An 81,679-nucleotide genomic window follows, 5' to 3' on the forward strand; every position below is an offset into this window, starting at 1 on the left:
CGCTTCTGCCGCCGCCTGGGCTTTCGCCTGCTGTTCGGCTTTTGCTTTCGCTTCTGCCGCCGCTTCGGCTTTTGCCTGCTGTGCTGCTTTTGCGCTGGCTGCTGCTTTTGCCTGCTGATCTGCCTGAGCTTTCGCTTCGGCAGCAGCTGCTTTCGCCTGCTGATCTGCCTGAGCTTTCGCTTCGGCGGCTGCAGCTTTCGCCTGCTGTTCGGCCTGAGCCTTCGCTTCGGCGGCTGCAGCTTTCGCCTGCTGATCGGCCTGTGCCTTCGCTTCGGCAGCAGCAGCTTTCGCCTGCTGGTCTGCCTGAGCTTTTGCCTCGGCCTCGGCTTTAGCTTGTGCGGCTTGGGCTGCGGCTTTTGCCTGCTGTGCTGCTTTTGCTTGTGCCTCAGCGGCTACAGCCTTCGCCTGTTCGGCTTTCGCATCAGCATCAGCATCAGCATCAGCATCCTGTTGCTGTTCTTCTTTCGCGTCGTCCTGTGAAGGTTTGGCATTCGGCTGTTGCTGTTGTGAGGGCTGACTGGCGCTCTGCTGCTCATTCTCGCGGTTGTACTGTTCAACCACTGCCCCCGGGTCCACCATGACGGCATCAATATCGCTGCCGCCACCGCCACCACTGGTTTCGATATTTTCATTCAGCGAGCTTATAATCAGTATTGCAATCAACAGGATATGCAAAATCACCGAAATTATAATCGCGCGCTTTAATTTATCGTTTTGCTCGGTTGCCTTCGACACTCTCGGTTCCCACAAACGGATTAGACTTAAATCGGCTGCGTCATCAGGCCAACTGACTTAACACCCGCCTGATGGAGTAAATTCAGTGCTTTGATAATTTCATCATAAGGCACTTCTTTCGCTCCCCCGATTAAAAACACCGTCTTAGGGTTCGCCTGAAGACGACGTTGTGCTTCACTGATGATCTGTTCCGGAGGTAATTGCTCCAGTCGCTGGTGATCTTCAACAATGCTGTATTGCCCCACGCCGGAGACCTCAACAATGACCGGTGGATTATCATCCGTTGACACTGTTTTTGAATCTGTTGCATCCGGCAGGTCGACATTGACACTCTGGGTAATAATCGGTGCCGTGGCCATAAATATCAGCAACAGCACCAGCAGTACATCCAGCAGCGGGACAATGTTTATCTCAGACTTCAGTTCGCGACGAGCGCGACCACGCGTTCTGGCCATGAGTCAACCTCTGCTTACTTAGAACTATCGCTGGTAAATGCCTGGCGATGCAGGATAGCGGTAAACTCTTCGGTAAAGTTATCGTAACCCTGCTCCAGCTTATTCACCCGCTGATTCAGGCGGTTATATGCCATGACTGCCGGGATGGCCGCAAACAGACCAATAGCGGTAGCAATCAATGCCTCTGCTATTCCGGGAGCAACCATCTGCAGGGTTGCCTGCTTTACGGCACCCAGGGCGATAAAAGCATGCATAATTCCCCAGACTGTACCGAACAGACCAATATAAGGACTGATGGAACCGACCGTCCCCAGGAAAGGGATATGGTTTTCCAGACTTTCCAGTTCACGGTTCATCGAAATACGCATGGCCCGGCTGGCACCTTCAACAACGGCTTCCGGCGCATGGTTATTTACGCGGTGTAATCTGGCAAATTCTTTAAAGCCCGCATAGAAAATCTGCTCTGAGCCGCTAAGCTCTTCGCGGCGCCCCTGACTTTCCTGATAAAGACGTGAAAGATCCACACCTGACCAGAATTTATCTTCAAAGGCTTCGGCCTCACGGCCTGCTGCATTCAGGATGCGTGTACGTTGAATAATGATGGCCCAGGAGGCAATAGAAAACACAATCAAAATCAACATAATGAATTTGACCAGAAGGCTTGCCTTCAGGAACAAATCAAGGATGTTCATGTCAGTCACTGCTTGAACTCCGCGACAATAGACTTAGGAAGCGCAATGGGCTTCATACGATTTATGTTGATACAGGCAATCAACACTTCAGCTTCATTGATTATTTTGCCTTCACCATTCACGATACGTTGACGGAATGTCATCGTTACCCGCCCTAACTCGCAGACTTCGCTTTCAACGTGCAGCAAGTCATCAAGTTTTGCGGCAGCAATATAGTCCACCGTCATACGCCGCACCACAAACCCCACCTGCTGTTCTAACAGCGTCTGCTGCGTAAAACCACACTGGCGCAAGGCTTCGGTACGTGCCCGCTCATAGAAAGCAATATAGCTGGCGTGATAAACAACGCCACCGGCATCGGTGTCTTCATAGTAGACCCTGACCGGCCATTGAAACTGAAAGTGACTCACTCTGCATCCCGGCATTAATTTTTAAACCAGCCTACTATACGCAAGAGAAATCGCCTTTGGAATGGGACAACACTGAGCGGAGAAAATAATTATGCCTTCTGACACAACCTGCACCGATTTCAGTGAACAACCTGACAAACACTTAACTTTTTTTACCTTTTTAAAGCACTCAGGGCCGTGTTCAGGCCGGGAAAATTCCGACTGACCACAAAAAAACTCCCCTGAAAGCGATACTTTCAGGGGAGTTCCGGGTGTACGGATCAAAGATGACTGTTTCAGCTGACTCAGTGAGTCGCCCAAAAATAGCAGACAAGCGCAGGGATCAAAATTATCCAGGCCAGCAGAGGATTAAAAACTCCCTGCCAGAGCGTTTTTTGCAGGCGCAAACCGCTGCCATGAATGACTCCGGCACACACTGACCAGATAAGCGCCAGCCCCCACCACACAGCATATGTCCGGGGAACCACAGCGAACCGGGTCGGATCCCAAAGTACACATCCGGCCACCAGCAACGCGAGGATCAGCGAAAGGACCCGCAAGGGGCCCTTATCGGTAAGCTGATAGATCCGGTGAATAATCCCGGCCATCAGGACGGATTACTCTCGTTATCTTTGTTGGCATTTTCAAATGCCAGTGCAGCTACGACACCAAAAGAACAGGCCAGAAGCGTGCCGAGGATCCAGGCAAAATACCACATAATCGACCTTCCTGATTAATACAATGAATGAGAGTTACGTTCGATATCTTCTTTAGTGATGCGACCATACATTTTGTAATAACACCATGCAGTGTATGCCAGAATGAGAGGTACGAAGATGATCGCAGCAAAGGTCATCGTTGTCAGCGTACGCAGGCTGGAGGTGGCATCCCACATCGTCAGGCTCATCCCCGGGTTAGTCACGGATGGCATAATGAACGGGAACATCGCAATACCTGCCGTCATAATAACGCAGGCAATGGTCAGTGATGAGCAGATAAATGCCAATGCGCCCTTATTCTTCGCTGAGAACAATGCAGTCAGTAATGGCAATACCACACCCAGTACAGGGAACACCCATAAGACCGGTGACTTCCTGAAATTCACCATCCAGGCGCCGGTTTCACGTACCACGTCTTTACCAACCGGGTCAGAAGCCGCATGATGATCAATCACGCTTTTCAGTACATAACCTTCAATACCGTAAGCGACCCAGATACCGGCCAGGATAAAGCAGACCATCATGACCAGTGTCGCAATCTGCGTCACCCGGCGGGTACGCAGGTGAAGCTCACCCGTCGTACGCATCTGCAAATAGGCTGCCCCCTGGGCGAGGATCATTGTCAGGCTGACAATCCCGGCCAGTAAGGCAAACGGGTTCAGCAGCATAAAGAAGTTACCGGTATAGAACAGACGGAGGTACTCATCCATATGGAAAGGGACCCCCTGCAGTAAGTTCCCGAAAGCAACCCCGATGACTAATGGCGGAACGAAGCTCCCGATAAAGATCCCCCAATCCCACATACCACGCCAGCGGCTGTCACCCAGTTTCGAGCGATAATCAAAACCGATCGGGCGGAAGTAGAGAGATGCCAGCACCAGAATCATTGCAACATAGAAACCGGAGAATGCGGCGGCATAGACCGTTGGCCAGGCTGCAAACAGTGCCCCACCCGCCGTGATCAGCCAGACCTGGTTTCCGTCCCAGTGAGGTGCAATACTGTTTATCATAATACGGCGTTCGGTATCTGTGCGTCCGATAATACGACACAGCATACCGACACCCATATCAAACCCGTCGGTAACCGCAAAACCTATCAGTAATACACCGATAAGCAGCCACCAGACAAAGCGCAAAACTTCATAATCAAACATATGTGCCCCCTGAATTAATGTGTCAGCTGCGACGGTGTGGCCAGTTGTTCATGATGATAACGACCGGTTTTCAGACTGCTTGGCCCCAGGCGAGCAAACTTAAACATCAGGTACATTTCAGCCACCAGGAATAAAGTATACAAACCGCAAATCAGGCCCATAGAGAACAGCAGGTCCCCGACTGTCAGCGATGAATTAGCCACAGCGGTAGGTAAAACTTCACCGATGGCCCAAGGCTGACGCCCGTATTCCGCCACAAACCAGCCAGCTTCCACAGCAATCCACGGGAGCGGGATGCCGTACAGTGCAGCTTTCAGCAACCAGCGGCTTTTCCCGACCCGGTTACGCAGCACACTGAAGAATGAAATCGCAATCACTGCCAGTAACAGTACGCCACACAGCACCATGATGCGGAAAGCAAAATAGAGCGGAGCCACACGCGGAATAGAATCCTGCGTCGCTTTTTCAATCTGAGCTTCTGTCGCATCTGTCACGTTAGGTGTGTAACGTTTCAGCAGTAATCCATATCCCAGGTCTTTTTTGGACTGATCAAAGGCTGCGATAACCGCAGGATCTTTACTGCCGCTGCGCAGTTCATTCAGCAAGGCATAGGCTTTCATACCGTTACGAATACGAACTTCGTGCTGCGCCATTAAATCCTTAAGACCAATCACCGGGGTATCCGTTGAACGGGTGGCGATTAATCCGAGCAGATAAGGTATTTGGATAGCGTAGTGGTTAGTCTCTTCTTTCTGATCCGGGATCCCAAACAGGGTAAATGCTGCCGGGGCAGGCTGGGTATCCCACTCTGCTTCGATGGCTGCCAGTTTGGTTTTCTGTACATCGCCGATTTCATAACCGGACTCATCACCCAGAAGGATCACTGACAGAACCGCGGCCATCCCAAAGCTTGCTGCAATGGTGAAAGAGCGTTTGGCAAAAGCCATATCACGCCCTTTAAGCATATAGAATGCACTGATCCCCAGAATAAACATCGCCCCGGTGGTATAACCCGCGGCCACAGTATGCACAAATTTCACCTGCGCGACCGGGTTCAGGACCAGCTGAGAGAAGCTGACCATTTCCATACGCATGGTTTCATAGTTAAAGACAGATGCAACAGGGTTCTGCATCCAGCCATTGGCGACCAGGATCCATAGGGCCGACATATTTGACCCCAGGGCCACCAGCCAGGTCACCGACAAGTGCTGAACTTTCCCCAGACGGTCCCAGCCAAAGAAGAATAAACCGACAAAGGTAGATTCCAGGAAGAATGCCATCAATCCTTCGATAGCCAGTGGAGCCCCGAAAATGTCTCCGACATAATGGGAATAGTATGACCAGTTAGTCCCGAACTGGAACTCCATCGTCAGACCGGTAGCCACGCCGAGGGCAAAGTTAATTCCGAAGAGTTTCCCCCAGAATTTGGTCATATCTTTATAGATTTGTTTACCTGACAATACATACACTGTTTCCATAATAGCCAGCAAAAACGCCATACCCAGCGTCAGTGGCACAAACAGAAAGTGGTACATTGCAGTCAAGGCAAACTGTAGACGAGACAGTTCGACGATATCAAACATCCTGACTCCTTGCTCTTTTAATAAAAAACTCTCTTCACGGGCCCTGTTATCATTTCAGGACTTCAGAGACTAAGTCGTTAATTGTCACGGTGAATTATATTTTCTTTCATTCAGCAAAAAGTTGATCCGCTATTCAGAACAGGATTTTACCAGCCCCGTTAACTCTCAGACGCTAACCACTTATTCACATCTCATTATGGTTAATGAGTTGTGAATAAAATGACAGCGCTCAACTTCCGGTAAAAAAAAAGAAAAAATAGGAAAAACCCCAAATTGACACAGAACAATTTAATCTAAAACACTTAACTATATCCAGCGGATAAAATAGATATAAATCATCATTTATTGATCTGAATCGTTATTTCCCGGGGAGATATTTGATATGTCAAAACAGGCAGGACAACATGCGTCAGACCGTAACGGTCATTATGTCACCAAAGACTGTCATTGCGGATAAGAGGCCTGGCGTGTCTGCCATGACCGGAAACAGGTAAGTTATGTTTATCGTTCTTCCGTAATTTTAGTATAACGCAGCCAGGCAGGAAACAAAAAATTCACAGTCAGTAAATAATTAATAAACAATAGTATGTTTATATTCAGTATTAACCGGAATACTGCAGGCTGCATCGTTAATTTATCACCATAAAAAAACCACCGGCGGGCCGGTGGCTGTCTGGCAGAATACAACGATGATTACCGTGCAGGTAAAACTGATTTCACTGCATCACCGATGTCGGCAAGACTGTGCACAGTCCTGACTCCCGCCGCTTCCAGCGCCGCAAATTTTTCATCTGCAGTCCCTTTACCGCCGGCAATAATCGCCCCCGCATGCCCCATCCGCTTTCCTTTCGGCGCTGTGACACCGGCAATATAGCTGACGACAGGTTTGGTCACATGATCTTTGATAAAGGCGGCGGCTTCTTCTTCAGCACTGCCCCCTATCTCGCCAATCATTACAATAGCTTCTGTCTGCGGATCTTTTTCAAACAGACCCAGAATATCGATAAAGCTGGACCCCGGGATCGGGTCGCCGCCAATACCGACACAGGTTGACTGGCCATAACCGATATCTGTGGTCTGCTTGACGGCTTCATAGGTCAGCGTGCCGGAACGGGAAACAATACCGATACGGCCTGGTTGATGGATGTGGCCCGGCATAATGCCGATTTTACATTCCCCGGGGGTGATGACTCCCGGGCAGTTAGGCCCGATCATCCGTACACCCGCTTCATCCAGCTTCACCTTTACGGTCAGCATATCCAGCGTCGGGATCCCTTCCGTAATGGTGATAATCAGTTTGATACCGGCATCAATGGCTTCAAGGATACTGTCTTTACAGAACGGCGCAGGGACATAAATCACTGATGCCGTGGCACCGGTTTGCTCTACGGCTTCACGCACGGTATTAAAAACCGGCAATCCGAGATGAGTGGTTCCGCCCTTACCTGGCGTCACTCCGCCGACCATTTGTGTTCCGTAATCAATGGCCTGTTCAGAATGAAAGGTACCCTGCCCGCCGGTGAACCCCTGGCAGATGACTTTGGTATTTTTATCGATCAGAATTGACATTATTTGCCCTCCGCCGCTGCAACCACGCGTTGTGCCGCGTCGGTCAGACTGGTTGCTGCGATAATATTCAAACCACTCTCAGCCAGTTTTTTTGCGCCTGATCCTGCGTTATTACCTTCCAGACGCACCACCACCGGAACATTGACACCCACTTCAGCCACCGCCCCGATGATCCCGTCAGCGATCAGGTCGCAACGGACGATGCCCCCGAAAATGTTCACAAATACCGCTTTTACGGCATCGTCAGAGAGAATGATTTTAAACGCTTCGGTGACACGCTCTTTGGTCGCACCGCCGCCAACGTCCAGAAAGTTTGCCGGCTGACCGCCATAGTGTTTAACGATATCCATGGTCCCCATCGCCAGCCCTGCCCCATTGACCATACAGCCAATATTACCGTCCAGAGCAACATAATTGAGTTCCCACTGCGCCGCGCGGGCTTCTCTGGCATCTTCCTGGCTTGAGTCATGCATTTCGCGTAATTCCGGCTGACGGAACAATGCGTTACTGTCGATGCTCAGTTTACCGTCCAGACAGACCAGATCATCGGTTTTGGTGATCACTAACGGGTTAATTTCGACTAAAGCCAGATCCCGCTCAAGGAACAGCGTGGCCAGTCCCATAAAGATTTTGGCAAACTGACTGACCTGTTTTCCTTTCAGCCCGAGCTTAAAGGCCAGTTCACGCCCCTGGTACGGCTGAGGACCGGTCAGAGGATCAATCGCCATTTTATGGATAAGATGCGGGCTTTCTTCCGCCACTTTTTCAATTTCCACGCCGCCTTCGGTGGATGCCATAAATACAACGCGGCGACTGCTGCGATCGACCACCGCCCCCAGGTAGAGTTCGTTCGCGATATCTGTGGCGGCTTCCACCAGAATCTGACTGACCGGCTGTCCGTTTTCATCGGTCTGATAAGTCACCAGCGACTTACCTAACCAGTTTTCGGCAAAGGCACGGATTTCTTCTTTACTCTTCACCACTTTGACGCCACCCGCTTTACCGCGACCACCGGCATGGACCTGGCATTTCACTACCCAGGGGCCCGCTCCGATTTTGGATGCCGCTTCTTCAGCTTCGCGCGGGGTGGTACAGGCATAACCGACAGGTGCAGGCAGGCCGTACCGGGCAAACAATTGTTTAGCCTGATATTCATGTAGATTCATGATGTGCTATCCATTCAGTTCAGAAAAGAATAAAAATCAGGCGTACCTGCGTACGCCTGGTGAAAAATCAGACATCCAGTAATAAGCGGGCCGGATCTTCAAGCATCTCTTTAATAGCCACCAGATATCCGACAGATTCACGACCATCAATTAAGCGGTGATCATAGGAGAGCGCCAGATACATCATTGGCAGGATCACAACCTGACCCTCGACCGCCATAGGACGATCTTTAATCGCATGCATCCCGAGAATGGCACTCTGCGGCGGGTTGATAATCGGTGTCGACATCAGTGAACCAAATACGCCGCCGTTAGTGATAGTAAAGTTCCCGCCGGTCAGTTCTTCAACGGTCAGTTTCCCGTCGCGCCCTTTTACGGCGAGTTCTTTAATTTTTTTCTCAATATCCGCCATGCTCAGTGCATCAACATCTTTCAGCACCGGCGTCACCAGTCCGCGAGGGGTGGATACCGCAATGCTGATATCGAAGTAATTGTGGTAAACCACATCATCACCATCGATAGACGCATTCACTTCCGGGTAACGTTTCAACGCTTCCACGACCGCTTTCAGATAGAAAGACATAAATCCGAGGCGGACACCATGGCGCTTCTCGAACGCTTCGCCATACTGTTTCCTGAGATCCATGATGGGCTTCATATTGACTTCATTAAATGTCGTCAGCATGGCGGTGTTGTTTTTAGCTTCCAGCAGGCGCTCTGCCACCCGTTTACGCAAACGCGACATCGGCACACGTTTTTCACTGCGGTTGCTCATCACCGGTGCAGCCGCAGGGGCAGATCCCTCAGCCGGAGACGCCACTGATTTTGACTGTGCCGCCAGATGCTTTTCAATATCTTCCCGGGTCAGGCGGCCACCGACTCCACTGCCGCTGATTTTCGCCGGGTCCAGAGAGTGTTCAGCAATCAACCGGCGGATAGCCGGGCTTAACGCATCATTGGATCCTTCTTCCAGAGAAGCATTCTGACGTTGTGCAGGTGTTGATTCTTTCGCCTCTGGCTTAATATCAGATTCTTTACCGCTGCTGTCGCTCTCTTTCAGACGTCCCAGTAACTGCCGGGAAGTCACGGTCGCACCTTCATCTTCCAGAACCGCGTCCAGTACACCGTCGGCAATGGCAGGCACTTCCAGAATAACCTTATCGGTTTCAATCTCAACCAGCACATCATCGCGTCGAACACTGTCACCCGGTTTCTTGTGCCAGGTCGCGACGGTGGCATCGGCAACAGATTCAGGCAAATCGGGAACGAGAATATCTAAACTACTCATTTTCTATCCTTATAATCAATCAACGTTCAGCGCATCATTTACCAGCTGTTGCTGCTGCTGCTGGTGAACCGACAGATACCCCACTGCCGGTGAAGCGGATGCCGGTCTGCCGGCGTAGTGCAGTGATGATCCCTGCGGTACAACTTCACGGAAATTATGCTGACTGGAATACCAGGCCCCCTGATTCAGTGGCTCTTCCTGACACCAGACAAAATCAGTGACATGTGAATACGGCTGCAGGAGTTCCTGAACCACCTGGTGCGGGAACGGATATAACTGCTCAATCCTCAGGATAGCCACATCCTGCTGACCATTTTTACGGCGCTGTTCCAGTAAGTCGTAATAGACTTTGCCGGAACACATCACTACGCGGCGGATATTCTCTGCCGGCAGCGGATCAATTTCACCTATCGCGGGCATAAACTGACCGGAGGCCAGTTCTTCGAGGGTAGACACTGCCAGCGGGTGACGTAGCAGTGACTTAGGTGACATAACGATCAATGGCCGGCGCATACCCCGCAGAGCCTGACGGCGCAGCATGTGGTAGACCTGCGCCGGGGTGGAAGGTACACACACCTGCATATTCTGTTCTGCACACAGCTGCAGATAACGTTCCAGACGGGCCGAGGAGTGCTCCGGTCCCTGACCTTCATAGCCGTGGGGCAATAACATCACCAGACCGCACATGCGACCCCATTTTTGTTCACCGGAACTGATGAACTGGTCAATCACTACCTGTGCGCCGTTCGCGAAATCCCCGAACTGAGCTTCCCAGATGGTCAGCGTCCGGGGTTCGGCAGTGGCATAACCGTATTCGAATGCCAGTACGGCCTCTTCGGACAAGACAGAATCCCAGACTTTGAATTCCCCTTGTCCATTGTGGATGTGCTGTAACGGTGTGTAGGTTGAACCGTTCGTCTGGTTGTGGATCACCGCATGACGGTGGAAAAAGGTGCCTCGCCCGGTATCTTCCCCGGAAAGGCGGATAGGAACGCCTTCATCCACCAGCGTCGCGTACGCCAGGTTCTCCGCACCGCCCCAGTCAAATAATTTGCTGCCTTCAGCCATTTCCTGGCGGTCACGGTAAATTTTCTGTACCCGTGATTGCGCCTCAATTCCGTCAGGGATCTGACTGATACGGCGCGCCAGCTCCTGCAAACGCTTCATTCCGACCTGTGCCGGATAGCTCTCATCCCATTCATGATTCAGGTACGGTGACCAGGTATAAGAGTTAAGAGACATTGGCCGCCATTCATCAACCACACACTCACCGGCATCCAGCGCATCCCGGTACAGATTGACCATTTCAGTGGCATCCGCACTGCTAATCACCCCTTCTTCCTGCAGGCGATCGGCATAGATTTTACGCGGGGTCGGGTGTTTTTTAATCTGCTTATACATGACCGGCTGAGTCGCACTTGGCTCGTCGGCCTCATTGTGGCCATGACGGCGATAGCAGACCAGATCGATAAACACATCACGTTTGAAGGTATTACGGTAATCCAGGGCCAGCCGTGTCACAAAGGCAACCGCTTCCGGATCGTCGGCATTCACATGGAAGATCGGTGCCAGCACCATTTTACCGATATCGGTACAGTACGGTGTTGAACGGGCATCCAGCGGGTTCGACGTGGTGAAACCCACCTGATTGTTAATCACGATCCGGACGGTTCCTCCCACCTCATAGCCTCTGGCCTGGGACATATTCAGGGTTTCCTGTACCACCCCCTGCCCGGTGATCGCCGCATCACCATGAATGGTAATAGGTAATACCTGATCGTGTGAGCGCTCCTTCAGCCTGTCCAGCCTGGCTCTGACCGAGCCCATAACGACCGGGCTGACAATTTCCAGATGGGACGGGTTAAAGGCCAGAGCCAGATGCACAAGACCGCCTTCGGTTTCCACATCCGAGGAGAAGCCCATGTGGTACTTCACATCTCCGGTACCCAGCAATTCTTTATGCTTACCGGCAAACTCATCAAACAGATCCTGCGTTTTCTTACCCAGGACGTTAATCAGGACATTCAGTCGCCCACGGTGCGCCATGCCCAGTACCACTTCGCGGGTGCCGTTTTTTCCGGAGTGGCGGATCATCTCGCGCAGCATGGGGATCAGTGCATCGCCGCCTTCCAGTGAAAAACGCTTAGCGCCGGGGAATTTGGCGCCCAGATATTTCTCAATCCCTTCTGCCGCCGTCAGCTCTTTCAGGAATTCTTTCTTTTCCTTAGCAAGGAAACTGGCACGCCCGACAACAGACTCCAGTCGCTGCTGGATCCAGCGTTTTTCTTCGGTGTTGTTGATGTGCATATATTCCGCACCGATCGAACCGCAATAGGTTTGTTTCAGTGCTTCATACAGGTCGGCCAGTTTCATGGTCTCTTTGCCTATGGCAAAGGAACCGACATTAAAACTTTCCTGAAAATCATCCGCCGTCAGATCATGAAAAGCCGGGTCAAGATCCGGCACCGGTTCCTGTTTCCAGAGACCTAAAGGATCAAGTCTGGCCTGCTGATGACCACGAAAACGAAAAGCATTAATCAGTTGCAGTACTTTCACCTGGCGGGAATTGACTGCCGGGTCAGTGACTGAGGAGGTGTAGCGGGTCGAATCTTTTGCCAGGCGACGAAAATATTCACGGGTCGTAGAGTGGAACTGCTCCTGACGGAGATCGTTTGCCGGGAACTGTTCGAACATTTCCCGCCAGACGGGTTCGACAGAGGCAGGATCAATGAGGAAGTCCTCATAGAGTTGTTCTATATAAGACTGGTTAGCTCCTGCCAGCCAGGAGGAGTCCAGCCAGGGCTTCATTGCGTTGTTCTGCATGGTGATCCCTTAAGCATTGTCATGCTTTTCGTAGTTATTGTTGCCGTTTACACGGATATTCCGGGACAGTGCATAGGTCAATGAATGCCATTCCCTCAGATTGTCCATATCTTCTGTTGATGCAGTGGCATTCCCTACGGCCCGGCCTGTTCAGACATTGACCCCGTGTCATGCCCGCAATCATCACCTTGTTTTATATCATTAAACGCGGTACTACATGCAAGATTCTCTTGCCCGAACAGTGGCCTTACCCGCAAAGATAAGCCCCGAAGTGTCATTTTTACGACAGGTCAGCGCTATCTTTGTCAGGGCGAAACGTCCAGGTGACGACGTTGGCGCTCTTGCTAACATGACTTTCGGTGCCGGGAGAGGAGACCTCCCCGGCGCCGGGTCAGGCATTACGGTGCAATAACATGGACTTAATATGACCAATGGCTTTGGTCGGGTTCAGCCCTTTCGGACAGACACTGACACAATTCATGATGCTGTGGCAGCGGAAGACGCTGAAGGCATCGTCCAGGTTATCCAGCCGGGCATCGGTTTCGGTATCCCTGCTGTCAATCAGGAAGCGATACGCGGCCAGCAAACCGGCCGGGCCGATAAACTTGTCCGGATTCCACCAGAAAGACGGACAAGACGTCGAACAACAGGCGCACAGAATACATTCGTACAAGCCGTCCAGATGTGCCCGCTCTTCCGGAGATTGCAGGTTTTCACGGGCGGGCGGATTTTTGTCATGACTCTGCAGGTACGGTTTAATTTTTTCATACTGGGCATAAAACTGCCCCATATCGACCACCAGGTCGCGGATCACCGGCAGTCCCGGTAAGGGACGAACCACAATTTTCCCCTTACCGCGGAGTGCCGAGACCGGCGTAATACAGGCCAAACCGTTTTTACCGTTCATGTTCAGGCCATCCGAACCGCAGACACCCTCGCGACAGGAGCGACGGAAGACCAAAGTCGGGTCCTGTTCTTTCAACAGGATCAATGCATCCAGCAGCATCATATCCCGCCCTTCTTCCGCCTCCAGTGTGTAGTCCTGCATCCGTGGGGCATCATCAACTTCCGGATTGTACCGGTAAACAGAAAACTCAAGTTTCATTTGTCTCTCTCCACCGGTTAATAGGTACGTACTTTTGGCGGAAACGCCGCACGTAACTTCGGTTGCATATTCACTGTGCGCCGCGTCATGCTTTCGTTATCCGGTAAATAGAGACTGTGGCAGAGCCAGTTTTCGTCATCGCGATCCGGGAAGTCAAAACGACTGTGCGCTCCGCGGCTTTCGGTGCGATAGTTCGCAGCCATGGCCGTGGCGTAGGCGGTTTCCATCAGGTTATCCAGCTCCAGACATTCCACCCGCTGCGTATTAAAATCCGGTGAACGATCATCAAGACGAGCTGATTTCAGTCGTTCGCGGATAGCTTTCAATTCTTCCAGCCCCTTAGCCATCGCTTCACCTTCACGGAACACCGAGAAATTGTGCTGCATGCATTGCTGTAGGGCTTTACGGATTTGGGCGGGGTCTTCACCCGTAGTGTTGTTATCCCAGCGCTGGTAGCGGGCCAGTGCCGCAGTAATTTCTTCGTCTGTCGCCTCCGTCAGCGGGCCTTGTTCGGCAATGGATTCCGACAGGTGCAGACCGGCAGCTCGTCCGAACACCACCAGGTCCAGCAGCGAGTTTCCTCCCAGGCGGTTAGCACCGTGAACTGAGACACAGGCGATTTCCCCGACGGCAAACAGCCCCGGGATCACTTTATCATTACCGTCTTCATCAAGGGTCAGCGCCTGACCGGTTACCCGGGTCGGGATGCCTCCCATCATATAATGGCAGGTCGGGATCACCGGAATCGGTTCCTTAACCGGGTCGGCATGGGCAAATGTCCGTGATAATTCAAGGATCCCCGGCAGCCGTGATTCCAGCACCTCTTTCCCCAGATGGTCCAGTTTCAGCTTAAGGTGAGGCCCCCATGGGCCATCGCAGCCGCGTCCTTCGCGAATTTCTATCATCATTGAACGGGCAACCACATCCCGTCCGGCCAGATCTTTGGCATTCGGGGCATAACGTTCCATAAAGCGTTCACCATGCTTATTCAGCAGATATCCGCCCTCACCACGACACCCTTCGGTGACCAGCACGCCGGCTCCGGCAATCCCTGTCGGATGGAACTGCCACATCTCCATATCCTGAACCGGAACACCGGCCCGCAATGCCATCCCGACACCGTCACCGGTATTAATATGGGCATTCGTCGTCGACTGGTAGATCCGTCCGGCACCGCCGGTCGCCAGAATGGTTGCCTTCGCTTTGAAATAGACCACTTCACCGGTTTCGATACATAACGCCGTACAACCGACAATGGCACCCTGCGCATTTTTCACCAGGTCCAGGGCGTACCACTCAGAGAAGATGGTGGTATTGTTCTTCAGGTTTTGCTGGTAAAGCGTATGTAATAACGCATGTCCGGTACGGTCAGCTGCCGCCGCAGTACGCGCCGCCTGCTCTCCCCCGAAGTTTTTCGACTGTCCGCCAAACGGCCGCTGATATACCCGGCCATCATCGAGACGTGAAAAAGGCAACCCCATGTGCTCCAGCTCCAGAATGGCTTCCGGCCCGGTTTTACACATATATTCGATGGCATACTGATCCCCGATATAATCAGAGCCTTTTACGGTGTCATACATATGCCATTCCCAGTTGTCTTCGTGGGTATTCCCCAGCGCAACGGTGATCCCGCCTTGTGCAGACACGGTATGGGAACGGGTAGGAAAGACTTTAGATAACAGGGCACAGCTCTGCCCTGACTGAGAAATCTGTAGCGCGGCACGCATTCCTGCGCCACCCGCACCGATAACGACTGCATCAAACTCTCTGACCGGCAAACTCATTTACACACCCCACACAATAATCGTTCCATAAATTGCATACGTCAGCAGCGCCAGCACGATCACGCCCTGAAGCACCAGCCGTAACGCAATGTTTTTCACATAATCGGTCAGGACCTGCCACATACCGATCCAGCCATGAATAAGAACCGAAAATAGCGTCAGCAAGGTGAATACGCGGGTAAATGTCAGCGCGAAGAATCCACGCCAGACCTCAAAGGTTAGCGGGCCGGAAAAAACGAAAAATCCGAGGATGAACAACACATACAGTGCAATCACTATTGCTGCGCCACGTAACAGCAACCAGTCATGAATGCCATTACGTCCAAGTGCAGATACGCTGCTTACCATAGTAATACCCCCGCCAGAACCGCCAGAATCACGGTAATTACGAAACTGATTTGTGCAGACCGTGTACCGGCCTCCAGGCTTTCATCCAGCATACCAAAATCCATGAGCAGGTGCCGGAGCCCCCCGACAATGTGGTAAGCCAGAGCTGTCATTATCGCCCACAGGATAAACCTGACGATAAAACTCCCCAGCAGAGTGGATGCTTGCTGAAAACCTTCGGGGGAAGAGAGAGAAAGTCCAAGTAACCACAGCAGAATGCCCACGGCAATCAACGTGATTACGCCGGAGACACGGTGGAGAATGGATGCTATTGCAGTCACGGGAAACCGGATCGTCGAGAGATCCAAGTTGACAGGTCTTTGTTTTTTCACGATTTGCCCACACAGCTCTTTATTATTTTAGCTTCCTCCGGCCTTGCAGGAGACGTAAAAATCTGCATCACGACTGACTTTTACGGGACCAATACAGGTAACATCCAGTGTTAAATGACGCGAAAAAACGCTGGGTGCCTCCTGATAACAAGAGTTTCCGGAGACCTTTTCAAAGTATAGGGTTATCACAATCTGATTACAATTACCCTACAAATTGTTTGGATAAATTTGCCCGGAACAGTGATCAGTATCACGTTACAAGCCGATTTTCCTAAAGCCGAACCAGTATTCACATAAAAACAACATTTTTGTCACATTCAACGCTGATTAATCGATATAATACCTCCTGAAGGTGGGGATAGACTTTCAGTTATCTGTAAGTTATATAACTGTTTAGAGATAAACGCTAAAACGATGACAACAACGATACTTTTTATGTCACCCGGAGGCGAATAACTCCAGATATTTCCAGCTATTACGGAAGCATTTATGCCGGAATAACTTCACAAAGCGTGTAACTTGTATTTATTTTGTAAAGCCAGTATTACGCATATTTTGGCGTCCGGAGAGTCTCTGCCGGGCGCTAAAGGAGACCGAGATGACAGACAAGAAAGTGACGCTTACCCTGGATGGGGCCGAGCCATTAGAGCTCAATGTCCTGCGTGGCACTCTGGGTCAGCATGTGATAGATGTTCGTGCATTAGGGAACAGCGGGCTGTATACCTTTGACCCCGGGTATACCTCCACGGCATCCTGCGAGTCCAGAATAACGTATATCGACGGCGATGAAGGCATCCTGTTGCACCGGGGTTACCCTATCTCACAATTAGCAACACATTCGAACTATCTGGAAGTCTGTTATATCCTGCTGTACGGCGAAACCCCGACACGGGATCAGTATGAAAAATTCCGTACCTCGGTCACCCGGCATACGATGATCCATGAACAGATCACACGTTTATTCCACGGTTTTCGTCGCGATTCACACCCGATGGCGGTGATGTGTGGCGTTACCGGGGCACTGGCCGCGTTTTATCACGACTCGCTGGATGTCAATAATGAACGTCACCGGGAGATTGCCGCCTTCCGTCTGCTGTCTAAAATGCCGACGGTTGCAGCCATGTGTTACAAATACTCTATCGGTCAGCCCTTCGTGTATCCGCGTAATGATCTCTCTTACGCAGGCAATTTTTTACACATGATGTTTGCAACCCCTTGTGAAGAATACGTCGTCAATCCGGTGCTTGAAAAAGCGATGGATCGTATCCTGATATTACATGCCGATCATGAACAGAATGCATCGACCTCTACGGTCAGGACGGCAGGATCTTCAGGCGCGAATCCGTTTGCCTGTATCGCCGCGGGGATTGCCTCTCTGTGGGGGCCGGCCCACGGGGGAGCGAATGAAGCGACTTTACGTATGCTGGAAGAGATTGAGACCGTTGAGCATATTCCTGAGTTTATTCGCCGGGCGAAAGATAAAAACGACTCTTTCCGTTTGATGGGCTTTGGTCACCGCGTGTATAAAAACTATGACCCACGGGCCACCGTCATGCGTGAAACCTGCCATGAAGTGCTCAAAGAGCTGGATATGAAAGACGATCTGCTGGAAGTGGCCATGGAGCTGGAGCACATTGCACTGAATGACCCGTACTTTATCGAGCGTAAACTCTACCCTAACGTCGATTTCTATTCCGGCTTGATCCTGAAAGCGATGGGGATCCCGACGTCTATGTTTACGGTGATCTTTGCAATGGCACGTACCGTCGGCTGGATCGCACACTGGATTGAAATGCATGAAGAAGGAATGAAGATCGCCCGTCCAAGGCAATTATATACCGGCTATACGGAGCGTGAGTTCCATACCAGCCTCACCGAATAATTCAGGCGACAAACACCTCCTGCACGGAGGTGTTTTTCCTCCCGGCCAAACAGCCCCTGTCATTAAGAACGCTCAACGGAGGCAGGCAGAGCCTCCGGGTCTAGCCAGCCGGTCAGCTCTCCCCTCTTTCGACCGTATTAGCCGGTAAAGAGTTTCTGTAATACTTTACGCATAGGCTCTTTATCTGCCTCTTTATCGAACCAGTAAGTGAGGTTTAACGCCCCCTGATTCACCAGCATATTTAATCCATTCAGTGTCCGGCAACCTTTATCCGCGGCTTTTCTTAAAAGCGCTGTTTGCGGCGGATTGGGGATCACATCAGCAACAAACAGCGAGCTTTCCAGACTCTCCGTATCAATGTCCGGTAACGCGTCAGCATCATCCAGCCCGACAGACGTCGCATTCACCAGAATATCCGGAAGCGGATCAATGCGTAACCCCGGTGTCCAGGCCTTAAAGGTCGCTTTTGCTTTCGTATTGTCGTTGATCAGATCGACCAGTTCCTGACCTTTTTTCTTATCACGGTTAATGATGGTAATTTCTGTGGCTCCGGCTAAGGCCGATTCCACGGCAATGGCCCGGGCTGCCCCCCCGGCTCCCAGCAATGCCAGGGTTTTGCCTTTGACATCAATTTGCTCACTTAATGCCTCGACGAACCCCTTACCGTCGGTATTCTCGCCGGTGAGTTTACCGTCACGGATAATGACACAGTTAACGGCACCGATGACTTTGGCTGAGGTGCCCAGTTCATCAATATACTCAATAATGGCCTGTTTGTTGGGTATGGAGCAGTTAAACCCGCGCCAGCCCATGGCTTTTGCACCAGCCACGGCCTGCTCAAGCTGCTCTTTGCCGACATCACAATTGATATAACGGGCAGGAATGCCCTGATGCTGGTAGGCAGCTTCCATGACGGCCACGGTGGGGTTTTCGGCACAAGGTGAAGAGAAAGAACCGGTCAGATCACTCAGAAAATTTTCTTGTTCAGCCATCAGAAACTCCTGTTATCAGAATGTTTCTTTAAGCCTTAAACAGAATGGCAGCACTGTCAACGTTACTGCCATTGATAATATGAATCATAATATTACCCGCGGCATGATCGCCGCGTGCGACCCGATATCCTGTCCTGCACATCGGGGCTTCAGGCAGTGATCATAATATTTTCCCGGCGGAAGGCTTCACACAATGCCCGGGCGAACAGCAAGGCATGTTCCCCATCCCCATGCAGGCAGACGGTCTGCGCGGTGACACGAACCTGCTCCCCGCTCACTGCGGTGACTTCCCCCTGCTGTACCATCTGCAAAGTCTGAGTGATCGCCTGGCTGGCTTCAGCCAGTAATGCGCCGGGTTCTCCGCGAGGTACCAGCTCACCCTTCACGGTATATCCCCGGTCTGCAAACACTTCCTCACGCGTCGCTAAACCGTAATGCTGCCCCGCGGCAATCAACTCACTGCCGGCCAGTCCGACCAGAATCAGTCCGGGATCTGCGGCGAAGACCGCCCGGGCGATGATGTCTGCCAGTTGTCTGTCACGCGCCGCCTGGTTATACAGCATTCCGTGGGGTTTCACGTGGGCTAACGCAACGCCTTCACTGGCGGCAATGGTTTTTAACGCCCCAATCTGATAGAGCTGCTGCGCATAGACGTCCGATGCCGGTAACGTCATCGCCGTCCGGCCAAAATTCTCACGATCCGGAAAAGAAGGATGCGCTCCGACCCGTACCCCGTATTGTTTTGCCAGACGTACGGACTGCAACATGGTGGATGCATCACCGGCATGAAATCCGCAGGCGATATTGGCTGAACTGACTAATTGCAGCAACTGATCATCCAGAGCCGAACCCTCACCCAAATCCGCATTTAAATCTATTTTCATCTCTCTGAGAGTCCCCATTCCATCATCTTCAGTACATGCTGCTGGTGCTGTTTTGCCCGTAATGCTTCTTCATGAGTACAGTGAACAAAATGTATCGGCTCCCCCGGGCGTATCTGTGCCAGATGGTAAAGATCCGCCGAAATCACCACGCCTATCCGGGGATAACCTCCCGTCGTCTGGGCATCTGCCATCAGAACCACAGGCTGTCCGCCGTTAGTGACCTGTATCGTCCCCGGCAGCACCGCATGGGAGAGTAACTCCCGGCCGCACGGCCGTTGGAGTTGCCGGCCCTGTAAACGGAACCCCATCCGGTTACTCTGAGCTGACAGCGTCCAGCCTGTACGCCAGAATGCCTGACCGGATCCGCGGCTGAACTCATGGTATTCGGGCCCGGGGATGACCCTCACGCGATTTCCCCACAATAATTGCCTGACCCCGGCACTGTGTGAAAACTCCCGGGTCGGCGGATTCAGCGGTAACTGATCACCGTCACGCAGATAGCGCCCCTGCCAGCCACCAAACCCGGCTTTCAGATCCGTACTGACGGATCCCATGACCTCAGGCAGATCAAAACCGCCATTGATCGCCAGATAGCTTCTGACTCCGCGCAGTGCACGATGTAATGTCAGCACCTGTCCTGCCCTGGCGAAAGTTCGCCAGCCTGTCCAGACGGGCTTACCCTCAAGTTCGGCCTCACAGCCTGCACCGGTCAGGGCGAACCAGCTATCGCGTCCAAAAATGAACTGAGCCTGTCCGAAAGTGACCTCGAGGACGGCGCTGTTTTCAGGATTACCTGCCAGCAGATTCGCCGTTTTCATGGCCGGCAGATCCAGGGCTCCGCTCAGGCTGATCCCTGACTGGCTATAGTGATAGCGCCCGGCATCCTGAACTGAGGTGGCCATTCCGGCACGGAGGATGGTTAACATTGTCCCTCCTTCTGAGGCACAAAGCGCACCGTATCCCCGGGAGCCAGTAAAACCGGCGGGATGCGTTGCGCGGAAAATAAAGATAACGAGGACTGGCCGATAAGCTGCCAGCCCCCCGGCGTCGGAAGCGGATAAATACCCGTCTGGCTTCCGCCAATCCCGACGCTGCCTGCAGGTACCGAAATTCTGGGCTCAGCCCGGCGCGGGCAGTGAAGACTGACATCCAGCCCGCCCAGATAAGGGAACCCGGGCTGAAAACCAATAAAATACACGGTATAGAGCGCAGCACTGTGCCGTTCAATGACCTGAGAAGGCGAGAGCTGGCAATAGCGGGCAACCTCTGCCAGGTCCGGACCCGCAGCCCCTCCGTAGATGACCGGGATAGTGACGGTTCGCGATTCAGGAATAGCCGCAGAGCTGTTTTCCCATTGGCTGCGAAGCCCCGCCAGCGCGGCCCTGGTATCCGACGGAATATCCAGCAGAATAACGGTCAGATTGTTCATTCCGGGAATGACTTGCCGGACCCCTTGCACTTTTTCCAGTTGCCTGGCCATTCCCCGGATTTTGTGCTGCGACGCCAGGGATACCGGGGGAGATAGCTCCATCACCAGTGCCTGCTCTCCCAGCATGTAATATCTGATTTGCTGCACCACCTGCCTCCGCATTAAAAACACGGCCCAATAAAGCCAATGTAGTGTCCACAGACACCTGTGATCCCGTGCTACCGTTATCCGTAACTGAAGGATCTGTGTCAACATTTTTAATAATTCAGAGACATACGGTAAAATGATGGCAGCCGGCCGGGGACAGAAAATGTCATATTTTCCGTAAACAGGAGATGAACTTCGCCAATAGAATAGCCTTGCAGGAGAGGAGGATCAGGCCGGATTATCCCTGCGGGGGAAAACCGCTTACCGGGGTATCCCTGCAGGGAAAAATTAAGTATGACACGGTAATGCAAGGCCCTGCCGGGAAGACCCCCGGCAAAGCCCTGTCAGTGACGGAAAGGACACTCAGGCCGGGTTGTCGATATCGACGAAAGTGACCTGCAAACCCTGCTGCTCGCGGAGCCATTCCCCTAAGGCACGTATGCCTCCGCGTTCGGTCGCATGATGACCGGCCGCATAAAAATGGAGTCCTCGCTCACGGGCAACATGGATAGTCTTTTCCGAGACCTCACCGGTAATAAAGGCATCAACACCAAAATCTGCCGCATCATCGATAAAGCCCTGCCCCCCTCCGGTACACCACGCGATGCGGGTGATGGTGTCGGGGGCATTCTCCCCGCTATGCAAAGGTTCACGACCCAGTTTATCCTGAATCAGCAACTTCAGGGCTTCACCGCTTAGCGGAGTGCTCAGCGAGCCATAAGGCACCAGCGGAACGATTTCACCCTCCGCCTGAATACCGAGCAGTTTTGCCAGTTGGGCATTATTTCCTAACTCTGGATGAGCATCCAAAGGAAGGTGCCAGCCATACAGATTGATATCATTCAGTAGCAGCGTTCGCAGGCGCTGACGCTTCATCCCTTTCACCAGCGGCGACTCATTTTTCCAGAAATAACCATGATGGACGATCACGGCATCTGCCTGTAATTTTACCGCCTCATCCAGCAGAGCCTGACAGGCGGTAACACCGGTCACCACCCGTTTTACTTCAGGACGGCCTTCAACCTGCAGACCGTTAGGGGCGTAATCGCTGAAACTGTGGCTGTTCAGTTGCTGATGGATCAATTGTTCAAGCCGGGTATTATTCATTCTGTTTCTCATTTTCCGGGGGATGGATTGTGCTTCCGGGCAGCCTCGTAGGCCTGCAGAGTCGTCTGACGCGCCTGCTTATGATCAACAATCTGTGCCGGATAATCCAGTGTTTTGCCGTGTTTTTTCGCCCAGTTGACCGGATCATGGATAGCTTTATCCGGCACAGCGGACAGCTCAGGGATCCAGCGCCGGATGAAATTACCGGCAGGGTCAAAACGTTCACCCTGCAGTTGCGGGTTAAAAATGCGGAAGTACGGCGCCGCATCGGTACCGGTGGAGGCGGCCCATTGCCAGCCACCGTTATTAGCGGCCAGCGAACCATCCAGCAATTGCGACATAAAGTATCGCTCACCTTCCCGCCAGTCGATAAGCAAATCCTTCACCAGGAAACTGGCGACAATCATCCGCAACCGGTTATGCATCCAGCCGGTTTCGTTCAGTTGCCGCATAGCGGCATCCACCACCGGAAACCCGGTCTTACCCTGTTGCCAGGCCCGTAATTGTTCATCATCCTTGCGCCAGCGGACATTTGCCGTCCAGTCGGTAAAGGGCTGATGACGACACAATGCCGGATAAGCCACCAGCAGATGAATATAAAACTCCCGCCAGAAGATTTCATTCAGCCAGCTGAAGGCATTCCCGCCGGACAGGGCTTCGGGATGGTCATGAAGGATACGTAACAGACACTGCCGTGCCGAAATCTGCCCGGTCGCCAGGTACGGAGATAATACGCTGGTGCCCGCATGTTCAGGGAAGTCCCGCAGACGATGATACTCTTCAGCCCCTTGCTGACTGAACTTACGCAGGCGCTGAAGGGCCGCCCGATGACCGGGAGGAAAACATTCCCTGTCATAGTCGCGACTCTGCTCACTCAATGACGGGATATCATTCGCCTGAATATCCGCCGGATGTGCCCGCTTGTCAGGTGCGGGGTAGCACTCCGGGAGTTCATGTAAAAGCGCTTTGACCAGCGCTTTACTGAAAGGGGTATAAACATTGTACATTGTCCCTTTACCGGTCAGTACGCTGCCGGGAGGAACCAGGGTTCCGTCATGGAACCCCTGACTCACGATATCCTCTTCCGCGAGTTTTTGCTCTGCCCGTTGGTCTCGACGGTGTTCGTTCAGTTCGTATTGGTAGTTATAAAAAACCTGAGTCACCTCATACCTGTGACAGATACCGGAAAGCTGTTCCACACTCTGCGTAAAATCATCACAGGCAGCAAACAACAGCGGGATCCCCAGCCCGCTAAGGTCTTCACTCAGATGTTGCAGACTGTCACGAATAAACGATAGCTGACGTCCGGACACATCATGCTGCTGCCATTGCCCCGGGGTGGCGATGTACAGGGCTATCACCCTGGCATCAGGATCCTGGCAAGCCGCATAAAGTGCAGGATTATCATTCAGACGTAAGTCATTTCTCAGCCAGACAAGATGAGTTTTCACAGCGCCTCCGTTTGCAGGGAAAATTCTGCCACAGAGGGCAGAGAGGGGAAAAGGTAGCGCTGGGATGACAACCAGCTATGCGGGTACATAGCAAGATAGCGCTTCAGCTCTGCCACCGGTGCTGACAGCGGTAATTCCCCGCGTCGGTAATCATCAATAATCGCCGCCAGTGCTTGTCTCTGCGGCCCGCTGAGGTGCGGGCGGAAATACCCCTGGATATGCATCAGCACATTGGTATGGTTTTCCCGCGTCGCAGGGCAGCTAAGAATTTCCATCAGCTTGCGGCGATACGCCAGCGCAAACGCTTCCAGGGATGGCCAGTCAGACATACCGGCCACCAGCGGTCCTGACTGACGATACAACGGCTGAGAATGCGCCAGTAATTGATATTTGTAACAGGTATGAAACTGCATCAGCCGGTTTGCTGTCAGCTCTCCGTCACACAAGGCATCAAATTCTGCACGTGCTGCCACCGATGCCAGAAACTGCTGACGCTGTTCGGGACGGGCGAGATCACTTTCATCCGTTAACGGCAGAGAAGGGACATGTCCGGATAAAATTTCATATTCAGCCCGGCTCACCTGTTGTGAAATAATAATCCCGTTAACGGGCCAGAGCGTTAATTTCTGACGGCTGGTCAGTGGCGGGTGCTCAGCATGTTCACGAGTCATGAGTGCTGTAACATCCTGTGCTGTAATGTGTTTCAGTCGGAATCCGGAAGGCAAATCAACCGCCAGGCGTGTCATGGCCTGGTCCCGGGACTGCGCGGTCAAAACCCCGATAAGCGGAGAAAGCGTCATAAACCTGTACCTTATATTTAAAACTGTACAGGTTTGGAGTATAACGGCAATCACAGAAAAGATCTCCCGCTATCGCGTTTCCCGGTTTTTTCCCAAAAAAAAGCGCCCAACGGGCGCTTTTGAAATCTATTTCTCTGATCGTCATCAGGCGTTTTTGAGTACGTCGCTGACGATATCAACGGCTTCTTTTTCGATTTTTTCGCGGTGCTCAGCTCCCAGGAAGCTCTCACAATAAATCTTGTAAGCATCTTCGGTCCCGGAAGGACGCGCAGCAAACCAGCCATTTTTAGTCATAACTTTCAGGCCACCAATCGCCGCACCATTACCTGGTGCTTCGGTCAGTCGGGCGATGATCGGGTCACCGGCCAGGATATCCGCACTCACCATTTCCGGTGATAACTTTGATAGCACCGCTTTCTGGGCCGTGGTTGCCGGTGCCTGAATACGGTTGTAGCTCGGAGAACCGAATTTATCCGCCAGTGCATCATAATGCTGCTGTGGATTCAGTCCGGTCACTGCAGTAATTTCTGCCGCCAACAGGCACATAATGATGCCGTCTTTATCTGTCGACCACGGCGTACCGTCAAAGCGCAGGAAGGAAGCCCCGGCACTCTCTTCGCCGCCAAAACCCAGGCTGCCATCAAACAGACCATCAACAAACCATTTAAAGCCCACCGGAACCTCAATCAGCTGACGACCGATATCCTCTACCACCCGATCGATCATGGCACTGGAAACCAGCGTCTTACCGACGGCGACATCAGCAGACCATTGCGGACGATGGCGGAAAAGATAGTGGATCGCTACCGCAAGATAGTGGTTCGGATTCATCAGCCCGGACGGGGTAACGATGCCGTGACGGTCATAATCCGGGTCGTTAGCAAACGCCAGGTCAAATTTCTCGCGCAGAGCCAGCAGGCCCGCCATTGCACATTCAGACGAACAGTCCATACGGACCGCTCCGTCTTTGTCCAGATGCATAAAGCGGAATGTCTGGTCGACAGCATCATTTACCAGCGTAATATTCAACTGATAATGTTCAGCGATACGTTGCCAGTAGGCAATCCCGGAGCCACCTAACGGGTCAACGCCCAGCGTAAGATTCGCTTTTTTTATAGCATCAAAATCAATAACATCCGCCAGCCCTTCCACATAAGGCTGGATCAGATCCTCTTCACGAATAAGTCCGCGGGTGTTGGCTTCCGCCAGAGTCAGGCGTTTTACGTCTTTCAGAGAGTCCCGGATTAACTGATTCGCACGGGCTTCAACCACTTTAGTTACATTGGTATCTGCCGGGCCGCCATTCGGTGGATTATATTTAATCCCTCCGTCTTCCGGCGGGTTATGCGACGGTGTAATGACAATCCCGTCGGCCAGCGCTGAACCACGTTTATTATGTTGCAGGATTGCGTTAGAGATAGCCGGGGTCGGCGTATAGCCATTGTCCTGCTGGACAATCACTTCCACCCCGTTAGCGACCAGGACTTCCAGTACGGAGATCATCGCCGGTTCAGACAACGCATGGGTATCTTTCCCGACATAGCAAGGCCCGGTGATACCGTTTTTGCTGCGTTCTTCCGCAATCGCCTGGGCAATCGCCAGAATATGCGTCTCATTGAAACTCTGACGCGCGGAACTGCCACGGTGACCGGAAGTGCCGAATTTCACTGCATGGTCACTGTCAGACAGATCCGGTTTCAGCACGTAATACTGTGATGTCAGTTGCGCGACATTAATAAGATCGCTCTGTTGAGCAGGTTGCCCTGCCCGTGGGTGACTGGCCATTGCCGTTTCTCCCTAACGCTAAGTTCGGATTAAATAGTCCCGCAAACTTTGTCAGCAAGTTCCTGAGGAAACTTCATCGACTGCATAATGTGTTCGATCATGCTGCATTTGCGGCCGGTATTGGTATTGGTGATCACCCAGTAAGGTGTTCCCGGAATATGTTTCGGTTTAGTATGGGTGCCGCTTTGTAACAGCGTCTGCTCATCACCGGCGAAATAGACGCGTGTACGTCCCTGCATCGTCGTTGTTGCCTGACGGAACTCCCCGGGATCCAGACTATAAAGCGTCGACAGCACCATCATAAAGCGGTTAACGGCGCGCTTTTGTTCCGCATATTCATCGGACAATAACAACTCACGCACGGTACGAACACGATCCTGCGGGCGCGTTTCAGCACGCGCACTGACCAGTAGCGAAGTTTCCTTACTGTCAGCCTTTTTATCGGAGGTATCAGTGATTGCCTGCTCAGAAACTTTAAGCATTCTGCGCAAAATATCGGAGGCACTTTCGCCGATATGACGTGTATGGCTGGCAATATAGCGATAAAGCTCATCGTCTACTTCAATCGTTTTCATCTTTTTCCGTACTGTTATGGCTAATGTAAAATTCCGAATAATGGCAGTATACCGGAAATAATCTGATATTCTGCCCCGGTAAATTACCAGTTGATTGTAAATTTAAACAGAGACAAGCAGGTAGAACTGAATTACCGTTCACGTAAAAGTCAGAATATGCCTTAAAATCACCTGCCGGATTTCCTGAATAGTAAACCATGATACCCCAAGCCCGGGGTCCAACCGTAAGAACTTTGCCATGATTTTAAACAGTCGTCTGCAATCTGCACAAATTGATGAAGAATCATCCCCTGTTCTGCTGATCCATGGCCTTTTTGGCAGTATGGATAACCTTGGTGTGCTGGCCCGCAGCCTGCATCCGCACAGGACAGTATTACAGGTGGACGTCCGTAACCATGGCCGTTCTCCGCGAGCCGCCGGGATGGACTATGCGGTCATGGCGCAGGATATGCTGCAGACGCTGGATAACCATCACCTGGATCAGGTGAATGTGATAGGCCATTCCATGGGCGGGAAAATAGCCATGGCGATGACAGCCCTGGCACCGGAACGGGTCAAGCGACTGGTAATTATTGATATCGCCCCCGTCAATTATCAGACCCGTCGGCATGATGCTATTTTTGCAGCACTGCAGGCCGTCAGCGAAGCGGGTATCACCCAACGGGAAGCTGCAGCGCAACTAATGCGTCCTTTGCTGCAGGATGACATGGTCATTAATTTCCTGCTGAAGTCATTCCGTCAGGGAGAGTGGTTATTCAATGTTCCTGCACTTTGGGATAATTACACGACCATTTCCGGCTGGGAAGAGTGTCCTGCCTGGCCTGGCCCTGCCCTCTTTATTCGGGGTGCCTTATCCTCTTATCTGGATAATCACTATCGGGAGCCCCTTCTGGCTCAATTCCCGGCAGCAAAAGCCCATATTATTGCCGGTGCGGGTCACTGGGTGCATGCAGAAAAGCCTGATGCCGTCATCAGTGCTGTGCGACGTTTTATGTCCGTCACCTGAAATCAGGGGCTGGCCGCGTTTTAACATTGGCGTCTGTCATCTCACTGGAGTATGATTGCGCGCTAAAATTTTATCGTGTGCTTTTAGCATGATAACCGTATTCATTCATCACTATGCTGCGTGTATCTGATACATCGCAGGTGTTCAGTTTCAAAAATCATGGCAAAAGAAAATACGGATCGTACTACGCTCGATTTATTCGCGAATGAACGCAGACCCGGTCGTCCTAAAACCAGTCTGCTTTCCCGTGACGAACAGTTACGCATAAATAAACGCAACCAGCTAAAACGGGACAGAGTGCGCGGATTACAGCGGGTAGAGCTTAAAATGAACAGTGATGTGGTCGATGCACTGAACTCACTGGCGGCAGAACAACAGTTGAGTCGCAGCGAACTCATCGAACAAATCATCCTGGCGCAGCTGAAAAAGCGTTAAATCTGTGTTGCGCACTCAGGGATAAATCTGACTCGTTTACAAGTACCGCCCACATCTCAGGTCTGCTATTATTCGCGCATCTGTACGGAAATTACATTCATCTGATTTTAAGATTCAAGAGGTTAACCCCACATGGCAATCGTAGGCATCTTTTTTGGCAGCGATACCGGTAACACTGAAAACATCGCAAAAATGATCCAAAAACACTTGGGTAAAGACGTTGCTGAAGTGCATGACATCGCTAAAAGTACCAAAGAAGATTTGGACGCTTTCGATATTCTGTTGCTGGGGATCCCGACCTGGTACTACGGTGAAGCGCAGTGTGACTGGGACGATTTTTTCCCGACTCTGGAAGACATTGACTTTAACGGCAAACTGGTTGCCCTGTTCGGCTGCGGTGATCAGGAAGACTATGCGGAATACTTCTGTGATGCATTAGGCACACTGCGGGACATCATCGAGCCAAAAGGTGCAGTCATCGTTGGTCACTGGCCGACAGAGGGTTATCATTTTGAAGCCTCCAAAGGGCTGGCCGATGATAAACACTTCCTGGGCCTGGCCATTGATGAAGACCGCCAGCCTGAACTGACCAACGAACGTGTCAGCCAATGGGTCGCGCAAATTTCCGATGAACTGCAACTGAAAGAAATCCTCAACGCTTAGTAGGGTTTTTTGTATCAGTTGTGGTAGTGTTCACTTCAGCATCTGCAGAGCCGGCTAAAATGACCAGCGGGCTCTGAGCTATTTCCCGATGTCGACGCTTGTATTTTTCCTTTCGTGCGATTTCCGGGAATATCTTTTTTGTATCAGATTGTCACTATCCCTGACAGGCCTGCATTTCACGGTGTTCCGCGACCTTTTCTCAGGGAAAACCGGCCCGGGCCTGTAGTTTCAATTTCGATACTTCGGTTCTATAATGAATCAAAAAAAATAAGGTCATTACCGAACTTCATGGCGCTTTGCCAAAGTCATTTTCAAAAGTAACAGGACAATAACTGCATGACTGACAATAACTCCGCACTGAAAAAGGCCGGTCTGAAGGTCACGCTTCCGAGACTGAAAATTCTGGAAGTTCTTCAGGAACCTGAATGCCATCACGTTAGTGCGGAAGATTTGTACAAACGCCTGATTGATATGGGCGAAGAAATTGGTCTGGCCACGGTGTATCGCGTACTGAACCAGTTTGATGATGCGGGTATCGTAACGCGTCATAACTTCGAAGGCGGTAAGTCAGTCTTTGAATTGACCCAACAGCAGCACCATGACCATCTGATTTGCCTGGATTGTGGCAAGGTTATTGAGTTCAGCGATGAGTCAATTGAACAGCGTCAGCGTGAAATTGCTAAACGTTTTGGCATTAAGCTGACCAACCACAGTCTCTACCTGTATGGTCACTGTACTACGGGTGATTGCCGCGAAGACGACACCTTACATAACGATAAATAAGCATTTTCGTCATGTTGATAGCAGCCTGTAACCGGCTGGAAAAGCGAGTGTCTTTCGCCGGTGACTTCCCGGTCATCCGCTCAAAACCGCGGCATTGTCGCGGTTTTTTATTGTCATCAGATAACGATAGCAATTTTTTATAATTGTAATTAATTGATTTTAAATATAAAAACACCAACCCACAGTCTCATTCCCTGCCCTTAACGCCATTTCCCCTGCTGTTGTAATTTTAATCTGCCGGATATTCATGTTAAGGTTACCAGTAACATTATGACTATCTGTTACAGATTAAGGAATGCATTTGACTACAAAAAGAACTGAACAATCGGTCTGGCTGCATCTGGGTGCAGGTGCTTTTCATCGGGCTCATCAGTGCTGGTATCTGAATGAGTTACATGAAAGCGGTGATACCCTCTGGTCTATTTCACTGGCCAATATTCGTAACAGCAGCACACAGCAGACACTCAAACATCTGGCCCGACAGCAAGGGCGCTACACACTCGAAGTTATCTCTCCTGAAGGCAATATTGCCTACCACACGCTCTCAGCAATTCGTAATGTCATCCTCTGGGACCCGCAAATACAGGCAGTCGTCAGTGAAGGTTCCCGCCCTGAAACCAGAATAATCTCTTTTACCGTCACCGAAGGTGGCTATTTTCTGACTGATGACGGCCATCTGGATCTGAATGCAGCACCTATACAAAGTGATCTTGCCGGTACCGCAGACACGGTTACCCTGTATGGTGCTCTCTATAAGATCCTGACTGCCCGGCGGGAGAATAACGCAGGTCCGGTTACGCTGCTCAGTTGCGATAACCTGCGCAGTAACGGAGAAAGTTTCCGTCGCGGGTTAACAGAATTTGTTGCTGCCCGTCAGGATGACGCATTAGCCCGGTGGCTTGAACAGAATATCAGTACCCCGGACGGTATGGTCGACCGTATCACACCCGCCTCAGATGACGGACTGTTGCAACGCCTGCGCGCACAGGGGATCAACGATGACAATGCCCCTGTCAGCTGTGAGTCATTCACACAATGGGTGATGCGCGATGATTTCATTGCCGGACGTCCGGCGCTGGAAAAGGCAGGTGTGGAATTTGCAGATGATGTTATCCCTTACGAAGAAGCTAAAATCCGCGTACTGAACGCAAGCCATAGCGGTATTGCCTGGGCCGGAGGATTGCTCGGTAAGGACTATATTGACCAGAGCCTGTTACCCGAAGTTCGTCAGTGGATCACTGAGTATGTCAGTCAGGATGTCATCCCGGCACTGGGCGACTCACCGATTGATTTAACCCGCTATTGTCAGACTGTGCTGCAACGTTTCGGTAACGAACGGGTACGTGATACCTGTCAGAGGGTATCTTCTGACAGTATTGCCAAACTGCATGAGTTTATTGTTCCGACCCTGAAAGCCCGCTATCAGCAGGGGAAAACACCGCAGGCAACGCTACGTCTGGTCGCGTTATATTTCCTGTTTATGCAGAAGGTCGCGGGCCACACCCTGCCTTTTGACTATCAGGACAGAGCGTGTGGTAGTGTCGATTTCAAAGCAATTTTTGCCAGTGTTGATCCGGTTACGGCCTTTGCGGGCCAGAAAAAGCTGTTAGGGTCTCTGGCCGGAGAGCCGAAATTCATCGCAGACCTGACCCGTACGATCGACGATATGCAGCAACAGTTGAAGATAATGGGGGATGATAAGCCATGAAAAGTGTTTATATTGTAGTGGTTACCGCGATGCTGGCGTTACTGGCGACCTATTTCCTTTCTCCCTGGCCTGTCGCTCTGGGAACCGTCGCGGCCTGGGTAACCACCGGTTCGTTTTTTCTGCAGGTACTGCATATTATCCGTAACCGGGATACCAAAGCTCTGTCGCTGGGGATGTGGTCTGCACTGTTTTTCGGCGTTTCCTGCTGGACCTGGTACGGCTTCCGCGTCAGCGATGTCCCCGTGATGACAGCCAACGGCTTAACCGCATTACTGGCATTCTCGGTCATTGTTCTGAAGCTTTATCACGAACGTCCGGCTAAAAATCAGTTACGCCGTAAGTTACGCGCCATGCCGGGTGTGATCCTTCGTCCGCGGATCCGCAGGCTGCGCCCTTATACTCCGGGTGAAGCCCCGCTACCGGAACAGGATCCTGTTTCACTGCAGGATCCTGTATCGATGAGTCCCCTCAGTAAACTGAAGAAATAATCCGGTTCCTGTCGCCACTTCCGTTGAAAGGCGGACGTGGCGACAGCCCGTCATCAGTCAGCCTGAAGACTGACCACTCTTCCGCTACGGAGTCCGTCAGAGCTGCGGGACCTCACCAGAATTTTACCGGTGACTGCCGGCGGTTGCTGCTCCTGATAATCCATCCAGTGTTGCCCCTCATCGGTGGAATATTCAATTCTGACGCCCGGCAGAGAGGTATTTGCTTCCAGCACCCCGTTACGGATACGCGCCCCTGGTACCGGGATCCGGTAGCTGATACCTGCAGTATCCAGCGTCGGTAAAACAGACCTCCCCAGAAGTGTCGCAAAGCGGTTCCAGTCTGCCTGCAGTTGTTGCTGATTAACATGCCTGGTTTTACCTTTTTCAAAGGTCTTCCCTGGCTGATACGGCAGTTCCCAGTCAGCTTTGTGCCAGGCTCTTTCTGCAACGGCCAGCAACCTCGGGTATAGCCGGTATTCCATTTGCTCGTCGGTTCTGACGATTTCGCTCCATACCTGGGCCGACATCCCCGCAGCCCCCGGCCACCTGCCCTGACCTGTGGCTGAAAAGACTTTTCCGTCACGGTCGGTCGATGTTTCTGCGTTCATGGGCAGATTATCCGGTGAAAAGGTAAAGATTTTCTGTTCATCGCTGAAACGGGTTGCCCAGTAATATCCCGGCTCCTGCGGATCAACTTCATAGGGCATATCGAGATAGAGATAATCCGGCGAAGAAACAATGATCCGATACCCCTTCTCTGCCCATTCACCGGCCGAATTCACGCCGTCCCAATACAGTGGATCCCAGAAGTTAAGAGTCACGGTTCCTGTTGCAAATTCACTGGCTGAACTGATGGCTTTCAGTCCGTCCTGCCACGCCTGCATATTTTTCAGCCCCGCTGATTGCACCAGCTGGCTGACCTGGAGTGCAAACCAGCCAGGCAGATGTGTAAAGTCACCAACCTCCCCCTGCTGGATCCGCTGACGGCAACTGGCAGACTTCGCCCAGGGCTTATCCTGCAGGCTCAAATCACGCTGACCTTTACCGGGTTGCGGATGATTTTTATCGGTATATCCCGGCCCCAGATAGATATTTTTTGCTTCGTCACCGCCGAAATGCCAGGTTTCCAGTGGCTGCCCTGCTTCCCGGTGCATTGCGATAAGTTCATTCATGATTTTGCTGACGAACCGCTGCGCTGATGGCAGGCAGGGATTAATAAAACTGGTACGATCATAATATTGTACGGTCGTCACAGAAGAGTCATCACCGTCTTCCTGTAAGCGATACTGGTTAGCCTCGCTGACTTTCCCTTCGGCCATCAGCTTTTTATACCGCGCTTCCATGGAGATCACAGCCGCACGGGCATGAGCAGGCATATCAATTTCAGGGATAACGGTAATTTGCCGCGCATTAGCATACCGGAGGATCTCAATATAGTCCTCACGGCTGAAGTAACCACTTCCGGTCGTTGAAGTATCGGGGCCGGACCCCAGTTGCGGTAACAGACAGCGTGTTTCAGAGACATCATGGCAACGATTTGCCCCGACAGACGTCAGTTCAGGCAGCCCCGGGATCTCAATTCGCCAGCCTTCATCATCTGATAAGTGTAAATGCAGAATATTCAGTTTATACCGCGACATCTGTTGCAGGGTACGCAGGATAGCGGCCTTTGAATGAAAGTTTCTGGCCACATCGATAAAAATAGCGCGGTAGGCAAACAGGGGGGAATCACTGAGGTTCATGACCGGGATCAGCGGTTCTCCCGTCGCGGGTATCAGTTGCTTCAGTGACTGCAAACCGTTAAATACCCCAAGGCTATCGTAGCCGATAATTTCAGCACGCTCCTGACTAATTTGCAGCCGGTAAGCACCTTCCTTAACCCCCTCTTCTTTGAACCCCGCGGGATCAATAGCAGTGATCACCGGATAACTGCCATCGGTTCTGACCCCGGCTTCCCGGAATTCTTCGGTGATCACATTAGCGCTGTCAGCCGGCAAAGCCCGCAGATCAGCAGCGATCCCCTGCTTCAGACTGACGTTGCCCGCAGTGATCTCAACACTACGCGGTGTCGGAAGAATGTGGCCACGTAACTCTGCCGCCGGTACCGGCGAGGTTAGCTGGTTTTTCAGGTAGCGATTTTCCGCCGTCATTAAAATGTTGGCATCATCCGGCGTCCGCTTCCATTGGCTGGCGGGTAATGTCGTTATTTCTGACAGGTTTTCGGTGGCAGTCGCCGCAATGACTTTGGGTGTTCCCTGTGAAGAGGTGACATACCAGCGGGGCAACACATCCGAAAGCGATAACTGCCAGTATTCATTTATTACCGGTAAGACGATAGAGCCTCCGGCAGGGAACCCCCGGAACGTTTCTGTCGGCTCAATTTTATGTAAATCACCGACAACATGGGTAATTCTGAACTGGTCATTGTCTGTTGCGAGTACCTGACGAATACCAGAAAACCAGATAGCCCAGTCATGACTTTGTAATGCAGCACCGGGATTCGTCAGGGTGATCGTGGCCTGATAGCAGGCCCCCCAATCTCCGCCTGATGCCGCACAATTGACCCCGTGCTGCGCAGCAAAATTATCTTCCACTGCAACCTTTACGCCAAAATGGCTCATTTGATCAATCGTCTGCTGATCCGCCCATGCAGAGGCTGAAATTAACATCGTACTGATCACTGCAGATAACCAACATCTACGGGTTAACATAACTTATTATCCTTAATCGTTAACTGATAACACCGGATAAGCCAGGTCAATGTCCGGCAGAATACTTCCGCTTCTTTACTGCGACATTCTCTTCTGACGTTACTGTGTAAACAGAATTTTTATCATCCGGCCGGGCTTTTTCTGTTACGAATGAAAACTGTTTGTCTGAACCGACTGGCAAAAAAACCAAATATCAGTGCGTTGCAGTAAAAATGGCGCCAGCGGGACGTTATTCTCTGTCCCCTTCCTTATTTCAGCGAGAAAGGGAATCCCATGAGAAATTTAATGTCTTTTTCATCCTGGAATATATTTGCGTATCCTCCGGCCCCGGAAGGAATATCGGAATGATTGTTATAACGGGTGAAATGTAATTTGAAGAACGTGCCTTTCGCCCGACCTTCCTGCACGGTATAAATTCCGTCAAGGCTCCACGCCGACTCCCGCAGACGATTGCCGGCACGATACCAGCGATCAGGCGAGTCATTCACTGAAGACGGCCTGGCATCCCAGCCATAGACGAAGGAGGCGCCGACAGCAAAGCCGGGTAACTTCAGGTGCGCTAAATCATACATTCCGCTGATAAACACCGCTTTTTCGCCATGAGCATTAAAATCAGAACGGTTATCCCACCAGATATCCATCCGGCCATTCGATGACGCATAAGTGGGTGTCATTCGCTGTAAAAAATAACCCTGCCGCCCCGGAGCGCTGACCTGTGTCGCTTCCAGTCGCCAGCTCACCGGTCCGTAGCGATACGCAAGGGTAACGGCTTGCAGCCAGGCCATTCCCTGATACATCTGGTTAGCCGCTTCCTGCGAATGTTGATTTTGTGCTCCGTAAAACTGGTAACTCCCGGTCAACGGCGATCCCGCTACATCGACCGTATAACTGGTTTTAGCCAGATACTGATTGATGTAGTTTTTTGCCTGCCCCGCCGCGGTTTCGAGGACCAGACCATTCCTGAAGTCATACTCCGCGCCCAAAGAATGCAGATAAGCGATGCGGCTACGGCTGTCGTTTTTATAAAAGCGATCCAGTTTCAGATGCCAGGGAGCTTTATAGCGGTCCGCCCACATGTAGGATAATTTCAGGTCTCCGCCGCCGGTATTCTCCGGAGAATAGCGAACCTCAGCCCCCCGGTAAGTACCGGGAAGAAGACTCCAGTGCGGAGCCAGTAAGGTTTGTCCCTGCGGCTGAAGATACCCGGCACGCAGGTTTAACGGACCGTATTTCAGGGTGCCCGCGGCTTTATACAGACTGATACCGCTTTTATCCCCGCCCCATGCTTCAGAATAAGCCCGGTCAGATGCAGAAAAGGCGATTTCATTCGGGTGTGCACTGCCGGAAGATTCCATCATCTCGATGGCGGTAAATGCCGCAATTTCTGCGCTGAAAAGACCGCCGACTGTGCCGGATGAAAAATCAAGATGCCCGTTCCAGGTACCATGAGAGAGGTTTGTCTGGTAATTACTTTGACCAGCTTCTTTACGATCCCTCTCCCGTTGCCAGTAATAAATATCACCGGTCAATCGACTGTCTTCAAAAAAACCGCTGGCATAACTTTCCGGAGAGAGTGAAATAAAGCTACAGGACAGCAAAAGGCACAATCTGCCCGCCCTGTTACCCGGATATCCTTTTTCCATAGGAGGGTTTCCTTCCTGATAATAACGCACGTTTCATTATCTGATGAGTCCCCGGAACAGCAGAAATAATCTTATATTCTCTTGGATTATTATTTATCCGGTGTCAGTGCAGCATATTTTTCGCGACGAAAATTATCAATGATTTTCTGAAGCAGATCAGTGTTTTATGATTCGCTTCACAAAAAAGAAATCCCGGGGAGGAATGGCGGAGACTTGCGGGAATGACAGATTATTACGCAAAGCGATGCCGGAAGCATGCTCATTTTCTTTATAAAAAAAAACGCCACTGATGTGGCGTTTTTCTCCGTTTTTACGACTCAGACACCGGCTTTGGCCCAGGTATCACGCAACCCGACGGTACGGTTGAAAACCAGCTTTTCCGGTCCGGAATAAACGCTGTCAGCACAGAAATACCCTTCACGTTCGAACTGATACGGTGAAGAGGCTTCTGCATTTTGCAGACTCTGTTCCACATAACCGTGGCAGATATTCAGTGAATCCGGGTTAATTGTCGACAGGAAATCGTCTTCAGCCCCCGGGTTAGGCACACTGAACAGACGATCGTACAGGCGAAATTCCGCCGGTAAACCGGCACTGACCGAGACCCAATGGATAACGCCCTTCACTTTACGGCCGTCAGCAGGATCTTTGCTCAGCGTTTCTGTATCACACTGGCAATAGATAGTGGTGATGTTGCCGTCTTCGTCCTTCACGGCGCGCTCAGCTTTGATCACATAGGCATTACGCAGGCGGACTTCTTTGCCGGTCACCAGACGTTTGTAATGCTTATTCGCTTCTTCCCGGAAGTCAGCACGATCAATCCACACTTCGCGGCTGAAGGTCACCTCACGGGTGCCCATTTCCGGACGGTTAGGATGATTCGGCATAGTAATAACTTCACTATGGCCTTCCGGCAGGTTTTCAATCACCACCCGGACCGGATCAAGAACGGCCATCGCACGCGGCGCGTTTTCGTTCAGATCATCACGAATACAGGACTCCAGCGAGGCCATTTCGACGATGTTATCCTGTTTGGTCACACCGATACGACGGCAAAACTCGCGGACAGACGCCGCGGTGTAGCCACGACGACGTAAGCCTGATACGGTCAGCATACGGGGGTCATCCCAGCTTTCTACAACATTTTCTGCCACCAGCTGCGTCAGTTTACGCTTGGACATCACCGCGTATTCCAGATTCAGGCGCGAGAACTCATACTGACGCGGGTGTACCTCAATAGAGATATTATCCAGCACCCAGTCGTACAAACGACGGTTGTCCTGGAATTCCAGTGTACAGAGTGAATGCGTGATCCCTTCCAGCGCATCGGAAATACAGTGCGTAAAGTCGTACATCGGATAGATGCACCACTGATCCCCGGTTTGATGGTGTTCCGCAAATTTGATCCGGTACAGTACCGGGTCACGCATCACCATAAAGCTGGACGCCATATCGATTTTTGCACGCAGGCAGGCAGTCCCTTCGGCAAAACCACCATCACGCATTTTCCGGAACAGCGCCAGGTTCTCTTCAGGACTACGGTCACGATATGGGCTATTTTTACCCGCAGATGTCAGCGAACCACGATATTCACGGATTTGTTCCGGAGTCAGCTCATCAACGTAAGCCAGCCCTTTCCGGATCAGTTCTACGGCGTACTGATACAGTTGCTCAAAATAATCTGAAGAATAATGGATCTGGTCATCCCACTGGTATCCCAGCCATTGCACATCACGCTTGATTGACTCGACAAATTCAACATCTTCTTTGACCGGGTTGGTATCATCAAAACGTAAATTACACTTCCCCTGATAATCCTGCGCAATGCCGAAATTCAGGCAGATAGATTTCGCATGGCCAATATGCAGGTAGCCGTTCGGCTCAGGTGGAAAACGCGTATGCACAGTTTTGTGCTTACCGCTAGCCAGGTCTTCGTCAATAATCTGACGAATAAAGTTAGTTGGGCGGGCTTCTGCCTCACTCATCTCAATATCCTCAGTACGTATATCAGGGCAGGTCACCCGTTAAGTTACCGGATATGATCCACAAAGCAGCGTCGGGAAACAACCGTTTGTTGATAAACAACGACAAAAAAAGGCAGGAATCACTTCCTGCCTTCTGTCACGGGTAAAGAGATTAGCCTTTTATTTCATACAGCGGTGTTTCACCCGCCACGACCTGTCCCGTTGCCAGAATCTTCAGGCCCTGGTAATCCTCACTGTTACTGACCACGACCGGGCTTATCATCGAACGGGCATGCTGCCGCAGATAATCCATATCCATCTTCAATACCGGCTGACCGGCTGTCACCACATCGCCCTCATTGACCAACGCGGTAAATCCTTCGCCCTGCAACGAGACCGTATCCAGCCCCATATGGACAATGATTTCCGCACCTTCTTCAGACTCCAGACAGAAAGCATGGCGGGTGGCGAAAATTTTCACTATGGTGCCGGCCAGCGGAGCCACGACCGTATCCCCGGTGGGATTAATGGCAACACCCTCACCGACCGCTTTAGAGGCAAATGCATCATCCGGGACCTCTTCCAGGGCAATCACTTCACCGCTGACGGGTGCCACCAGCGTCGCCACGACAGGTACCCCGGGGATGTCAGTGTTTCGTACCGCCATTTCCGGTGCGGCCACCTTCGGGGCACTGCCGGGATCCACGGCAGCGGCTACCGGTCCTTTCGCCAGCACGATTTTCATTGCACTGGCGATACTTTCCGCACGGGTACCGACCACTATCTGAAGACTCTGTTTATTCAGGCGGATGACCCCTGCGGCACCGAGTTTTTTCGCCAGTTGGTCATTGACGTTACCGGTGTCCCTGACCCCAAGGCGCAGGCGGGTAATACAGGCATCGATGGTGGTCAGGTTTTCTGACCCTCCGGCCGCACTGATATAACGGCGGGCCAGGGTTTCAGTTTCTGACTCATCGCCGACAGACGAGTCAACATCCTCATCATAGCCGTCGGATTCATCACCGCTGACGGCCAGTTCCCGACCGGGAGTTTTCAGGTCAAACTTCAGAATAGTGAAACGGAAGACCAGATAGTAAATAACAAAGAACACCAGCCCCTGCGGGATCAGCATATACCAGTGAGTAGCCAGCGGGTTACGGGTGGATAAGACCAGGTCGACCAGCCCGGCACTAAAACCAAACCCGGCAATCCAGTGCATTTGCGCCGCAATAAAGACAGAAATGCCGGTTAATACCGCATGAATGAAGAACAGCACCGGCGCCACAAACATAAAGGAAAATTCCAGCGGCTCAGTGATCCCGGTAAAGAAAGAGGCAAAAGCCGCCGCCATCATAATTCCGCCGACTTTGGCGCGGTTTTCCGGCCGGGCGCAACGCCATATTGCCAGCGCGGCACCGGGCAGACCAAACATCATCACCGGGAAGAATCCGGCCTGATAACGGCCCGTGATACCCACAATCCCGGTGCCATCCGCAATCGACTGAGCGCCGCCGAGGAATTTAGGGATATCGTTGATACCGGCCACATCAAACCAGAATACCGAGTTCAGGGCATGATGCAGACCCACCGGGATCAGTAAACGGTTAAAGAAGGCATAAATCCCCGCGCCAGCCGCCCCCATTTTCTGTATATGTTCGCCAAAGGAGACCAGTCCGCCAAAGATCACCGGCCAGACATACATCAGTATAAAAGCGACCAGGATCATCAGAAAGGAGACGAGGATCGGAACTAATCGTCGGCCGCTGAAGAAAGACAGAGCTTTGGGAAGTTCCACATGACTGAAGCGGTTATACACTTCTGCAGAAAGTACTCCGACCAGAATACCGACAAACTGGTTATTGATTTTTCCGAACGCCGCAGGAACAGTATCGACCGGAATTTTCTGTATCATCGCCACTGCCGCCGGCGAACAAAGCGTCGTCACTACAAGAAAACCGACAAAACCGGTTAATGCGGCCGCGCCGTCTTTGTCTTTCGACATACCGTAGGCGACCCCGATAGCAAATAATACCGACATATTATCGATAATCGCCGATCCGGATTTTATCAGTAATGCCGCCAGGGCATTCCCTGCACCCCAGGCTTCCGGATCCAGCCAGTAACCCACCCCCATCAGGATAGCTGCTGCCGGAAGTGTCGCGACCGGCACCATCAGTGCCCGCCCCACCCGTTGCATATAACTTAATATACTCACTACTTCCCCCTAATAAACCAGCTGTTTATGTGGTGTATCTGCAGAGCGTTATCGCCTGTAAGGGCCGAAAAACATTCGCTCCGGAATCCGAGCAGAGTGTATGAGGATTTTAATTCGCTTCGCAAATTAATTCCTGATAAAACATGATAAAAGTCAACATAAATTATTTTGCAATCCCCGTGCCACTGGCAGACCCGGGGAACTTATTTTATAATACAAATTATCATCACAACCAGAGCGACCCGGTGCTATTATGTCTGACGTTTGTCATCTTTTAACCGGCACCCTCGTATTGTTAACTGATTTCACTCACTTCATTGAGGTAATACATGAGACTTATCCCGCTGGACACTGCTGCCGGAGTCGCACTCTGGGCTGCGCGCTATATTACCCAAAGAATTAATGCCTTTCAGCCAAACGCAGAGCGCCCGTTTGTCCTGGGGTTACCCACCGGAGGAACTCCGTTACAAACCTACAAGGCGTTGATTGAAATGCATCAGCGCGGAGAGGTGAGTTTTAAACATGTGGTCACTTTTAATATGGACGAATATGTCGGATTAGCCAGAAAACATCCGGAAAGTTATTATAGTTTTATGCACCGAAACTTCTTCGACCATATCGATATTCCCGAAGAAAACATCAACTTACTGGACGGTAATGCTCCCGATATTGAAGAAGAGTGCCGCCGTTATGAAGAAAAAATCCGTCAGTACGGAAAAATACATCTCTTTATGGGCGGAGTCGGTAATGACGGGCATATTGCATTCAACGAACCCGCGTCATCCCTGGCGTCGCGCACCCGAATTAAGACGCTGACGCAGGAAACCCGGGTGGCTAATTCCCGCTTTTTTAATAACGATGTCAGCCAGGTCCCTAAATATGCACTGACTGTCGGTGTCGGAACATTACTGGATGCGGAAGAGATTATGATCCTGGTCACCGGGCAGGTGAAAGCACTGGCTCTGCAGGCCGCCGTCGAAGGCAATGTCAACCATCTATGGACCATCAGTTGCCTGCAGTTACATGAAAAATCCATCATCGTATGCGATGCCCCAGCCACGCAGGAGCTGAAAGTGAAAACACTGAATTACTTCCGTGAAATGGAAGCAGAAAATATTCATAATATTTAAACTGATTAGTAATACAGGTAGCGCCGGAACCGGTGGCGTTATCCGGGGAGACCATGGTATGTATGCTTTAGTAAACGGCCGGATTTATACCGGCTTTCAGGTACTGGATAACTACGCCCTTGTGGTGAACAACGGACTGATTGAAGAAATTTGCCCGGCAGAAACCCTGCCCGCTCATATTCCGCAAACCGATGTCGCGGGGGCAAATATTTCAGCAGGGTTTATCGACCTGCAACTGAATGGTTGCGGAGGGGTCCAGTTTAATGACGAACTGTCGGCACTGAGCCTTACGACACTGGAAACGATGCAGCGGGCGAATGAAAAATCCGGTTGTACCAGTTTCTTACCGACGCTTATTACCAGCAGCGACGAGATGATTTTCAAAGCGGTCGGTACCATGAAAGAATGGCTGGCCCGCCATCAGCATCAGGCTCTGGGACTGCATATCGAAGGCCCCTGGCTGAGTCCGGTTAAGAAAGGGACCCACGACGCAGCCCTGATCCGCCCCTGTTCAGCCTCATTACTGCAGTTTATCTGCGATAATGCTGACGTTATTTCACAAATCACCCTGGCCCCGGAAAAAGTCAGCACCGACGATATCCGCGCGTTATGTGAGGCAGGAATTATCGTCTCTGCCGGACATTCGGAAGCCACCTATGAAGAAGCCATGGCGGGTTTCAACGCCGGCATCAGCAGTGCCACTCATCTGTATAATGCCATGCCTGCATTTGCCGGACGCGCGCCCGGGCTTATCGGGGCAATTTTCGATTCACCTGATATCTGGTGCGGGGTAATTGCCGATGGCCTGCATGTTCATTACGCGAATATCCGCAATGCGAAAAAAATTAAAGGTGAAAAGCTGATCCTGGTGACCGATGCTACGGCACCGGCAGGGGCAGAAATTGAACAGTTCATTTTTGCCGGTAAAACAATATACTATCGTAACGGCTTGTGTGTGGATGAAAATGGCACTCTGAGTGGGTCATCACTGACCATGATTGAAGCTGTCCGCAACAGTGTTGAGCATCTGGGGATTTCTCTTGAAGAAACCCTGCGTATGGCCACACTTTATCCCGCCAGAGCGATAGGCGTTGAAAAGCAACTGGGGTCTCTACAGCGAGGAAAAGTCGCTAACCTGACTGTTTTCACGCATGATTTTAATATATTAAAAACGTTCGTTAATGGTAACGAAGTTTTCAGCAGGTAAGTATTGAATGGTTACTGGCAGACAGACGCAAATTGGTAACATTGATCTTGTAAAACAGTTAAACAGCGCAGCCGTGTATCAACTGATTGATCAGGACGGGCCCATTTCCCGCATACAGATTGCGGAAATCAGCCAGCTTGCGCCCGCCAGTGTCACCAAAATCACCCGTCAGTTGATTGAGCGCGGTCTGATCAAAGAAGTTGAACAGCAGGCTTCAACCGGGGGACGACGCGCTATCTCAATTGTGACCGTGAATGAGGGCTTTCATACCATCGCTATCCGTCTCGGTCGCAAAGATACTACGCTGGCACTGTTTGATCTGGGCGGAGCCCTGCTGACCGAAAAGCATTATCCGATCCCCGATGACAGTGTACCGGCGCTGGAACAGGCGCTGTTTGCCGCCATCGATGCCTTTATTATTGAATGTGAGCCGGTTTTACAGGAGCTGATCGCCATTTCGGTCATTTTACCCGGGCTGGTTGACCCGGTTCAGGGGATTGTCCGTTTTATGCCACACATCGGTGACACCGGGTGGCCGCTGGTCAGAAACCTGGAGGCGCGTTTTAAGACAGCCTGTTTTGTCGGTCATGATATCCGCAGCCTGGCACTGGCTGAGCACTATTTTGGTGCAAGCCGGGACTGTGCGGACTCTATTCTGGTGCGTATCCATCGCGGCACCGGTGCCGGGATTATTGTGAACGGCAACATTTTTTATGGCAGTAACGGAAACGTGGGTGAAATTGGTCACGTACAGGTGGATCCTTTAGGAGAACGCTGTTATTGCGGTAATTTCGGTTGTCTGGAAACCCTCGCGTCTAATACGGCTATAGTTAAACGGGCACAATCACTGCTGGCAAAAGGCTACCCGGGTGAATTAACCGCCGACGCATGCACAATGGCGGATATCTGCACTGCCGCCAATAATGGCGATCCGCTGGCGCAAAACCTGATAAAAGACGTCGGCTACCATCTGGGAAAAGCGCTGGCGATGATGATCAACTTATTTAATCCGCAAAAAATTGTGCTGGCAGGCGACATTACCGCCGCAGAAAGCGTCCTGTTTCCGATCATCCAGCGCTGTATTGATACGCAGGTACTCAATGATTTTCGCCGTCATTTGCCTGTTGTACGATCGCAACTGGACAATCGTTCCGCTATCGGCGCGTTTGCGCTGGCCAAACGCGCGATGCTGAATGGTCTTTTACTTCAGCACCTGCTTGGCGAGTGATGCCATCTATAATTTCATTGACCCGGACTGACCTGATGACCCTTAAAAATGTAATCTGCGATATTGATGGTGTATTGATGCACGATAATACCGCAGTCAAAGGTGCCAAAGAGTTTTTACATGGCTTGCTGGAAAAAGAGGTACCGCTGGTCGTCCTGACCAACTACCCCTCCCAGACAGAACAGGACCTGGCTAACCGCTTTTCCTCTGCCGGTATTACCCTGCCGGACTCGGTCTTTTATACCTCAGCCATGGCAACCGCCGATTTTCTGCGCCGGCAGGAAGGCAAAAAAGCCTATGTCATCGGTGAAGGCGCCTTGATCCATGAGCTTTATAAAGCCGGTTTTACCATTACCGATATTAACCCTGACTTTGTCATCGTCGGTGAGACCCGGTCGTTTAACTGGGAGATGATGCATAAAGCAGCATTCTTTGTGGCTAACGGGGCCCGTTTTATTGCGACCAACCCGGACTCTCATGCCCGGGGCTACGTTCCGGCCTGCGGTGCCTTATGCGCCGGCATCGAGAAAATCACCTCACGGCGGCCGTTCGTGGTCGGGAAACCCAGTCCTTACATTATGCGGGCGGCACTCAATAAGATGCATGCACATTCTGAGGAAACCGTCATTATCGGCGATAACCTGCGTACCGATATCCTGGCAGGCTTTCAGGCCGGTCTGAAAACCATCCTGGTGCTCTCCGGCGTCTCCAGTGCCGATGATGTCGATGTCATGCCTTTCCGTCCCGACTGGATTTATCCGTCTGTCGCCGACATTGATCTCTTCTGACTCCGATCTTTTTCTGATAGTTCAGCCCGGCAGCGACGGGCTGAAATGATACTCAATGCCCCCTGCTGCCGTGACTCCCTGAGCTCAGCCCCTAATTTCCCCGCCTGCCGGAATGCCTTAAAAATAACCGGAAAAGAGATTTCTTTGAATTTCATCTAAAAAAACACCGGGTTTTTTAGATGAAATTTAATATTCCGGCGTCCGGATCAACTATTTTCCATTCAGGTGCTAAATAACTTGCCAGGAGGATGTGAAATAGCGCATTTTCTTATACATCGCGCCGGAACAGGCTGCACTCAGATAACAAGTTTGTGTAAATAACATTACCGTATATGGAGTCAGGAGTAGATTATGTGTTCGATTTTTGGTGTTCTGGATCTGAAAACAGATCCCGTTGAATTGCGTAAGAAAGCGCTGGAATTATCCCGTCTGATGCGTCACCGCGGCCCGGACTGGTCCGGAATTTATGCCGATGACCAGGCGATTCTGGCACACGAGCGCTTATCAATTGTCGATGTCAATAACGGAGCACAGCCGCTGTACAACGCCGACAAAACTCACGTCCTGGCGGTCAACGGTGAAATCTACAACCACCAGGAACTGCGTGAAAAATTAAGCGATCGCTACGCGTTCCAGACCGGTTCTGACTGTGAAGTCATTCTTGCTCTTTATCAGGAAAAAGGCGTGGATTTCCTGGATGACCTGCAGGGAATGTTTGCGTTTATTCTGTATGATAAAGAGAAGAACAGCTGGCTGATTGGCCGTGACCATATCGGGATTATTCCTTTATATATCGGTTATGATGAACACGGTAACCTGTTTGCCGCCTCAGAAATGAAAGCTCTGGTTCCTGTCTGCCGTACCATTAGCGAATTCCCGCCGGGCAGCTATATGTCCAGCGTCGACGGTGAAATCCGTCAGTATTACCAGCGCGACTGGATGGAATATGACAACGTTGCCGCTAACGTGACTGATGCAGCCGCTCTGAAAGATGCGCTGGAAGAATCCGTGAAAAGCCACCTGATGTCAGATGTCCCTTACGGGGTTCTGCTCTCCGGCGGTCTGGATTCCTCAATTATCTCGGCAATCACTAAACGTTTTGCTGCAAAACGTATTGAAGATAAAGATAAAAGTGATGCCTGGTGGCCACAGCTGCACTCCTTTGCGGTCGGTCTGAAAGGTGCGCCGGATCTGAAAGCTGCAAAAGAAGTGGCTGACTCCCTCGGAACCGTGCACCACGAAATTAACTTTACGGTTCAGGAAGGTCTGGATGCTATCCGTGATGTGATTTATCACATCGAGACGTATGATGTCACCACTATCCGTGCTTCGACCCCGATGTACCTGATGTCCCGTAAAATTAAAGCGATGGGCATTAAAATGGTGCTGTCAGGCGAAGGTGCTGACGAAGTCTTTGGCGGATACCTGTACTTCCATAAAGCGCCGAACGCTAAAGAATTCCATGAAGAAAACGTGCGTAAGCTGGCTGCACTGCATATGTATGACTGTGCCAGGGCCAACAAAGCCATGTCAGCCTGGGGGGTGGAAGCTCGCGTACCTTTCCTGGATAAAAAATTCCTGGATGTGGCGATGCGTATTAACCCGGAAGATAAAATGTGTGGCAGCAACGGTAAAATGGAAAAACATATCCTGCGTGAATGTTTCTCCTCTTACCTGCCTCACAGCGTCGCATGGCGCCAGAAAGAACAATTCTCTGACGGTGTCGGGTACAGCTGGATCGATAGCCTGAAAGAAGTGGCCGCGGCTCAGGTGACCGATCAGCAACTGGAAATGGCTCACTTCCGTTTCCCGCACAATACGCCGACGTCAAAAGAAGCGTATCTGTACCGTGAAATCTTTGAAGAATTGTTCCCGGTACCGACCGCAGCAGAATGCGTACCCGGTGGCCCGTCCGTTGCCTGTTCTTCAGCAAAAGCCATTGAATGGGACGAAGCGTTCAAAAGTATGGATGATCCATCAGGCCGTGCCGTAGGCGTCCATCAGTCTGCTTATTAAGCCGTCAGCTATCCCTCTGAAAAAGACCGTTGATTAACGGTCTTTTTTTTCGTGTGTGTTTTTTGCACCGTGCAGCTCTGTCTGCCGCCCTTTGACTGACTGCAACGTGTTGAATCATTGTGACGTTCCGACCTGTACGGCTGCGGGGCGGGACCTGATTGCATAAAGCGGCATCACAAAGCGAACAACAATTAATCATTATGGTTATTCACCAGACAAACGGCCCTTTTTCGGCAAAAAACGTCAAAAAATTTGTTGACGATCAGGGGCCAACTCCGCATAATGCGCCCCGCAACGCCGTTGAAGGTAACGCGAAAAAAACATGGCTACGTAGCTCAGTTGGTTAGAGCACATCACTCATAATGATGGGGTCACAGGTTCGAATCCCGTCGTAGCCACCATGTTTTGCGGGAGTGGCGAAATTGGTAGACGCACCAGATTTAGGTTCTGGCGCCGCAAGGTGTGCGAGTTCAAGTCTCGCCTCCCGCACCATTTCACGTTATCTTTTAAGGTAAGCAACTGGGATATCGCCAAGCGGTAAGGCACCGGTTTTTGATACCGGCATTCCCTGGTTCGAATCCAGGTATCCCAGCCAATTTCAGTGTGCTCCCCGGAGATGGGATATCGCCAAGCGGTAAGGCACCGGTTTTTGATACCGGCATTCCCTGGTTCGAATCCAGGTATCCCAGCCACATTGAAAGCAGTAGTCAGGCTACGTAGCTCAGTTGGTTAGAGCACATCACTCATAATGATGGGGTCACAGGTTCGAATCCCGTCGTAGCCACCAAACAAATTGGGGTGTCGCCAAGCGGTAAGGCACTGGTTTCTGATACCAGCATTCCGGGGTTCGAATCCCTGCACCCCAGCCAATTTTGAAAGCCCACCTCGGTGGGCTTTTTTCTTTTCTGTGACCCGTCCTGATAAATATCCCATAAAAAAACGACCCGCAGGCCGTTTCCGTTCTTGCCGGCTGAGCTTCTTACAACCCCAGCGCGTAACTCAGTGCTTTTTTCTTTAGCCAGCCACCCCGTTGTGCTGCCATGAGTCCCAGGTTACGAATAACGGTCAGCGGAGCATTCCGGTTGCTGAAGGCCAGATAAAACAGATCCATACCGTTCTGCATCAGCAAATTATCCCGGTACCGTTTATGCTGATATTTATTCAGCGTGGCGAGCTGCCACCAGTCGTGCCCTTCACGACGGGCTTCCGCCAGGACATCGATCAGCACATCCACATCACGATAACCCAGGTTTACGCCCTGCCCTGCCAGCGGATTAATCGTATGAGCCGCATCCCCGACCAGTGCCAGTCCCGGACGGACATAACGGCTGGCGTGACGCCGGATCAACGGGAATGAACCAGCAGTCAGCGCACGCACCTTACCGCATCTGGCAGGGAAATGAGCCGCAATTTCCTGCTCCAGTTGCGCCATAGACAGTTTAGAGAGCTGACGAATACGGGCTGCGCTGTCATACCAGACCAGAGAAGCATAGTTGCCAAACAGGGGCAGAAAGGCGCGCGGGCCTTGTGGCGTAAATTGCTGCCAGGTGCTGTCTCCGGGAGACTGCTCACACTCAACTGAAATCAGCATACAGGACTGTGCATATTCCCAGCCGCTGACACCGATACCCGCCAGCCGGCGTACCTGCGAATTCGCACCATCAGCGCCGGTCAGCAGCCGGGTATGAATTTTCCGGCCATCATCCAGGGTCAGAGACCAGCCGTCCGGCTGAGACTCTGCTACCGCTAAGGTGGCAGGACAGAGTAGTGTCACGCCCTGCGCCTGCATCTGCTCCCACAGCGCACGCTGCAGGACGCTGTTCTCCACCATATAGCCCAGTTCCGGTAATCCCAGAGAGGCGGCATCAAAAACGGCATGCGCATTTTCCCATTCCCAGGTTTCCAGCTGACGATAAGGCGCACAACGCATCGCCTGCACCCGCTCCCATACCGCTAATTCTTTCAGTAATGCCACTGACGATGCACCGATCGCTGAGATCCGGACATCGGGCTGACTTTGCGGGGTAAATTCAGGGGCAGCCTGATGCTCAATCACGGCCACCCTGAAATGATGCCGGGCAAGGCCGCAAGCCAATGCCGCACCGACCATACCCCCGCCGGTAATCACCACATCAAATTGATCTTCCTGCATGCTATCATCCTTACCAACACTCAACTGCCCGTAAGTTTTCGGGTTAATGTTAACTTGCAACAGTGTACCGGAAAATCCCGTCACAATCAGGAAAGCCGCTACACTGGTCACAACAGCAGCAAAGCATTACAATATGCCGCCTGCACATCCTTGCACTGAATCAATGGCCAGTTCGATGACGAAAAAATTACATATTAAAACCTGGGGCTGTCAGATGAACGAATATGATTCATCTAAAATGTCAGACCTGCTAAACAGTACTCACGGCTATACGCTGACCGAAAATGCCGAAGAGGCAGACGTACTGTTACTGAATACCTGTTCTATCCGGGAAAAAGCTCAGGAGAAGGTGTTTCACCAACTGGGGCGCTGGAAAAATCTTAAAGATAAGAATCCGGAACTGATTATCGGTGTCGGCGGATGCGTCGCCTCCCAGGAAGGTGACCATATCCGCCAGAGGGCGCACTATGTGGATATCGTCTTCGGACCCCAGACCCTGCATCGCCTGCCGGAGATGATCAACAGCGTCCGTGGTAATAAAAGCCCGGTCGTGGACATCAGCTTCCCGGAAATCGAAAAATTCGACCGCCTGCCGGAACCCCGCGCAGAAGGCCCGACCGCATTCGTTTCTATCATGGAAGGCTGTAACAAGTACTGTACCTTCTGCGTTGTGCCCTACACCCGTGGTGAAGAAGTCAGCCGTCCGAGCGATGATATTCTGTTTGAAATCGCACAGCTGGCAGCCCAGGGCGTCCGTGAAGTTAACCTGCTGGGTCAGAACGTTAACGCCTATCGTGGTGAGAACTTTGACGGCTCAGTCTGTACCTTTGCTGATTTGCTGCGCCTGGTGGCCGCCATCGACGGTATTGACCGTATCCGTTTCACCACCAGCCATCCGATTGAATTTACCGATGACATTATCGATGTCTACCGTGATACTCCGGAGCTGGTGAGCTTCCTGCACTTACCGGTGCAAAGTGGTGCCGACCGTATTCTGACACTGATGAAGCGTGCGCACACTGCCCTGGAGTTCAAAGCCATCATCCGCAAATTGCTTGAAGCGCGTCCTGACATTCAGATAAGCTCTGACTTTATCATTGGCTTCCCGGGAGAAACCCAGGAAGATTTTGAAAAGACCATGAAACTGATCGCTGACGTTAACTTTGATATGAGCTTCAGCTTTATCTATTCAGCACGCCCCGGGACGCCTGCGGCAGACTTACCGGATGATGTGAGTGAAGCCGAGAAGAAACAGCGTCTTTACATCCTGCAGGAGCGTATCAGCCAGCAGGCGATGGCCTGGAGCCGCCGGATGCAGGGCACCGTTCAGCGTGTGCTGGTAGAAGGAACTTCACGTAAAAACATTATGGAACTCTCCGGCCGTACCGAGAACAACCGTGTAGTGAACTTCGAAGGTCACCCGGAGATGATCGGTAAATTCGTTGATGTTGAAATCGTTGATGTTTATCCGAACTCACTGCGTGGTCGCGTCGTCCGTACCGAGAAAGACATGGGCCTGCGCGTGACAGAATCCCCCGCCTCCGTTATTGCCCGTACCCGGAAAGAAAATGAGTCCGGTGTCGGCATCTGGCAGCCCTGATAGCGCTTAATGGCTGTGACAGACACTGACTGTCACAGCTTTGCTAAGCTAAAGGGGTGGAATTTACGAATTCCGCCCCGATATCCCTACAGATAACCCCGTTCTGTGACGACAATCCCTGCGATTGTCAGCGCCAGAATGATCTCTGCTGTACAACCGGCCCTTAGCGACCTGGAGGATGAGTTTGAATATCGAAACCCGTGAAATTGCACTGGAACCTGCAGATAACCAACGTTTGCTGAGTCTGACCGGCCCGTTTGACGATAATCTGAAGCACCTTGAGCGCCGGCTTGGCATTGAAATCAACCGGATAGATAACCGCTTCACCCTGACGGGGAAGGCGTTATGCGTAGACGCGGCCGAAAAGATCCTGAAAGATCTTTATGTGGATACCGCCCCGCTGCGCGGACAGAGTAAAGATATCGACCCTGAGGATATTCATCTGGCCATTAAAGAGAGCCGGGTGCTGGAACAAACGGCGGAGAGTGTCCCTGATTATGGTAAAGCGGTGAATATCCAGACCCGCCGGGGCGTCATCAAACCCCGAACTCCGAATCAGGCCAGCTATATCGCCCATATTCTTGACCATGATATTACCTTCGGTATCGGCCCGGCCGGGACCGGGAAAACCTATCTGGCCGTGGCCGCAGCCGTTGATGCGCTGGAGCGTCAGGAAGTCCGCCGTATTCTGCTGACCCGTCCGGCGGTAGAAGCCGGTGAGAAACTGGGGTTTCTGCCGGGTGACCTGAGCCAGAAAGTCGACCCGTATCTGCGTCCGTTGTATGACGCTCTGTTTGAAATGCTTGGCTTTGAACGGGTCGAAAAACTGATTGAACGGAACGTGATTGAAGTTGCCCCGCTGGCTTATATGCGCGGACGTACGCTGAACGATGCGTTTATCATCCTGGATGAAAGTCAGAACACCACCATCGAGCAGATGAAAATGTTCCTGACCCGTATCGGCTTTAACTCTAAGGCCGTAATTACCGGGGATATCACGCAGATAGACTTACCGCGGAATGCACGCTCAGGCCTGAAACATGCCATTGAAGTTCTTTCTGATGTCAGTGAACTGAGTTTTAACTTCTTCCATAGCGAAGATGTGGTGCGCCATCCGGTGGTGGCACGGATTGTCATTGCCTATGAAGCCTGGGAAGAAGCCGATCAAAAACGCCGGGCAGAAGTCGCGGAAGAGCGTAAACGCGCCGCCCTCGCTGCCGGCCAGGAGAATGTATGAGCAGTACCGTAATTCTGGACTTACAGAATGCCTGTGAAAATCCGCAAGGGCTTCCGGACGAAGCTCAGTTTCTGCGCTGGTTAAGTGCCGCCGTCGAACCTTTTCAGCCGGAAAGTGAAGTCACTGTCCGTCTGGTGGACGAAGCCGAAAGCCACGAGCTGAATCTGGCTTATCGCGGAAAAGACAAACCGACCAACGTTCTGTCTTTCCCGTTTGAGGCCCCTCCCGGTATTGAGGACTTACCGCTGCTCGGTGACCTGATCATCTGTCGTCAGGTGGTTGAGCAGGAAGCCGCCGAACAGGGTAAACCGGTCGAAGCCCACTGGGCACATATGGTGGTACACGGCACCCTCCATTTGTTAGGCTATGATCATATTCAGGATGACGAAGCCGAAGAGATGGAAGGCATCGAAACTGAGATAATGCTTGCTATGGGTTATGCTGACCCGTACATTTCAGAGAAAGATGCCGCCGGATAACCGGCGCCTGTTATTTATTACGCTGCCAGTGACCTGACCTGGCAGTTTTATTTCCCTGCAAGAGAGAACAAAAAAAAAACGCCATGAGCGATGACCATTCACAAAACAGCGACAACCCCGGCAGTAAAAAGGGATTTTTTTCCTTACTGATCAACCAGCTTTTCCACGGTGAACCTCAGAACCGGGATGAATTACTGGAACTTATCCGTGATTCAGAACAAAAAGAACTGATTGATCAGGACACCCGCGACATGATGGAAGGCGTGATGGAAATCGCCGAACAGCGGGTCCGGGATATTATGATCCCGCGTTCTCAAATGATCACCCTGAAACAAGACCAGAACCTCGAAGAGTGTCTCGATGTTATTATCGAATCGGCCCACTCCCGTTTTCCGGTGATCAGCGAAGACAAAGATCATGTGGAAGGTATTCTGATGGCGAAAGACTTGCTGCCCTTTATGCGCAGTGATTCAGCCCCTTTCAGCATTGCTGATGTGCTCCGCCCGGTCGTCGTGGTTCCTGAAAGTAAACGTGTCGACCGCATGCTGAAAGAATTCCGCTCTCAACGTTACCATATGGCGATTGTCATTGATGAGTTCGGCGGTGTTTCCGGGCTGGTCACCATTGAAGATATTCTTGAGCTTATCGTCGGAGAAATCGAAGACGAGTATGACGAAGAAGACAGTAGCGATATCCGCCAGCTCAGCCGTCATTCCTACTCGTTACGCGCGCTGACGCCGATTGAAGATTTCAACGAAATGTTCGGCACCCGTTTCAGCGATGAAGAAGTCGATACTATCGGGGGTCTGGTGATGCAAAGTTTCGGGCATTTACCTGCCAGAGGTGAAAGCATCACCATTGACAACTATCTGTTTAAAGTCGCGATGGCCGACAGACGTCGTATTCTGCAGGTACATGTAAAAATACCGGATGATGCGGTTGCTCCTCAACTTGAAGACGAATAATGAGCCTATGACGGCACTTAACACGTTATTCCGGCAGCAGAAAGTGCGTCTGCTGCTGGCGCTGCTGACGGGTGCCGCTGGCACCCTCGCTTTCTCCCCTTTCGATTTCTGGCCCGCCGCCCTTATCTCTCTGACCGGCTTACAGGCGCTGACCCTGAACCGTACCACCCGTCAGGCAACTGCTATCGGTTTTGTCTGGGGGATGGGACTGTTCGGTTCGGGCGTTAACTGGGTCTATGTCAGCATCGCTACCTTCGGTGGGATGCCAGGCCCGGTCAACGTCATGCTGGTTGTGCTGCTCGCCGCCTGGCTGTCACTGTTCCCGATGCTGTTTTCCGGGTTACTGAACCGGTTCTGGCCCCGGGCGACGCTGCCGCGCCTGCTACTGGCCGCCCCGGCACTTTGGCAGTTTACCGAGTTTCTGCGCGGCTGGATCCTGACCGGATTCCCGTGGCTACAGTTTGGCTATAGCCAGATTAATGGCCCGCTGAAAGGTATAGCTCCGGTGGCCGGAGTAGAAACCATCACCTTTGTCCTGATGATACTCTCCGGGCTGATAAGCTATGCCCTGATACAGCGGAACATCCGCCCGGTTTTGATTGCCCTGGTGGTGATGGTTATCGCCTGGCCATTACGCTACGTACACTGGTACCGCACCGAGTCCGGTCGCAGTGTTTCTGTCGCGCTGGTGCAGGGAAATATCGCTCAGTCGATGAAGTGGGACCCTCAGCAATTACAAAATACCTTAAATACCTACCTGCGGCTGACCCGCCCGGTGTTAGGTAAGGCCGGGATCATTATCTGGCCGGAGTCGGCAATCACGGACCTGGAAAGTAATGAACAGCCCTTCCTGACCGAACTGGATCACATACTGCGTGAGCATGGCAGCACACTGGCGACCGGCATTGTCGATTCCCGACTGGAAGAGGATAACCATTATCATGACTACAACACGGTTGTGGTACTGGGTGGCCGGGAGCCTTACAGCTATCTGAGCCGAAACCGTTATCAGAAAAACCATCTGGTTCCTTTCGGGGAATTTGTCCCGATGGCAGATCTGTTGCGCCCGCTGGCTCCGTTCTTCGATTTACCGATGTCGGCATTCAGCCGGGGTAAATATATTCAGCCACCACTGCAGCTCGATGGCTATCGTCTGACGACGGCCATCTGTTATGAAATTGTGCTGGGTGAACATGTGCGGGATAACTTCCGGCCGGATACTGATTTCCTGCTGACGGTATCTAATGATGCCTGGTTTGGTCACTCTATCGGCCCCTGGCAGCACCTGCAGATGGCCAGGATGCGCGCACTGGAACTGGGCAGGCCGCTATTACGCGACACCAATAACGGGGTCACTGCCGTGGTGAATGCCAACGGCGATATCGAACAACAGCTTCCGCAGTTCCGTGAAGGCGTTCTCAACGCAACACTGAGTCCGACCCGGGGGATAACGCCTTATGCCCATACGGGGAATCTGACGGTGTGGATCCTTTCTGCATTGACGGCTGTCGCATCGGTCATCCGGCGTCGTCGCCATCAGTAAACGGTACCGGAGCCGAACGGCTCCGGTCTCTTCCGCCCGCCAATCACGTTGCGCCGCCATAACGCCCCTGCCCTTTATCCTTTCCCTGACCGAAGTGACCTCAATAAAAAAATCCGTTCTCAGGGCACCTGACGAGTGACGACACCGGGCCTGGTCACGCCATCTGCCGTATGAGGCCACGGCCACCAACGCAGCACCGCAGGGATCTATGGCGCTTTGCTCTCTGACTTGCTGTCCCGTCAATGCCTGTACGTTCCGTAATGTGAAAATTGAGACGCAGCGATGAAGTTTCCATCAGAAATCCGGTCCCGGGGTGTTGCGGGAGTTGTTGCGCGCTGGCCTTATGGGTATGCTATGCGGATCATAGAAAAACCACTGCAGTATGCTTCGCGAAATTCAACAAGGACCACAGGCTGCCATGCAAGAGCAATATCGCCCGGAAGAGATAGAATCTAAAGTCCAGAAACACTGGCACGATCAGGATACTTTTAAAGTGACCGAGCAGGAAGGTAAAGAGAAGTATTACTGCCTCTCTATGCTCCCCTATCCTTCTGGTCGCCTGCATATGGGCCATGTCCGTAACTACACCATTGGCGATGTTATCGCCCGTTACCAGCGACTACAGGGTAAAAACGTTCTGCAGCCGATTGGCTGGGATGCGTTTGGTCTGCCGGCGGAAGGGGCTGCGGTAAAAAATAATACTGCGCCTGCGCCATGGACCTATGAAAATATCGATTACATGAAGAACCAGCTGAAACTGCTGGGCTTCGGGTATGACTGGAGCCGCGAACTGGCGACCTGTCAGCCTGAGTATTACCGCTGGGAACAGTGGTTCTTCACTAAGCTGTTTGAAAAAGGCCTGGTTTATAAAAAAACCTCTGCCGTGAACTGGTGTCCGAATGACCAGACGGTGCTGGCCAATGAACAGGTCATCGAAGGCTGTTGCTGGCGTTGTGACAGCAAAGTTGAGCGTAAAGAAATTCCGCAGTGGTTTATCAAAATCACCGACTATGCCGAAGAACTGCTCAATGATCTGGATACTCTGGAAGGCTGGCCTGAACAGGTTAAGACCATGCAGCGTAACTGGATCGGCCGTTCTGAGGGTGTGGAAATCACCTTTAATGTGGCAGACAGCGACGACACGCTGACGGTCTACACGACCCGCCCTGACACCTTTATGGGTGCCACCTATGTGGCTGTCGCTGCCGGACATCCTCTGGCTCAGGAAGCTGCGGCGGGTAACCCGTCACTGCAGGCTTTTATTGACGAGTGCCGTAACACCAAAGTTGCTGAAGCGGATATGGCAACGATGGAGAAAAAGGGTCAGCCTACCGGCCGTTTTGTTATCCATCCTCTGACCGGTGAGCAGTTACCGGTCTGGGTCGCTAACTTTGTTCTGATGGAATACGGTACCGGTGCCGTCATGGCCGTGCCTGCCCATGACCAGCGTGACCACGAATTCGCTCAAAAATATCAGTTACCGGTTAAAGCGGTGATCCTGAATGATGACGGGACAGCACCGGATGTCAGCGAAAACGCGATGACGGTGAAAGGTACCCTGTTTAACTCCGGTGCCTTCGACGGGTTATCTCATCAGGACGGCTTTAATGCCATTGCTGATGCACTGACCGAAAAAGGTGTGGGTGAACGTAAAGTTAACTATCGTCTGCGTGACTGGGGCGTATCCCGTCAGCGTTACTGGGGGGCACCGATCCCGATGGTAACTCTGGAAGACGGTACCGTTATCCCGACACCGGAAGACCAGTTACCGGTCATTCTTCCTGAAGATGTGGAAATGAACGGCATCACCAGCCCGCTGAAAGCGGATCCTGAGTGGGCGAAAACCACGATTAACGGCCAGCCTGCGCTGCGTGAAACAGATACCTTTGACACCTTTATGGAGTCTTCCTGGTACTACGCACGTTATACCTGTGCAGATTACGATAAAGGCATGCTGGACCCGGCAGCAGCAAACTACTGGTTACCGGTCGATCAGTATGTAGGCGGTATCGAACACGCCATTATGCACCTGATGTACTTCCGTTTCTTCCACAAACTGTTACGTGATGCCGGGCTGGTCAATTCAGACGAACCCGCTAAACGCCTGCTGTGTCAGGGAATGGTGCTGGCAGATGCGTTCTATTACACCGGTGTGAACGGTGAACGTAACTGGGTTTCTCCGGTGGATGTTTCTGTTGAGCGTGATGAGAAAGGACGTATTGTTAAAGCCACCGATAAGGATGGCCGTGAAGTCATCTATGCCGGTATGAGCAAGATGTCTAAGTCCAAAAATAACGGAATCGACCCGCAGCTGATGGTTGAACGTTATGGTGCGGATACCGTTCGTCTGTTTATGATGTTTGCTTCCCCGGCCGATATGACGCTGGAATGGCAGGAATCCGGTGTTGAAGGGGCAAACCGCTTCCTGAAACGTGTCTGGAAACTGGTTTACGACCATAGCAGCAAAGGGCCGGCTGAAGCTCTGAATGCTGATGCGCTGAATGATCCTCAGAAAGCACTGCGCCGTGACGTTCATAAAACTATCGCGAAGGTATCTGATGATATCGGACGCCGCCAGACCTTCAACACCGCGATCGCCGCTATCATGGAGCTGATGAACAAGCTGCTGAAAGCGCCGCAGGAAAGTGCGGAAGATCGTGCGCTGATGCAGGAAGCCCTGGATGCTGTGGTCCGTTTACTGTATCCGTTTACCCCGCACGCCTGCTTTGAACTCTGGCAGGCTCTGGGACACAGCGGATCGGTGGATGAAGCTGAATGGCCTGTGGCGGATGACCGTGCCATGATCGAAGAATCTGTGCTGGTTGTGGTGCAGGTTAACGGTAAAGTGCGCGGAAAAATCACCGTCCCGGCGGACTCCACGCAGGAACAGGTTCAGACTCTGGCTGCTCAGGAGCACCTGGTAGCAAAATATCTGGAAGGTGTCACTGTACGCAAAGTGATTTACGTTCCGGGCAAGTTGCTTAACCTGGTTGTCGGTTAAGTTCAGGAGGTAATGTGCGACACATCTTTTCAACCCTGATAGTTGCAGTGGCCGTTCTGGCCACTGCAGGTTGTGGTTTTCATCTGCGCGGGACGACCCAGATCCCGAAAGAGATGCGCACCATGATCTTAACCAGCGACGACCCTTACGGTCCGCTGGCCCGGACTGTACGCCAGCAATTGCGGTTAAATAATATCTCACTGGTTGAGGATAATGCCGACCAACGTAATACGGTCCCGACGCTTCGTCTGGAAAATGAGCGTTCAGGCCGTGATACTGCGTCGATATTCCCTGACGGGACGGCGGCTGAATATCAGTTGCATCTCATCGTTACCGCACAGATCCTGATCCCCGGAAGAGGAATTTATCCGCTGAGCACCACGGTATACCGCACCTTCTTTGATAACTCAGGCGTTCCGCTGGCTAAAGACTCGGAACAGACCATGATTTACCAGGAGATGCGTGTCCGTGCCTCAGAGCAACTCGTTCGTCAGCTACTGGCGGTTCATGCGGCTCAGCTAAGCAACGGTGAAACGTTACCAGCCCCGGAGGTCATCACCCCCGGGTCCGGGCAGCAAAGTGACACCGCAGGTTTATCGACAAGTCACGAATGATACGGATATACCCTGAACAACTGGCCGCACAGCTCTCCGAAGGGCTGCGCGGCAGTTACTTTTTATCCGGCAACGATCCGCTGCTGCGCCAGGAAAGTCACACTGCCATCCTTGCCGCGGCCAGACAGCAGCAGTTTCTGGAACATCTGAGTGTCTCAGTCGATAACCACACCGACTGGGACGCATTGTTTACTGCCTGCCAGTCGCTCAGCCTGTTTACCCAACGACAAACCCTGACCTTGCAGATGCCGGATAATGGTCCTTCTGCCCCGATAGCCTCCCGCCTGACGGAGCTTGCGACCTTGCTGCATGATGACCTGTTGCTGATAGTCCACTCAGGGAAACTCACTAAAGCTCAGGAAAACAGCCAGTGGTTTAAAGCGTTGTCGGGCAAAGGCGTGCTGGTTCCGTGCATTACACCGGAACATGAACAACTGCCACGCTGGGTCACTCAGCGCTGCAAAAGCCTTAACATCACCATCGATCCGCAGGCGGTACAGCTATTATGTTACTGCTATGAAGGCAATCTGCTGGCGCTGGCTCAGGCACTGGAGCGTTTGTCGCTGTTGTGGCCGGAAGGCACCCTGACTCTTCCCAGAGTCGAACTGGCAGTGAATGATGCTGCACACTTTACGCCTTACCACTGGGTCGATGCCTTACTGGCCGGTAAAAGCAAACGGGCAATGCACATCCTGCAGCAGCTTCATAAGGAAGCCGCCGAGCCAGTGATTTTATTGCGTACCGTACAGCGTGAACTGATGACTCTGCTGCGATTGCAGCGATGCCGTGACCCACAGTCCGTCCGCCAGTTAATGGATAAATTACGGGTATGGCAGAACCGACGCCCCTTATTCACCGCGGCGCTGCAGCGGCTGAATGCGCAGCGCCTCCGCCAGGCGATACACCTGCTGGCGGAGATTGAGCTGAGCGTGAAAAAAGAATACGGCACTGACATCTGGCCAATGTTGTCATCGTTCAGCCTGCAACTGACTCTGGAACACTTTCCGGCAGGACTGAACAATGTCTGAGTTACAGGCCATTTTCGGCGGCACGTTTGACCCTGTCCATTATGGCCACCTGCGCACCGTGGAGGCACTTGCGGCTCTGACGGGTCTGCAGAAAGTGACGCTGCTACCGAACAATGTCCCCCCTCACCGGCCCCAGCCGGTGGCCTCCCCCCGGCAGCGGCTGGAAATGTTGCGCTGTGCTATCGCTGGCTCTTCGCTGTTTGATATTGATGATCGGGAGCTGCATCGCGATGCTCCCTCCTGGACGGTCACGACCCTGAGGTCCCTGCGTGCGGAGCGAGGCCCGGATCAACCGCTGGCATTTATTATCGGTCAGGATTCCTTACTGTCGCTGAATAAGTGGCATCGCTGGGAAGAGCTGCTGTCACTCTCCCATCTGCTGGTCTGTCGCCGTCCGCAATATCCCGAACAACCGGCCTCGGAAGAGCTGCGCCACTGGATAGATACCCATGCCGCGCAAGAGAGCCGGCAATTGCGTCAGCAACCTTGCGGGCTGATCTTTCAGGCCGAAACGCCTCTCTGGCCTGTTTCAGCCACAGCGATCCGCCACCGGCTTCAGCAGAACCTCTCCTGTGAAGGGCTGCTCCCGCCCTCAGTGATTAATTACATCACCCGGTCAGGCTTATATCGCGACTGACAACAGCGTGATATACTTCGCCGCTCAAAATTTTGGCTATCGCATTCAGCGGCAGCCTGATCGTTGTTTCAAGCAAATCTGAAGGGGAACCTTTTGCAAGGCCAGACACTCCAATCTTTTGTTATCGACAAAGTCGATGACCTGAAAGCACAAAACATTATTGCCATCGATGTCCGTGGAAAATCCAGCATCACTGATTGCATGGTCATCTGTACCGGGACATCTAACCGTCATGTGATCTCTATCGCCGATCACCTGGTGCAGGAATCCCGTGCAGCAGGTATGATGCCTCTCGGCACTGACGGCAAAGATGCCGGTGAGTGGGTCGTGGTCGACCTGGGGGAAGTCATTGTTCATGTCATGCAGGAAGAAGCGCGTGAATTATATGAGCTGGAAAAACTCTGGGGCTGACCGGTGAAACTGCAACTTGTTGCCGTCGGCACGAAAATGCCGGACTGGGTTCAGACCGGATTTATGGATTACCTGCGCCGTTTCCCCCGGGATATGCCGTTTGAACTGGTGGAAGTCCCGGCCGGTAAACGTGGTAAAAATGCAGATATCAAACGCATTCTTGAAAAAGAAGGCGAAGCCATGCTGGCTGCGGCGGGTAAAGGTAACCGTATTGTCACTCTGGATATTCCGGGCCAACCCTGGGAGACCCCCCAACTGGCAACTCAGCTTGAGCGCTGGAAACAGGACGGTCGTGATGTCAGCCTGTTGATCGGCGGGCCTGAAGGCCTGGCTCCGGCCTGTAAAGCTGCGGCTGAACAGAGCTGGTCTTTATCTGCCCTTACGCTGCCTCACCCGCTGGTTCGTGTCCTGGTGGCGGAAAGCCTCTACCGGGCATGGAGCATAACTACCAATCATCCTTATCATCGCGAGTAGCCGATAAGGTCTTTTGCAGGCTGACAGATAGCGGATGAAACTTACCAGTAGTGCATTCCCGGATTACAGTGCTGAGCAAAAATTGTTCGTCCGGCGGGCGCTGATTGCTTTTACCTCTATTTTTTTAATCAGTGGTATTCTGGTCTTTAATCTCTGCAACCTGCAAATTTTCCGGTTTGAAGACTACAGCACCCGGTCGAACCAGAACCGGATAAAACTGGTCCCGGTCGCCCCCAGCCGGGGAATAATTTATGACCGGAACAAAATTCCCCTCGCGGTGAACCGTACCATCTACCAGGCTGAACTGGTGCCGGAAAAAGTCCCTGATTTGACGCAAACTCTGGCAGAGCTTCAGCCTGTGCTCGACCTGACCAATGAGGATCTGGAGGCCTTCCGTAAGGAACGCAAACGATCACATCGTTTTACCTCTATCCCGTTGAAATCTAATCTCAATGAGTTACAGATAGCCCGTTTTTCTATTAATCAGTACCGTTATCCCGGAGTGGAGATTAAAGGCTATCAGCGCCGGTTCTATCCCTACGGGACCTCAATGACGCATGTGGTCGGCTATGTTTCAAAAATTAATGACCGGGATGTCAGCCGGCTGGAAAGTGAAGGGAAAACCGGGAACTATGCCGCCACCCGCGACATCGGCAAACTGGGTATTGAGAGTTATTACGAAGATACCCTGCACGGTAAAACCGGCTATGAAGAAGTCGAGGTTAACAACCGCGGGCGGGTGATCCGTCAGTTACATCAGGTCTCGCCACAAGCCGGCCATGATATTTATCTGACCATTGACCTCAAACTACAGCAATATATCGAATCTCTGCTGCAGGGCAGCCGGGCCGCGGTGGTCGTTACTGACCCGCGCAATGGTGATATTCTGGCCATGGTCTCCACCCCGGGCTACGATGCAAATCTGTTTGTGAACGGCATTTCCTCGGCTGACTATAAAGGGCTGCTCAGTGATCCTGACCGGCCGCTCTATAACCGGGCGATTCAGGCAGCTTATCCTCCGGCTTCAACCGTAAAACCGTATGTAGCGGTTTCTGCATTAACTGAAGGTGTGATTAATCGTAACACTTCATTAGTCGATCCTGGCTGGTGGCAACTGCCGGGATCCGAGAAACGCTACCGTGACTGGAAGAAATGGGGGCACGGACGGCTGGATGTCACGAAATCTCTTGAAGAATCTGCAGATACTTTTTTCTATCAGGTCGCTTATGATATGGGGATTGACCGGTTATCAGAATGGATGGAGAAATTCGGCTACGGTTCCCGCACCGGGGTGGATTTACCGCAGGAAGGTACCGGAAATATGCCTACCCGTGACTGGAAAATGCGTCGCTTTAAAAAGCCCTGGTATCAGGGGGATACTATCCCGGTGGGTATCGGTCAGGGATACTGGACCGCAACGCCGCTACAGATGAATAAAGCCTTAATGACGCTGATTAATGATGGTGTGGTTAAAGTGCCACATTTTCTGATGGCTGAAAGTTACGGGAGCGAGACAGTCCTTTATCAGCCACCCCCTGCCAGCACTATCGGCAATATTCATTCCGGTTATTGGGAGATTGCTAAAGATGGCATGTACGGTGTCGCTAACCGCCCTAACGGTACGGCCAGAAAAAGCTTTGACAGTGCTCCCTATAAAATTGCGGCGAAATCGGGGACTGCACAGGTCTATGGCCTGAAAGAGAACGAAACCTATAATGCCCATCGGATCGCTGAGCGACTGAGGGACCATAAACTGATGACGGCCTTCGCCCCTTATGATAATCCGCGAGTGGCTGTCACTATGATTTTAGAAAATGGCGGTGCAGGTGCAGCGGTCGGTACGATAATGCGACAGATCCTCGACCATATAATGCTGGGAGATAATAATACGTCTCTCCCGGGCGCTGCCCCGCTTCCTCCAGGTTATGAAGGTGAGTAAACATGCCCCTGAGTAATAGTCCGCAAAAGAGATCTTTCTGGGCCAAAATCCATATTGATCCTATTTTTGTGTTGATCATTTTTGCCCTGCTGACTTACAGCGGGTTTGTTATCTGGAGTGCCAGTGGTCAGGACCCTGGCATGATGGAGCGTAAACTCGGCCAGATAGCAATGGGGATCACGCTGATGCTGGTGCTGGCCCAGGTCCCGCCCCGGGTCTATGAAAGCTGGGCACCCTATCTGTATATTCTGAGTGTCACCCTGCTGGTCGCGGTTGATGCGTTCGGACATGTCAGTAAAGGGGCGCAGCGTTGGCTGGATTTAGGCTTTATCCGCTTCCAGCCCTCAGAGATCGCCAAGATTGCCGTACCACTGATGGTGGCGCGTTTTATTAACCGGGATGTGTGCCCGCCAACGCTGAAAAATACCGGTATCGCATTGATCCTGATCTTTCTGCCAACATTACTGGTCGCCGCACAGCCGGACCTGGGCACCGCCATTCTGATTGCAACGTCCGGATTGTTTGTCCTGTTCCTCTCCGGGATGAGCTGGAAACTGATTGCGATAGCCGCCGTGCTCGTCGCCGCCTTTATTCCTATTCTCTGGTTCTTTCTGATGCACGATTATCAGCGTGATCGCGTCATCATGTTGCTGAATCCGGAAAAGGATCCGCTGGGAGCCGGTTATCATATTATTCAGTCAAAGATTGCCATCGGCTCAGGTGGATTACACGGCAAAGGCTGGATGCATGGTACCCAGTCACAGCTGGAGTTTCTGCCGGAACGTCAGACCGACTTTATTTTTGCGGTACTGGCTGAAGAGCTTGGCCTTGTGGGAGTACTGGCATTACTGGCGCTCTATTTGCTATTAATTATGCGGGGCCTGGTGATTGCGGCAAAAGCACAGACCACCTTTGGACGTGTACTTGCCGGCGGCATCATGCTGATTTTATTTGTTTACGTCTTTGTAAATATCGGTATGGTCAGTGGTATTTTACCGGTGGTTGGCGTTCCACTGCCATTAATCAGTTATGGCGGCTCAGCGCTAATCGTCTTAATGGCAGGATTTGGCATTGTGATGTCGATCCATACTCATCGAAAAATGTTATCAAAAAGCGTTTAAGGGGCAAAGCATGCGTAAGGAGTGGCTGATTAGTATCGGACTGGCATCCCTGATACTGGCGGGATGTTCTACTGATGAAACACAGCAGAATACAGCCCCGGCACAACCGGTATGGAACGGTCCGATAAAAGAGATCCCGGGGGTTCAGCCTAAATATGAATCCCTGATCCCTTCCGCCAATCAGGACTATTCAGTCAACGGCAAACGCTACCGTATCGTGACCGATACTTCACGCTTCAGCCAGATCGGTCTGGCCAGTTTCTATGGCCAGGAGTCAGCGGGTAATACCACAGCTTCCGGGGAGAAGTTTGACCCGAATGCCTATACCGCCGCTCATCCCACGTTACCTATCCCGAGCTATATACGGGTGACTAACCTGGCCAATGGACGTCAGTTAGTGGTACGCATTAACGATCGCGGTCCGTTCGTCCCCGGGCGGATTATTGATCTTTCTGCGGCCGCAGCCAGCCGTCTTAATATCTCTGATAATACGCAGGTGCGTGTCGATGCCATTACGGTCTCTCCTGACGGAACCTTATCCGGCCCCGGGACTGTCGGGACGAAAGTGGCTATCCAAAGCTATGATCTCCCTGCCCGTCCGGACCTCGGTGGTCCGGCTGGCATGACATCACCGGCAGCGGAGACAACCGATACGGCCCTCCCGGCGACCTCCGGAAGCAGTAACTCAAATGTTATGCCCATTGCTAACAGTGCGTTGCAAAATGGCAGTAACAGCCTGGGAGCTCCGGTGCAGAGCAGCGGATTACTGGGTGCACCGCAGCCCTTAGCCGCCGGTGTACTGGAGTCCGATACTCCTGCTGCCAGCACTGCACCTGTTCAGGCTCAGGCGAATACGCCTGCCGCCGCTCCTGCGGTCAGCGTCCCGGCGAAGACTTCCCGCCAGGCTGAACCCGCCACGGCAAACCGCTCCGGCTATGTCGTGCAGGTGGCTGCTGTGAATAACCCTCAACGGGCAAAAGAACTGCAACAGAAACTGAGCCACCAGTTTGGCGTAGCGGGTCATGTCGAAGCCGTGGATGGCGGTATCTACCGGGTACAACTGGGCGGTTACAGTAATCGTCATGAGGCCGCCGCGCTACAACAGCGCTTAACCAGCCAAAATATAACCTCTTTTATTACCACGGCTAAGTAACTTTTTTCGGGCCGGAATCATAAAATCAGGTAAAGCAGGATGCCGCCTCCGGTGGCATCCTGTTATAGTTTGCCGCAAATATTTCTACCTCTGATTCCACGGATGAAGCTACCCCGAAAATGAAAAAAAACTCTTTTTTATCCTTTCTGAAAAAAATCACCTCTGTTTCTGTACTTGCTCTGTTCAGTTATTCCGCGCTGGCGGATGACATGAATTTAACAACAATGATCCCGGCGGTACCTGATATCGATGCAGAAGCCTATATTCTGATGGATTATAATTCCGGTACCGTTCTGGCCGAAAAGAATGCCGATACCCGCCGTGACCCCGCCAGCCTTACAAAGATGATGACCAGCTATGTCATTGGTCAGGCTATCCGTACCGGAAAGATCCATCAGGACGATATGGTGACTATCGGGCAGGATGCCTGGGCCACCGGCAACCCGGAGTTCAAAGGTTCTTCTCTGATGTTCCTTAAACCGGGAGACCGTGTCCCCGTATCACAACTGACCCGCGGCATTGTGCTGCAATCAGGAAACGATGCCTGTGTCGCGATGGCTGACTATGTTGCCGGAAGCCAGGCGGCTTTTGTGGGGCTGATGAACAACTACGTCAACACACTGGGATTAAAGAACACGCATTTTGGCACCGTCCACGGGCTGGATGCCGAGGGACAGTACAGTTCTGCCCGTGATATGGCGCTGATTGGCCGGGCGCTGATCCACGATGTCCCGGAAGAGTATGCGGTTTATAAAGAGAAAGAATTCACCTTCAATAATATCCGCCAGATGAACCGTAACGGATTATTGTGGGACAACACTCTGAATGTCGATGGTATAAAAACCGGCCATACGAACGCTGCCGGATATAACCTGGTCGCCTCTGCAACCGAAGGCCAGACACGTCTGATTTCTGTGGTTATGGGCGGTCATACCTATAAAGGTCGCGAAACGGAAAGTAAAAAATTACTGACCTGGGGTTTTCGTTTTTTCGAAACCATTTCTCCGCTGAAAGCAGGTAAAGATTTTGCCTCAGAGCCGGTCTGGTTTGGTAACACCGATCGTGTACTGCTCGGCGTGGATCAGAATGTTTATCTGACCATCCCGCGCGGACGTGCAAAAGATCTGAAAGCCAGCTATGTGCTGCAGAATACAGAATTACATGCACCACTGAAGAAAGATCAGGTTATCGGTACGATAAATTTCCATCTGGATGGCAAAGTCATCGCGCAACGTCCGCTGGTGATCCTTCAGGCTGTCCCTGAAGGGGGTTTCTTTAGCCGGATTATCGATTATATTAAACTTACCTTTCATCACTGGATGGGCTAATCATCTGCAGGGTTGATATTTCCCTGTCCGCCCCCATGTTCTGAATATCTCTTACATGCCCCTGTACGCTCAGGGGCATTTTCTGGTCCCGGAGTCACTATGAAAACCAAACTGAATGAATTGCTCGAATTTCCAACCCCGTTCACTTATAAAGTTATGGGGCTGGCGCAGCCAGAGCTGGTTGATCAAGTGATTGAAGTGGTACAACGTCACGCACCGGGGGATTATTCTCCGGAAGTGAAACCCAGCAGTAAAGGTAATTACCACTCAGTATCAATTACTATCAATGCCACCCATATCGAACAGGTAGAGAGCCTCTACCAGGAATTGGGTGATATCGATATCGTCCGTATGGTGCTGTAATTCGTCGCGCCGGGGTCTCCTGGCGCACTTCCTTTGTCATTACCGGGTGACTCTCGTGTCCATTCAACCGCTTATTATCCGCAAGCTCGGCATGCTCCCCTGGCAGACCGTCTCTGAGGCCATGCATCACTTCACTGATACCCGTACAGATACCACTGCTGACGAAGTGTGGCTGGTTGAACATCCGCCGGTGTTTACTCAGGGTCAGGCCGGTAAAGCGGAACATCTTCTGGCTCCGGGCGATATCCCTGTCGTACAAAGCGACCGGGGCGGTCAGGTGACTTATCACGCGCCGGGCCAGCAAATATTTTATGTCCTGCTGGATATCCGCCGTCTGAAAACCGGTGTCCGTCAACTGGTCACCTTGCTGGAGCAGACTGTGATCGAGACACTGGCAGATTTCGGGATCACGGCCTGCGCCAGGGCCGATGCACCCGGTGTCTACGTGGACGGGAAAAAAATTTGCTCTCTGGGACTGCGTATCCGCAAAGGCTGCTCATTCCATGGGCTGGCATTAAATACAGATATGGATCTTTCACCCTTTCTGCGGATCAACCCCTGCGGCTATGCCGGACTGGAAATGACACAGATAGCAGACCTGGTACCGGCAATATCGCTGTCACAGACTGCTGAAGCGCTGGTTCAGCATTTCCTTAAACATCTCCCCTACACACAGACAGAATACCGTCAGGGTCTCCCTGAGGCGGAGTAAACAATCTTTGCCCTACAGATGTCATCATTCGCACTGCGGGGAAGCTGTCCTGCGGCAGACAAAATGATATACTTTTTTGTATTGTTACAAACGTGTTGAATGCAGAGCGTACTGCAGCCAATCAGCTACCGGAATCCGCAGATATGAGTAAACCAGTTCAGATAGAACGCGGCGTCAAATACCGTGATGCAGACAAAATGGCGCTGATCCCTGTCAAAACTGTTGTCAGTGAACGTCAGGAGTTATTGAGAAAGCCGGAGTGGATGAGGATAAAACTTCCTGCAGATTCCACGCGTATTCAGGGCATCAAAGCCGCGATGCGTAAAAATGGCCTGCACTCTGTCTGTGAAGAAGCTTCCTGCCCTAACCTGGCCGAATGCTTTAACCATGGTACCGCCACTTTTATGATCCTTGGCGCTATCTGTACACGTCGTTGTCCGTTCTGTGACGTGGCACATGGCCGGCCACTGACTCCGGATGCCGGCGAACCCGCCAAACTGGCTCAGACCATTGCCGATATGGCCCTGCGCTATGTGGTTATCACCTCGGTTGACCGGGATGACCTGCGGGATGGTGGCGCACAACATTTCGCCGATTGTATTACGGCTATTCGTGAAAAAAGCCCGTCGATAAAAATCGAGACGCTGGTTCCTGACTTCCGCGGCCGTATGGACCGGGCACTGGAGATCCTGACGCAGTCCCCGCCGGATGTGTTTAACCATAATCTGGAGAACGTTCCGCGTATTTACCGTCAGGTAAGACCGGGGGCAGATTATCAGTGGTCACTGACACTGCTGGAGAGATTTAAACAGATGCATCCGGAGATCCCGACGAAGTCAGGTCTGATGGTGGGCCTGGGTGAGACTAACGAAGAAATCATCGAGGTCATGCGTGATCTGCGTCGTCACGGGGTCACCATGCTGACGTTAGGGCAGTATCTGCAGCCAAGCCGTCATCATCTGCCGGTTCAACGGTATGTCAGTCCGGCTGAGTTTGATGAAATGAAGGCAGAAGCCATGGCCATGGGCTTTACCCATGCCGCCTGTGGCCCCTTTGTCCGCTCTTCTTATCATGCAGATATGCAGGCTCAGGGCATAGAGATAAAATAACCTCCTGCCGATGGCGGCATTGTTTTTCACTCTGCCGCCTCAAAGACCCACTCCCGGAGTGTGCCGCACCGGATAACAGCCAATAAAAAACCAGACAGCAGGCTATCTGGTTTTACAGACAATACATCCGCAGATCTATTGCCGGGAGCAGAGAATCAGTCTTTGTGGCTGACACGTTCAGCAGGAACCTCTTCTGCTTCACTTTTGGCCACAGGAGTATCATCTTCTTTCATGGCTTTTTTAAAGCCTTTAATTGCGCTACCCAGGTCACCGCCCAGTGAACGTAATTTATTCGTGCCGAAAAGCAATACGATGAGAGCACCGATAATCAGCAGTTTTGCAATACTGATACCTTCCATAATATACCTTTAAACCTCAGCGAAAAACGTTACACCTACATTAAGACGCAAAGCCGATTATAACACAATACATTTCTGTAACAGACTACTAATCGCATTTTTCGGCCGCGCCAGCTCCGCCAGGAAAGCAGAGACTACAGGATGAACCCTGCTCCGGCGCCGGAAAAAAGACAATAAAAAACCCGCCATTGGCGGGTTTTAGAGATTCTGACTGAAAATTACAGGCTGATAACGTTAGCAGCAGATGGGCCTTTAGCACCGTCAGTAATTTCAAACTCTACGCGCTGACCTTCAGCCAGAGTTTTGAAGCCATTGCTCTGGATTGCAGAGAAGTGTACGAATACATCTTTGCTGCCATCTTCAGGAGTAATGAAACCGAATCCTTTAGATTCATTAAACCACTTAACGTTACCTTTAATCTTGGACATCTATATTACCTTTACTTGAAAAATGGACACTAAACTGTGTCGTCACGTAGTACATCAATTGCGGTGCAATTTGTCCAGCACCATTTGATGAAAAAGTGATAAATGTCTCGATTTTTTGCTTATAGAGCATTTATTGCACAATTTCAGGCCCTAAAACTGGAACCGGAACCATGCGAAGTAAACGTTTCCATTATTATGCGTCCCGGGAATATAGGTCATCTGGAATGTTGCAGGTCCGTAGCCGACCGATGCCAGCGGTAATACCAGTGGTATCGGGATATAATTCCAGTTATTTCGCATCGTCACTCCGGCCGTGTAACCCGCCCCCAGATGGAAACGTTGATCATTTAAAGGACGCCATGTGGCTTCCCAGCCATAGCCTCCGATAGGCTCCCATTTATTAAAGGAGTCTTTAAACGCCATCAGGTAGAGCCCCTGCCAGTTACCTTTTTCATCATAACGGGAGATACCGCCCCCTGCTCCCCAGGGTCTTTCGTTATAACGATCAATATGTTCACGGTCATAGGTCATCCGGTTATGCCATGTGATGGCCGGAACATACAAATCCACATTCGGTGAAGACGTCCACGTCGTTGCCACATTATTACTGAAAGTATTCCAGACACCGGAAATATCCTGTCCGGTGGTGGCGGCATGAGCGAAAGGTGCACTACACACTCCGGCCAAGAACATAGTTAACTTTTTGTATTTATTGAATTTCACTGCAATTCCTGCCACATAATTATTACGATGTGCCGGCCTGTAAGCCAGCAATCATTGTTTTTGTCGGGCATCTGATTATCAGCCGCCCCCATAATTCTCTGGCCTTTGCAGAGGATAAATCGTGAGTGTCCAAAGATAATAGTCAGTCTCCGGAAATTCTCACCGTCCGGGAGGGTAGAAAATATCTCACCTCCCGGCCTACGGGGTATTTATCAATCCCGGAGCTATACTGCAAGGAAATTTATCAATGAAAGGGTCCGTTATTCTCGCCCGGTGTATGTACCGGTAACGTCAATGACTCGTTCTGTTGCAAAATGTCGCGGGCAAGCTGTTCATCTTCAGCCCCTTTTACCAGGCTTTCCTGCTGCTGCCCCTCCTGCGGAACATACAGTAAATGCGCCAGGAATGGATAATGGTCCGACCCGATGTCTTCCAGACGGCGCAATGACCCCAGAATAAACTCCTGACTGTGAAAGATATGATCCAGTGGCCAGCGCAACAGGGGATATCTGGCGTTAAAGGTACAGTACATTCCCCTGCCCCGACGCGGGTCCAGTAATCCGCTGATTTTAAGAAATAACCGGGTGGTCCGGGACCAGGCGACATCATTCAGATCACCGGTCACGATCACCGGCAGCATTGCCTGAGCAACACTTTTACCTACCAGTACCAGTTCCGCATCCCTGTCCTGTGATTCATCATTTTCGGTCGGGCTGGGTGGCATCGGATGCACACAATGCAGACGCACCTCAATACCTTCAGGCAAGGTGACCAGCATGTGCATTGACGGGATCTGTTGATCAACCAGATACTGTATTTCCGCATCACGTAACGGTAACCGTGACCAGACATGCATCCCGTACAAATTATCTTTAGGGCATCTGACACTATAGGGATAGTCCTGGTCCAGGACGCTGAGTTGTTGCTCCCACCATGTATCTGTTTCAACCGCCACCAGCACATCCGGAGCTTCAATACGGACTTGTTTCAGCAATTTTCCCGCCTGACGATTGGGTGTCAGTACATTGGAGACCAGAATCCGGATGCCGGGATGCGCTGTATACCCTTCAGCATCCCGTACCTGCTTTTTTAGCAACCGGGTATACGGAAAAATCCACCAGCACTGGTAGCCGCAGCAGCCCAGACAGATCAGCAATACTGCACCTGCCAGCCACGGTGCGTGTGTGAACAGGAAAAACTGTACAATGCCCGACAGCGCAGAAATGATCAGCAATTGTAACCTGGGGAAATCCCAGACCCTGACCCACCAGGCCGTATGCCGGGACAACGGCAGCAGCGTGACCAGCAGCAGCAATAACGTTATACAGATATCAAAGGTAACCACCCGACACTCCTTTCTCAGCGATGGCTGAACGGTTTCAGTACCGTCAGTCCACTGGCTGATAATAGTACAGAGAGCGTCTGTGAGCGGAACGATTCTGTCTGACAGGGAATAAAAATTCGCGGGCGGAGGGAAGGCAGCATGACCGGTTGACCGGTAGCTTACTGAGGCTGGCTGTCAGCGTCTGTAAGCTACCGGGTATCCGGGCAGTAGGTCTGCACGGGGAAAGGCGGTATCCCCCGTGATATTCTCATACAGGCCCTTTATTCACGCCCACCGAAGGTACCGACCATTCCGGCAGAAGCCAGTGCATGTCCTTCCAGTTTTGCCATCAGGCCGGCGGTATCCAGACCGGCGGGCAAACTGTCGGGAGGCAAATCGGTGGCTATCAGCGTGAAGGTATAAAAATGCCGGTCACTGTTCGCCGGAGGACAGGGGCCATTGTAGACCTCACGACCGAAGCTGTTTTTCCCCCCCGTGAAGCCTTGTCCGTTCGCCAGCGCGGTACGTTCAAAATGCTGACTGGATGACGGGATCCCATAAGCCAGCAGATGGGTGATGCCAAGACCATTCCGACCCTGGGCATCCTGAATAATTAGCGCAAAACTACGGGTCGCCGCCGGCGCGTTCTGCCAGCTAAGTGACGGGGAAATATTCTGCCCGTGGCAGCTTTTCACCTGCGGCAGATCCCCCCCCATCGCGACCGGCATGGGGTGACCGGAAGTGAAATCCGGGGAACTGAGGGTAAATGTGGCTGCCATTGCAGCCAGCGGTGACATAACAGTCAGAGACACAACTAACAGATTTTTGAGGATATTTTTCATCACCTTTCTCATCGGCAGTGGCTTTATTCAGGGAGAACGGCACGTTTATCACAAACAAACGCGCGGTTAAACCATGAACGCTGTTCACCGAAAAGGCAAGGCAAAGCACCTGTAGTACAGACCCGGAACACGGGGATAACGCCCGGGGTCTCCGGTCTTTGTCCCCCGTTACAGGGGACAAAGAGGGTCAGGGTCGACGATACTTTTTCGGGGGAGCCGGTTTCAAATGCCGGCAGGAGAAGACTTACTGATCATCGCTGCTCTGCGGGTCCAGCATATAAGAGATCATCAGCGCTAATTGCGCCATTAACGTATATTCACCATGATGTGTCTGCATTCCTGCCCGTTCGGCAGCCTGTAATAGCGGTGTCATCTGCGGGTAGATCACCGTATCACATACCCACGTACCGGCCGCCAGTCCTGACAATGAAAAGGCCTGTTGTCTGTCTTCCCCTTTACCTGCCGGAGTCGCGTTAATCGCGATATCACAATGCGCTGGCGTTTCGGTGCCATGGATCACCACCAATCCGGGATGGTTTCGGGACAGGCTTTCGGCCAGTTGTACCTCTTTATCCCCGGTACGGTTATACAGGATAAGCTCTGTCACCCCCTGTCCGGCCAGGGCATGGGCAATCGCACTGGCCGAAAAACCCGCGCCGGCCAGATAAACGCGCTTTCCGGCCACGTCGATCCCCTGCTGCCGCAGCCCGGCAATAAATCCATCGCCCTCCAGTAACGTACCGCTGAGGGTTCCGTCCGGGGAACGGCGGATAACATTACAGGTTCCTGTCATCTGCACGGCCGGGCTGACATTATCCAGCCATTCACACACCGACTGCTGATGTGGCTGAGCAATGATAGCCCCGGCAAAATTCTGACAATGTCTGAGCCCGGTCAGAAGTTCCGGTAACCCACGAGAGGCGACGTGCATAGGGATCATCAGCACATTTTCCCGCTGCTGCTCTACCAGCATCCGGTTAACCAGGCCCGGGGAACGGACCCTGGCTATCGGATCTCCGATAACAGACGTCAGTCGTGACAAGCCGCAGACTGATTCAATTGACTGCATAGAGGCTCTCCGATACGGGTGATGTCCGGCAGGAGACGCTTTGCTCACCGGACGACCGGGCGTTACCCGCCCGGTGAAAATGAGTCAGTAATGGTTCAGGAGGGCTGGCAGACAATAATGATCATTCCCGCCAGCGCCACACACGCACCGGTAATATCCCAGCGGGTTAATGCGATGCCTTCAATGACCCTCAGCCAGGCCAGAGCAACACAAATATACACCCCGCCATAAGCTGCATATGTCCGCCCGGCAGCGGCCGGATGGAAAGTAAGTAACCAGGCAAAAATCACCAGACTAAGAGCACCAGGAACCAGTAACCAGTGACTTTTATGCTCACGCAGAACCAGATAAGGTAAATAGCAGCCCACAATTTCAGCGATGGCAGTGAAGATAAATAACAATGCTGTTTTCAGCATCACAACACATTCCTTATGTTCAGAGAATGATCCCCTGCACAGGTATAACCCCGGACAGGCGGAATGTTCAGCCCGATACGTCATTCAGGCTCTGTTCTTCAGTTTAGCTTAATGATAAACGTTCTTTGTTTTTCTACGCGAAAAAATCTGTCACTCACCCTTCCTGCACTGCAGCTCTTTTCATTTTCTGAACCCTATACAGCGCCGGGGCCGGTGTTTAGAGTACAACCTGAGCGTAATGTCTGACACCCATCACTCTGACACTACCGGCACAGTCGCCTGCTGGTGCAAGGCGGTTACTCTAATTTTTTGATGCTGTCTTTCAAAAAAACCAGGTGATGTTTTAACAGTATTTCGAGTAATTTATCTTTTTTTTAGGGGGGCTTATGAATAAATTAATTAATAGTTTCGACAACGCGGTTAACCATCCTGATTTTGCTAAATTACTGCTGCGACTGGTTTTTGGTTTCCTGATGCTGTTTCACGGTGTGTTTAAACTGGAACATGGGGTCGACTGGATTAAACCGATGCTGGCAGCTCACGGCTTACCCGGCTTTGTCGCCTACGGTGCGTATATCGGTGAAGTGATTGCTCCGGTGCTGATCATCCTGGGTGTCTGGACCCGTCTGGCTGGCCTGGTTTATGCCATTAACCTGGTCTTTGCCGTGGTTCTGGTCGCCGGTGCGAATTTCTTCAAAACGACAGATGTCGGTGCCTGGGCATTGGAAACCGAGGCTCTGTACTTCTTCGGTGGTCTGTTCATCATGCTGCTGGGTGCCGGTAAATACAGCCTTTCCCGCCGCTGATCCTCGCTGGTTTATCGCTTATCCGATCCCTCGCTGCCCTTCGCTGACGGGCAGTGAGGGACATCTCTTGCTGCAGGATCAATCTGTCTCTTTCCGGTTCTTTCCGTATTTTTGCCCCCTTTTCCCCTGTCGGGGAGATCGCCGGTTCAGCCCGGAGGCTGAGCATCCAGGATACGTTTCGCCTGCGACTCCGTCAGTGGGTAATCAAAGAACTGCCGGTAGAAATCCCGGGTCTGACGGACCATATTGATGTCAGGAAACAGATCCGGATGGAACAATCTCGCTGCCCACGGGATCTGCAGGGCAACCTCCGTCCCGTAACGATCCCAGGGGAAGACACCGGAAGGATTACGGACGACGTGGTTCAGTTTCACCGCCCGCAACTGACTGAACAGACCCCGGTAAGGTGATTGTGCAAGGGTGCCAGCACCGGCATCCAGAATAATATAATCCGGTTGCCATGCCAGCACCTCTTCCGGGGTGATCTCTTTCATATTCCCATCGACACTTTCGGCGACATTACGTCCACCGGCCAGCGTGATCCAGGTATTAATCAGCGTATTCCTGCCATCCACTTTTAACGGGTGCAGAGACTGAATATGCAATACTGTCGGACGCTGCTGCGGAGTCAGCGTTCGGGTTTTATCACGGACCACCGCGATCTGCCGGTTAAGATAGCGGTTATATTCCTCCGCTCTTTGAAGAGCCAGCGGCGTGCCGACCACTTCAGCTGTCGTCAGCAGTGAACGCTCCATCGATGGAAAATCGGTAAATCCCATCATGACGACCGGAATACCGGCCTGCCGATAGCTGTTTGCTGCAGGATCATTCTTAGCTACAAAGATCACATCAACATGACGCAGAACCAGCGCCTCACTGGAAAACTCATGCCCGGGCGTCTGTAATGCCTGATTCAGTGACGGCTGTATTTTAAACATCCAGGGGCGATCCCGGGGATGATTCACCGTCGCGACAATGCGATCACCGGCCCCCAGCGTCATCAGTAAGGAGTGATGCGCGAACCAGCCATCCGCAATACGGTTGGCGATGTCAGGTACCTCAACCCGGTTGCCGGCATCATCGGTCACAGTCTTCGCCGACAAGGCCGGGGAAAGAAAAGCGAGCGAAAGGAGCAGGGCCGTCAGGGGAAATCCGCTGCGTAACAGTGTGTGCTTTTTCAAAATAGTACCTGTCATGGCATCCCGGCCGGGAGAGTTATCGGCCTGTGTAGTCAGTCTCTTTATATATCAACTCCGAAGACGGCGGGCAAGTGAAGGATAAGTCAGCAGGATAACGCTGAAGCCGTGCAACGTTCCGGCCCGTTTATGGTATTTCTGTCTCTGAGTGTGTCAGAAGTCCCTGTTTCAGCAATAACTGTCTGGATAATGAAAATTGCGTAAACATCCCGCAAAAGTGATTGTGACACTGGGAATAATTCACGATGCTGTCTGTGAATTTCTTCTCAGGAGTTGATTATGAAACAGATTGCGATTTATCTTTCAGCCCCCCTGCTACTGGTTTCTGCGCTGGCCTGTGCCGCTCCGCAAACACAGGCAGATCATCACCCGGAAGGCTTCGGCCCGCATAAGCATGGCATGATGCCACCGCGTCCGATGCCACTGTATGCAGCGACAGAAACTACCACCACCCCGGCAGAAACCCTGAAAAACCTGGTCGCTCAGGTGCCTCAGACCGCTGCCGGGAAGTATCAGGTCAAAGTTGAGGTGTTACCTCTGCCTGAAAAACCAATGCATCCTGCCCCGGCAGATCATTAAGCTATTACCGGGGATAAGTCACTTTCTGCTGTCCCCGTCCTGCTTTCTCCCCACCGGCTTACTCTTTGGAGGGTTACTCACCCCTCCGTTCTCTGATTTTCCTGACGGTTATCTGCCACGGCGCACAGGCATGACTCCTGCACCCTCAATGGCATTGACCCGCAGAAGAGCTAATGATGACTGCACTCCTCCGGGAGATCAGTCATCTGATCCCTGTAATGTCAGCACCAGTGTCCGGCTGCCACCATGATCACGATGTTCACATAAATAGATGCCTTGCCAGGTCCCCAGGTTCAGATACCCTCCGGACACCGGGACCGTCAGTTCTGCCCCCAGTAAGCTGCTTTTCAGGTGGGCTGGCATATCATCGCTGCCCTCATACGTGTGCTGATAAAATGGTGCATTTTCCGGAACGGCATGATTGAAATAACGTTCAAAATCGCCCCGGACGGTGGGATCCGCATTTTCATTAATGGTCAGCGATGCCGACGTATGTTTAATAAACAGATGCAACAGACCGACCGCTGGCCAGCGAATATCGTTCAATGCATTTTCGATATCATGAGTGATCAGATGAAAACCGCGCTGGCGCGGCTTTAGTCTGATTTCTTTCTGTATCCACATGGCAGGCCCCTTTTCCGGTATTCATTTTGGTCAGTATAACGCGCTGATTTCAGCACATGTTGCTGACCGTTTTAACACGGATCAGGCTTGCCCGGAAAATACGGGGACGATCTTCAGACAATCAGACGGCGCAAGGCGGCCATTGCCTGCCGGGCAGCATCTGCCGGTGGCTGTTTTTTTAGTTCGTCATTAAACACTTCCAGCCCCAGCGGACCCTGGTACTGTTTTTCCCGCAGACAGGAAAGCAGTTGCTGTAACGGAAAGACTCCGTCCCCGGGCAGCAAGCGCTGATGTCTTGCAATATCAATCAGTTGCTGTTTGTCCGGTATTTCTCTGACATCCGATAGCTGTACCAGAAATATTTTATCTGCCGGAACATCTGCCAGGTCCGCTACCGTACGCCGCAGTGCAAAAATATGGAAAGCATCAATCACTAATCCCAGCGCCGGGGAGTCGACCTCATTAATAATCTCCAGCGCGGCAGGCGTGGTATTGACACAGGTGCTCCAGCACATTGCCTCATAGGCTATACGCAGATCCCGCTCGACAGCCTGGGCGGTCAGCCATTGCAGGTCACTGACTATCTTATCCTGCACGCATCCGCGTTCGGTATTCGCCGGTACCAGTACCGTCCCGGCACCGACTTTCACTGCGGTGTCCAGTATCTCCAGTGCCTGCTGGCGTTTAATTTCCCGGTGCACGTCTGCGGCTCCGTCAAAATCCAGCAGAACCTGATAATCCGTCAGGGTGATGTCCAGTGAACTGAGATGTTGACGGATCCCGGCGGTATCTCCCCCGGTCTCCTGAACATCCTGCTGCCACAACTCTGCTTCCGCAAAACCAGCGTCGGCCACTGCTTGTAACTTTTGTGCCGTTGTTCCCCCCAGAAGGATGGTATTAAGAAATAATGCATTCCGGTTAATCATACTGCCGTTCTCCTTTTTCGTTCAGCTCACCTGTTGTTCAGGCCACAGACGTGGTAGCGCCATCAGTGATGATGTAATCCTGGCAGATAAACAGAATAAATCCGCTCATTGACTGTTTTACCGAAAAACAAAAAAGAAAACTGTCTGAGAGATCTGACCCCGGATAATTTCCGCACGTTTTTTTGTCCGGAGTTTACAGGGGTACAGATACTCTGTTTGACATCGCTGATATTCAGAATTTCAAATAACGGTCAGGAACAATTATTTTACCCAGTTCCCTTTTAAAGGCCGGGATAACTGAGCCAGCACAACAATCAGACACAGCTCAATGGAAACGGCCCAGTAAATGTGACCGAGAAGTTCACTCCATAACTCATAGCCATTCAGATTCCATAACCACCCTTTTGCACCGGAGGCGTACACCGGGTAACGAAAACCGAGCAGCGGGATGAGAAAACCGTGCATCACAACCGTGATCACAATACCGTAGAGCGCGCCATACCACAGGCGAATTTTCGGGGACAGGGCCGAAAGAGCAACGTAGACAAAAGCAAAAATAAAACTGAACAACCAGTGATACAGCGTCACCGCACCCGACACCATGGTGCCCTGATAAATATAATCCAGCGAATGCGAGTTGATTCCGGCCCAGCCTAACCAGCTATCAATGTTTGCGGCCGGGGGCGAGATTTCCCCGGCGACCCGGGGAGGCATATTCACCTCGGAACCCCATTTCACTAATGAACTGATAAATCCCCCGAGCAACGTCGTGCGAAGGATAACCTGACGATTACTTTTGATTTCCAACATACGCTTGTCCTTATTCCACAGAAGTACCGGGGAGAAAAGTGCAGGCACGTCGCACTTCCTGCTCCCGATGATAAACCCTGAAACGGGTTTCCGGTGCAGGCTCCTCTTTCTCACCCCGGAATTACGGGCATGGGAACCTGCTTTATTAATTAACATTACTAAACAATACAACTATATTTATATCTCAATCGTATTGATTATTTATTGATCCCGATAACTATGTTGAATATCAATATCAGATTTTTTAGTCCGGCCGCTCTTTTGCCGGTGACGGGTAGCTTGGTATCCATTTTCTGCACAATGTGATACACCCTTTATAAAATAAAATGTACAGGCGGAAATGATGGTTAAAGGATCCTGCCTTTGTGGCGCGATACGCTTCACCCTGCAACAAGTACCCGAAAAATTTTATCGTTGTCATTGTTCGTTATGCCGTAAACAGACCGGAGTGGGTCACAATCTGGCGACATTAATTCCTGCGACGGAGTTTGCCTGGGAAGACGGCCAGCAAAGGATCGCAACCTGGCAAAAAACAACCGGTTACCGTAACGATTTTTGTGCGTCATGTGGCTCGACCGTGCCTAATGCCCTGCGCGATGTTCCTTATATCTGGGTACCGATCGGTCTGATTGAGGAGGACCTGGCGCTGGAATGCCTGGGAGACTATTGCACAGAAGATGCCATGTCCTGGGATTGTCACCGAAGCCGCCATAGTACCCCGGGGCCGGTTCGATCCTTAGACGAGCTGCTGCCGGACACCAGTATCGACTGAGACCGGCTGCAGGGAATATTCCTATGGGTGGTGCAGCAAAGGAAGCGGAAAACAGATACCGAAAAAGACTCAATAATGGCCCGCTTAATTTGAAAATGTCTAACCCCGTTCTACCCGGCAAGAAAAACACCCCTGCCTGGCATTGTGGGCAAGAATAAAATCAACCTGATCGTTTTTAAAAAGCGAAAGAATATGCTCCTTCACTTCTCCTGGCTGAGCTATCGTCGCCTCAATAAGCATATCCCGGTGATCAAAACCTCGAAGAGAAATCATTCTTTTTTGCATAACTTCCGGAATCGTGTCTCTGAAGACACCTTCCTCTGACTGCCCCTCCCATATAAAAATAGCATGTGAGCCACGATAGGGAGAATCCGTATCAAGATAAGTATGGTTTAACAGGATCCCTGTTTCTCCGGCGGGGATATCTCTTAACGTGATCCGGTCCGGGTAGCATGGATATTCATCAACATGGATCCTGATAGCGCCTTTCTTTCTTAGCTCATCGTCCGGCAGACCATAAAGATGACTGAAAGCCCTTCCGTTTAATCCTCTGATAATAAAAGACATATCACGTATTTCCTGTTATGAGTTGAATCTTAGCCTATCAATTTTTCAGAAGTTTAAAAACACGGTTTATTGCATTCAAATAACCCGCGATAAGATATCCCTGTACTGTCGGCAGGCTACTCTCACATCTGTCAGCGTGATATTGATTTTCCCGGACAAGCGTGGTGTTATCTGGCGGAAGGTCCCCTTTCAGTGTCAGGGACTGGCCGTAATGTCAGGTTCGGCGCTGCGAATAGCACCCCAAAACCTGCTCTCCGTGCATCGCTACTGTTTTTCGGTTTTAAAACAAAACCACAATCCGCTTTTCCGCCGATGTCTGCACCGTTGGTCGGGCGACATCGCACCGCTGAGCGAGAGGTCATGCTGAGCAGGAGCGAATCATGACCGGTCCGTAAAGGACACATGAATGAGTGAAGGTACCGCGTAGCGGCGGGCAGGCTTGTCGCAAGGCCGGGAGTGCAGAGGGCGCGGCCATGCGCCCTTTGCCCGGTCGCCCGCAGCGGATTACAGGCAGCAAGCCTTATTATAAAGCGAACGGCATATTCACTATACTGACACAAAAAAATTATCCGTTTTCCCGGGTATTCGCTCTGAGCCGGTTCCGCCCGTCAGACGTGCAGTAGTTTCAGTTGCCGCATGGCGGCGGCCGGGTTAAGGCCCGAAGGCGCGGGCCTTAACAATCCTCGCCTGGCGCAGGTCCTCGCTGTCCCCTCACTTATCGCTCCGGCCTGACGGCCCGCCCGGATTCGCCGTCCTAGCTCAACCGTTCTTTCGCCGGCATCCCTGCCGGCTCTGCCTGGCCGTCACTCTGCGTTCGGCGCTGCGGATAGCGCCCCAAAACCTGCTCTCCGTGCATCGCTACTGTTTTTTCGGTTTTAAAACAAAACCACAATCCGCTTTTCCGCGGATGTCTGCACCGTTGGTCGGGCGACATCGCACCGCTGAGCGAGTGAATGTGGCCAGGACGAGCCGCAGGGACGCGGCGAGAGGTCATGCTGAGCAGGAGCGAATCATGACCGGTCCGTAAAGGACACATGAATGAGTGAAGGCACCGCGAAGCGGCGGGCAGGCCTGTCGCAAGGCCGGGAGTGCAGAGGGCGCGGCCATGCGCCCTTTGCCCGGTCGCCCGCGGCGGGGCCCGGGCAGCATGCCTT

At 51.9% G+C, this 81,679-nt stretch carries 75 protein-coding genes and 6 tRNA genes; 39 read left to right on the forward strand and 42 right to left on the reverse strand.

Translation table 11 applies throughout. The features are described from left to right. The 16 genes from tolA to sdhC form a co-directional block, all read right to left on the reverse strand. Window positions 1-735: cell envelope integrity protein TolA (tolA, locus tag GTPT_RS13725; protein ID WP_038011645.1), on the reverse strand; the 735-nt coding region annotated here is incomplete at its 3' end. A 26-nt stretch (window positions 736-761) separates the two neighbouring features. After that, window positions 762-1,190 carry a colicin uptake protein TolR gene (gene tolR, locus GTPT_RS13730; RefSeq protein ID WP_025902947.1) on the reverse strand — a complete coding sequence of 143 codons (429 nt, stop codon included), beginning with the start codon at window positions 1,188-1,190 and terminating at the stop codon, window positions 762-764. A 14-nt stretch (window positions 1,191-1,204) separates the two neighbouring features. Continuing rightward, a complete protein-coding gene (gene tolQ / locus GTPT_RS13735; RefSeq protein ID WP_025902948.1) occupies window positions 1,205-1,891 on the reverse strand; it encodes a Tol-Pal system protein TolQ in 687 nt (228 codons plus the stop codon). Beyond that, complete coding sequence (gene ybgC, locus GTPT_RS13740) at window positions 1,888-2,292, reverse strand: tol-pal system-associated acyl-CoA thioesterase (protein ID WP_025902949.1); 405 nt, start codon at window positions 2,290-2,292, stop codon at window positions 1,888-1,890. Before ybgC ends, tolQ begins: the two co-directional genes overlap by 4 nt. A 284-nt stretch (window positions 2,293-2,576) precedes the next feature. Beyond that, window positions 2,577-2,879, reverse strand: coding sequence for a cyd operon protein YbgE (ybgE, locus tag GTPT_RS13745; protein WP_025902950.1), 303 nt, complete (start codon window positions 2,877-2,879; stop codon window positions 2,577-2,579). Further along, window positions 2,879-2,989: a cytochrome bd-I oxidase subunit CydX gene (cydX, locus tag GTPT_RS17145; protein WP_055725593.1), complete on the reverse strand. Its 111-nt coding sequence runs from the start codon at window positions 2,987-2,989 to the stop codon at window positions 2,879-2,881. The genes ybgE and cydX overlap by 1 nt, the downstream gene beginning before the upstream one ends. A 15-nt stretch (window positions 2,990-3,004) precedes the next feature. Next, a complete protein-coding gene (cydB, locus tag GTPT_RS13750; protein ID WP_025902951.1) occupies window positions 3,005-4,144 on the reverse strand; it encodes a cytochrome d ubiquinol oxidase subunit II in 1,140 nt (379 codons plus the stop codon). A gap of 14 nt (window positions 4,145-4,158) precedes the next feature. Next, entirely contained in the window at window positions 4,159-5,727 is a 1,569-nt protein-coding gene (cydA, locus tag GTPT_RS13755) for a cytochrome ubiquinol oxidase subunit I (RefSeq protein ID WP_025902952.1), read from the reverse strand. A gap of 693 nt (window positions 5,728-6,420) precedes the next feature. Next, window positions 6,421-7,296, reverse strand: a complete 876-nt coding sequence (sucD, locus tag GTPT_RS13765; RefSeq protein WP_025902954.1) for a succinate--CoA ligase subunit alpha — start codon at window positions 7,294-7,296, stop codon at window positions 6,421-6,423. After that, entirely contained in the window at window positions 7,296-8,462 is a 1,167-nt protein-coding gene (gene sucC / locus GTPT_RS13770; RefSeq protein WP_025902955.1) for an ADP-forming succinate--CoA ligase subunit beta, read from the reverse strand. Before sucC ends, sucD begins: the two co-directional genes overlap by 1 nt. Window positions 8,463-8,529: 67 nt before the next feature. Beyond that, window positions 8,530-9,750, reverse strand: coding sequence for a 2-oxoglutarate dehydrogenase complex dihydrolipoyllysine-residue succinyltransferase (gene odhB, locus GTPT_RS13775; RefSeq protein ID WP_025902956.1), 1,221 nt, complete (start codon window positions 9,748-9,750; stop codon window positions 8,530-8,532). Between the two features lie 15 nt (window positions 9,751-9,765). Continuing rightward, complete coding sequence (sucA, locus tag GTPT_RS13780) at window positions 9,766-12,573, reverse strand: 2-oxoglutarate dehydrogenase E1 component (RefSeq protein ID WP_025902957.1); 2,808 nt, start codon at window positions 12,571-12,573, stop codon at window positions 9,766-9,768. A 391-nt stretch (window positions 12,574-12,964) separates the two neighbouring features. Then, the gene (locus GTPT_RS13785) at window positions 12,965-13,678 is read right to left on the reverse strand and encodes a succinate dehydrogenase iron-sulfur subunit (RefSeq protein WP_025902958.1); all 714 of its coding nucleotides are present in this window, start codon (window positions 13,676-13,678) and stop codon (window positions 12,965-12,967) included. Between the two features lie 17 nt (window positions 13,679-13,695). After that, the gene (gene sdhA, locus GTPT_RS13790) at window positions 13,696-15,462 is read right to left on the reverse strand and encodes a succinate dehydrogenase flavoprotein subunit (protein ID WP_029991645.1); all 1,767 of its coding nucleotides are present in this window, start codon (window positions 15,460-15,462) and stop codon (window positions 13,696-13,698) included. Continuing rightward, complete coding sequence (sdhD, locus tag GTPT_RS13795) at window positions 15,463-15,810, reverse strand: succinate dehydrogenase membrane anchor subunit (RefSeq protein WP_025902960.1); 348 nt, start codon at window positions 15,808-15,810, stop codon at window positions 15,463-15,465. After that, the gene (gene sdhC, locus GTPT_RS13800) at window positions 15,804-16,196 is read right to left on the reverse strand and encodes a succinate dehydrogenase cytochrome b556 subunit (RefSeq protein ID WP_029991644.1); all 393 of its coding nucleotides are present in this window, start codon (window positions 16,194-16,196) and stop codon (window positions 15,804-15,806) included. The genes sdhD and sdhC overlap by 7 nt, the downstream gene beginning before the upstream one ends. A 583-nt stretch (window positions 16,197-16,779) precedes the next feature. On the opposite strand from sdhC, the gene GTPT_RS13805 reads away from it, so the two are divergent. Beyond that, the gene (locus GTPT_RS13805) at window positions 16,780-18,063 is read left to right on the forward strand and encodes a citrate synthase (RefSeq protein WP_025902962.1); all 1,284 of its coding nucleotides are present in this window, start codon (window positions 16,780-16,782) and stop codon (window positions 18,061-18,063) included. A gap of 137 nt (window positions 18,064-18,200) precedes the next feature. Here GTPT_RS13805 and aroE read toward each other — a convergent pair whose 3' ends face one another. The 9 genes from aroE to seqA form a co-directional block, all read right to left on the reverse strand. Continuing rightward, complete coding sequence (gene aroE / locus GTPT_RS13810) at window positions 18,201-19,055, reverse strand: shikimate dehydrogenase (RefSeq protein ID WP_029991642.1); 855 nt, start codon at window positions 19,053-19,055, stop codon at window positions 18,201-18,203. A gap of 149 nt (window positions 19,056-19,204) precedes the next feature. Further along, the gene (gene pxpA, locus GTPT_RS13815; protein ID WP_025902964.1) at window positions 19,205-19,939 is read right to left on the reverse strand and encodes a 5-oxoprolinase subunit PxpA; all 735 of its coding nucleotides are present in this window, start codon (window positions 19,937-19,939) and stop codon (window positions 19,205-19,207) included. Next, window positions 19,936-20,865 carry a 5-oxoprolinase subunit PxpC gene (gene pxpC, locus GTPT_RS13820; RefSeq protein ID WP_029991640.1) on the reverse strand — a complete coding sequence of 310 codons (930 nt, stop codon included), beginning with the start codon at window positions 20,863-20,865 and terminating at the stop codon, window positions 19,936-19,938. The genes pxpA and pxpC overlap by 4 nt, the downstream gene beginning before the upstream one ends. Beyond that, on the reverse strand, window positions 20,859-21,515 hold the full coding sequence (gene pxpB, locus GTPT_RS13825) for a 5-oxoprolinase subunit PxpB (protein ID WP_029991639.1): 657 nt from the start codon (window positions 21,513-21,515) through the stop codon (window positions 20,859-20,861). The genes pxpC and pxpB overlap by 7 nt, the downstream gene beginning before the upstream one ends. A 363-nt stretch (window positions 21,516-21,878) precedes the next feature. Beyond that, on the reverse strand, window positions 21,879-22,622 hold the full coding sequence (locus GTPT_RS13835) for a type 2 GTP cyclohydrolase I (RefSeq protein ID WP_029991638.1): 744 nt from the start codon (window positions 22,620-22,622) through the stop codon (window positions 21,879-21,881). An 8-nt stretch (window positions 22,623-22,630) separates the two neighbouring features. Further along, a complete protein-coding gene (gene phrB / locus GTPT_RS13840) occupies window positions 22,631-24,073 on the reverse strand; it encodes a deoxyribodipyrimidine photo-lyase (RefSeq protein ID WP_029991637.1) in 1,443 nt (480 codons plus the stop codon). Next, a complete protein-coding gene (locus GTPT_RS13845) occupies window positions 24,070-24,873 on the reverse strand; it encodes a YbgA family protein (protein ID WP_071780157.1) in 804 nt (267 codons plus the stop codon). Before GTPT_RS13845 ends, phrB begins: the two co-directional genes overlap by 4 nt. A 144-nt stretch (window positions 24,874-25,017) precedes the next feature. After that, window positions 25,018-26,658 (reverse strand): phosphoglucomutase (alpha-D-glucose-1,6-bisphosphate-dependent), encoded by a 1,641-nt coding sequence (pgm, locus tag GTPT_RS13850; protein WP_025902132.1) that lies wholly within the window; start codon window positions 26,656-26,658, stop codon window positions 25,018-25,020. A gap of 29 nt (window positions 26,659-26,687) precedes the next feature. Then, window positions 26,688-27,233, reverse strand: coding sequence for a replication initiation negative regulator SeqA (gene seqA / locus GTPT_RS13855; RefSeq protein ID WP_025902133.1), 546 nt, complete (start codon window positions 27,231-27,233; stop codon window positions 26,688-26,690). A gap of 238 nt (window positions 27,234-27,471) precedes the next feature. Here seqA and ybfF point away from each other — a divergent pair, with 238 nt between their 5' ends. From ybfF to GTPT_RS13890, 6 genes are all read left to right on the forward strand, one after another. After that, on the forward strand, window positions 27,472-28,239 hold the full coding sequence (ybfF, locus tag GTPT_RS13865) for an esterase (protein WP_025902135.1): 768 nt from the start codon (window positions 27,472-27,474) through the stop codon (window positions 28,237-28,239). Between the two features lie 159 nt (window positions 28,240-28,398). Next, on the forward strand, window positions 28,399-28,674 hold the full coding sequence (gene ybfE / locus GTPT_RS13870) for a LexA regulated protein (protein ID WP_025902136.1): 276 nt from the start codon (window positions 28,399-28,401) through the stop codon (window positions 28,672-28,674). 132 nt (window positions 28,675-28,806) lie between these two features. Next, window positions 28,807-29,337, forward strand: a complete 531-nt coding sequence (gene fldA / locus GTPT_RS13875; protein ID WP_025902137.1) for a flavodoxin FldA — start codon at window positions 28,807-28,809, stop codon at window positions 29,335-29,337. Window positions 29,338-29,673: 336 nt separating this feature from the next. After that, window positions 29,674-30,120 (forward strand): ferric iron uptake transcriptional regulator, encoded by a 447-nt coding sequence (fur, locus tag GTPT_RS13880; RefSeq protein ID WP_025902138.1) that lies wholly within the window; start codon window positions 29,674-29,676, stop codon window positions 30,118-30,120. Window positions 30,121-30,421: 301 nt separating this feature from the next. Next, window positions 30,422-31,828: a D-arabinitol 4-dehydrogenase gene (gene dalD / locus GTPT_RS13885; RefSeq protein WP_241964891.1), complete on the forward strand. Its 1,407-nt coding sequence runs from the start codon at window positions 30,422-30,424 to the stop codon at window positions 31,826-31,828. Next, complete coding sequence (locus tag GTPT_RS13890) at window positions 31,825-32,316, forward strand: SemiSWEET family sugar transporter (protein ID WP_025902140.1); 492 nt, start codon at window positions 31,825-31,827, stop codon at window positions 32,314-32,316. Before dalD ends, GTPT_RS13890 begins: the two co-directional genes overlap by 4 nt. Before the next feature lie 53 nt (window positions 32,317-32,369). Here GTPT_RS13890 and GTPT_RS13895 read toward each other — a convergent pair whose 3' ends face one another. The 4 genes from GTPT_RS13895 to nagE form a co-directional block, all read right to left on the reverse strand. Next, entirely contained in the window at window positions 32,370-35,027 is a 2,658-nt protein-coding gene (locus GTPT_RS13895) for a family 20 glycosylhydrolase (RefSeq protein ID WP_029991631.1), read from the reverse strand. Window positions 35,028-35,275: 248 nt separating this feature from the next. Further along, the gene (locus GTPT_RS13900) at window positions 35,276-36,670 is read right to left on the reverse strand and encodes an OprD family outer membrane porin (protein WP_025902141.1); all 1,395 of its coding nucleotides are present in this window, start codon (window positions 36,668-36,670) and stop codon (window positions 35,276-35,278) included. A gap of 317 nt (window positions 36,671-36,987) precedes the next feature. Beyond that, complete coding sequence (gene glnS, locus GTPT_RS13905; RefSeq protein WP_025902142.1) at window positions 36,988-38,655, reverse strand: glutamine--tRNA ligase; 1,668 nt, start codon at window positions 38,653-38,655, stop codon at window positions 36,988-36,990. Between the two features lie 151 nt (window positions 38,656-38,806). Further along, complete coding sequence (gene nagE, locus GTPT_RS13910; protein ID WP_025902143.1) at window positions 38,807-40,843, reverse strand: N-acetylglucosamine-specific PTS transporter subunit IIBC; 2,037 nt, start codon at window positions 40,841-40,843, stop codon at window positions 38,807-38,809. 335 nt (window positions 40,844-41,178) lie between these two features. Here nagE and nagB point away from each other — a divergent pair, with 335 nt between their 5' ends. The 11 genes from nagB (at window position 41,179) to GTPT_RS13965 (ending at window position 48,087) form a co-directional block, all read left to right on the forward strand. Next, the gene (nagB, locus tag GTPT_RS13915; RefSeq protein ID WP_025902144.1) at window positions 41,179-41,979 is read left to right on the forward strand and encodes a glucosamine-6-phosphate deaminase; all 801 of its coding nucleotides are present in this window, start codon (window positions 41,179-41,181) and stop codon (window positions 41,977-41,979) included. Window positions 41,980-42,037: 58 nt separating this feature from the next. Continuing rightward, entirely contained in the window at window positions 42,038-43,186 is a 1,149-nt protein-coding gene (nagA, locus tag GTPT_RS13920; protein ID WP_025902145.1) for an N-acetylglucosamine-6-phosphate deacetylase, read from the forward strand. Window positions 43,187-43,193: 7 nt separating this feature from the next. Next, on the forward strand, window positions 43,194-44,414 hold the full coding sequence (nagC, locus tag GTPT_RS13925) for a DNA-binding transcriptional regulator NagC (protein WP_025902146.1): 1,221 nt from the start codon (window positions 43,194-43,196) through the stop codon (window positions 44,412-44,414). A gap of 35 nt (window positions 44,415-44,449) precedes the next feature. Further along, complete coding sequence (locus GTPT_RS13930) at window positions 44,450-45,202, forward strand: HAD-IIA family hydrolase (RefSeq protein ID WP_025902147.1); 753 nt, start codon at window positions 44,450-44,452, stop codon at window positions 45,200-45,202. Between the two features lie 351 nt (window positions 45,203-45,553). Then, window positions 45,554-47,218, forward strand: a complete 1,665-nt coding sequence (gene asnB / locus GTPT_RS13935; RefSeq protein ID WP_025902148.1) for an asparagine synthase B — start codon at window positions 45,554-45,556, stop codon at window positions 47,216-47,218. Between the two features lie 324 nt (window positions 47,219-47,542). Next, window positions 47,543-47,619: transfer RNA gene (locus GTPT_RS13940), tRNA-Met, on the forward strand. Between the two features lie 6 nt (window positions 47,620-47,625). After that, a tRNA-Leu gene (locus GTPT_RS13945) sits at window positions 47,626-47,710 on the forward strand. A 28-nt stretch (window positions 47,711-47,738) separates the two neighbouring features. Beyond that, window positions 47,739-47,813, forward strand: a tRNA-Gln gene (locus tag GTPT_RS13950). A 22-nt stretch (window positions 47,814-47,835) separates the two neighbouring features. Next, window positions 47,836-47,910: transfer RNA gene (locus tag GTPT_RS13955), tRNA-Gln, on the forward strand. A gap of 18 nt (window positions 47,911-47,928) precedes the next feature. Continuing rightward, window positions 47,929-48,005: transfer RNA gene (locus tag GTPT_RS13960), tRNA-Met, on the forward strand. 7 nt (window positions 48,006-48,012) lie between these two features. Then, a tRNA-Gln gene (locus tag GTPT_RS13965) sits at window positions 48,013-48,087 on the forward strand. A gap of 110 nt (window positions 48,088-48,197) precedes the next feature. Here the strand turns inward: GTPT_RS13965 and ubiF are convergent. Beyond that, window positions 48,198-49,370: a 3-demethoxyubiquinol 3-hydroxylase gene (gene ubiF, locus GTPT_RS13970; protein WP_029991627.1), complete on the reverse strand. Its 1,173-nt coding sequence runs from the start codon at window positions 49,368-49,370 to the stop codon at window positions 48,198-48,200. A gap of 175 nt (window positions 49,371-49,545) precedes the next feature. On the opposite strand from ubiF, the gene miaB reads away from it, so the two are divergent. The 18 genes from miaB to lipA all read left to right on the forward strand — a co-directional run bounded on the left by miaB (window position 49,546) and on the right by lipA (window position 69,084). Further along, the gene (gene miaB, locus GTPT_RS13975) at window positions 49,546-50,970 is read left to right on the forward strand and encodes a tRNA (N6-isopentenyl adenosine(37)-C2)-methylthiotransferase MiaB (RefSeq protein WP_029991625.1); all 1,425 of its coding nucleotides are present in this window, start codon (window positions 49,546-49,548) and stop codon (window positions 50,968-50,970) included. Window positions 50,971-51,154: 184 nt separating this feature from the next. After that, window positions 51,155-52,207 carry a PhoH family protein gene (locus GTPT_RS13980; protein WP_025902151.1) on the forward strand — a complete coding sequence of 351 codons (1,053 nt, stop codon included), beginning with the start codon at window positions 51,155-51,157 and terminating at the stop codon, window positions 52,205-52,207. Further along, window positions 52,204-52,686, forward strand: a complete 483-nt coding sequence (gene ybeY / locus GTPT_RS13985; RefSeq protein WP_025902152.1) for an rRNA maturation RNase YbeY — start codon at window positions 52,204-52,206, stop codon at window positions 52,684-52,686. The genes GTPT_RS13980 and ybeY overlap by 4 nt, the downstream gene beginning before the upstream one ends. Window positions 52,687-52,769: 83 nt before the next feature. Then, a complete protein-coding gene (gene corC / locus GTPT_RS13990; protein ID WP_025902153.1) occupies window positions 52,770-53,651 on the forward strand; it encodes a CNNM family magnesium/cobalt transport protein CorC in 882 nt (293 codons plus the stop codon). Between the two features lie 7 nt (window positions 53,652-53,658). Continuing rightward, a complete protein-coding gene (gene lnt, locus GTPT_RS13995) occupies window positions 53,659-55,194 on the forward strand; it encodes an apolipoprotein N-acyltransferase (protein ID WP_025902154.1) in 1,536 nt (511 codons plus the stop codon). Between the two features lie 418 nt (window positions 55,195-55,612). Next, on the forward strand, window positions 55,613-58,195 hold the full coding sequence (gene leuS, locus GTPT_RS14000) for a leucine--tRNA ligase (RefSeq protein ID WP_029991624.1): 2,583 nt from the start codon (window positions 55,613-55,615) through the stop codon (window positions 58,193-58,195). 14 nt (window positions 58,196-58,209) lie between these two features. Then, entirely contained in the window at window positions 58,210-58,809 is a 600-nt protein-coding gene (lptE, locus tag GTPT_RS14005) for an LPS assembly lipoprotein LptE (protein ID WP_025902156.1), read from the forward strand. Further along, window positions 58,806-59,837 carry a DNA polymerase III subunit delta gene (gene holA / locus GTPT_RS14010; protein WP_029991623.1) on the forward strand — a complete coding sequence of 344 codons (1,032 nt, stop codon included), beginning with the start codon at window positions 58,806-58,808 and terminating at the stop codon, window positions 59,835-59,837. The genes lptE and holA overlap by 4 nt, the downstream gene beginning before the upstream one ends. Further along, on the forward strand, window positions 59,830-60,474 hold the full coding sequence (gene nadD / locus GTPT_RS14015; RefSeq protein ID WP_029991622.1) for a nicotinate-nucleotide adenylyltransferase: 645 nt from the start codon (window positions 59,830-59,832) through the stop codon (window positions 60,472-60,474). The genes holA and nadD overlap by 8 nt, the downstream gene beginning before the upstream one ends. A gap of 93 nt (window positions 60,475-60,567) precedes the next feature. After that, the gene (gene rsfS, locus GTPT_RS14020) at window positions 60,568-60,885 is read left to right on the forward strand and encodes a ribosome silencing factor (protein ID WP_025902159.1); all 318 of its coding nucleotides are present in this window, start codon (window positions 60,568-60,570) and stop codon (window positions 60,883-60,885) included. Window positions 60,886-60,888: 3 nt separating this feature from the next. Further along, window positions 60,889-61,359 carry a 23S rRNA (pseudouridine(1915)-N(3))-methyltransferase RlmH gene (gene rlmH / locus GTPT_RS14025; protein WP_029991621.1) on the forward strand — a complete coding sequence of 157 codons (471 nt, stop codon included), beginning with the start codon at window positions 60,889-60,891 and terminating at the stop codon, window positions 61,357-61,359. A 34-nt stretch (window positions 61,360-61,393) separates the two neighbouring features. After that, window positions 61,394-63,298, forward strand: a complete 1,905-nt coding sequence (mrdA, locus tag GTPT_RS14030; RefSeq protein ID WP_025902161.1) for a peptidoglycan DD-transpeptidase MrdA — start codon at window positions 61,394-61,396, stop codon at window positions 63,296-63,298. A 2-nt stretch (window positions 63,299-63,300) separates the two neighbouring features. Next, window positions 63,301-64,419, forward strand: a complete 1,119-nt coding sequence (mrdB, locus tag GTPT_RS14035; protein ID WP_371190675.1) for a peptidoglycan glycosyltransferase MrdB — start codon at window positions 63,301-63,303, stop codon at window positions 64,417-64,419. A 10-nt stretch (window positions 64,420-64,429) separates the two neighbouring features. Continuing rightward, entirely contained in the window at window positions 64,430-65,572 is a 1,143-nt protein-coding gene (gene rlpA / locus GTPT_RS14040; RefSeq protein ID WP_029991619.1) for an endolytic peptidoglycan transglycosylase RlpA, read from the forward strand. A gap of 119 nt (window positions 65,573-65,691) precedes the next feature. After that, window positions 65,692-66,900, forward strand: coding sequence for a D-alanyl-D-alanine carboxypeptidase DacA (gene dacA, locus GTPT_RS14045; protein ID WP_025902164.1), 1,209 nt, complete (start codon window positions 65,692-65,694; stop codon window positions 66,898-66,900). A gap of 99 nt (window positions 66,901-66,999) precedes the next feature. After that, entirely contained in the window at window positions 67,000-67,263 is a 264-nt protein-coding gene (gene ybeD / locus GTPT_RS14050) for a DUF493 family protein YbeD (RefSeq protein WP_025902165.1), read from the forward strand. 55 nt (window positions 67,264-67,318) lie between these two features. After that, entirely contained in the window at window positions 67,319-67,975 is a 657-nt protein-coding gene (lipB, locus tag GTPT_RS14055) for a lipoyl(octanoyl) transferase LipB (RefSeq protein WP_025902166.1), read from the forward strand. A gap of 143 nt (window positions 67,976-68,118) precedes the next feature. Next, window positions 68,119-69,084 (forward strand): lipoyl synthase, encoded by a 966-nt coding sequence (gene lipA / locus GTPT_RS14060; RefSeq protein WP_025902167.1) that lies wholly within the window; start codon window positions 68,119-68,121, stop codon window positions 69,082-69,084. A 155-nt stretch (window positions 69,085-69,239) separates the two neighbouring features. On the opposite strand, the gene tatE is transcribed toward lipA, so the two are convergent. The 7 genes from tatE to GTPT_RS14095 form a co-directional block, all read right to left on the reverse strand. Then, complete coding sequence (gene tatE, locus GTPT_RS14065) at window positions 69,240-69,443, reverse strand: twin-arginine translocase subunit TatE (RefSeq protein WP_025902168.1); 204 nt, start codon at window positions 69,441-69,443, stop codon at window positions 69,240-69,242. A 218-nt stretch (window positions 69,444-69,661) separates the two neighbouring features. After that, complete coding sequence (gene cspE / locus GTPT_RS14070; protein WP_006118399.1) at window positions 69,662-69,871, reverse strand: transcription antiterminator/RNA stability regulator CspE; 210 nt, start codon at window positions 69,869-69,871, stop codon at window positions 69,662-69,664. Window positions 69,872-70,021: 150 nt separating this feature from the next. After that, window positions 70,022-70,564: a lipid IV(A) palmitoyltransferase PagP gene (gene pagP / locus GTPT_RS14075; protein ID WP_029991617.1), complete on the reverse strand. Its 543-nt coding sequence runs from the start codon at window positions 70,562-70,564 to the stop codon at window positions 70,022-70,024. A gap of 274 nt (window positions 70,565-70,838) precedes the next feature. Continuing rightward, on the reverse strand, window positions 70,839-71,939 hold the full coding sequence (locus GTPT_RS14080; protein WP_029991616.1) for an endonuclease/exonuclease/phosphatase family protein: 1,101 nt from the start codon (window positions 71,937-71,939) through the stop codon (window positions 70,839-70,841). A gap of 260 nt (window positions 71,940-72,199) precedes the next feature. Next, the gene (locus GTPT_RS14085; protein WP_025902171.1) at window positions 72,200-72,760 is read right to left on the reverse strand and encodes a YbhB/YbcL family Raf kinase inhibitor-like protein; all 561 of its coding nucleotides are present in this window, start codon (window positions 72,758-72,760) and stop codon (window positions 72,200-72,202) included. Between the two features lie 244 nt (window positions 72,761-73,004). Continuing rightward, window positions 73,005-73,829 (reverse strand): shikimate dehydrogenase family protein, encoded by an 825-nt coding sequence (locus GTPT_RS14090; protein WP_029991614.1) that lies wholly within the window; start codon window positions 73,827-73,829, stop codon window positions 73,005-73,007. 95 nt (window positions 73,830-73,924) lie between these two features. Further along, window positions 73,925-74,245 carry a YnfA family protein gene (locus GTPT_RS14095; protein ID WP_025902173.1) on the reverse strand — a complete coding sequence of 107 codons (321 nt, stop codon included), beginning with the start codon at window positions 74,243-74,245 and terminating at the stop codon, window positions 73,925-73,927. A gap of 386 nt (window positions 74,246-74,631) precedes the next feature. Between GTPT_RS14095 and GTPT_RS14100 the strand changes: the two genes are divergently transcribed. After that, on the forward strand, window positions 74,632-75,051 hold the full coding sequence (locus GTPT_RS14100) for a DoxX family protein (RefSeq protein WP_029991612.1): 420 nt from the start codon (window positions 74,632-74,634) through the stop codon (window positions 75,049-75,051). 146 nt (window positions 75,052-75,197) lie between these two features. Here GTPT_RS14100 and GTPT_RS14105 read toward each other — a convergent pair whose 3' ends face one another. Next, window positions 75,198-76,232 (reverse strand): ABC transporter substrate-binding protein, encoded by a 1,035-nt coding sequence (locus GTPT_RS14105; protein ID WP_422396444.1) that lies wholly within the window; start codon window positions 76,230-76,232, stop codon window positions 75,198-75,200. A gap of 294 nt (window positions 76,233-76,526) precedes the next feature. Here GTPT_RS14105 and GTPT_RS14110 point away from each other — a divergent pair, with 294 nt between their 5' ends. Then, window positions 76,527-76,826, forward strand: a complete 300-nt coding sequence (locus tag GTPT_RS14110) for a hypothetical protein (RefSeq protein WP_025902177.1) — start codon at window positions 76,527-76,529, stop codon at window positions 76,824-76,826. Window positions 76,827-77,024: 198 nt separating this feature from the next. Here GTPT_RS14110 and GTPT_RS14115 read toward each other — a convergent pair whose 3' ends face one another. From GTPT_RS14115 to GTPT_RS14125, 3 genes are all read right to left on the reverse strand, one after another. Continuing rightward, complete coding sequence (locus tag GTPT_RS14115; RefSeq protein ID WP_025902178.1) at window positions 77,025-77,450, reverse strand: secondary thiamine-phosphate synthase enzyme YjbQ; 426 nt, start codon at window positions 77,448-77,450, stop codon at window positions 77,025-77,027. Window positions 77,451-77,563: 113 nt separating this feature from the next. Next, complete coding sequence (locus tag GTPT_RS14120) at window positions 77,564-78,376, reverse strand: sugar phosphate isomerase/epimerase family protein (protein WP_029991608.1); 813 nt, start codon at window positions 78,374-78,376, stop codon at window positions 77,564-77,566. A 261-nt stretch (window positions 78,377-78,637) separates the two neighbouring features. Further along, complete coding sequence (locus GTPT_RS14125; protein ID WP_025902180.1) at window positions 78,638-79,186, reverse strand: YagU family protein; 549 nt, start codon at window positions 79,184-79,186, stop codon at window positions 78,638-78,640. A gap of 343 nt (window positions 79,187-79,529) precedes the next feature. Between GTPT_RS14125 and GTPT_RS14130 the strand changes: the two genes are divergently transcribed. Beyond that, window positions 79,530-79,958: a GFA family protein gene (locus tag GTPT_RS14130; RefSeq protein ID WP_029991606.1), complete on the forward strand. Its 429-nt coding sequence runs from the start codon at window positions 79,530-79,532 to the stop codon at window positions 79,956-79,958. Between the two features lie 99 nt (window positions 79,959-80,057). Here the strand turns inward: GTPT_RS14130 and GTPT_RS14135 are convergent, their stop codons facing one another. Next, window positions 80,058-80,525 carry a DUF1203 domain-containing protein gene (locus tag GTPT_RS14135; protein WP_029991604.1) on the reverse strand — a complete coding sequence of 156 codons (468 nt, stop codon included), beginning with the start codon at window positions 80,523-80,525 and terminating at the stop codon, window positions 80,058-80,060. Between the last annotated feature and the right edge of the window lie 1,154 nt (window positions 80,526-81,679).

The organism is Tatumella ptyseos ATCC 33301, assembly GCF_000735525.1.
Lineage (GTDB): Bacteria > Pseudomonadota > Gammaproteobacteria > Enterobacterales > Enterobacteriaceae > Tatumella > Tatumella ptyseos.

What these genes read in the sequence shown, in the direction of transcription:
- tolR (WP_025902947.1), bottom strand. Translation starts at nt 1,190, where the DNA reads ATGGCCAGAACGCGTGGTCGCGCTCGTCGCGAACTGAAGTCTGAGATA.
- ybgE (WP_025902950.1), bottom strand. Translation starts at nt 2,879, where the DNA reads ATGGCCGGGATTATTCACCGGATCTATCAGCTTACCGATAAGGGCCCC.
- cydX (WP_055725593.1), bottom strand. Translation starts at nt 2,989, where the DNA reads ATGTGGTATTTTGCCTGGATCCTCGGCACGCTTCTGGCCTGTTCTTTT.
- cydB (WP_025902951.1), bottom strand. Translation starts at nt 4,144, where the DNA reads ATGTTTGATTATGAAGTTTTGCGCTTTGTCTGGTGGCTGCTTATCGGT.
- cydA (WP_025902952.1), bottom strand. Translation starts at nt 5,727, where the DNA reads ATGTTTGATATCGTCGAACTGTCTCGTCTACAGTTTGCCTTGACTGCA.
- sucD (WP_025902954.1), bottom strand. Translation starts at nt 7,296, where the DNA reads ATGTCAATTCTGATCGATAAAAATACCAAAGTCATCTGCCAGGGGTTC.
- sucC (WP_025902955.1), bottom strand. Translation starts at nt 8,462, where the DNA reads ATGAATCTACATGAATATCAGGCTAAACAATTGTTTGCCCGGTACGGC.
- odhB (WP_025902956.1), bottom strand. Translation starts at nt 9,750, where the DNA reads ATGAGTAGTTTAGATATTCTCGTTCCCGATTTGCCTGAATCTGTTGCC.
- sucA (WP_025902957.1), bottom strand. Translation starts at nt 12,573, where the DNA reads ATGCAGAACAACGCAATGAAGCCCTGGCTGGACTCCTCCTGGCTGGCA.
- GTPT_RS13785 (WP_025902958.1), bottom strand. Translation starts at nt 13,678, where the DNA reads ATGAAACTTGAGTTTTCTGTTTACCGGTACAATCCGGAAGTTGATGAT.
- sdhA (WP_029991645.1), bottom strand. Translation starts at nt 15,462, where the DNA reads ATGAGTTTGCCGGTCAGAGAGTTTGATGCAGTCGTTATCGGTGCGGGT.
- sdhD (WP_025902960.1), bottom strand. Translation starts at nt 15,810, where the DNA reads ATGGTAAGCAGCGTATCTGCACTTGGACGTAATGGCATTCATGACTGG.
- GTPT_RS13805 (WP_025902962.1), top strand. Translation starts at nt 16,780, where the DNA reads ATGACAGACAAGAAAGTGACGCTTACCCTGGATGGGGCCGAGCCATTA.
- aroE (WP_029991642.1), bottom strand. Translation starts at nt 19,055, where the DNA reads ATGGCTGAACAAGAAAATTTTCTGAGTGATCTGACCGGTTCTTTCTCT.
- pxpA (WP_025902964.1), bottom strand. Translation starts at nt 19,939, where the DNA reads ATGAAAATAGATTTAAATGCGGATTTGGGTGAGGGTTCGGCTCTGGAT.
- pxpC (WP_029991640.1), bottom strand. Translation starts at nt 20,865, where the DNA reads ATGTTAACCATCCTCCGTGCCGGAATGGCCACCTCAGTTCAGGATGCC.
- GTPT_RS13835 (WP_029991638.1), bottom strand. Translation starts at nt 22,622, where the DNA reads ATGAATAATACCCGGCTTGAACAATTGATCCATCAGCAACTGAACAGC.
- GTPT_RS13845 (WP_071780157.1), bottom strand. Translation starts at nt 24,873, where the DNA reads ATGACGCTTTCTCCGCTTATCGGGGTTTTGACCGCGCAGTCCCGGGAC.
- pgm (WP_025902132.1), bottom strand. Translation starts at nt 26,658, where the DNA reads ATGGCCAGTCACCCACGGGCAGGGCAACCTGCTCAACAGAGCGATCTT.
- seqA (WP_025902133.1), bottom strand. Translation starts at nt 27,233, where the DNA reads ATGAAAACGATTGAAGTAGACGATGAGCTTTATCGCTATATTGCCAGC.
- ybfF (WP_025902135.1), top strand. Translation starts at nt 27,472, where the DNA reads ATGATTTTAAACAGTCGTCTGCAATCTGCACAAATTGATGAAGAATCA.
- ybfE (WP_025902136.1), top strand. Translation starts at nt 28,399, where the DNA reads ATGGCAAAAGAAAATACGGATCGTACTACGCTCGATTTATTCGCGAAT.
- fldA (WP_025902137.1), top strand. Translation starts at nt 28,807, where the DNA reads ATGGCAATCGTAGGCATCTTTTTTGGCAGCGATACCGGTAACACTGAA.
- fur (WP_025902138.1), top strand. Translation starts at nt 29,674, where the DNA reads ATGACTGACAATAACTCCGCACTGAAAAAGGCCGGTCTGAAGGTCACG.
- GTPT_RS13890 (WP_025902140.1), top strand. Translation starts at nt 31,825, where the DNA reads ATGAAAAGTGTTTATATTGTAGTGGTTACCGCGATGCTGGCGTTACTG.
- GTPT_RS13895 (WP_029991631.1), bottom strand. Translation starts at nt 35,027, where the DNA reads ATGTTAACCCGTAGATGTTGGTTATCTGCAGTGATCAGTACGATGTTA.
- GTPT_RS13900 (WP_025902141.1), bottom strand. Translation starts at nt 36,670, where the DNA reads ATGGAAAAAGGATATCCGGGTAACAGGGCGGGCAGATTGTGCCTTTTG.
- glnS (WP_025902142.1), bottom strand. Translation starts at nt 38,655, where the DNA reads ATGAGTGAGGCAGAAGCCCGCCCAACTAACTTTATTCGTCAGATTATT.
- nagB (WP_025902144.1), top strand. Translation starts at nt 41,179, where the DNA reads ATGAGACTTATCCCGCTGGACACTGCTGCCGGAGTCGCACTCTGGGCT.
- nagA (WP_025902145.1), top strand. Translation starts at nt 42,038, where the DNA reads ATGTATGCTTTAGTAAACGGCCGGATTTATACCGGCTTTCAGGTACTG.
- nagC (WP_025902146.1), top strand. Translation starts at nt 43,194, where the DNA reads ATGGTTACTGGCAGACAGACGCAAATTGGTAACATTGATCTTGTAAAA.
- GTPT_RS13930 (WP_025902147.1), top strand. Translation starts at nt 44,450, where the DNA reads ATGACCCTTAAAAATGTAATCTGCGATATTGATGGTGTATTGATGCAC.
- asnB (WP_025902148.1), top strand. Translation starts at nt 45,554, where the DNA reads ATGTGTTCGATTTTTGGTGTTCTGGATCTGAAAACAGATCCCGTTGAA.
- ubiF (WP_029991627.1), bottom strand. Translation starts at nt 49,370, where the DNA reads ATGCAGGAAGATCAATTTGATGTGGTGATTACCGGCGGGGGTATGGTC.
- miaB (WP_029991625.1), top strand. Translation starts at nt 49,546, where the DNA reads ATGACGAAAAAATTACATATTAAAACCTGGGGCTGTCAGATGAACGAA.
- ybeY (WP_025902152.1), top strand. Translation starts at nt 52,204, where the DNA reads ATGAGCAGTACCGTAATTCTGGACTTACAGAATGCCTGTGAAAATCCG.
- corC (WP_025902153.1), top strand. Translation starts at nt 52,770, where the DNA reads ATGAGCGATGACCATTCACAAAACAGCGACAACCCCGGCAGTAAAAAG.
- lnt (WP_025902154.1), top strand. Translation starts at nt 53,659, where the DNA reads ATGACGGCACTTAACACGTTATTCCGGCAGCAGAAAGTGCGTCTGCTG.
- leuS (WP_029991624.1), top strand. Translation starts at nt 55,613, where the DNA reads ATGCAAGAGCAATATCGCCCGGAAGAGATAGAATCTAAAGTCCAGAAA.
- holA (WP_029991623.1), top strand. Translation starts at nt 58,806, where the DNA reads ATGATACGGATATACCCTGAACAACTGGCCGCACAGCTCTCCGAAGGG.
- nadD (WP_029991622.1), top strand. Translation starts at nt 59,830, where the DNA reads ATGTCTGAGTTACAGGCCATTTTCGGCGGCACGTTTGACCCTGTCCAT.
- mrdA (WP_025902161.1), top strand. Translation starts at nt 61,394, where the DNA reads ATGAAACTTACCAGTAGTGCATTCCCGGATTACAGTGCTGAGCAAAAA.
- mrdB (WP_371190675.1), top strand. Translation starts at nt 63,301, where the DNA reads ATGCCCCTGAGTAATAGTCCGCAAAAGAGATCTTTCTGGGCCAAAATC.
- rlpA (WP_029991619.1), top strand. Translation starts at nt 64,430, where the DNA reads ATGCGTAAGGAGTGGCTGATTAGTATCGGACTGGCATCCCTGATACTG.
- dacA (WP_025902164.1), top strand. Translation starts at nt 65,692, where the DNA reads ATGAAAAAAAACTCTTTTTTATCCTTTCTGAAAAAAATCACCTCTGTT.
- ybeD (WP_025902165.1), top strand. Translation starts at nt 67,000, where the DNA reads ATGAAAACCAAACTGAATGAATTGCTCGAATTTCCAACCCCGTTCACT.
- lipA (WP_025902167.1), top strand. Translation starts at nt 68,119, where the DNA reads ATGAGTAAACCAGTTCAGATAGAACGCGGCGTCAAATACCGTGATGCA.
- tatE (WP_025902168.1), bottom strand. Translation starts at nt 69,443, where the DNA reads ATGGAAGGTATCAGTATTGCAAAACTGCTGATTATCGGTGCTCTCATC.
- cspE (WP_006118399.1), bottom strand. Translation starts at nt 69,871, where the DNA reads ATGTCCAAGATTAAAGGTAACGTTAAGTGGTTTAATGAATCTAAAGGA.
- pagP (WP_029991617.1), bottom strand. Translation starts at nt 70,564, where the DNA reads ATGTTCTTGGCCGGAGTGTGTAGTGCACCTTTCGCTCATGCCGCCACC.
- GTPT_RS14085 (WP_025902171.1), bottom strand. Translation starts at nt 72,760, where the DNA reads ATGAAAAATATCCTCAAAAATCTGTTAGTTGTGTCTCTGACTGTTATG.
- GTPT_RS14090 (WP_029991614.1), bottom strand. Translation starts at nt 73,829, where the DNA reads ATGCAGTCAATTGAATCAGTCTGCGGCTTGTCACGACTGACGTCTGTT.
- GTPT_RS14095 (WP_025902173.1), bottom strand. Translation starts at nt 74,245, where the DNA reads ATGCTGAAAACAGCATTGTTATTTATCTTCACTGCCATCGCTGAAATT.
- GTPT_RS14100 (WP_029991612.1), top strand. Translation starts at nt 74,632, where the DNA reads ATGAATAAATTAATTAATAGTTTCGACAACGCGGTTAACCATCCTGAT.
- GTPT_RS14110 (WP_025902177.1), top strand. Translation starts at nt 76,527, where the DNA reads ATGAAACAGATTGCGATTTATCTTTCAGCCCCCCTGCTACTGGTTTCT.
- GTPT_RS14115 (WP_025902178.1), bottom strand. Translation starts at nt 77,450, where the DNA reads ATGTGGATACAGAAAGAAATCAGACTAAAGCCGCGCCAGCGCGGTTTT.
- GTPT_RS14120 (WP_029991608.1), bottom strand. Translation starts at nt 78,376, where the DNA reads ATGATTAACCGGAATGCATTATTTCTTAATACCATCCTTCTGGGGGGA.
- GTPT_RS14125 (WP_025902180.1), bottom strand. Translation starts at nt 79,186, where the DNA reads ATGTTGGAAATCAAAAGTAATCGTCAGGTTATCCTTCGCACGACGTTG.
- GTPT_RS14130 (WP_029991606.1), top strand. Translation starts at nt 79,530, where the DNA reads ATGGTTAAAGGATCCTGCCTTTGTGGCGCGATACGCTTCACCCTGCAA.
- GTPT_RS14135 (WP_029991604.1), bottom strand. Translation starts at nt 80,525, where the DNA reads ATGTCTTTTATTATCAGAGGATTAAACGGAAGGGCTTTCAGTCATCTT.